Here is a 115,343-nt window from a genome sequence, read left to right as displayed (position 1 = left end):
ATACGAATTCGCAGGTAAGTTAGGTATACCTTACGGTCGTGTCGTGGAGCTATTGAAGTCGTTAGAAACGTTCGAAATAGCGACTTATTTGCCTTCTACAGATTCACCGCAATTGACATTCTTACAGAATCGGGTCGATTACAAACATTTGCATATTGACCATGTTTTTATTCGGGATCGCTATCAGGTGAAGGAAGAGGAAGTCAATGGCATGATTAATTATATTGAACAAAGCAATTGCCGCAGTCAGTCGCTGTTATTATATTTTGGTGAGAAAAATGCGGGGTTCTGTGAAGTATGTGATTTGTGCCTGATCCGTAATCACCGAGAAAAGCAACGGACAAATATAAAGGCCGAAATAAAAAGCAGTTTACTCGCTGGAGCGAAAAATATCCATGATTTGGTAGGTAGTTTAACAATAGGTACGGAGAAGAAAAGAATAGAGATCATTCGTGATCTGCTGGATGCCGAAAAAATCCGCCTAGAGGATAATCTCTATTCTTGGAATACTTTATTTTAACTTATTTTTCGATTGGAAGATTGAGTTCTTCGCGCCCCCATTCAGACCAAGATCCGTCGTATACCCGAATTTGTCCGTGGCCTACAAGATGGCAAGCAAATGCTAATATAGAGGCTGTGATACCTGATCCACAGGAGAAGATATACTCATTTCCGGTCTTATTAAAGTGATCAAATTGTCGTTTCAATTCATCAATTGGTTTATAAACGATACCATCAAGTAATTCTTCAAAAGGTAGATTTCTGGAATGGGGGATATGTCCACCATGTAGGCCTTTACGAGGTTCAGCTACCAAACCACTAAATCGCCCCTTACTTCTGGCGTCGAAAATATTGACTTTAGTATCGCGATAATGAGTCAATATATACTCTTTATCGGCATACAGGTTTTCTTGAAATTGGGCCTTAAAATTACCGGGTTTTACAGTGGTTTTATACTCTTCTACGAGGGGAAACTTGTTGTTTTTCCAAGCGGGAACACCGCCATTTAAAATAAAGACCTGTTTAAAACCCATAACCTTAAGCATCCACCAAGCTCTTGGGCTCGAATAAATACCCCATCTATCATACAACACAAGTATACTATCCTGATTAATCCCCAACCTTTGCATTTCGCGCTCGAATACTTCGGGCGAAACGAGGGTATGTGGTAATTTCGAATTAGGATCCGATAATTTTCCCTCGATGTCAAAAAATTGCGAATGGGGAAGTATCTCAAGTTTCGCCTCTTTAATCGATTGACCTACTTTATCGATTGTACAATCCAGAAGGATGATGTTTGCATTTTGTCCTAATGATTCCTGAAGTTGTATAGGGCTAATTAAGGATGATTGGAATGACATAAAATACTGTTTATTGAATACAAAAGTACAAAGCATCCGTATAAAAACAAAGCGGCTGTTCTTTTTGGAACAGCCGCTTTTTATGGATGTAGATTGCTAATTACTTAGCGTTCTTATCATTTTCCATTTGCTCTTTCAATTGAGCTAACACGTCTAAATCGCCTAAAGTAGATTTTTCAACAGAATCTTTTACTTTTTTAACAGCTGAAGACTCAGCTTTAGCGTCTTTTTTACGGTTGCTAGACTCTTCTTTGCGAGCTTCTTCTTTCTCTTCTTCCCAGATACGAGAGTGAGAGATTACTAAACGCTTGTTCTCTTTGTTGAACTCGATAATTTTGAATGAAGTAACTTCATCAACTTTCAATGAAGAACCGTCTTCTTTCACAGAGTGTTTAGAAGGACAGAAACCTTCAACACCATATTGTAAAGCTACGATATCACCTTTATCACCAACTTTGATCACAGTACCTTCGTGGATAGAACCTTCAGTAAAGATCGTTTCGAAAGTATCCCAAGGATTTTCTTCCAATTGTTTGTGACCTAAAGACAATTTACGGTTTTCTTCATCTAATTCTAAAACAACTACGTCTAGTGTTTCACCAACTTTAGTGAATTCGTTAGGGTGGTTGATTTTTTTAGACCAAGACAAATCAGAGATGTGGATCAAACCGTCGATACCTTCTTCCAATTCAACAAATACACCGAAGTTAGTCATGTTTTTAACGACAGCTGTTTGTTTAGAACCTACAGGGTAACGGTCAGTAATATTTTTCCAAGGATCAGGAGTCAGTTGTTTGATACCTAAGCTCATTTTACGCTCATCGCGGTCAAGCGTCAAGATTTGTGCTTCGATCTCATCACCAACTTTCAAGAACTCCTGTGGAGAACGTAAGTTTTGTGACCAAGACATTTCAGAAACGTGAATCAAACCTTCAACACCAGGGATAATTTCTAAGAAAGCTCCGTAATCAGCAACTGTTACGATTTTACCTTTAACTTTAGATCCAACTTCTAATGCAGTATTTAAAGATTCCCAAGGATGCTCAGATAATTGTTTCAAGCCTAAAGCGATACGTTTTTTCTCATCATCAAAATCCAATACAACAACGTTGATTGTTTGATCTAGTGATAAAACTTCTTTTGGATGCTCGATACGACCCCAAGAGATATCTGTGATATGCAACAAACCGTCAACACCACCTAAGTCGATGAACACACCGAAGTCAGTGATATTTTTAACAGTTCCTTCTAATACTTGACCTTTTTCTAATTTAGCTACGATCTCAGATTTTTGGTTTTCTAAGTCGTTTTCAATTAACACTTTGTGCGATACAACAACGTTTTTGAATTCGTGGTTGATTTTTACAACTTTGAATTCCATTGTTTTACCTACGTATACATCGTAGTCACGGATAGGTTTGATATCGATTTGAGATCCAGGTAAGAATGCTTCAACACCTTTGATGTCAACGATAAGACCACCTTTAGTACGGCTCTTAACGAAACCAGTAATGATTGCATCATTTTCTAATGCTTCATTGATAGCTTCCCAAGATTTTTGAGTTTTAGCACGTTTGCGAGAAAGTACTAATTGACCGTTAGCATCTTCTTGAGATTCAACGAATACGTCAACTTTATCACCAACTTTTAATTCTGGTAAGTCACGGAATTCTGATAAAGAAACTAAACCGTCAGATTTGAAACCAACATTTAAGACGACGTCTTTATTGTTGATAGAAACTACAGTACCTTCGATAATTTCACCTTGGTTAACTTGATTGAAAGTATCCGCGTATTGTGCTTCAAGTTTAGCGCGTTCAGCTTCGCTATAATTTCCGAAACCTTTATCATTTGCATCCCAGTCAAATTCACCTTCTGGTGTGATCCACGTGTTTGATTTGATTTCGTCGATTAAGTTTGAATCAGCTTCTGATTCAATTTGTTCAGTGTCTTTCACTACTTTAGTGTCAGCACCTTGTAGCTCTGCGTTTTTCGCTGCTAATTCTTTTTCTGCTTCTTGTTTTTTTGCCATTAATTAATTTTCTCCTTTTTCCTACTTTGTAGGAGTTGCAAAGGTACAAAAAAACTTTAAATGCAAAATTTTATTTTTCTTATTTTATTGAAAGACTTTCAGTTATAGGGATGTTTTTATAGGTCAAGCTGTCCAGGGTGTTAATTGAAGGTTGACTTTGTTATTTCTCGACTTTATTTGCTGAAATTCTTTTCTTGGAAAGCATAAATTAACGTGCTTAAAATGACTTAATCTTCTCTCTTAAACGAATTAAAAATACGTGGTTTGGCAATAACAATGGTTTGTTTGGACAGTGCAATGGCAGCATTGAGTTCATAACCCAATAATAAAATAAGCGTATTTAAATAAATCCAGAGCATAATGACAATTAACGTTCCGATGGAACCATACAATTTGTTGTATGCGCCGAAGTGATTGATATAAAAAGTAAATATTGAAAAAGTCAATATCGCTAGTATAGTGGCCATCGATGCTCCTGCACTAAAGAGTTTCCATTTATTGGAGGTTGAAGGGCCAAATTTGTAGATACAGCTCACCGTAAAAAAATAGATCGCGAATATAATCAACCATCGGGCTATCTTAAGCAATATCGCCCAGAAGCTTGATTTGATACCCGTCGTTTCTTTAAGATAGTCTATCGTAATGCCAGCAATCGTAAAAATCGTCATTCCAACAGTCAAGGCAAAGATAATTAAGAAAGCCAAAGCTAAGGCAAGCAATCGTTTTTTGATCCAAGGCCTTTTTTCCGTCATTAATGATGCTTTATTGAATGCATTCATCAGGGAGGCCATGCCGTTGGTTGCAAAATATGCTGCAAATACAAAACCGAAGGACAGCAATCCGCCATTTTGGTTTTTGATAATATCTTCCAAAGTTGTTTCAACAACGAGAAAAGCATTTTTAGGAATAACTACCGCCAGAAAATCCAACAATTGCTCTTGAAAATTATTTATTGGAATGTATGGGATTAATGTAAATAAAAATATGATGCCCGGAAAAATAGCTAATAGAAAGCTGTAGGAAAGGGAGGAAGCTTTGCTAATAATGGAGTCTCTGGAAATTTCCTGAAAGAAAAATACAGCGACGGTGTAAAGAGGGAGCGAGCCAAAGCCAGGTAGTACGACCCGTTTACTCCATTCGATCAATCTAAAATAAGGTTCAAAATTTAATAGCCATTGGTGGATGTTCCCCATTTCAATTAAAATATTTACTCATCTTATCCAAGAAAACCTGCGGAGGCATACAAGGTCTATTTTTCTCCATATTGACAAAGACCAATGTCGTTTCTCCTTGGTTGAGTAGCTCTCCATTCTCATTGAAAAGCTCATATTCGAAAACAATACGAACAGCAGGTTTCTTTCGGATGGTCACACGGATTGTAATCAGGTCATCATATTTGCCTGGTTTTAGATATTTGGTCTTCATCTCTGTGACAGGGAGCATGACCCCCATTTCTTCCAGTTCTCGGTACGAGATCCCTGTGCTCCGCAGCATTTCAGTTCGCGCTATTTCATAAAATGCAGCGTAATTCCCATAATAGACATAGCCCATTTGGTCTGTTTCTGCATAGCGAACGCGAATCTGATGGTCAAATACAAACATTATTTTTTAATATTTCTGGCGTCCAAAGCCTGTTGAAATTTGCGTGCGTTGATCAAATGCTCTGCTTCTGTTTTTGCGAAATTATGGTAACCTGAGAAATCATCTTTCGCACACATATAGATGTAATCGTGCTGCTTGAAGTTCAACACTGCATCAATAGCAGCGATGCTTGGAATAGAAATCGGGCCTGGAGGCAATCCTCTATAAATATACGTATTGTAGGGATTGTCTGTTCTGAGGTGCTTATTCAATACCCTTCTGATTGTAAAATCATTATTAGCAAAGATCACTGTTGGGTCTGCCTGTAACAACATCCCCTTTTTGAGGCGGTTTAAATAAAGTCCAGCAATCATGGGCATTTCATCTTGATGTAGCGCTTCCCCTTTGACAATGGAAGCTAACGTACTGACTTGCTGTGGTGTCAAATTAAGCGCTTTTGCTTTCGCCGTGCGATCCGTATTCCAGAATTTTTTCCATTCATCATCAAAACGAGCGATTACCTTTTCGGGACTGGTGTTCCAGTAAATTTCGTACGTGTTAGGAATAAACATCGTGATCAGATTTTCCTTTGTAAATCCATACTTCTGCGCCGTAGCTTCATCATTCAGCACAGCGATAAATTGTGCAGAATCAGCTTCGAAACTTTTTCCAAGAAGCGCCGCCATATTTTCTTTTAATCGGACATTGGCGAATCGGAATTTTACGGGTTCTTGGTAGCCACCCATTAAATTGCCAATTAAACGTCTATTGTTCATTCCAGGTGTCAGCAGGTAACGTCCTGGTTTTACACTCTGTTCATATTTTTTATATTGTGCTGCACGCTGAAATGAAGCGATATCGTCCAATAGATTTGAATCACTGATTGATTTCAGCACATCTTCATACTTTTCACCCTCGTGTATAAACAGGTACTTTTTATCTCCCGATACATTCGAAGCATAAAACGTGCTATAAAATTTCCAAGCAAAATAAGCTCCAACAACAAGAACGATCAGAGCAATGATTTTTAACCAACTTGGTATTCCTTTTTTATTTTCCATTCTAAAATTTTTTAATCATTTGTTGTTCGCTATTCATGGCATTCATGCAGCCTTTAGCGGTCAATGTTTGAAAAATCTCGCGTATGAAAGCGCAGTTTTTTCATATGTTTTATAGTTTTGAAACTTTAAAGCTTTAGCATCTTTTAACGATGATTCAATGCAGTTTCATTTTACGCTGATCGCTTTAGAAGCCCAGGCTATTTCCTTTATTTTCCTTATCTTTTTTCTGCCCCGCGGAGTTATTTGCCGGCTTAGTTGCTGGTGTATTTGCGGGCGTACTTTTCGATGGAGCAGCAGGCTTCGATTGGGCACTAGGCTTAGCGATCGACGGATTAGCTTGTGTTTGGTTTGCTTGTGGTTTAGGTGTTGTCGTACCACCTGTTGGAGCATCTGTAATAGGTGCTGGTGCTGTAACTGAAAGTGTTACGTCAATTTTAGCGCCTAAGCTGGTTAGGCCTTTTTCGATTCCTGGCGATTGCACACTGATGACTGCGGTAGCGGTATCCGTTACATTTGGATCATACGTCACAGTGCCCAGACCTAGTCCAGCTCCAGATAGGGCAAACTTCGCCTCGTTTAAAGGAAGTCCAATTAAGTTAGGTATCTCTACTTCATTTGCTCCCAGTCCATTTCCTAAAACGAGATCTATACGCGAACCTTTAGGTATCATACGTCCGTTACGGATGGATTGTCCTGCAAATTGAGCATCCAAAACGATATCTCTTGCGATGTCCGCTACATACGATGTGTCTCCTATTCTAAGGTTATGGTTTTTCAAGATGGCGGTGGCTTCGATCAATGTTTTATCTTTTATATTCGGAAAAGCAACTTCAGGTGCCACCTGTGTGATAATGGTCAAATAAATAGTCCGACCGGATTTTACATGGAATCCTTGTTCAGGATCTTGTTCGATGACCATACCAGGCTTAGCGTCCATCTGATAGACGGAATCAATTTGATATTCGAGCCCAGCATTTTCCAGGGCCTGAATAGCCGCACTGATATGAAGTCCTTTGACTTTAGGAACAGCAATAGATTCATCATGTTTGGTATATACTTTCAGACCAATATAAACGAAAAGGAATAGGCATACTATCGCAATGAAAGCGGCAATAAGATTTTTCCTAAACGTGGGGGTCTGAAGATATTGTACTACTTTGGACATTTCTTTGTTAATAAAAATTAATTCTGCATAGAACCGCAATATTAAAGCCAAGTTTGCAGAAAGATTAAATAAAATTATTCGTCACAAAATTATTCGTTTTTCCGTGTATAGCAAATTATATTTGCTATTCGAATCGCTAAAATTTATGAAAGCAAAAATAGCATTAATAACTGGAGGTTATACAGGAGAAGCTGAAGTTTCTTTTAAAAGTTCAGCCTTCGTCAATTCGCAACTTGATCACAACAAATACGATGTGTATCTGATTACGGTGACCAAAGAAGCATGGTACTATGAAGATGTAGATGGTCAGCGTCATCCCATTTCCAAAGCAGATTTCACGCTTCCATTGCATGGGGATGTTTTGGTTTTTGACTTGGCATTTATTATGGTACACGGTGCGCCTGGAGAAGATGGGAGACTCCAAAGTTATTTTGATTTATTAGATATTCCTTATACATCATGTGACGCGCTAACTTCTGCCCTGACGATGAATAAAGGGTATACAAAGGCGATTTTATCGGATATTCCAGAGCTGCATTTGGCAAAATCGGTCCTATTATTTGAATCGCAGCGACCTGAAGCGGTCCAACTGGTTGAAAGCAATCTCTCGCTGCCTTATTTTGTGAAACCTAATGCAGGCGGGAGCAGTATCGGTATGACCAAGGTGAAAGAATCTGCACAGCTGAAAGCAGCGATCGATACAGCTTTTGATGCAGAGAATACAGGTAAACAGGTCATTGTCGAAGAATTTGTAACCGGACGCGAGTTTTCGGAAGGAATTTTTCGCAATTCAAAAGGCGAGCTGGTTGTTTTACCTGCTACGGAGGTACGGACTACGCGCGAATTTTTTGATTATGAAGCGAAATATATACCTGGACTGACCGAAGAGATTACACCGGCAGAGCTGACTATCGAACAGCAGGAACGGGCTGCACGTATCTTGAAAGAGGTCTATGTCAGATTGAATTGCAAAGGTATGGTGCGTGTTGATTTCTTTTTGGAAAACGAGACCGATAAATTCTATTTTATCGAAATCAATACTATTCCGGGGCAGACTGCGCAAAGTTTTATACCGCAACAAGTACGCGCTTTTGGAATGAAAGAAGGCGATTTCTACGGCGAGTTGATCGAAACAGCTTTGCAATCGAAATAATATTGTCCTCTTATAGTGGATATGAAGTGAAGGTTCGTACGATTGCTGAATTTAACAATATGCGACGTGGTAACTAACGATAGCAAAAGCCGGCTTTCAATTTTCTGAAAGCCGGCTTTTGCTTTTTCATCATGACGACTTATGGGTTGCTATTGAAAGGACAAAGCGGTATACTACATGATCGCAGCATCTTGATGTCCCTTACGCAGTAAGCATTACGCTGGTTAAACAGAAAAGGGGATGAGCGAGCTTCTTTATAGCTGTTCGTCCTGATTTAGTTAGTACGTATCTATTTTCTTGTATAAACTTCAAAGGTATAAGCAAATGCATGTTTTTCATCTGCTTGATGCGAATCTGAGGAAACCAATTCCCATTCTTCGGATGGTAATGCAGGAAAGAAAGCATCTCCTTTGATGGTGGTATGCACCCGTGTCAAAAGTACTTTGTTGGCGAGTGGAAGGGCCTGCTGATAGATGTTTGCACCCCCAATAATAAATGCCTCGCGCTCGTCGCGACAATATAAAAGTGCTTCCTGAATACTGTTAGCGACATCAATATCTTCGCCTTGAAAATCTGCGTTGCGTGTGATGACAATATTCCTTCTTTCCGGTAATGCCTTACCTATGGACTCAAATGTCTTTCTTCCCATCAGTACAGAATGGTCAATGGTATTTTTCTTGAAATATTTAAAGTCGTTTGGCAAATGCCAAGGCATCTTGTTGTCGATTCCGATGGCATTGTTGTCCGATGCAGCGACAATTAATGTGATCGTTGGGTTGCTCATTTTTGATATAATGTGATTATTCGTCCTCTAAAAGAATATTGTTGCAAAATTAGCTGCCGTCATTATTAAACAGCAACCGGAGCTTTGATATGCGGATGTGATTCGTAGTTCAATAATTCAAAATCTTCAAACTTGAAATCAAAAATATCTTTTACTTCGGGGTTAATTCTCATCTGGGGTAGCGCTTTGGGCTCTCTGCTCAACTGAAGTTCCGTTTGTTCAAAGTGGTTACTATAAATATGCGCATCCCCTAGGGTATGAATAAATTCCGCCGCTTCCATATCACACACTTGGGCAACCATCATGGTGAGAAGTGCGTAAGATGCAATGTTAAAAGGTACGCCCAAAAATATATCCGCACTACGCTGATAGAGTTGACAAGACAATTGTGGCTTTAAAATTCCTTTTTCAGGTTGCGCTGGAGCGACATAAAATTGAAAAAAGGCATGGCAAGGTGGCAATGCCATATGTTCGATTTCAGCGACATTCCATGCCGATACAATAATACGACGGGAATCCGGCGAATTTTTAAGCTGATTAATTACTTGTGCGATTTGATCAATATGACGGCCATCAGGTGTTGGCCAAGAACGCCATTGCGATCCGTATACCGGGCCCAAATTTCCTTGTTCGTCAGCCCATTCGTCCCAAATGCTTACGCCATTTTCTTTGAGATACTGAATATTGGTCTCGCCTTTTAAGAACCAGATTAACTCATGGATAATGGATCGAAGGTGTAATTTTTTTGTCGTTACTAGAGGAAAACCTTCTTGAAGGTTGAAACGCATCTGATATCCAAAGACACTTTTGGTACCTGTGCCAGTACGATCTGTCTTTACAACACCATTCGTATATACATGTCTGAGTAAATCTAAATATTGTTTCATCTGTAAAAAAGTAATTGTTAAATATTAAATATCAATGCTATTATCGAACTGTGTGGGAACGATTAGCCCTATTTTATATGTCTGATTCTCAATCGGGAGATATTTGAATGCATGGTGTTCGAATTTGATTTCGTCAGCCTCTGATAAGCTGTTGATGCATTAAGCCTTTCAAGATAGTCAAAACTAATGAAAATCCTTATAACGAGAAAGTCAAAACTCAAAATGATAAGAGGGGTTAGTGAAAAAAAATGTAATTTTGCAAAATATTATGGAGAATAAAAAAGTAGCTTTTTATACACTTGGGTGTAAACTGAATTATTCGGAGACATCATCCATTGGTCGTTTATTTAAAGAAGCGGGCTATGATACCACAGCGTTCAATAGTCGTGCTGACGTTTATGTAATCAATACATGTTCGGTAACGGATAATGCTGACAAGAAGTGTAGAAAAGTGGTTAAGGAAGCTTTAAAGCACTCTCCCAATGCTTATATTACGATTGTTGGTTGTTATGCGCAGCTAAAACCAAAAGAGATCGCCGAGATCCCTGGTGTAGATATGGTTTTGGGTGCTGCTGAAAAGTTTAATATTATTGAGCATATCAATGATTTGACCAAACAGGAAAAGACAATCGTTTATAATGGTCCGATTGATGAGACCAATCAATTTGTATCTGCTTATTCGATTGGTGATCGTACGCGTACTTTCCTAAAAGTACAGGACGGATGTGATTACTCATGTACATTTTGTACGATCCCCCTAGCGCGCGGCGGAAGCCGCTCCGGTAAGATTGAAGAAATTGTACGACAGGCGGAAGAAATTGCAGCTTCCGGGGTTAAAGAAATTGTGTTAACAGGGGTAAACATTGGCGATTTTGGTATCCGCGATGGTAAGCGAGAAGACCGCTTCCTTGATCTGGTAAAAGCATTGGATGATGTCGAAGGTATTGATAGAATTCGTATCTCCTCAATAGAACCCAATCTGCTTTCCAATGATATTATTGAGTTTGTAGCGCAATCAAAACGTTTCGTTCCACATTTTCATATGCCTTTACAGTCTGGAAGCAATAAAATTCTGAGTTTGATGCGCAGAAGATACAAAAGGGAGCTCTATACAGAGCGCATCGCGTTTATCAAATCTCTGATGCCCAATTGCTGTATAGGCGTTGACGTCATTGTTGGATTTCCGGGAGAGACACGTGAGGATTTTATCGATACGTATAATTTCTTGAACGATATGGAGATTTCGTATTTGCATGTGTTTACATATTCTGAAAGAGAGAATACGATTGCCGCACAAATGGAGGGCGCTGTACCAGGAGCTCAACGTAGTGATCGGAGCAAAATGTTGCATATCCTTTCCGAGAAGAAGCGTCGTGCTTTCTATGAATCGCAATTAGGAGAAATTGGAGCCGTATTGTTTGAGGCTGATGAGAAAGACGGTTACATGCATGGTTTCTCTAAAAATTATGTTAAAGTGCGGACTTTATACGATCCATTATTGGTAAATGAGGTTGTGCCGGTTAAATTTATGGAAGTAACGGATTCCTGTGAAGTCGAGGTGGAAGAAATTCCAGAGACATTGGTACATTAGTTCAATAAAGATTTATAACATACAAAAAAAGGCAATCTTCTCTAAATAAGATTGCCTTTTTTGTATGCAAGTTTTCTGCTGTTATTGGCCAGAAAGGATTTTCATTTGTTTTTGTTTCTCTCTACGCTATCACGAAGTTTTGATTGCTGTATTCGGATAGATATCGTCAAATTGAGTGCAGCTATCTGACTAAAAGGTGATTGGTACCTCTAATGTGAACTGCTCTTTGCTGCATTTAACCAAATAACGGTACCCAAGATCAAAAGCACACCGATCCATTGAACAGTCGATACACTTTCATGAAGGATGAAAAATGACATACAGGTCGCTACAGGCAGTTCGGCCGAACTCAGTATTCCTCCTAATGAGAATCCAGTTTTGGGTAAACCATAAGCAAACAATAAAGGCGGAATGACCGTGCCAAATAAAGAAAGTATCAATCCAAAATAGAAAAAATTATCATCAAATTGACCATTAAATAAATAATTCGGTGGAAATAAAGTGAAAATCAGGATACAAGAACCTGTTACCATAATAGCACTTTTTTGAATGGGGTGGTAGTCATTGCCTACACGCCCATTTACAATCATGAACACCGAATAGGCAGTCGCCGCCAAAAGACCGAATAACACACCCGTTAAATTGAGTTGTTGTAATCCTTTTTCGATGAGTCCAGTCGCTAATAACGTTGCAATAAGTACAATTCCAATGCCGATCAGATTGTTTCTTGACGGTTTTGTCTTGAAAAAGATAAACTCAATGAGCACACCGATCCAGATATACTGCATTAGCAAGACTATAGCTAGTGAAGCGGGAACGAGCTGAACACATTTATAATAAAAAACACTCACCAAACCGGTAGAAGTACCGCTGATTAATATCTTGACCCAGGAAGATTTCTTTTTTGAAGATTGAAAGGACTTTGCCGAAAAGAGTTTGATGGTAATATAAATAAGCCACAGTATAAGCATGCCAAACAAAACCTGGATTCCCGTTACTTCGCCTAAAGTCAGTCCCTTACCGTAAGCTTTTTTTACAAACGTTGATAGTATTCCGAAACTACTTGCACCTAAAAAGACAGCTAATGCACCTTTTAATTTTTCCATTCTCAAATAAATTAGGCGCCAAAGTTACGATTTCTGAACAATTCTTTTCCTGATCTGACGTTCTTATCGAGAAAAGGAATCTTTCCACTATGGTATCGCAATGGAATAGCTTTAGCTAAGACTTCATTGGTGAAAATTATGTTATCAATAATCAACGGTTTTCGATGGGTGGATAAAAGGGGTTATTACCGTAAAATGTTTTAGCAAAACGGTAAATGTATTGCATATAAATAGCAATTTACTTAAGTTTGTTAGGCAACAACGTAGATTGAACAGCATGATTGTTAGGTTTTATTTTGTCTTCTTTTTGGGTGTAGTTCTATTTTTGAGCAGTTGTTCAACAAAGAAAAAAGTACTTATCGCTAATTCTCATCCTGCTAAGGGTGGCGTTTTGACAGATGCTAGTTCAGCGCGAGGAAGGTCCTTTTCGGGATCTCGGCTTGACAGTTATGCCGATTTGCTTAACGTGAGTGCCCAAAGGCTAAATCCAAACCTTTACTCTTTTATTGATGACTGGATGGGCATACCGCATCGTATGGGCGGACAGAGCAAATCCGGTGTGGATTGTTCGGGCTTTGTAAATCTGCTCTACATGGAAGTGTATAAAGGCAATCTGCCACGCACCTCCCGTGACATGGAAGGAGTTGTAAAGCGAAAAAGGGTGGATAAACTTCAAGAAGGGGATCTTGTGTTTTTTTCATTTGGGCGTAACGGGATAGATCATGTTGGTGTATATCTTCATAATAATAAGTTTGTGCATGTGTCAACGCGTAAGGGTGTTATTATATCTGATCTTTCTGATAGCTGGTATGCCAAGACCTTTGTTGATGCAGGCTCCCCTAGTATTTAGATAGCATTCGCTCATGTAGGTTTTATGTCATATCTTGATATAAACTTTTATACCCTATATAAATCCTTATTTTTGTCAAAATTTATAGCAATGACAATAAAGAGTAAGAAGATTTTTTTGGGCCTTTGTATTATTGTGCCGTTTTTGATGTATTGTGTTTATTATTATAGTAATATGATCAAAAATGCCCCTTTTCGTTTTGCTGATTTTGAATCCATAGAATTCAAATACGGCGAGCCGAACCACATGGTCAACGAATACAATTCAAAAACGCGTATCTATAAATATTTAGACAAAAAAGATTCTTTAATTACCGATACTGTAAAATTTACAAAAGACGATTTATTATATTTACATCGCAAAGCGATGGAGCTGGGTTTTTGGAATTTGGATACCGATATGACAGGTCCCGAATGGCAGCAGGATTCGACAAATTCTAAGGTTCCACGTTTTTATCTGGAATTCAATTACAAAGATAAATCCAAACATGTAACTTTAGATGCGGATTTCGCAGGCAATCCGCGCATGCATGACGCGGCAAAGTCTATGATTGATGAAGTCAACCGCATGTTGGCGACCGCGCAGGCAAGGTAGTTAAGATATAGACCCTAAGGGTAAAAGGAGAAACTAAGCAATTGGTTTCTCTTTTTTTGTATCTACCCTTTTTTTTCGGAACATTTATCTAAGACTGCAAAGCAAGAACATAGGTCAATCTACTAACACAGCCTAATATAACAGGTACTTTATGGGAGCTAATAGGGACTTCATTCCGATGAAAACATATAAAGTACGAATATACCCATTACTTTAGTATTAAATATGTGTTAATTAGTAAGTAGATTGGATGATATACCCTTCGATTCTTGATGAATTCTTGATATTCTCTTTATACTCTTTTAACCTGAATGGAATACTTTAGCGCCAAAACAAAATAACATATGAAAACATTTTTGGCATTAGCAATTTCCTGGGCATTCGTCCATGCTACGCATGCACAAGATTTTGCAAAAGGAAAGGTTTATTTGGACGTAAACAAAAACGGAAAATTAGATAAAAATGAAAAAGGTATTGCGTCTGTTTCCGTTAGTAACGGACGTGAAGTAACTACCACAGATAAAGATGGTAATTATCAATTACCCATTGGGAATGACAATATCATTTTCGTCGTCAAACCGGCAGGTTATGCCTTGCCTTTGGATGAAAATAATCATCCAAAATTCTATTATATCCATAAATTGAACGGCAGTCCGGTTTCTAAATACCCTGCCGTAACTGCTACAGGGAAGATCCCGGCTGCTGTAAATTTTGCTTTGTATCAGCAAGAAGAGGATTCAAACTTTTCAGCCTTTGTTTTCGGTGATCCACAGGCTTACACGGAGGAAGAACTGGCTTATTTCAAAAACGGGGTGATCAATGAAATTTCGGATAAGACAATAGCAAAATTTGGCATCAGCTTAGGCGACTTGGTGGGTGACGATCTTTCCCTACAACCAAAATATAAATCGGTAATTTCCGGCATGGGGCTGCCATGGTATAATGTCATGGGAAACCATGATATGAACTATGATGCCAAAGTAGATAGCCTATCCGATGAATCATTTGAGAAAACTTTTGGTCCCAACAACTATGCATTTAACTATGGGAATGCGCACTTTATTATCCTAGACAATATTATTTATCCGAACCCACGCACAGAAAAAGGTTATTTAGGTGGCTTTCGGAAAGATCAGTTAGACTTTGTGGAAAATGACTTAAAAAACGTTGCCAAAGACAAATTAATTGTGCTGGCGTTTCATATTCCTTTATACCATCAGAACTCAGATGTTTTTCGTAACGAAGATAGACAACGTCTTTTCGATATTCTCGCTCCATTTAAGCATACCTTTTCTTTATCGGCACATACACACTTTCAGCGGCAGTATTTTTATGGGCAAAAAGACGGATGGAAACAGGAAAAGGCACATCACGAATATAACGTAGGCACTACATCGGGTGATTGGTACTCTGGCGAGTTGAATGAGAAAGGGATTCCTGTTTCTACGATGCGGGATGGTACACCAAAAGGATATGCTATTTTGAAAATTGATGGTAATCAATATACTTTCGATTATAAGGTTGTCGGTAAGCCGGCATCGTATCAGATCGACCTATACGGCGCTTCGGTTATTCCGGAAAAGTACACCAAAAGATATCCGATATACGCTAATTTTTTTATTGGAAAGGAGGGCGATAAGGTCAGGTATAGAATCAATCAGGGGGAATGGAAAGAAATGGACTTTGTAAATGAAAATGATCCAGCATTTTTAAATTCGTTGGCTAAATATGATACAGCAATTGAATTGAAGCACACCCGTAGACCTTCCAATCCTGAAAAATCCAGTCATTTATGGGGCACTAATCTGCCAAAACTTAAAGCAGGCAAATATCAGATTGAAGTTCAGGCGATCGATCTTTTCAATAGAGCGCATGTGGCAACCAAAACGATAGAGGTGAGATAAATCTTTAGCGTTGTTTTAAGTTTAAAGATAGCTTAAGATACACTTAATATATGTCTCCTATATTTGTATAGAGTAATTTTTGATTCATAAAGAGTTAGGGTTAATGTGTAGATCTGTTGTGAAACACGTCTGAAAATTTAGTTTGTTTTTAAAGTGAAGGTAATCTCCCCAGATTACCTTTCACTGTTTTTAACCCCGTCGTGGTAAAATGTGCTTAAACTTTGTTATAAACGACTGCCTATGTTATTAAAAAAACATCTATAGCAATAAAATACGATCCATTCATGCGATCTGTCTTTTTGCAAAAAAAAGCCGCTAATTGCGGCTTTTGTTAGTTTAAGCTTAGCGGTTAACGCTCGTGTTTATGTCTAAAGAATAAGGCAAAAAGAATTGCGATAACAAAGGTGTACAGCGCAAATGCAAGCCAGATATCATGCCAGTCTTTTAGCATAAGATTGCCACTTAAAACACCGTCAGGTAAGATCGAGATATTTCTTTCCTTTAAGAAGTGCAGAAAGTGAGTGTTATCCACTGTTGTGTCCAGGTATTGGGCTAAATCTTTGCTATGCTGAAAACTTTTGGTAAAGTATTGATCAATGATCCACCCAGAAGCAAAACTGCCTACAACGGCGCCAAAACCATTTGTCATCATCATAAACAAACCTTGGGCAGAACTGCGTATACTGGAGGTTGTGGAGGTTTCGACAAACAGTGAGCCTGAAATATTAAAAAAATCAAAGGCCATGCCATATACAATGCAGGATAATACAATCATCCAAAGCCCGCCAGCAGGGTCACCAAAGGAGAACAATCCAAAACGTAATACCCAGGCTAACATCGAAATCAGCATCACCTTTTTTATACCAAATCTTTTAAGGAAAAATGGAATAGCAAGAATAAAGAGCGTTTCGGATATCTGCGAGATCGACATAATGATCGTCGAATATTTCACGACGAAAGATTCTGCAAATTTGGGGTAGAATTTAAATTCATCCAAGAATACGTCACCGTAGGCGTTGGTCAACTGGAGTGCTGCGCCTAAGAACATGGAAAAAATAAAAAATAAAGCCATTTTATAATTTCCAAAGAGTTTAAACGCTTCTAAGCCCAATAGTTGTGTCCAAGAAGCATTTTCCTGTTGTAATTTTTTCGGTGGACATTTTGGTAACGTAAACGCGTAGAGACTCAATGCCAACGCTGCAGTTCCGGCGATATAAAATTGAAAGGCCGTTGCTTTGCTACCCGTTAAATTGGTGATCCACATCGCGACGATGAAACCGATCGTGCCAAATACCCGGATAGGGGGAAAAGCTTTGACCAGATCATAGTTGTTTTCATTTAGTGCAGTATAAGCGATGGAATTCGATAGCGCCAAAGTCGGCATATAAAAACACATCGCCGCAAGCATCGCATAAAAAAAGGTGTTTGGATCATTTACCTGAGGTAAATAGAATAAAACACCTGCATAACATAAGTGAAGAATAAAATATAATTTTTCTGCATTTATCCACCGATCTGCAATGATTCCCATCAGTGTAGGCATAAATAGAGATGCGATTCCCATTGTTGCAAAAATGGCTCCAAATTGCGTACCATCCCATTGCTTTGTGCCAAACCAATAGTTCGCTATTGTAATCAACCATGCTCCCCAGACGAAGAACTGAAAGAAGCTCATGATGGTCAATCTTAATTTAATAGACATAAATGATGTTATTTAAAATTTTGTTTTGCTCTAATGAAAGGCACTATTTCCTTTTGGAAATCTCATCCCTAATCAACGCCGCCCGTTCGTAGTTTTCTTCGGTCAATGCCTGATTAAGTGCTTGTTCCAATTGCTCATTTGTCAATGAGGAGAAAGGATTGTGTGGGGATTTGGAAGGTGTTTTTTCTTCGACCTCAACAACACTTGGATCCTGGACTTTGTTGGATTTGTCCATATTTTCCAAAAATGCGAAATCATGTCCTTCAATAATAATTCCTGCAGAGGACATAATAAATTCGTAGGCATACAAGGGCGCTTCAAAGCGTATTGCAAGTGCAACAGCATCAGAAGTGCGTGCGTCAATCTCTACAATTTTGTTGCCGTCGGAACAGATCATTTTAGCATAAAATATCCCTTCAATTAGATTGTAGATAATAACTTCAATAAGCCGAATTCCAAATGATTCTCCAAAGGATTGAAATAGGTCGTGTGTCAGCGGGCGACTAGGAATCATTTTTTCTATCCGAATAGCAATAGCTTGAGCCTCGTGACTGCCGATGATGATGGGTAATCTTCTGTTGCCTTCCACTTCACCTAATACCAGGGCATAAGCCCCTGATTGGGTTTGACTATAGGATAAACCAACGATATCTAATCTGATTTTCTTCATTTTAATTTCAAACCGGTTTACAAACTTAGATAAATTTGCTTTTATATGCAATTATAACCAATAAAAAACTCCCCATTCATTTTCAATAAATGGGGAGAATATATGGGATAAAACGTTTAGATACCTTTATAAGCCTTCAGTGCTTGCGTCAATTTTGGAACGATGTCGAATACATCCCCTACAATTCCATAATCGGCAACTTTAAAAAATGGGGCTTCGGGATCTTTATTGATGACAACAATGGTTTTCGAGGAGCTCACCCCGGCCAAATGTTGAATTGCCCCAGAGATACCAATTGCAATATAGAGATTAGGGCTTACTACAATACCTGTTTGTCCTACGTGTTCCGAATGGGGGCGCCAGCCGGCGTCGGACACAGGTTTCGAACATGCGGTAGCTGCACCTAGCACATCCGCAAGTTCTTCAATCATTCCCCAGTTTTCGGGGCCTTTGAGACCGCGGCCTGCAGAGACCACAATTTCAGCTTCGGGTAGAGAAACTTTGTCTGTTGCGCGCACAATCTCCTTAACCACGGTGGAAAAATCAAGTTGGTCAATATTGGGCGTAAAGGTTTCGACAGTGGCATTACCACCGGTCTCTTTTATTTCATATGCATTTGGATTTAGTGCGATGACCTTTATATCCGAGGTTAGTTCGAGCGTAGCGAACGCTTTATTGGAGAACGCCGTTTTTTTGACCGTCAGTTTATCGTCCGTAATGTGCGGTAATTCGAGCGCGCCATCGGCCAGACCAGCTTCCAATTTGGCTGCAATGCGAGGAGCAAGACCTTTTCCGGAAAATGAATTGGACAGGACAAGCAATTTCGAACCCGTACTTTTTACAGCTTCTGCGATGATACTAGCATAAGCTTGGTTTACAAAAGAAGCAAGTTGTTCCTGATTGACATTTAATACTTTCGAAGCACCGTATTTGCCCAAAGCAGCAAGTTCGTCTTCGGCGACATTTCCGATTGAAATTGCAACAACATCAGTCTGTATGTTATCAGCGATGGATTTGGCGTAAGAAACAACTTCAAAAGCAGATTTTTTGAATTTTCCATCGGTATTTTCTACATATACAAGTATCGACATAGTGTTTTAGCGTTTAAAGATTAAATAACTTTAGCTTCATCATGAAGAAGAGAAACTAATTTTTCTACCTCAGTAGCGTCAACAAGTTTGACCGTACCTCGTGGAGCTGGTGTCTCATAGTTGACAATGTGAGCAAGAAGTTCTACGGAGAACGGTTCCACCACGTCCAGCGGTTTGCTTCGTGCACTCATAATACCACGCATATTGGGTATTTTAGGCTCAGCAACACCTTCGGCTGTACCGATGACGAGTGGTAACTTGGCCGTTAACACTTCTTTCCCACCCTCAATTTCACGCTCCACGGTCACCATATCACTTGCAACCTCGACTTTTTTGGCTATCGAAACGGATGGGATGTGTAGCAATTCTCCTATAATTGCCGCCACTTGAGCACCATTGTAATCGATAGATTCACGACCAGTTAAAATTAAGTCAAATGCCTTGTCTTTGGCATATGCTGCTATTTGATTCGCAACAAACCAAGCATCTCGGGGAACGGCATTTATCCGCACAGCGCTATCTGCGCCAATTGCCAATGCTTTTCGAATGGTTGCATCTGTCGATGCATCACCCACATTGATGACAGTTACGGTTCCTTTTCCACCTTCAGCCAATTCTACTGCTTTAGATAAAGCAATTTCATCATAAGGGTTTATAATGAATTGTACACCAGCTGTATTAAATGCAGTGTTGTCATTTGTAAAAGTGATTTTGGATGTAGTGTCAGGGACATTGCTTATACAAACTAATATTTTCATATACGATTGGTTTTACCCAAACTTACCATATTTTCATTTAATTAAAAAGTTTCCGATCAACCAAAATTCCTTGAGATAACAGGTTGTCTATATTGAATATTTTTGAAATTTTTAAGTATTTTTCCTTTATTTTTTTTGATATTATACGATATGCAGTTCTTTTATTGCTGTTTTTGTAATTTTATATTTTGAACAAGTGATTTTTGGCAATTCATTTATTTCGTCAGTAAATTGTCATTTTGTATGCTAGCATAGTAATTTTTGGATAAAGGCAGATGTGACGAGGGTTAAATGATTGAATGGTTTTATTCTATCATACACCAATGTAGATCGTTATCACAGCTATACATATTATATTGGATATAAAGTTCAATTTGTCTAAGTTTGAAATAAAAAAATATGTCAACACGATTGGACCAACTGAATGAATTTCTGAAAGAGAGCCCGGAGGATCCTTTTTTGAAATATGCGATTGCAGCTGAATATCTCAAGCAGGGGAATGAGCAGGAGGCTTTGTCGAGATTCGAGGATTTAGTACAGTCGAATCCAGATTATGTAGGAACCTACTATCATTTGGGTAAATTGTACGAAAAATTAAGTAGAGAAGAGTCGGCGATTGCTACATACCGATCTGGAATCGAGATCGCCCGTAAGAGTCGTAATTTCCATGCTTTGGGCGAGTTGCAGGGTGCATTGGCAGTTTTGGGAGACGATGACGATGATGATTTTTAATCTTTTCTAAATTTTTGGTATTTAATTTGTTATGAATTTATTGGTGTAACTGTTAGATGCTGATTTTTTTGAATTTAGAATGTGATGAAAAGGTATATTTGGATTGTGGGTTTGTGGGTGATCATTGGAATGGTGGGGTGTGATAATCCCAAGCAAAGTGTAGCCGTCTATAAAGATAATTTACAGGATCTTAAAGGAAGAGATAAGGCGGAAGTAGTGATTGGTGAGTATAAGGGCGTGCTCCCTTGTGCGGATTGCGACGGGATTGAAACACTAATATCATTACATGCTGACAATACTTATCAATATTCATCTAAATATCTAAATAAAAGTGAAGATGTGTTTGTTCGTGAAGGAAAGTGGAAGTTGGATGGCAATATTATTACCTTAGATGGTGTAGATTATAAATTCAAACTTGGAAATGGAATGCTCAGTCAGCTGGATCTTTCAGGAAATGACATTACCGGAGATATATCCAAATACTATGTGCTGACGAAAAATTGAGTTAACTTTTTATAAATGATGTAAAAACAAGAAAGCCAGAGGTACAACTTCCGGCTTTCTTATTTTTAAGCTTATTTTAGTCTTTAAAACATTCGCACATATGATTGATGCTCTAATTTCATTTGGGATAAACTTCTCAACATTTATCTGAAGACTTTATTGGTTTTTTGTACAAAGTTCCTTTAACGTTTTTACAACAAAGTCGATTTCCTCTCTGGTATTGTTTTTACAAAAAGAAAAACGCACCGAGGGGCGTTCAGCGCTCGATTTGATCGCATTCAATACATGAGAGCCTATGTCGGTCCCTGAGCTGCAGGCGCTTCCGCCAGAGCATGATATGCCGGCAATATCCAAATTGAATAGGAGCATATCAGCGAGGTTACTGCAAGGGAAAGAAACATTCAATACGGTGTACAATGATTTGTCTGGTTCGATGACGCCATTAAAGCCAATGTCGGGTATTGCTTTCAACAACTCATCAATCATATAAGATTTGAGCCCCTGTATATAAGTATGATGTTCTTCCATGTTTTCATAGGCAAGTTCCAGCGCTTTTGCAAGTCCTGCTATGCCATATACATTTTCTGTCCCGCCACGCATATTGCGTTCCTGGGCTCCGCCATAGATTAAAGGTTTGATTTTATTGTTGGCATTAATATAAAGAAAGCCTACACCTTTCGGGCCATGAAATTTATGTGCAGCTCCAGTTATAAAATCTATTTTAAGGTTACCAAGATCATGCGGATAATGCCCCATCGTCTGCACAGTGTCCGAATGAAAAATGGCATTGTACTTTTGGCATAGCTCGGCGATATGGTGAATATCGTTGAGATTTCCAATTTCATTATTGGCATGCATAATAGAGACAAAAGTACGTGGGTTACCCTTTAAAAGCTCTTCCAGCTGGTTGATATTTAAATTGCCTTTTTCGTCAACTTCAAGCAGATCCAGGTGCACTTTACCTGCTTTTTGCAGCTCTTCTAATGTATGTAATACGGCATGGTGCTCAATGGGTGTGGTAACGGCATGGGTTATCCCAAAGTCGGTTATTGACCTCACGATGGCCATATTGTCTGCTTCCGTCCCACCCGATGTAAAAAATATCTCTGCAGGAGATACATGAAGTAGATTGGCAATCGTTTTACGTGCTTTTTCTACAATTGTTTTTACTTGTCGTCCGTGACTATGGATAGAGGATGGATTTCCAAAGTTATTGTCCATCACATCGACCATTACTTTTATTACTTCAGGATCTAAGGCTGTAGTCGCTGCATTATCAAAATATACTTGCATGTCGCAAAATTACAAATCTCTCAAGTAAATTAAAGCTATCAAATCACTAATTTTTATCATTTTAATTTCCTAATTATGGCCGGTAGGTGTCTGAGTTATTCGGTTTCTAAGAATGAGATCCTTTTTTGCCCTGGAGCGTATGGGATGGAAATTTTTCTGTTCTGAGTTCCTTTTTTCGTCTGACCACGATCAGGAGCAAAATTCCTCCTAATGCGAGCGTCAAACCTAAATAAGCGGCGATATCACCTGCTTGCGTATAGATCGTGATTTCTTCATTTAAATTAATTTCCTGATTGAGGGCTGCAGGCTGCCACCATTTGGTCTGTTGCACAATATCTCCGCGTTGATTAATGAAGCCAGAGATCCCTGTGTTGGCCGAGCGAGCCACCCATCGTCTATTCTCAATCGCACGTAGTTTAGCGTACTGTAAATGTTGGTCTTTGCCCGAAGTATTTCCCCACCAGCCATCATTGGTGATGATCGCAATAAACTGTGCTCCTTTTTTGACGTACTTAGCAACATAATTGCCCCAAATGGATTCGTAACAGATGACCGGTGCTGCACCAATGCCACTTTGCGCATAAAATACCGATGGTTCGGCCTGTTTTCCATAGCCTCCCGTAGTACCGCCGAATGCTTTAAACAGAGGTTTTAAGAAGTTCATGGCTGCACCAAAAGGCATTTGTTCAACGCCCGGAACGAGCTTGGACTTATGATAAAATTGTAGTTTGGAAGAATAATCGATCAATGTCGCGGCATTGAAATTATCTTGATAAACATAAGGAGCTATTTCGCGTGCAGTCGGTGTTTTGGCATCGTTGTACAGCTGATAACTTTCAATACCTGAAAGTACATTGCCATTTTTATACTGATCTAAAAACTTTAAGATGCGCTGGTAAGAGTATGTTTCCCTAAAATTATCCTCGTCGAAATCTCCGTTCTGTGAAAGTGCCGTTTCAGGCCAGATAAAAAACTCGGTATTTGGTTTAGCGACTGAATTTGATAAGGAGAATAAGGTGTTTAATTGTTCTTCGGGACTAATATGGAATTTAAGATAAGGGTCAATATTAGGCTGAACAACGACGATTTGTGCGGGATTCTGATGTTCGTCATAGTTAACGTAACGTATCAACGAGTAGGTGCTTGGGATTAGTAACACTGCGGTCAATACAGCAATTGGAATTATTTTACGTTTGATCGGATAAAGTCCCTTCCGATTCAGGTAAAGTGTAAAGACCAAGATATTGACCAGCCAGATCCATATGGTTCCACCGTAGACTCCCGTGATTTCATACCATTGCACCAATTGGTGGAAACTGGCAAAACCATTGCCTAATGTCATCCAGGGGAAAGCTAAATCCCAGGATTCATGTAAAAATTCGTAGCTTATCCAGAATCCCATTAATCCGAAGAGGGATAACAGGATGTTTGTTTTGCGTCGTAGTTGCGCATAAAGTCTGAAAGCCAGCGCCATTAAAGCCGCTCCCAGACAAAAAGGGATCAAGCTGATTAAGACAGCTGCAAATGGCGGCATAACTGCTGAAATGGAGTTGTATACCCAATAAATAGAGGCGGTGTTCCAGACAACTGCGGAGAGTCCTGCAGTAAGAAACACTTTACGGCCTTTTCGTTTGCATGTTTCACTTCGGATAATGTTTTCCACAGCAATTAGCAGAGGTACAAATCCAATAAATAATAATGGACTGGAATAGGGGATTGGAGGCCAGCCCAACCACAATAAAAAGGCACTTAAAAGTGCCAGTAAATAGTTGTTTTTCACTATATATTTTCTACCATTTATAATTATAAACTGGATAAGACTTCTCTCTTTTTACTCTCGTATTCCTCTTGGGTAATCAATTGTTTATCGAAGAGCGTTTTTAATTTTTTGAGCTTTAACGTAATTTCATCCTCTTCCTCTTCCTTTGCCGCAGCAGGTGAGATAGCAGCTGCCGAAACTGTCGGAATAGTTGGGGTGGATGCGATCGGTTGCTGTGTCTGAACCGGCGCCTGCGGTGTTGGCTGACCAGCCCCATAATATTGTGGTGCTGATTGAGCAGGTGCTGTAACTGCTGGCTGCCCTGCGGCATTACTTTCCGGTCTTTCGATAATCCCTTCTTTTGCCACAGTTGAAGCGATCACTATTTTCTCTTTTTCGGCGGCCAATTCCGCTTTTTTATAATTTTCAAGTGCAGCTTTAATATATTGATATAATTTTCTGGCCTGAACTTTAGGGATATAATCGATGCTCAAATTCTCCCCAGTAAAAGGAATAACAGTCACTTTCGATCCGAAGATTTCCTCTTTGAAAGCAATATCTTTGATATCTTGCCAGCCGAAAATTTCGAAATCAGTAGCTAAGCCCAATTTAGTAAACTCGCACATAAATATGCGCTTATTACTGATGGTAATACTATCCGGTAAAATAGTCACTGCAGGTTTCTTTTGAACTGCAATATAATCTATTCTTTCTCCTGGAGTAAGCATATCCTGGACTTTAGAAACCAATTTTTCGATGATTTTTATGTCCTGCCCATCCTGTGCAAATTGTTCCATGTTCATGTCAAATACATTTTAATACATAAAGATTGTTAAAATTTATTCCAATCCTGCTACACAAAATACAAATTCTCCTTTAATCGGATTGTTTTCGAAGTGTAATTTTAAATCAGTTAATGTTCCGCGCACATTTTCCTCATAGAGTTTGCTCAACTCACGAGATATCGACCCTTGTCTTTCTGGTCCAAAAACGGTGATAAATTCTTCAATTGTTTTGAGAATACGATGTGGTGATTCGTAGAAGATCATTGTTCTTTTTTCTTCTGCTAAAGCTTTTAAGCGTGTTTGTCTTCCTTTTTTTACGGGTAGAAAACCTTCAAAGCAAAAACGGTCGTTGGGAAGTCCCGAATTGATAAGCGCTGGTACGAAAGCTGTTGCTCCCGGTAAGCACTGTACCTCCAGTCCTTCTTTGATGGCCTCACGTACGAGTAAGAATCCCGGATCCGAGATTGCCGGTGTTCCAGCGTCTGAAATCAAAGCAATGTTTTGTCCCTCTTTTAAAAATTTAATGATTTCCGAGACCGCTTTATGTTCATTGTGCTGATGATGCGCAAATACTTTTTTGTCGATTCCAAAATGTTTTAAAAGCGGAGCACTAGTCCTTGTATCCTCTGCTAAGATGAGGTCCACTTCTTTTAGGACATTGACCGCACGGAACGTCATGTCCTCCAGATTGCCAATAGGTGTTGGAACTAAATATAACATGGTCAAAGTTAAGTTTTTTTTACTACATAATATGCGCTAAAACATTCTGTGGTTTTTAGAGTTTTATTTTAAAGATAATGGTAAACTCCATCACGTTAAAATAAATATATTATGCAATACATCGAAAAAATACAGGCGCATCTAGGTGCAGAAGCGAGTTATTTGTTAGAATTTGATCAACCTGCAGTTTCCAAAACAATGCTACATCTCCCACAAGCAGAATTTATTGACCAAGTATACAGTTTAAGTGATCGTAGCCCGAAGGTTTTGCGCAGTTTGGGACAACTTTTTGGAACGGGTCGATTGGCTAATACCGGGTATCTTTCGATATTGCCTGTGGACCAAGGTATTGAACACAGTGCCGGAGCTTCTTTTGCTCCAAATCCACAGTATTTTGATCCGGAAAATATTGTCAAGCTAGCTTTGGAAGGGAATTGTAATGCCGTGGCTTCTACCTTCGGTGTATTAGGAGCTGTTGCCCGAAAGTATGCACACAAGATTCCGTTTTTGGTTAAAATCAATCATAATGAACTGTTGACCTATCCCAATCGCGCCGACCAAATCTTGTACGGAACCATTCGCGAAGCCTGGAATATGGGTGCTGTTGCGGTAGGGGCAACCATATATTTTGGATCTGAAGAATCAGACCGGCAGATTATTGAAGTAGCAAAAGCATTTGAGGAAGCACATTCCTTGGGAATGGCGACGGTACTATGGTGTTATTTGCGTAATTCGGCTTTCAAGGTCGGCGATAAAGATTACCACTTAGCTGCAGACCTGACTGGGCAGGCCAATCATTTGGGCGTAACCATCAAAGCGGATATTATTAAGCAAAAACTACCTGAATTGAACGGTGGCTTTAAAGCATTGAATATGGGGAAAAGTAGTTATGGAAAGCTGGATGAACGCATGTATACGCAGCTTTCTTCCGATCATCCTATTGACCTCTGCCGCTACCAGATACTCAATTGCTTTTCCGGTAGGGCAGGCTTGATCAATTCTGGCGGGGCTTCAGGACAGAATGACATCCAAGAAGCTGTAAAAACGGCGGTTATCAACAAGCGAGCTGGCGGAACTGGTTTGATATCCGGTCGTAAAGCCTTTCAAAAACCGATGCAAGAGGGTGTAGCGCTGCTTCACGCTATTCAAGATGTATATTTGTGTGATGAGGTGAGTATTGCTTAGTAAAGCGCATGAAATAGGTTCAAAAAGCCTTTCTAAAGGTGTTATGGGAATAAAATAGCTTGTAAATAAAGGCAAATTTATCTAAGTTTGTTCACTATTTTAAATAACACATTTATATTATGTTGCAATTAAATTATATCCGTGAGAACAGGGATACGGTAATCGAAAGATTGGCTGTCAAGCATTTCAAGGAAATTGGATTGATCGACGAAATCATTAGTTTAGATGAAGAGCGCCGTAAGATCCAATCGGAATCTGATGCACTTTCGGCAGAGGCTAATGCGGCAGCAAAACAGATTGGAGATCTGATGCGTCAAGGTAAAAAAGAAGAAGCTGAAACCGTTAAATCCAAATCTTCGGGATATAAAGAGCAAGTAAAGCAACTTTTAGATCAATTAGGTACAATTGAAGCATCATTGAATGAGAAGATCGTACAAGTGCCTAATTTACCGCATCAGTCCGTTCCGGCAGGAGTAAGTGCAGACGATAACGAAATTGTTTTGAGCCATGGCGAAATCCCTTCGTTGTCGGAGGAGGCATTGCCCCATTGGGAATTATTGAACAAATACGGTATTGTTGATTTAGAGCTTGGCGTAAAAGTTGCCGGAGCAGGTTTTCCCATCTATAAAGGTAAGGGCGCTAAATTGCAGCGTGCATTAATTAATTTCTTTTTGGATCAGGCTGCCGAGGAAGGATACGAAGAAGTTCAGGTGCCCATTTTGGTGAATGAGGATTCTGCATTTGCCACGGGGCAATTGCCGGATAAAGAAGGACAGATGTACTATATCGGAAACGACAATCTCTATTTGATCCCTACAGCCGAAGTTCCGGTCACCAACATTTATAGAGATGAGATTGTGAAAGAGGGGCAATTTCCAATCAAACATTGCGCTTATACACCCTGTTTCCGTCGGGAAGCGGGTTCTTATGGAGCACATGTACGTGGATTAAACCGTTTGCATCAATTTGACAAAGTAGAGACGGTGCAGATCGTACATCCCGAAAGGTCGTATGAAGTGCTGGAAGAGATGAGTTTATACGTACAGGGGCTGTTGCAGAAATTGGAGCTGCCTTATCGTGTATTGCGCCTTTGCGGTGGTGATATGAGTTTTACTTCTGCATTGACTTATGATATGGAAGTGTATAGTTCTGCACAGAAGCGTTGGTTGGAGGTTTCATCTGTCTCCAATTTTGAAACTTATCAAGCGAATCGTTTGAAAGTCCGTTTTAAAAATGCCGATGGCAAGATGCAACTGGCACATACCTTAAATGGTTCAGCATTGGCTTTGCCACGTATTGTAGCTGCGATATTAGAAAATAATCAAACTGAAAAGGGAATTAAGATTCCGGCAGTTTTGGTGCCTTACACTAAATTTGAATATATTGATTAATATCTATAAATAAGTCGTCTTTGGACCTATTTGATAGAAAAATGAAAGACGCTCAGCCTGAGAAGGTAGAGTGTCTTTTTTTTGATTTTAAAGTGCTATCGACCAGATGAGATTTTTTGTTTCCCTTCATTGTTACGGATCGACATAAGGTCATGAAAGTCTGGTTTTCATTCTACTGATGTATGTTTAGAATTGTTATAAATTAAGTCTCTTTTATATTTGATAGTTTAAAGAATGATGTCTCAAAGATTTCTTGTAGCATTGTTAATGTTTTGTTAAATATATCGGATTCCGTATAAAATTCTGTTTGAGGTTGTTTTGATTAGTTTTTATTCTAAAATGATTCTTTAGTAACAATTTGCAAATTTGACTTTCAATTATTGCGGTATTTACTGATTTTGAGGGATTATGTTAAAAAACTTGTAAAAACAACTTGGGGTTTCTATATTTGACACCGCTAATAAAAATCGCACTAACTATTATTTACTGTAAATGCTGAAAAGAGCAAATTTACAGCTGGATATTTATCTAAGAATTGCCCTGCATCTACCTAGGGCTGCTTTTCAATAATATTTTCAACTGTTAAAAAATGAACTGCCATGGTCTATTTGATAGGTTGCGGTTTTATTGTCTAGACAATTTATGTTTGGACAGTTGTGTGAACGGATATAATTTATATCAATATATAGGATTAGAAAAAATAATAAAATTAACTAACTAAAACATGAAACAAACATTACTAAGTTTTCTTGTTGGCGGAATGATTCTGACTTCGGTCGCATTCGCTCAGGAAAAAAAGATTAGTGGTCGTGTTACATCTGCTGACGGTAAAGCTATACCAGGGGTAACAGTAGTTGTACAAGGTACTAATCAGGCTACACAGACCGATACTAATGGTAATTATTCATTGAATGTACCGGCAGGCAAAGTTGTTGTATTCCGTTCCGTTGGTTTTGACGATAAAACCATTATTGTGAATAACAACAACACGGTGTTCAATGTTTCTTTGGAAAATCATGACAATGCGCTTGAAGAGGTGGTGGTAACTGCCAATGCTATCAAAAGAGAAAAGAGAACATTAGGTTATTCAGCACCGACCTTGAACAACGAGGAATTGCGGTCAGGTCAAAATTCAAGTGCTATCAATGCATTAGCTGGTAAGGTTGCAGGTGTGAATATTACATCAACGTCAAATTCTCCAGGTAGTTCATCTCGTGTCGTTTTGCGTGGCGGTTCGTCTATCTCAGGGAATAACCAAGCCTTAATTGTTGTCGACGGTGTTCCTATTGACAACTCCAGTGTAATCGGTGGTGGTTCATCATTATCAAGTGTAGATTTTGGTAACCGCGGTAATGATATCAACCCTGATGATATTGCATCAATGACCATCTTGAAAGGTCCGGCTGCAGCAGCGTTATATGGATCGCGTGCATCCAATGGAGCTTTGATCATTACTACTAAAACAGGTAAAAGAGGCGGCGGAAAAACAGATATTACTTTCAATACAACAAATACCTTTTCTTCTATTTTAAAATTACCTGAGTTTCAGAACGAATATGGTCAAGGTTACTCTGGCTATACTAAAAATGGAGACCTGGTTTTTGTCAATGATCCAAAGGAAAACTGGTCTTGGGGAGCTCCTTTTACTGGGAAAACACAGGAATGGGGACAAGCTGTAAATGGCATAAGACAAACAAAGCCATATTCTGCTGTTAAAGATAACGTTAGGGATTTTTTTAATACTGGATTTGCAACAGATAATAATTTAGGTTTCTCGGGTGGTAGTGAAAAGTCTTCCTTCTATTTGGGCCTAAATTCTTTGAACTCAAATGGTGTTTATCCTGGAAGCAAAGATAACTACAATAAATATGGTGTTCGTTTCAATGGTCAGACTGAATTCTCCAATAAATTTTACGCGGGAATTTCAGCGAACTATAGTCAGATTAACTCGAACAACGTAGGCGGGGGACAAGGAAATTCGTCTGTATATAATAACTTGTTACAAACTCCGCGTGATATTCCTGTTGCTGACATGAAAGATTTAAGCAATCCATATAATGGCTATGGTTATGTCGATGCAAATGGTCTAAACCATAGTAATGAGTATGGCTATTATGGAGCTTATTCTATGAATCCATATTGGACATTAGCAAATTACAACAATTATAATAATGTAAATCGCATTCTGGGTAATTTTAACGTCGGTTATAAGCCATTTGAATGGTTGGATTTCAAAGAGCGTGTAGGGGTAGATCATTATACTGATCGCAGACGCTCCGAATCTCCAAAATATAATTTTACACCGATCGATAAAACCTCAGGTAATTATTCGACAGCTAACGATTTAATTGACAATGGGGAGTACCGTATCGATCAATACAATGTAACAGAGATCATTCATGATTTTATGGTTACTGCTAGCCATGACTTTAATCAAGATTTTAAAGGATCATTAATGTTGGGTAACAACATTCGTCAGCGTAATGTTACAAATTTAAGTACAGCGACCAACGAAAGTGGAGGTTTGGTACAGCCCGGTTTTTATAATTTAGCGAACTCTAATGGGCCATTGAACTTGATCGAAGATTCATGGTCAAAACGCCGGTTGGTTGGGCTTTATGCGGATTTGAACTTGTCGTACAAAAATTTCTTATACTTACAAGCGACAGCACGTAACGACTGGTCGTCTACCTTGCCGAAGAAAAACAATTCATTCTTTTACCCAAGTGTGAGTGGTTCATTTGTATTCTCTGAGTTGTTAAGCCAAGACGCGAAGAGAATCCTTTCTTACGGTAAATTGCGTGCTAACTATGCTAAAGTTGGGTCGGATACAGATCCATATCAATTGTTGACAACATTCTCTAGAGGCGAGATCAATGGTGGATTCGGAACGACAACTTTCCCATTTGGTAATGTGTCTGCATTCATGTCTGGATCGACTTTAGGAAATGCAGAGTTGAAACCGGAAATCACTACATCAGCTGAAGTAGGTGCAGAATTGGGTTTCTTTAGAAATCGTTTAACTGTTGATTTTAGTTACTACAATAACAACTCGAAAAACCAAATCTTAGCAATTCCTATTGCAAATTCGACAGGTTACGGATTCAATGTTGTTAATGCCGGCAAGATTAAAAACTCAGGTGTTGAACTTGCGTTGCGTGGGACACCAGTGAAAACAGAAAACTTCAGCTGGGAATTGATGGGTACTTTCACTAAAAACAACAATAAAGTTGTTGAATTGATGGATGGTATTGATCAAGTTTCTTTAGGTGGTTTCTCAGGTATGTCTATCGTTGCCGCTAAAGGACGCCCTTACGGTGAATTTTATGCTGTGACAAATGCCACTGATGCACAAGGTAGAACTATCGTTGACCAAGAAACAGGTTTACCAGTACCTACTTCTGAAGCAAAGTATTTAGGAAGTTATAATCCTAAATTCCAAGCCTCATTAGGAACGACTTTAAATTACAAAGGCTGGTCATTAACCACGTTATTTGACATGAAGCATGGAGGTGTATTCTATTCACGTACTAAAGATATCATGGCATTCACAGGTACGTCTGCAGAAACAGGAGGTGAGCGTTTTGGTCAAATCTTCCCTAACTCTGTTTACTTAGATGCAAATGGTAATTCTGTTGTAAATACGACGGCAACTTATGACAAAGTGGATTACTATCCATATTTGGAGGCGGGTATGAATGTGGTAGATGCTTCTTATGTGAAGTTGCGCAACTTGGCTATCTCTTATAAATTCAAAAAAGATATGCTAAAAAATACGCCTTTTGGTGATGTAACTGTCGGTGTATTTGGTAATAACCTGTTTATCTGGACGCCAAGCGAAAATAAATATGCAGATCCAGAAGTAAATTCTGCTGGTGCTGGAAATGCACAAGGTTTTGACTATACCGCTCAGCCGTCTTTGCGTAACTATGGTATCAATGTGAAGGTATCCTTCTAAACTATAAAGAATAATAAAATGAACAAGAATATTAAAAAGTTTGTTTTTGCTGCATTGGTTGGATCCGTAGCATTTACAAGTTGTAATAAATATTTGGATGTTAATGAAAATCCAAATAACCCAGAAAAAGTAGAACCAAACCTCTTGCTGCCGACAGTTGAAGCTTCGTTAAGCCAGATCGTAGGTAATCAGCTTCAAGTATATGGTGGTTTGTGGGCGCAATATTGGACACAGGCTCCATCATCGTCGCAGTATCAAACTATTGATCAGTATAACCTCAAAAATACAGCAACGGATCGTATTTGGTCAACTATCTATAGAAGTGCACTCAACAATGCTGAAATCATCATTAATTCGGAGCGTGGTGCAAACAACTATACAATTGGTATGGCGTATTTGTTGAAAGCATATACATTGCAAGTAGCGACTGATGCTTTTGGAGATATTCCGTTAGATGAAGCGCTGCAAGGAGCAACGAACTTAAGTCCAAAATATCAAACACAAAAAGAGGTATACAACAGTATTTTCGAAAGTATTGATAAAGGTGTTGAGTTATTGAAAGGTAATCTTGGTACTACACCGGGAGAACAAGATATGTTGTTTGGCGGAGATAAAACATCTTGGATCGCGTTTGCAAATACCTTGAAATTGAAAGCTTATTTACGTATTTCAAACGTAGATGCTGCGACCGCTCAAGCAGGTATTAAAGCATTGTATGCGACAAATCCCACATTTTTAAATGAGGATGTTTCCATCACGTTTACGACGACAGGTGGTAACCAAAATCCTTTCTATACAGAAATGGTTGGTTTAAAATATGTTCAAAATGTAGTTGCGAGTGGAACTGCTGTAAAAGCATTTGCAGCAAATAAGGATAAAAGATCATTTGCATTGTATAATAGACTGTTAAAAGCTGATAATGTAACATTGCAAGATACAGTAGCTTACTTAGAACAGGGGGACTTCCGAGGACAAAACACAAAATTAGTCTCCGCTCCTTCACCAGTAACTGGGGCAAATGCGAAAAATACAGCTTCTGCAATCGCTCCTGTAAAATTATTCTCTATTGCTGAAAGCAAATTTTTACAAGCCGAGGCTGCTTTGAAAGGATGGGGGACAGGAAGTGTTGCTACACTGTATAATGAAGGTGTTACTGCGTCATTTAACTACTTAGGCGCGGAAGGATTAACTGAATATTTAGCTGCTGCTGGTAAATTTCCAACAGATGCCTCAAAACAATTAGAAGCAATCATTACGCAGAAATATTATGCAATGAATGGTTTCCAAAATTTTGAAGCATGGACTGAATACAGAAGAACAGGATATCCTACATTCTTGATTCAATCAAAAGCATCCATTTTGGCTAATGGTGAAATGCCTCAGCGTTTGTTGTATCCGAATACGGAGTTAACAACTAACTTAAACTATCCAGGTACGAAAGCGATTACAGTACCAGTATGGTGGGACGTTAAGTAGTCTTTTAGATATATGGTTATAAAAGCGGCAATTTCGAAAGAAATTGCCGCTTTTTTGATTTGGTGTTATTATATAAAGCCGTATTTTCGTCCTTTAACGTTGTCATATTTATGAAAAGATCGACTTTATTTTTAATTGTGCTTATTTTTATAGGAGCGATTACAGAAGCATTTTCTTCGAAAGCAAGGGGGAAAGTTTTTATTAGCGATACGATAGTGAATTACTTTGATAAATCGGGGAATCCTGTTAAGACAAAACTAGAGTCCCATACTTACCAATGTATTGTTCCTGTTGGAGATCAATCAAGTCGATTTTTTAATATTGTTAGCTACTATACAGATACGGATTCCATCAAATCCTTCGCTTATAGCCGAGATAGCACAGTTGGGTTTTTCGGGTGGAATTATGTCGGGGAGTCGACAGTCTACTATCCAAATGGACAGTTGAAAAGCTTAGAGAAATTTGATGCAGACGGTGTGCCTACGGATTCTTCATACTATTATTATCCGACAGGAAAATTGAAAATGCTCGTGACGCATATTGACACTGCACAAAATCCCTTTACGGGTTCGAGAATGACAAAACCATATTACTTGTTGTATATGGATTCTTTGGGAAATTATCTCTTGAAGCGCGGGACCGGATTCCTTCGACTGGATTATTCGGATGGAGCTTATTTTGAAGGTGAGCTTAAAGATAACGAAAAAGATGGTAGATGGGAAGGTTTTAATATGGGAAGCCGTTATGAAGAACAGTATTTAGGTGGTGTTCTTCAGAGCGGAAAAAGATTTCGTTCCAATGGAGAGGTTATTTTATACGATGCTGAGACGAAGGAATCGGCACCGATTCTTCCGCTTAAATTGAAGCAGTTTATGGAAGCCGTTTATCGGCAGATCGATATATCGGACAATTTAATTACTCAATTGAAGTCTAGGCTTGTTAACGTGACATTTATTGTCAACAAAGATGGTAGGCTCAGTAAATTTAAATATGATCAGGATATTCCTATTAAGGTCAGTAGCGCGATTACAACAGCGATTCAGGCTGTTGGTCCTTGGAAGCCAGGTAGACTGCAAGGAGAGCCTGTGGCTGTGAGTTATACTATTCCAATATCTTTGTAGTATTTTTGACACGTTCTTCAATCAGTGTTTGAAAGAAATTTCGCTGCCGATGCTTGTGGCTAATTTCTGTTCAAGGCAATCACCCAAATAGAAGTATGCTCAAATTCCTGCGAAAGCCCAGTCGAGGGAAGGCAAGCATGCCTTGAACATGTGCCAAAGAAATTTTAAGCGCTGTCAAAGACCACCTGACTTAGGGATAGAGGTACCACCTTCCGGCGACTTTTTCCCGACCAATTCCCTATTAACTCCTGCCTTTTATAGAACTGGACTCGCATTTTCCTCGGCTGTTCTTCGAATTTGATTCGAGGGAGATTCGAAGCCTGCCCGAAGAAAATTCGAGCAACGCTTGAAAAAAGGTAGGAGTTGGTCACCTATTGGTGACGTGTTGGTGGCTATAGCGTAACACAACAAACACACAATATTGACTAGTTTATCACAACGATCACACAAGATTGACTATAGCGCGAGCCTAAGTTTACTTTCCATAAGTTTTTTTAAGCAGAATGATAGTTAAGTAATAGAACAGCGCACAGGAAGAAAGAGAAATTCTCACTAAGGATTTTGAGTTGACCTATTATACTATTCGTCATTCTATGGAGTGCGATATTTTTGTATTTGCATTGAGATAAAAGTTTATGGTTGGTGCTGAAGTTTAAGGGAAAAGGTTTAGAAGCAGTAGGATTCGCCTAAGTGTCGAGTTATAGGAAAGAGGATGAGAAGTTTTTATCCTAAAGATAATAGGGGGCGCCATTTCACAGTGAAATTGGAAAGTTGCTATATTATTTTACATAAACAGATAAGGTTTGATGTAAATAGTTTTCCTTAATAATGTAACAATGTTACTTAAGTATGTTAAATTTTTAAAATTAAAATACTACTATTCAGCACTTTAGTTTTGTTTGTGAATTAATTGTTATCAATAAATTATGCTTGCATTGCAAATGTTAAAAAAAGTTATAATTTTGTATTTAACGTTTTTTAACATGTGGAAGCAATCCGAGGAAAAACGTTACTAACTATAACACATATATAAATTATTGGAAAGTATATTTCTAACCAAAGTATATTATCAAGAATAAACATTTTTAATAAACATAAACATATGAAACACAAATTACTCAGTTTTTTCGTGGGCAGTATGATTCTTACTTCTGTTGCGTTTGCGCAAGAGAAAAAAGTAAGCGGCCGAGTAACTGGAGCAGATGGTAAGCCATTGGCTGGAGTGACGATTGCTGTTCAAGGATCTAATGTAGCCACGCAAACAGATGCGAATGGTAATTATTCGCTATCTGTACCAACAGGAAAAGTTATCGTATTTCGTTCGGTAGGATTTGCTGATAAAACATTGATCGTTAAGGAAGGACAATCTGCTTTTAATGTTACATTAGATAATTCTGAAAATGCACTGGAAGAGGTTGTTGTAACAGCTTTAGGTATTTCTAAAAATTCAAGAGGAATTGGTTATTCAACTTCCAAAGTTAGCGGAGATGATTTAGTCAAATCCGGGGAAGCTAACATTATTCAGGGTCTGGCTGCTAAGGCTTCTGGTGTACAGATTACTTCCTCTGCAGGTACTCCTGGGGCTTCTTCTAAAATAGTTCTACGTGGGGCAGCCACATTTTCTGGAGATAATCAACCTCTTATAGTTGTAGATGGTGTCCCAATTGATAACGATATGAACTTTGTCAAAGCAGGAGACGATCCATATAATCAAAACTTGGCGGGTGTGCAGTTAGGTAATAGGGCCTTAGATATCAATCCAGATGATATTGAGACAGTTACTATTTTGAAGGGACCTGCAGCAGCGGCTTTGTATGGTCAAGCAGCGGGTAACGGAGCTATTATTTATACCACAAAGAAAGGTAAGTTAGGGAGTGGATTAGGAGTTACCTTTTCTTCTGGATTTGAGTTACAGAAAGTAAATAAGTTACCTGATCTTCAAAATAAATATGGACAGGGAACTGGTGGAGTATTTAGTTCAAGTACAGCGGATAGTTGGGGAGAGAATTTGGCAAATGTAGGTAAGCCAAGTTATAATAATGTTGAGGATTTCTTTCAAAATGGAAGTGTATTTACAAATAATTTAGCTATAACTTCTGGAGGAGATAAGACAACTATGCGCTTCTCTGTTGGATCAACTAATAATAAAGGTATTGTTCCGAATTCAAATTTCAATAGGTACACTTCCCGATTGAGCTCGGAAACAAAACTAAATGATAATATAACTGTTGGCGGTAATTTTAGTTTTACAAATTCTAACACCCGTGCAGCACAAAATGGTAGTAATCTGGCGGGTGTTATGCTTAGTTTGCTCCGCTCTCCAGTTGATTTCAATTTGGCAGATTACAAAAATGAAGATGGTTCTCAAAAGCAGTATTTTGCTTCATACGACAATCCTTATTGGTCCACTGAGAATAATCCTTATAAAGAGGAAAATACGCGTTTTTTGGGTAATGTTTATACTGATATTAAATTGAATAAAACATTTTCATTATCTTGGAAGACTGGTTTAGACACCTATTCAACTAATGGCACACAGATATATGCAATTGGATCAATTGGCGACGACAATAACTCAGGCCTAGGTGAAATAAAAAGATCTAATGTTAATTATAAAAATGTTTATAGTGATTTATTGTTGAAGTTTAAGCATAATATATCTGAAGACTTCTCTGTAAGCGGTTTGTTAGGAGGGAATTTTAATTATACACAAGCTTTAACAAATTTTGCTAGGGGGCGTGAATTAAGTATGCCTGGATATTATAATTTTGCATCAGCTAAAGATCTTTATGCAAGTAACTCGGAATCTTATAAAAATAGTAGAGCGATCTTTCTAGACGCCACATTTGATTATAGAAGTATTTTGTTCTTAACTTTGACTGGTAGGAACGAATGGTCTACAACATTTGGTAGAGATTCCAAGGGATTCTTTTATCCCAAAGCAGATGTTTCTTACATTTTCTCCGATCTATTCAAAGAGTCCCCTGTTGTATCCTTCGGAAAGATTCGTCTGGCATATTCAAACGTAGGTATATCACCAAGTGTCTATTCAGATAGAGCATATTATACTGTGCCAACTATTGCGGATGGTATGACTAATGGATTTTCATTTCCTTACTTGGGGCAAACAGGATTTGCTATAAGTTCCGTAGCCGTGGCTAAATCATTCAAACCCGAGCGAAATGTTGGATACGAAGCTGGACTTGAGATGAAATTTTTACAGAATAGGCTTGGATTCGATTTTACTTACTATCAACAAAAATCTTCTGACTTATTGCTTTCTCAGCCGATAGATCCAACTACCGGATATGCTAATTATTACAATAATATTGGAAAAATTAAAAATACAGGTGTCGAATTATCAGTGAACGGGCATATAGTAAAATCTGAAAATTTTAATTGGAATGCTACAGTAAACTGGTCGAAAAATAATAATGAGGTTTATGAACTTGCAGAAGGAGTAGAAAAATTGTCTATCGGCTCCGCATTTTCCTCTCCGCAATCTTACGCAATAGTAGGTCAGCCATTTGGTGTTATTTATGCACAAAAATTTCAAAGAAATGATCAAGGTCAAGTTCTAATTGATCCGAATAGTGGGTTACCACTTTATGAAGCTGAATTGGGAAGCGTTGGAAGTACAATTCCAAAATGGTTGATGAATTTTAACAACGAGTTTTCTTATAAAAACCTATCTTTCTCTTTCCTTTGGGATTTTAGAAAAGGTGGTAAGATTTGGGGCGGGACAAATGCCAATTTGATCAACCGTGGTAAAGCCGAAATTACAGCTGATCGTGAAAGAAATTACGTTATTGATGGTGTATATGCTAGCGGTACAAATGCGGGACAACAAAATACGACTGAAATCCCTGCTACAACCTATTTTAGGAATTATCTAGGTAATAGCTCTTCTGAAATTGCCATTCAGGACGGATCTTGGGCGCGATTAAGATCAGTTGATTTGAGTTACAGATTTAATAAAGTTTCAAAAGCGATTCAATACATACAAGTAGGAATTAATTTAAGAAATCCGATTTTGATAACAAAATATAAAGGAATTGATCCGGAAACTAGTTTGACTGGTTCTAATCAAAACTTTGCAGGATATGATTTCTTTAATAATCCAGGAACGAAATCCTATTCATTTAATTTACGCGTTGGTTTTTAATCTATAAAAAATGAAGAAGAAAATAAATTTAATATATACTTTATGTTTAACCATTTTGGTTGGGTGTAAAACAGGGGATGATCTTTATTTAAGCCCTAATGATCCTGCAGATGCTTCTCTATCTACAATGCTCACGGCATTAGAGGTAAACACATTTCAAAATGTAGAGGGGGAATTAGCACGTATGAGTAGTATATTAGTTCAGCATTCGGCAGGTTTAGGTGCCCAATATGCTGATGTACAAAATTACAGAATTACGCAGGGTGATTTTGATAATATGTGGGAAGGATTGTACACAGGAACAATGAATAATGCTAAACTTATAATTGGTAAAGCAGGGACTGAAAGCCCATATTATTCAGGAATTTCGAAAGTATTGTTAGCTATTAATTTAGGAGTCGCAACTGATCTTTGGGGGGATGTGCCCTATTCTGAAGCATTTCGTTTAGACGAGGGGATACGCACCCCGAAGTTAGATAGTCAAGAGGATATTTATAAATCAATAGATGGTTTGCTTGCTGACGCTATAAAAGATTTTTCCAATGCAGAATCTGACAATTTGTTTATTCCGGCTTCTGATGATCTAATTTTCGAAGGGGATGTTTCAAAATGGATAAAGGCCTCTTATACGTTAAGAGCAAGGTATTTAAACCGTATTGCTGGGAAAACCACAGGTTTAGATGCTACAATTTTAGATTATCTATCTAAGGGAATTACAACAAATGCCGGAAATCTTGAGGCTATACATTCTGCAAGTGGAGGTGCGCAAAATCAATGGGGTGCTTTTCAGAATGCTAGAGCTGGGTATTTGGGTGCAAATAAAGTGTTTGTTGATCGTTTGAATGCTAAAAATGATCCGAGATTGAAATTTCTCTTATCCCCTAATAAAGCTGGCCAATATGTAGGCGCCGATATAAATGCTACATCTATTTCTCCTGATGTAGCAACAGTTGGTCCATTTTTTGGTGTTGGTAGGAATTATCCTATAATAACTTATTACGAAGCAAAATTTATAGAAGCGGAAGTGAAAAATAGGCAGGGTACTAATGCATCCTCAGTATTAAATGATGCTATTAAAGCAAATGTAGCTTATGTAACTGGAACAGATAACGCTTCGAGTGTTGCAACTTATACGACGGCTTCTAAAACTGATATTTTAACTGAAAAGTGGGTGGCTATGTACAATCAGTCAATCGAATCATATAACGATTATAGAAGGACTGGTATACCAACCCTGACTCCAAGACCTCAAAGTGCTGGAGCAGAGTTATCCTATACACCGAAAAGGTTCCCTTTTCCTCAAACTACAACCCTATATAATCCGAACGCTAAAAATATTCCTATGGATGTTGCTGTTTGGTGGGGTATGTAAGAGCTACTATGGATTTAAAATAGAATGAGCTCGATTGAATATCGAGCTCATTCTATTTTAAATCCATTATTTGATTCAATTTTGAAATAAAAACAGGCTCGATATTCCATGCGCTTTTTCTATTCAAATGTGCGACAGTTCACGTCAAAGTTTTAAAAAATTATGTTTTGCTAAATAAAAATACTGTATTTCGCACCTCTAAAAATGCTATACTAAGTCTGAAGTGATAAGATTTATAAATAAAAATGCGGAGTTCAAATGGACTTCGCATTTTTTATTTACAAATTTTATAGGCTATTTTGTTTATTTTTTCTCTTAAATGGTTCAAGGATGATTAGATGTTCTTTAAAAAGTAAAAAGTAATTTTTCGTGTACCACCTTCGTTTAATCGAATTCCATAATTACTAGTATGCGACCTAGGATTATAGGGAAGTTAGATAGTTGAGTTGAAAATTAACAGCTTAATTGTGCTTTATTTATTTCGTTGATATATTGGTTATTATCTGTTTTCGTGACTATTTTGTTACTAAATAGTAAATAGGATATTGCAACTTTAAAAGTTTGTATTATCTTTGCTTTTAACAAAACCTTAACATTTCGTTGATCGTTTTACATACTAACAGATTCAGTCTAATAGACATGAAATTTTGAAAACCATTAATTGACCAGTCAAAAGGACTTTAGAACTTCTAAAATGTAAGTAAGCTACTTAATTTAAATAAACATAACATATGAAACACAAATTACTCAGTTTTTTCGTGGGTAGTATGATTCTAACTTCTGTTGCTTTTGCACAGGAAAAAAAAGTTAGCGGTCGCGTAACCAATGCAGATGGCAAGCCATTAGCTGGTGTTACTATCGCAATACAAGGATCAAATAATGCTACTCAAACAGATTCCAATGGTGATTACTCAATTACTGTGCCAAATGGAAAGATAATCGTCTTTAGATCTGTAGGTTTTTCAGATAAAACCCTAATTGTGAAAGACAATTCTAGTATTTATAATATTGCGCTGACTGAAGATAGCCGAAGCTTAGATGAGGTAGTTGTAACTGCAATGGGACAAACTAAATCTAAAAGAGCTTTAGGTTATTCTACTCAAAATGTCAGCGGGAAGCAATTAGTTGATAATGGCGATAATAATTTCTTAAATGCATTACAAGGTAAAGTTGCAGGGGTTGAGATTACGGGCTCAAGTGGTGGAGCGGGATCATCAACGAATATTGTTTTAAGAGGGATTTCATCTTTAACAGGTAATAATCAACCATTGTTCGTTGTGGATGGTATTCCCATTAGTAATGATTTGGATCAAACTACTAACACATTATATGGTAACCAACCTGCAAATAGAGCACTAGATTTAGATCCTAATAATATTGAGTCCATGAATATATTGCAGGGGCCGGCAGCTGCTGCCTTATATGGAACAAGAGCTTCTGCAGGTGCTATTATTATAACTACAAAGAAAGGGAGTGGGGTAAAGGGAAAAACAGATGTTACGTTTAATACAGCTTATGGTGTGCAAAATGCATATGGTTTTCCAAAACTTCAAAACTTATATGGACAGGGAGCTAGCGGTGTTTTTAATCCAATAAGTACTTTTTCATTTGGGTTACCTTTCGGTACAGTCCCATCTGTTGCTAATGGTTTAATTGTAGCACCTGGAACGGAGGCTAATGTGAATGGAATCGTTTATAAGGAGGGTGAAACAATTCCCTATAAAAATTTTCCTAACAATTTTAATGAATTTTTTGAGCAGGGACATACGACCGATAATAATTTGAGTATTCTTAGTGGTGACTCGAAAAATAATTACTCATTTTCAATTGGAACAAACGATATTAAAGGAATTCTACCATCATCGAATTTTAATAAATTTAATACAAGATTTGCGGCGAGTTCACAGGTGACAGATAAATTAAAAATTAGTGGTAGTATTAACTATTTTAACAATAGACAAATAGGAGCGACCACAATGGGTAATGGGGCTAATAGTAGTATGTTTGGTCTGTATGGCGTTACACGTTCTACAGATCTAGCGTATTACAAAGAACATTATACGAATCCTGATGGAACTAATAATTGGTTTGTTTCAGGTAGAGATAATCCGTTCTTTGCATCTTACGCTAATGGTTACAAGAGTAAACTTAGCCGCTTTTTAGGTAGTGCTGAAATTGGGTATGATATTACTAATTGGTTGAATGCGACATATAGGTTGGGCATAGATACCTATACAGACCGCCGTAAGAAAACTATAGCTATAGGATCAACTCAAGCAGCAAGTAGTGCCGGTAGTATATTGGAAGATAATTATTTTCGTTCTGAAATTAATGGAGATTTGATCTTAACAGCTAAAAAGCAAAATATTTTTACGGATGGATTAAACTTGACAGCATTAGTTGGTCAAAGCATTAACCAAAGAGATTTTCAAAATTTATATGTTTCTGCTGTTGGATTAACGATTCCTGGTTATGAAAATGTTTCTAATGGACAGAATTTTACGGGCTCGGGTGAACGTACAACCCAGCGTCGAGTCTTGGGTGTTTATGGTCAACTTTCTTTCGCTTATAACAACTACTTATATTTAGATTTAACTGGCCGAGCAGATAAAAGCTCAACGTTGCCTAAGGATCAAAACACCTACTTTTACCCTTCTGTTAGCTCAAGTTTTGTTTTTTCTGAACTTATGCACTTAGGACCTGACCATTGGTTTTCATTTGGTAAGATTCGAGCAGCATATGCCAAAGTTGGAAGAGATGCAAGTGAATATGTTTTGGATCCTAGTGTTTTTACAAGTTCGAGTTATGGTAACAATACTGCTTCTTTCACCTTTCCATATGGATCTCTCAGTGGTTTCGGTCTAAAATCAACTCTTGGTAATGCTGAGCTAAAGCCCGAATTCACAAATTCTTATGAAGGCGGTTTGAATGTCGCATTTTTTAAAAATCGATTGAATTTAGACTTGACTGTCTATAAGCAAGGTAGTAAAAACCAGATTATTAGCGTAGGTATGCCGACGTCAACAGGTTATGCTAGCCGTTTAGCAAACATAGCTGAAGTATCAAATAAAGGGATTGAAGTATTATTAAGTGGTACACCTGTAATCGCTGGCGATTTTAAATGGGATATTTCAGCTAATTTCTCAAGAAATAGAAATAAAGTTGTATCGTTGGCTGAAGGTATTGAATCCTTTGCTATAGGAGGAAATGCATTTAGCGGTCAAACTCCATCAGTTGCTAAAGGTTACCCTTTTGGTGTAATAATGGGGTCAAAATATCAAAGATCACCTGAAGGAGATTTATTGGTAGACCCTACAACAGGGCTATATTTGACTACAACTATTCCTAATCAGGTTATAGCAGATCCTAATAGAGCATGGAGCGCAGGTTTAACAAATACCTTTAAATATAAAAACTTAACATTGTCTGGCGTACTAGATCTGAAAAAAGGTGGTGATGTTATTTCTTGGAGTGCAGGTGCTCTTCGATCGAATGGATCTTTGGATATAACAGGGGAAGATCGTGATAAACCGCATATTTTGCCAGGTGTAATACAGCAAGCGGATGGCAGTTACATTAAAAATAATATTCAAATACCTGCTCAAAGTTATTGGAATTCAGGATTCGGAGGTATTGGTGGGTCTGAATTTAACGTTTTCGATGCAACTACCTTTAGAGTTCGTGAAATATCAGTAGGTTATGATCTTAGCGGTAAGATGTTAGGAACAAATGTTATTAAGAACATCAGATTGACTCTTTACGGTAGAAATTTATATTTCTATGCTCCAAATAGTCCTATAGATCCGGAATTAAGTACCCAAGGAGCTGGTAATATTCGCGGTTTGGAATTACAAAGTGCACCAAATACAAGAAATTTTGGTGGAAGTTTAAGGGTTACATTTTAATTAGTAAACTAATATGAAAAAGATATTTCTATATACTATTGCAAGCTCTTTTATATTGACAGCTTGTAATAAATTTGTCGATGTTAATCAAAATCCTAATGATGCAATTACAGTTCCTTCAAAGGTTCTCCTGCCAACAACTAGTATTGGCATTGGATGGACTAATGCAAATGAGCTTGGGCGGTGTGCATCCATATTAATACAATATAATGCAGGGTTAGCAAATTCAGCATCTACTTACGATTCGTATAATATCAATGACCAATTCAATAATCAATGGAACTATGAATTAAACGTTGGTATTATTAACAATTTAAGAACAATTATAAAACAATCTTCAGATACTGATCCCTCATATTCAGGTATCGCAAAAATACAATTAGCTTATGCGTTTTCCATTATGACAGATCTTTGGGGAGATATTCCATATTCTCAAAATGGTTTTGGTATGACTTATCCACAGCCCCGTTTTGATAAACAAGAGGATATATATCAAGGAAACGCCGGTTTAGGAATTCAATCTTTGTTTGACCTTATCAAAGATGGAATTGCGGATTTGAATAAAAATTCTGTATTGAAACCGGGTACGGATGATATAATTTATAAAGGGGATTTATCTAAATGGAAAAAGGCAGGAAACAGTTTGATACTGAAATTAGCAAATACAATTTCTAAAGCTAATCCTACTTTAGCAAAGGAACAGATTAATTATGTTTTAAGTGATGCAAATGGATATATCACATCCAATGACCTAGATCTAATGGTCCCTTTCTCGACTACTGTAGGTAATCAAAATCCAATGTATGTGCAAGATATATCAGGTAGTTTCAAAAATAACGAAATGCTGAGTAGCAGATTGATAACCTTTTCTAAGAGCGTGAACGATACAGTCCGGTTAAATAAATTTTTCACTAAACCAAATGGTAAATATTTTGTTGGCTATAACAATGGCGCAGGGGTGACGGCGCCGACTTTAGCAACACGTTCGATGTATAATACTTATGTTGTGGGTTCTACTGGTGAAGCACCTGTTAGATTATTAACTAATTTTCAGATGAAGTTTATTCTTGCAGAGTCTGTTTTAACATTAGGAACTACCGGAGATGCTCAAAAATTATATGAGGATGGTATTAAATCTTCAATGACAAAAGCCGGAATGACAGAAGCAGAAATTGCAAAGTATTTTCAAGATAATCCCACTGTTGTAACTCTTTCAGGTTCCAATGAGAACAAAATTAAACAAATTATTAGCCAGAAATATCTTGCTTGGGTTGGGAATGGAATTGAAGCATACAATGACTATAGGAGAACCGGTTACCCTGTATTAGAACCAGCATTAAATGCTGCGGGAGATAATAATGGACAGATTCCTAGAAGGTTTGTTTATCCAAGTACGGAATTAAATGCAAACCCAAATGTTCCAGGTGTAATAAAGACGAGTGTAAACGTTTGGTGGAACAAGTAAGTAATAGTATTGAGCGAGTTTAACTATAAGAAACGATGAAAAAATTAAATCTAAAAGTATATGTCTTTTTGGTAGTTTTATTATTTATTTCAATGACATCTTGTAAAAAAGATAATATCTCATTGGAAAATAATCTACCTGAAATACCTGTAACAGTGTCAAATCAGTTTGGTCTGTTTACAGCTCCAACAGTCTCTACATCTTTGAGCGGTGGTGGAAAAATTATTATCGAATTAGAAATACCTGCTTCTAGTGGAAGAACTATAAAGGAAATTAGTAAGGTTGCGATTGGAACAGCTTATGGAGCTCTAACAACTCCGGCAAATGTTTTTGTTTCAACACCAATTGCTGGCAATGGTACAAAAGTTGTTTTTAATTCTACTTTAGCTGAATACACTGCTTTTACGAAGTTAACATTACCAACATCCTCGCAAGCAGGAACAACTTCTGCTGCTGCTATGTTAGGTCGGAATTACTATTTTTCAATTACACTGGATAATGGTCAAATCATTGTACCTCAGTATGTAAGGGTTTATGTAGATAAATAGCATATTGATATGCTAATTCCCTAATGCCTCCAAAATCGTCAAAATTTGGAGGCATTTTTTTTAAAACAAAATATCGTCACCGATTACCGTATTACCAAATCATTAATTTTATGTATATAAATTAATAGACTAACAATTTATTAATATTAACTTAATATTGGGAATCTATTTTTACGCCATTAAAAAGATGATGTGATAGAAGAAGGAAAAATGATTCTATTGGTATCGTGTCATCACAAGCGAAAAAGACAATTTATTCAAAATTCTCATGAAAAAAGCACTTTTACTCTCAGCTCTGATAAGTCCTGTTGCAGCGCTTGCGCAAAATAATAATGCGCCTTCTAGCTACGACCCACATGATATCAAAATCACGGGATACCTTCAGACACAGTTTCAAAAGGCGCAGTCCCCCGGAATAACTTCTTTTTCGGGAGGTGATTTTTCAAAGAATTCGGACAATAGATTTATGATCCGCAGGGGGCGTCTTAAAATCGACCGTGTAGACACTTACTCCAGTATTGTATTCCAGTTGGATGCAACCCAGGATGGGGTACAGCTAATGGATGCATTTATCCAGTTACGACATCCTAGCCAGAAAGGCCTGAGTTTGACTGCTGGTCTTTTTAATAGACCATTTGGATACTCCATCGTATATTCTTCAGGATATCGGGATTTCCCTGAAAGAGCACGGGTATTTCAAACGTTGATGCCTCGAGAACGTGACCTAGGGGGGATGGTTAGCTACCATCCGGGAGGTAAAGCTAAATTTCTGAACCTCGATTTAGCATTGGTTAACGGCAGTGGGCATTCCGCTAAAGATTATGATTCAAAAAAAGATCTGATCGGTAATCTAGCTTTTAAATTCGATAGTCTTGCGGATAAAAAAATCCATTTTGGATTCGGTGGTTCGTTTTATAAGGGTTCTGTCCGTAACGATACCAAAACTTACTATACGGCCAACAATAACGGATACAGTGCGCATACCAGCGATGAAAATGAGGGCAAAGCCATCGGTAGAAATTATTATGGGGCAAACTTACAGCTCGAGCTTGATAACAGCTTCGGTAAGTCTAGCTTTAAAACAGAATATGTTGCTGGTGATCAGCCTGGTGTTGCAGGTGGTGTAGATATCAAAGGTCCTTATGCGAGTAGAAGTTTTACAGCACAACCGACAACAGACCTTTATCAACGCAAATTCAACGGTTACTACCTTTGGTTAACACAGGAAATCGGGCGTACAGGATTTACTGCAATGGTTGCATACGATGTATATGACCCAAATACCAAAGCAAGTGGTTCAACGATTGGCATGGCCGGTAATTTTACGGCTGATGGTGATGTCAAGTTTAGTACACTTGGCTATGGACTCGCTTATCAGTTTAGCAATAGACTCAAGTTTACGGTCTATAATGAACATGTCACCAATGAAGCGACAAGTTTGCCAAACTTTTCAGCAGATCTTAAAGATGATGTATTTACAGCTAGAATGCAGTACCGCTGGTAAGCTGAAATGGATCCGAACTTGCGGTTGGATAAAAATTAATCACCACCCTCTCTTTTAAAGATTCGGCAAATTCATCGGATTGAGCTTATGCCTGTCTGTAACCGAGCTGCTGCACTTTGTGTAGCCATTTGTCCCGCTGAATTGAATCCGAAATTTTGATAATGCCTATGTAGGTGACTTTTACGGGTGATATTCCACAAAATTGCAATGTTGATTTTTTTAGTTGATTAACGCTGGGACTACCGTATATCAGCGTGTAATACCAACTCGGCTGATCAAGTGTCGTAATGATTCGAGCGGACTTACCTTTTAATAATTTGTCCCAAAAAAGCGAGTTTTCACGGTATTGAAATGCCATCCCAGGTAAAAAGAGTCGATCAATAAAGCCTTTCATCAAGGCGGGGAGCCCACCCCACCAAACGGGATGTACCCACACCAGGTGATCGGCCCATAGGATGTCTTCCCAGGCAAGCTGTAGGTCTTGTTCAAGTTCAGTCCGTTTGCGATAACCAAATTGAAGATTTGGATTGAAGTCTAGGTCGATGATATGGATCGTTCGTACAACAGCTCCGGACGCTTCTGCACTTTTTTGATAAGTATTTGCAATGGCAAAATTGAAAGACTCCCGATTTGGGTGTCCATTGATAATAAGTATTTTTTTGTTCATGACCTTGTATTATAGCACAAAAATAGTCTTACGAATACTGTTGTTATAGGACAAATGTCTAAAAAGAGATCTGATTGCGAATGCGACTTAAATGACGTTGTGTTATACCTAAGTAAGAAGCAAGATAGTGTAAAGGAAGCTGTTGAATAAACTCTGGATGATCTTTGATTAAATTAGCATAACGTTGTGACGCGGTATCTTTTTGTAATTGAAAGACACGTTTTTCGAGCTCGAGATATTGCTCTTCAGCAATCATTTTAAGGTACGTCATCCATTTCAGATTATTGGAGGCAAGCTTGTTAATGATATTTTTTCTGATCACCCATAGTTCAACAGGTGTAATCGCCTGCATGTTCTCTACACTTGGTCCGCCCGTAATGAAAGAGGAGTAGGCCGCTATCCAAGTATTCGGAAAGCGGAAACAATACGTAATATCCTCTTTATTGACGCTACTATAAAAGGAGCGGAAAATCCCTGACTGTATTAATGCAACCTCATGACAGCGCTGATTTTCTTTGATGAAAAAGTCATTTTTATTCAACTTTTTGTATTCGAAAAGATCGACAATTTGATTGATCTCTTCTTCCTCAAAGAGACCAATAGAGCGGAAATATGTTGCTATCATGGATTTCAAACTTAGCGAAATTACTGTCTTTATGCAAAATAGATTCAGTTTTGTTGCGAAACCTAGCTATTGAATATTCATTCCACTATATGAAATATTCATTCCACCGGATACATCAATGCGTGTCCATCGCTATATTGTATTCTGGATAGAAAGGAAAGATGCAACTGGTTCCTTGTACGATGTAAATTATACCGTTTATTACCTGAAATTGTTTTCTAACTTCAGGCGGTAGTTCCATTGACAATAATTCTCATTTCAATGTAAATTACCATATTATATTTTGCACAATATAATTTCTTGATGTACATTTGTATGGTCAAATTAAAACAAATTAAAATATGAAAACGTTATATAACATCGGTGCGACAGCGAAAGGCGGACGAAACGGTCAGGTAAAAAGTGAAAATGGCGTATTGGACTTAGCTGTTCGTATGCCTAGAGGTCTTGGCGGGGCCAATGACGATTATGCTAATCCGGAAATGCTTTTCGCAGCGGGGTATGCGGCATGCTTTGATAGTGCTTTGAATTTGGTGATTAGATTAGAAAAGGTTAAAACAGGTGAGACATCTGTAACTGCTCATGTCAGTATAGGACAATTGGAAAATGGTGGTTTCGGTCTCGCCGCTGAACTACATGCAAATATTCCTGGTGTAAGCGTTGAAGTTGCACGAGAATTGATTGAAAAGGCACATCAAGTTTGTCCTTATTCAAATGCCACAAGAGGTAATATAGAAGTTAAATTGACAGTATCAACTAACGAATAGTAGATGAATAATTTGGCCAATGTGCTTACAGCACTTGTACTTTTAGAACATGTATACATTGTATGGATGGAAATGTTTGCTTGGGAAACAGCTGGAAAACGCAGCTTCGGAAAAGCTCTTCCTGCTGAGCTCTTCAAACCTACTAAGGGGCTTGCTGCAAATCAAGGCTTGTATAATGGTTTTTTAGTTGCAGGCTTGGCCTGGTCGTTCTTTATCACTGATCCAGTATGGAGTGAAAATGTACGACTGTTTTTTCTAGGATGTGTTCTTGTGGCAGGAATTTTTGGTGGAATTACATCGAGCAAAAAGATATTCATTGTACAGGGAGTGCCAGCATTGTTGGCTTTATTAGCTGTTATTCTTTCCAAATAAATATATAATTATATGTCATTAATAGAAGATTTAAAATGGCGTCATGCTGTAAAAGCGTATGACCCGGAACAAAAGGTTAGTCAGGAAGATATAGACAAGATTGTGGAAGCTGCTCGTTTGGCCCCTACGTCTTCAGGTCTACAGCCATTTAAAGTGCTTGTCGTTGAGAACCAAACATTAAAAGAGGAGTTGGCTAAGGGAGCACTAAATCCAGAGTGTATGCGTGAATGTTCGCATGTGCTTATTTTCGCTGCATGGGATCGTTATACCGCTGAGCGTATCGATCAGGTGTATGATTATACAACAGACGAACGCGATCTACCTCGAGGACGCTTTGGTTCGTACACCGATAAGCTAAAGTCGATTTATCTAAATGAAGCTGCCGAAAGAAATTTTGCGCATACAGCAAGACAGACTTATATCGCTTTAGGCTTAGCGCTAGCCCAAGCGGCCGAACTTCGCGTCGATTCTACGCCAGCGGAAGGTTTTGATAATCGCATCGTGGATGAAGTATTGGGACTGGAAAAGCTCGGTTTAAAGAGTGTATCATTAATGTATATTGGGGTAGCAGACTCTTCCCGCGATTGGATCTCAACGATGAAAAAAGTTAGAGTATCCAAAGAGGATTTTGTCGTTGAATATAAATAGATGGGCGCTGCTTGCTCAATCACTTGAAAACTCGATATCTTTGTAGGATGGACGACTTATTAAAATTAGATAAACAGCTTTGCTTTTCAGTTTACGTGCTGCATAGGGAAATTATGCAGCAGTATCGAGCTATTCTTGAAGAGATCGACTTGACCTACCCACAATATATCACCCTGATGGCATTATGGGAAAATGATGAGCAAACGGTAAATCAATTAGGAAGTAAGCTATTTTTAGATAATGGAACACTTACACCACTGTTGAAACGTCTCGAGGCCAAAGCCTTGCTCACCCGGACACGAAGCAAATCTGATGAGCGGGTGGTAAAAATCAAACTAACGAAGCAAGGATTGCTGCTGAAAGAAAAAGCGAGTTGTATTCCTATGCAGATTTTTCAAACGTTAAATCTTGAGTATGATGATATGGTCCAGCTCAAGTCATTAGCTGATAAAATCGTAAATAATTCGGGTAAACGCTAGAAGTTTTCCATATTGAAATAGCAAGGGACTGGACATGGTTTGACTGTGCCCAGTCCCTTTGCTATTTTTAGTATGACCACATATTTCTCTTTATCTTTTTACAAGAACTGAATTTTATTAAAAATTGAACAGGAGAAGGTGATTTTTCTATTGTTTTTATTTGAATTTGTCAGTCACTTTTCTGTCGGCTGTGAGGAGCGAAGACAAGAGAAAGAAGTTGTACTACATAGTCTTTAGCCAGCGTGATAGCGCCGTTTGGAACTTAATCTTTTCGACAACCGCCTTCATGTAAAATTATGGTTTTATAGATCCGGAGGTAAGGTCGATTCTGGATATGTACGCCTAATTATCCAAAAGGATGCGGTGGTTGGTGATTATTAGGACTCAAAGTTTATTTTGGCTGGGTATTTAGCTTAAATGGCTATAAACCTGCTGTATGCCTACAAGATATTTTTCAGTTTAATATATTGCAGCAACATAATAGTTTTTCCATCTTTGATTTCTCCTGTATCAATCATATGTAAAGCATCCTGAATTTTAATTTCAAGGATCTCTATATGCTCTTCTTCTTCCTCCAGTCCCCCTCCATCGCTAACTTTCATGTTGGTTGTATACTCTGCTATAAAAAAATGCAATATCTCCGTTACTGACCCGGGGGACATGTAGGCCTCAAATATTTTTTGTGCTTCCTTGATTTGGTAGCCCGTTTCCTCTTCTGTCTCTCTACGGATGCAATCTTGGGGCGAATCTTGATCAAGCAAACCTGCGCATGCTTCTATCAGCATACCCGATTCGTTGCCGTTTATGTAAGTTGGGATTCGAAATTGTCTAGTCAATATAACGGTATGGGAACTGATGTTATAGAGCAGAATAACCGCGCCATTACCACGGTCATAAGCTTCCCTGCTTTGTTGCTGTACTGTACCGTCTAGTTTGCTGTATTGATAGGTTACTTTTTTCAGCGTGTACCAATTATCTGATAATATCTCGGTTTTTATAATTTCAATATCTTTTATTGCCATTTTTACTGTGTTAAGGTCAAACAGTAAAAATAAGGATTGCAATCCAAATGAAGCAGGGAAAACTAAAAGATGCTTCGATATCTTTCGCTAGTTTCCATGGCGCTATCCGATGGACTTTATTTGATGCCATTTTCCAGTACCTGTCTGCTGGAAAGCTCGTATCTCTTTCTTACTGCTGCTAATACTTTTTTATAATATTTAGTCTTATCGGCTTCGTCAATTACAATAATCTCGACATCATTTGCCTGAAGTAACTGCATCTTATCCTTGGAAAGCGAATACCATTTTTTTGTTGTATAATAAAATAATTGATTTTTAATAAAGCTACTCCGTTTATAATACTTATTACGTGCACGATACGTTAATAGCCACCAAAGATCGATTTCCACAAGATCTAGAGAGAGACCAAAGATGTGGATATCTTGCGTAAAAAATAGATCAATCCACGATTGTAGCTTGGTTCCTTTTTTCTGATTCAACCTTTTCATCAAGGAATCTTTGTAGACAATTTCTGAGCTGTAATTTGTTCCATTAACGACATAATCCCTCATTTTTTGCAATTGACCACAATAATGCTCATAACCGAGATTAATGGAAGGGGAATTTAGACAGTCACCATGAATATGCCAATAGGTTTTATGTTCACTTTCATGCCTGCGAAAGATGCTGTATGTTGTTTCGCGGATTAAACCAGTATTACGTGTGCTGGTTTGACCTTCTAAACTAAAATCATAATTTGTGGTTATGATGTTTTCGATTGGTATCTCCCGAATTAATTGGTGTATTTCGTTTTGCTTGATCTGCGAAACACAATCGGAGATATAACTTTTAAGTTCCCTCTCGTTAATGTGCTGCTTTTTGATTGCGCCAAGGAATATTTCCTCATATAACATGGGGAAGGGTTTGAGTCCATTTTCTAATGAACTGACCTTATATTTCTCTTTAATATTAGTTAATAAATCGCTCCAGCTGATTCCGGGTGAGATATTATTGATGTCATTCCCAACGAGTAAAGTAAACTTATTCATCATTATATAAATCAAGCGCCATCCAAGTTTAACCTTGAAGACGATGCCTAATAATCGCATAATTTGTTGTTTGATCACCTGTAGCATACAGGTCAATCCAATACTAAAATAATAAATTAAATCCTGAAGGAATATAGTGTACGTTTTTTTTAGTGCGAATCTTGTTGGCTCTTAATCTGGAGATCTTGACATGTTTATATTCATTAAATGCAAGAATATTGTCTGCTAGTGTTTTTAGGTGAGCTTTCTTGCATAATGCTTTCACCGAGAATCATGCTTTAATTAGCACGATATGGGTTATGGAATATTAACTGAATATAATTAGCGGGCACTGGCGTTATTCTGCTTATAATTATCAAAAAAGGCTAGGCGAACCAACTTCCTAGCCTTAACAGTATAACTCATCCTATGCTATAACAAACAAATAACAAAGGAGAGAAGGAAATGTTTGATAGCCAGGTTACATTCCGGTATGAGACTTTAACGATGAGATCGTTTTTAGCACACACCATTTATTGTTGCGGTGTTTTTCCAAAATAGTCGGTAAGTGCAACATACCGACTACATTAATCTGTTATTCCGTGTTTTAATAGCTGACTGCCTTTAAATTTGTAGTGTAGAGAAAGCTAAAAATGCTTTCATTGATCACATTTGATTCGATGCTTATGAAAGCTCGGAGTAATCTAAATACAAACATAAAAGAACTAATTAATAAGGATAAAAGCTATGGAAATTAAAGAAAACAAGCTGTTAGGTGTTTCATATAGAGATACGCCCAATAAAGGTGGTATTATCAAACCTTTTTATATCATCATGCATTATGATGGTGCGCCCAACTCGACTAGTGCTATAGACTGGTTGACAGATTCGCGAAGTAAAGTGTCTGCGCATCTGCATATAAGTCGTACTGGTGTTGTAACCCAAATGGCCCCGTTTAATGTCAGATGCTGGCATGCAGGTTCTAGTACATGGGCGGGGCTAAAGGGGTTGAATACCTATAGTATAGGTATAGAGTTACAGAATAAAGGTAATGAAATCTATACCGAAAAGCAAATCAGTATTGCGCTTGAAGTGTGTCAGGCACTTATCGGTCACTATCCGATTCGGGATATTTTGGGGCATTCAGATATCGCTCCCGGAAGAAAAGAGGATCCAGGGCGACAGTTTCCCTGGGAGAAATTTAAATCATTAATAAAAGGGGGTTGGAATGGACTTACTTGAAATTTTGGAAAAGTTGATTATACCCGTGGCTACTGCTGTTGGAGGATATTTCGTCGGAAAGCCCAAAGAGCAAGCTCAAGTGGAAGCTACAAATGTTGAAAATGCTGGAAAGGTGATCGAGAAATGGGAAGGATATTCGAATAGATTAGCGAAGGATATTGAGCAACTTCGCGCGATTATTGAAGATCTTAATGAAGCGCTACGTCTAGCAAATGATGAACGTATGGCGTGCATAAGGACATTAGCCGATTTGCAAAAAAAATATGATGACCTCATGATACTTTACAATAAGTTACAAATGGAATTAAAGCAGATCAAAAAAGCAAAACTTAGTACAGGCAATGAATAAGTTGTTTGAATCTACATCCCAAGAATAGTCCTTGAGTATTTTTTATCAAGGACTATCTATATGGTTCAATAAGAAGAAGACGAATTTTATCAATAAGTTTAAGATGGACGTGAAATAAATCAATAGTCTTTATTGAAACGCGCATCAATAAGGTAATAATTGGCAATCTGCTTGATCTCCATTTTGAAGTCCCGGTAAAGATCAAATTGGTTGCATGCGCAGATGATGGATTTCTGTAAAATGTCATTATTTATTTTCAAACACGGTCCTAATTCTTTATAAATGGTGCTTTTAACCTTTGTTTTTAGATTAGTTAATTTTTCAGGTTGAAAAATGCGTAAAACAACCGCTATAGCTTTGTAACGATGCTGAATATCGCTATAATTGATATATTCTCCCATGATTTGTTGAATTGGGATGCCTGCGAATTTGCAATAGCAGTCTATCACTTTACTGATTTTAGAAAGATCAGGTTCATAAATCTTATCAATGGATTTTAGTATTTCGGGATGGTTTTCCTTTAAGAAACTCATCATAAATGAATAATATAATGTGTTCATGTGTTGTGAGCTATTTTTTACGTGTTAAATATAGTGTTGCCTCTGTTCTTAAAATCTTATTTTATTTGCGCGGCTTATTAACATCTGTATATTCGCCGCTAATCAATTTATTTGTTAAACAAAGTTAAACTAAATTGTTAATCATTAGGTGTTTTTTTTTGATAAATTTTCATGTTATTGAAAAATAATAAACTTATTTGTTTAGTTCTAATAGTCTTATAATCAATTGTTTTTATTTTTTTTAATTGTTCTGTTTGTTTAGGTTTGATAAGTTGTGTAACTTTGTGTCAGAATGTTATGTTTTTGTGTAACATTTCTTAAGTACAGTATCAACTATGGAGACTTATTCAAATAATAATTTTGAAGTTTTGCGCCTGGAAATGCGTGTCACAAACCGTGAATTTGCGTCGTTATTAGGTGTCCGCGAACAGGTCTATTCGCGTATTAAAAAAGGTGAGTATCCTATTGGGCTTACGATGAAAACACGAATTCAGAAGGCTTTTCCGCATGTTCAATATGACTGGCTGTTGTATGGAAAAGGGGATAGGCTAGCGACTGTCGCTCCAGTTCAGTCTGACACTATAGCGATGGTCAGTGTGGGAAATGGAAAATCAATAGGGTACTTTTCGGACGATATTAAGTTTATCGATGAAAACAAGAACAATATATTTTTTGAAGTTTCCCCTGGAAGATATTTGATGCAGACAAAACTTGTTACTGAGAAAGCGAAAGCCGGTTATTTATCGGGCTTTTCCGATCCCGAATATATGGACGACTTACCTGCCCATTTTATTACAGTCAATGAGTTTCATAAGGGAGCTTATCGTTCTTTTCAAGTTAGTGGTGACAGTATGACCGATGGTACGGATGCAAGTGTATTGGATGGCGATATTGTTACGGGGCGTTTGATAAAGCCAGAGTTATGGCAATCCAAATTTCATACACATAAATATCGTTATTGGGTAATAGTGCATAAGTTTGAGGGTGTTATTATAAAAGAAATCGCTCATCACAATGTAAACAACGGAATTCTTACGCTTAGATCACTTAACTCGGATAAAAAAAGATATCCTGATTTTGATGTAAGTTTGGATGACGTTGACCAAATTTTCAACGTTGTAGATATTAGTCGCTCTTTATAAGTGCATTAGTTTTAAGGTATTTTTTGGATTTTAAGGTGGATGGACGTTTTATATTTCATTGCTAAAAAATATAGAAATTAAAGCTAATTATGTTAGTTTTAATTTCTATATTTGATCTTAAATTGAACGTCTACGGTCATGTTGCTGTGTGCTATTTTGGCGCTTCTAGTATATATACATGCATCCGGATAGACCGTTAGCATAGCAAGGATATAGGTTGCTCATTATTCAAGCCTGCCCGTAGCGTTCAATTCAAATAGAAGACCGCTATTAAGTTTAGGTTGCATATGTTTTCGATTGATAAAGTGAGCTTATCTTTTGCATTATAGCGGCTATCATTTTTAATTTTTGACAAAACTTACGTCGGTTATTTTATAATTAAAGTTGTCCTTTTCTCGCTCATTTTCTGGCTTCTCTAATTCGCTGTAACGTACTGTACCTTTCATTTTAAATGTTGTATGCGAATCTAGATTGATTTTCTCTCCATTGTCGTCAAATACATAGAAGTTCTTGAGCGTATAATTTTTTTGGTCCGCAGGGATATCAAATAATACACTATTCTTTTCTGTGCCAACAGGTAAAATCACATTGATTACTGTAAATTTTTCTGAACTGAAAGCATGAGATTTAACAACAAAATTCATTTCCATCGTTTTCGATTTGCCAGATGAAAAGGTGAAAGACGGTGCATCAAATTCTCCAACTAACGCAATGGTCTTGTCTTGGTTGTCGTAGTTAGATTCAATAGCTTTTACCGTATCGACAGAGTCGCCATTACAAGATGTAAATAGTGTTAAGCTACAAGATGTTAACAATAATGCTGAAAATAAATGTTTTGTTTTCATGATAAAAATCTATTAATTGAATACATTGTTATTAATCCGCTTAGCCATACTGAATAGCACTATATATATGATGTAGGAAGGTTTGATGATTCAATATTGTCCACTCCATTCTTCCTAGCTTTAGCTTTCATTCAGTAGGGTTCTCTTTATTATTTTGTATAAAAGTAATGCATGGATAAATATATCTTAAGGTATGATTTAAATTCGTAAGGAATGAATTTAAATTCGCATCCACAGAGCTTTTTTTCGTTTGGAAATGAAGGTACATGTACAAATCGATTGATGGTTAGTCCTTACAGAAAGTCTATAGGGTTTTTGGTTTAGTTAGCTGTTGACAATTAATATTTTGAGGATTTGTTACCGTGGTGAATAACTTTGATTAAATGCAAGATTGCTATTCCATTGCTGCGCTCTGACTTGATTTGCCAGTTTAGTTTGTTTCGCTCTACATGGTGAGACTGTGGCCGACGTCTGAAAGCGTATTTAGCAATTCTTTGGCTGCGGCACTTCCGGCTCGGTTTGCTCCAATAGTGGATGCTGATGGGCCATAGCCCACGAGGTGAATTCTGGGCTCTTTGGCTACCATGGTAGCGAGTCTGCCTGTCATTTGGATTCCGCCTTGGACTTCTTTTGGCAGAACGGCATCGAGATGGCTCAATGAGCTTTTGAAGCCCGTATTCCAAAGAATTACATCTGCTTTTTGCTCTATTCCGTTGTCCCATTTGATTCCCTTTTCTGTTATTTCCTTAAACATCGGAAAACGTTTAAGAACTCCACGCTGTTCTATCTTTTGGATTTCACTAGTATAGGGAAGGCCTGTCACCGCCACTACAGACAAAGGCGGTAGTCCTTGCCTTACACGCTCTTCCACCATCACAACAGCATGATGACCTGCCATATCATCGAAAGGTCCTTCTCTGAACAAAGGTGGTTGACGTGTAACCCAGGTCGTTGTCGTTATTTGGGAGATTTGGTCCAGTAATTGAATGGCAGAAATTCCGCCTCCAACAACAATCACATGTTTTCCCCTAAAATAGTCTGCAGTTTTAAAATCCTTTGTATGAAGTTGTTCTCCCTGAAATAAAGCTGCGCCGGGATAGTCCGGAATGTATGGGTTTTCCCATGTACCTGTAGCGTTTATAATGCCTAGAGCTGAGAAAAGCTCGTTATTTGTGTCGATGTGAAAACGATTATGGTGTGCATAGACTTTGTCTACTTTAACTTGCCGATATACCTGAAGCTCAAATTTCTTCTCATAAAGCTCAAAATAATGGGGGACGGCAGTGTTTGCTTGGACCTCCGTGTCGCTTGTGGATAGCGTTTCTTCGAACGACATACCAGGCAAATCGTGTATTTTATTAACAGTGCTTAAGGTGAGCGAATCCCAACGGAATTGCCAGGCCCCACCTGGGCTAGGGGCTTCATCTAAGATAATAAAGTCTTTCCCGATTGTCAGTCCCATTCTTTTTAAATGATATGCAGCGGAAAGCCCAGCTTGTCCCGCACCTATTACAGCAATTTTTGTTTTGTACCGAATATTCTTTATCATGAGTTCAGAAAAGTTAACGCCAGCCGAGTTCAGGCGCGACATATTTCAAAATAGCCGAAAGGATATGAATGTTATAGTCTACTCCTAACGTATTTGGAATGGTTAAGAGTAATGTGTCGGCTTCTTGGATGGCTTCATCTTGCGCTAGTTCCTTTATAAGTTGATCTGGCTCGGCCGCATAGCTTCTTCCAAAAATCGCCCGCCGGTCTGTTTCGATCATTCCTATCTTATCTTTTTTATCCGCCGCCTGCCCGAAATAGTAGCGATCCAAATCGTTGACCAACGCAAAGATGGATCTGCTAACGGATACCCGGGGCTCGCCGGCATGTCCAGCTTCCTTCCACGCCTCTTTGTATAAGCGGATTTGTTCGGCCTGCTGAATATGAAAAGGCTTACCATTTTCATCATATTTCAAGGTAGAGCTTTGAAGGTGCATTTTATTATGCGCAGCCCATACGGCTGTTGAATTGGACGCTGCTCCCCACCACACACGATCCCTTAAGCCATCTGAATAGGGTTCAAGCCTGAGTAGGCCCGGTGGGTTTGGAAACATCGGATAGGGATTTGGCTCGGCAAAACCGATACCGTTAAGTTTTTCCAAAAACGCCAAAGCTTTCTTCCTTCCCATATCAGCGTCGGTTTCATCTTCGCCTAGGTTGTAACCAAAATAGCGCCAGCCATCAATTACTTGCTCTGGGGAACCTCTGCTTATTCCCAGCTGCAATCTGCCTCCAGCAATTAAATCTGCAGCGCCGGCATCTTCCACCATATAAAGCGGATTTTCATAGCGCATGTCGATTACACCAGTGCCGATTTCAATGTTAGAGGTTTTGGCTCCAATGGCCGCGAGTAAAGGAAACGGGGATGCCAGCTGATTTGCAAAATGGTGTACGCGAAAATAAGCTCCATCTATGCCTATTTCCTCTGCAGCTACAGCTAAATCTATCGATTGCAGCAAGGTGTCACTTGCTGTCTGCGTACGATATGCGGGATGTTTGGACCAATGTCCAAACGATAAAAAGCCTATTTTTTTCATAATCCACAATGGAATTGCATGTCTATCAAATTTAATAAATGTTGCGGTTATTTTTGGTATGCTTACTGTCGGGGCGGTGTCAATAATCTATCATTTTGATCGAAATGATAGCGGATAAATAGGCTATATACTAAAAATAGTAAATTTGTATATTGTTCAATTATATTGTTTTCATCGTATGGAAATTTCGGATAGATTATTAAAACAAATCGAGTTTATTAAAGAGATTGATAAGATTAAATATATACAGCGAAAAACAAAGCTTTTTCATAGCGACCGGCATGAAAATGATGCTGAGCACAGTTGGCACCTTGCAGTGATGGCGCTAACACTTTTAGAGTACGCAGATGAATCAATAGACCTATTAAAAGTGGTCAAAATGGTGTTGATTCATGATATTGTAGAGATTGATGCTGGCGATACTTTTATCTATGATTTGGAAAGAAATCATACCAACACTGATTTAGAACGCTTGGCAGCAGGGCGGATTTTCGGGATTTTACCAAAAGATCAGGCAGATGAACTGATTACACTCTGGGAGGAGTTTGAGTCGGGAAAGACCGATGAGGCTAAGTTTGCTCGTGCAATGGATCGATTGGAACCCCTTTTGCAAAACAGTTCCAATAATGGTGGAACTTGGAACGAGCCCGGCGTAAGTTATGAAAAGGTCTTTGCCAAGAAATCTGTCATCAAAGATGGCTCTACTGCGCTTTGGGCATATGCAGAGAAGCTGATTGATGCAGGAGTTGCTCAGGGAATCCTAAAAAAGCAGTAATTCCTTTATTAAATTGACATCGGTAATCCTATCTGGGAGGCTTTCTGTTGTTTTTACTGCTATCTAGATTTAGCGATAAATTTCGACGCGCTTTTCGAAGTTGCAATGAGCTTGCACTAATTAGGCTTATTTTCTATTTGTTTTCTTTTTTCAAACCATTCATCCTTTAAAATTGACATCAGCAGCTTGTCGTGGAATTGGTTATCCCTAAAGCAGGCTTCACGCATTCTACCTTCAAGTTTAAATCCAGCGTTTTCATACGCTTTAATCGCTGCATAATTTGGCTCGGATACGGTAAGCATAATTCTATTAAGTCCTAATGTTTCAAATCCAATAGCGAGAAGTAATTTGGTAACTTGAGATCCTATCCCTTTACCCCAATGTTGACGATCTCCGATGAAAATAAAATATTCTCCGGATCTGTTTGGCTTTGAAATATTACAAATGCCAGCATATCCAATCAATTTATTTGTATCCCCGTTTAAGAAAATTCCACGATTAAAATTTTTTAGATCATTGACAACAGTTAAAAACCAAGCATCGATCTGATCCTTTGAGTGCATGGATTGGAATACAGAAAGTGAATATTTTATCGAAATGTCATCATTGATCCATTCATAAAATGGTGATACGTCTTGCTGAATAAGGGGTTTTAAATTAATCATTATATTGAGTCTTACAGTGTATTGATGGATTATGTTTATTTAATAATGTCGTTATTTCGGTGCAAACATAATATAATCATTGTGTAAAGAACTAAGTCTATCGTTTTGAAAATTTATCTAAAAAACTGCTGTACTACCTATGCTTTAAATCGGTAACGAGAGGGGCTGTCCAATTGGGCAGCCCCATTGATATATTTGTATTATTTTTTGTCCCACCAAACTTTAGACAAGAAAGAATCTCCATTCGTCATTCTGGATGCCGCTTCTTTTAAATTTGTTGCGTTCATCTCAGCTTCTTCACTGGAGTATATTGCCCTACGTGGTATCTGTCCGTTGGTTGAACCTGCATTAGGGCCAGGAGTTAATCTGGGGTATCCGGTACGTCGCCATTCGGCAAAGGCTTCCATGTCCCGGCCAAATAGGTGAATCCATTTTTGGGTCGCTATTTTCTCCATTTTCTGTTCGTCTGTCAAGCTGCTTAGATTGAGCACAGGTTCATATGCAGCGGGGATTGACGTCATATTGTATGGTGGAAGTGCCAGCGCAGCTTTGACACCTTCTGTAAAGAACGTTTGGGCATTTGCAGGTGTAGCACCCCAGCCAAGCAGTGCAGCTTCGGCTTTGTAAAAACAGATATCCGAATACGTAAAGGCATAGCTTGGGATCGGTGCAAAGGTGAGACTAAACCACGTTGATTTATTGGCCGTGGAATAGTTGGCACGAATCAATTGTGACAACTGATTATCCGTTAACGCAACGCCAATACCCTGGTATGTTGCTGTACCATTGAAATTGACAGGCTCGGCAAGTAAAGGAAGCCTTGGATCATTGTATTCTTTGAGTTTGTCAACCAGAGTATTCGCCAAATAACGTAGATCGGCACTTCCGGTAGTCATTTGACGTAAAATCGGGTTCTGGTTTTCAGCCTGAGCATCGTTGTAGGTCGGTACTGCGGCATTATCACTGTTGCTGGAGAATAGACCGATAGCAGAAGTCATGGCTTCGGTAACCGTTTTCTGCGCCAAAGAAGGATTGGCGTACCGCATGCGCATGCCGAGCTTTAGTTTGAGTGAATTGCCAAATTTTTTCCATTTGTCAATGCTGCCTTTGTAAAAGAAATCTGAGGAGCCGTAAGACAGGTCGCCGCTGGTCAGCCTTGCCATAGCTGCATCGACCTTTTGAACCAGTGCCGGATAGATCTCTTCTTGCTTGTCGAATTTTGGGGTACGGTTAATTTCCTTATTGGATTTTGTGATCTCGGAGTAGGGAATATCCCCAAACAAGTCTGTAAGGCGCTGATAGAGATAGGCTTCATAAAGTTCGGCAATAGCCAGTTTACTTCTCCCTGCTGCATTGTCTTCCTTGCCGCTCAATTCCTGTTTGATCTGAACGATATTGCGGAGCAAGGTGTAGTGCTGCGACCAAATAAGATTTTCGGGTCCTTCAAAATATCGAGAAACAGGTACTACCGGTCCCCCAGCCCAATGTTGGATCCAAGAGCCAAACTTGTTGTTGGGTAGTTCCCCAGATTCCTGAAAAGTACCATCACGTAGAATGCGGGCTATGAGTAAGGAAGGGTCTACAGTGGTGACCGATGTCGGCGGTGTATTGATCCGTTCGAAATCTTTGGTACATGAACCTAATCCTGCCACAGAAATAAGTCCGACGATGAATGTATTTTTAAATAGTTTCTTTTTCATGATAAAGGGTTTACAGACCAACAGTGAGATTAATACCGAATGTGCGCATCATTGGAAGTGAAGTTGATTCAATACCAATCGAGCTATTGTTTACATTGAAAGCAGAAGCTTCTGGTGAAAATCCATCAGTTTTCCGTTGAAAATAAAATAGGTTACGTCCATAGACGCCTAATTTTAGGGAGCTAACAAGTTTATGTGGCATCAGCTTTTTAGGGAAAGAATAGGAGAGACTGATTTCGCGCATGGCAATATAACTCATATCATTGATCATTTCTTCGGATACCATGACTTCTTTGTCACTTGCAACCATGTTCCAGTAATCTTGCGCGGCAACCTGCTTGCTGTTTTTTGTTCCGGTACTTGTCCAGTTTCCTGATCCATCTTTTTGTCCGACCATCCCCTCGGCAATGTAGGTGCCATCTCGTCCTTCTAGGGTCTTCGTTGAAGTACCATAAATAATCTGTTCGCGGTTCGACTGGGAGAAGATCACGCCGCCCTGACGGATATCGACAAGTGCATAGAGATTGAAACCTTTATATTTAACCGTATTGGCAAAACCTCCCAACCAGTCGGGTTGCGCATTTCCAAGATCGGTTTCTACACGTCCGGCTGTGCGCAAAGGGAGTCCAGTGGTAGGGTCGATCAACCTATTTCCTTGCTCATCTTTGATCCAGGCAAACTGTGTCCCAATGAGCTGGCCAAATGGTTTTCCAACTTCTGCAACCACATTTATCCCACGGTCTGTAGCAAGTAAAAAGCTTTCTACGCCAGGATAGAGTGATTCTACTTTATTCCGGTTGCGGTTGTAATTGAAGGTGGTATTCCATTCAAAGCCCGATTCGCTTTTGATCGGTGTTGCTCCCAATACAAATTCAATACCTCTGTTGCTAATTTCTCCAGCGTTGATCCTGTTTTTTACATAGAGACTGGAAGGGGCGATTGGTACGTCCAAAATCTGATTCTTTGTCTTGGCCTGATAGTAGGTGAAGGAGAAAGAAAGTCTGTTTTTTAGAAATCTCAGATCTACCCCAGCTTCGATCGACGTGGTCAGTTCGTTTTTCAAATTCGGATCAGGAATAATTTCTGTATAGGAAGCCATCGGTACGCCACCATGGGTATACTGGTTGAGACTATATGCTCCTGTCAGCTGATATGGGTTTCCTGAACTACCGGCCTGTGCCCATGAAGCTCTGATTTTGGCGAAAGACAGTGCGTCAGATTGCCATTTGAAAGCATCCGATAAGACCAAACTGGAACTTACACTCGGGTAGAAAAACGAATTGTTTTCCTTTGACAGGGTCGAAGACCAGTCGTTACGGGCAGAGAAATCAACAAACCAATAGTCTTTGTAACTGAACTGGCCCGATAGATAAGCCGAATTAATCTTGGACTCGATCAGGTCAAATATGTAACTATTTGTCGTGGTGTTATTGATTACAAAGAGATTCGGAACAATAAATTGATTACCTGAATTTCCTGTCATACGCAAATACCGGCTTTGATGGCTGGCCCCTAAGTTGGCACTGAGTTTAATGTCATCGGTCAATTTGAAGTTGGAGCTAGCGAGGACGTCAAAATTGTCTTCGCGGGCTCTGATGACCTCTTCGCGAATATCACCCTTTCGGTTCAAGCTTTGGTAGGTATTTATTGGGCGGTAACGAAACCGTTGATCGGTATAGAAGTCCGTACCCCCGGTCGCTGTGACCTTAAGCCAAGGAGCAAAGTCGTAACTCAGACGGAGTAACCCTATGATGCGGTCCCGACGATCTTCATTGTGGTTTTCATGAATGGTCCAAAAGGGGTTGGCTGTGGAACTATTGGTGGCATATGTTTTCTCCAATCCTTCCGTCAATCCCGAAAATCCGAGCTGTCTGCTGATCTCCTGTGCGGTCCATTTATACTGTGCCATGATGTCGTTGCCCAGGCTTCGCGGCTGGCTGATAAACAGGTAGGCCGGATTGTCTGCAGCATCTGCCAACGTAGGTCGGTTTTGTCCCTTTTGGGCGATATAGTTCGCCTTGATGTCGATGTGAAATTTGTCGGTTATTTTGGCTTGGGTACGTAAACCGAAATTGTTTCTATTCAGCGTATTGGTGGGAATATAACCCTTTACATCTGTATTGGCAAATGAAAAACGGTAGTTTACTTTGTCGGTTCCGCCATCGATACTGAGGTTGTTGACAAACTGTTTCTCCGTTTGAAAAAACGACGAGTAGGTATCTGGCTTTGGTGTTAACTGTAAGATGTTGCCATAAGCATCTTCATAAGTCTGGCCTTCCATCTTCGCACCCCAGCTTGCCCGTGTCGTACGGTCACGTCCGGCACTCATTTTAGGCATACCACTGTAACCATTTTTCAGCGCTTCACTCATGGAAACAATGGTGCCATCATCTTTTCTGAAATGTGTAAATGTTCCGTTCAATCCTTGTCCATAGACATTTTGAAAATCCGGTAAGACCAGTCCATTGCCCAATGAAAAATCTGTACCATAGCTAAAGCGGGTCTTACCAGCTTTCCCCGATTTCGTCGTGATCAAGATTACGCCGTTACTTCCTCTTTGTCCATAAAGTGCGGCCGCATTGGGGCCTTTTAATACCGACATCGTTTCGATGTCTTCGGGATTGATGTTTCCGATTCCGTCGCCATAATCGGTTCCCCCAGATTGGTTTGGAGACGAAATGTTTTGATTATCAATCGGTACGCCATCAACAACATAGAGCGGCTGGCTATTACCGATAAGTGAGTTGTTACCACGGATGACGACCTTGGATGAACCTCCGGCTCCAGATGCGGCGCGGCTCACCTGTACGCCGGCAACTTTACCCGATAAGGCATTTGCTACATTGGTTTCCTTACCCTGCGTCAGCTCGTCGCCTTTGAGTTCAGCGACTGTATAACCAAGTGCTTTTTTTTCGCGTTTGATACCAAGCGCGGTGACGACAACTTCCTGTAGGTTTTGCGCACTCGATTCCAAACTGATATTGATCGCTAGTTTGTCTCTTTCGGTAATGGTGTAATCCAATAGTTCTCTGCTCTTAAAACCAACGGACGACACGCTGATCTGGTAGCCCTGTCCAGCAGGAATCTGGTCGAGTGAAAAAGTTCCGTCAGGTCTGCTGGTTGTTGTTTTTTTCAATCCGCTAGTCGCATTACGTATGGTAACCGTCGCTGAGGGGATGGGCTTTCCTGCTTCATCTTTGATTACTCCGTTAATGGACGCATTTTGTTGGGCATCAGCAAGAAGATAGCTTGTCGACAAAAGCCCCATGAGGCCAAGACGCAGTGCCCAGTTTACGTCGGCTCGAATGTTGGATCTCAACAATAGCATAGTCAGGATACTATGCTTGGAAGGTAAATAATTGTGCATAATTTGTGGGTTATGTGAGTGAATTTTATTCGGTTTGTACGTGAATGGTTATTTTATGGAGTGCTTGGATATCAGCTAGCATGTTGACGTATGCAGATGCTGTATTTTTATACGTTCCACTATAGTATTTATTTTGTATATCTTTAGGTTCAACGCTTAGTTTAAGGCCATAATTATGACTGATGATGTGAAGTACATCTTGCAATGGGAGGTTTTTAAAGATCAGCTGTCCGCTAGTTTTTAAGTAAGACCCCCTTTTGCTGGATGGAGAAGTATTGACCCGGGTTTCGGAAATGATCTGTTTTAGCTTGCGATCAATGCTGATTTCTTCGTTGGGTTGAAACTGTAGATGTAAGGTCTGTTTATCTTCATCATGCTGATTGCTTTTGACTTCAATACGGCCTTCATAGAGTTTTATTTTTGTAATCGCGGTACCACCTTCTTCCACACTGAAAACGGTGCCAAGTGCGGTTGTTGTCAAATCTGCCGTATGAACGCGAAAAGGCTTTGTCTTATCCTTTGCTACCGTAAATTTGGCTTTACCTTTTAATTGGATGTCGCGCGAAGTGATGTCCGCAAAATCGGAACTAAATTTCACTTCAGAATTCGGGTATAGGTCGATCGTAGAACCGTCTGGAACTGCAATTTGTTGAATGGTATTACCTGAATTGATATAATATAAGTTACTTGGTCGCTCCTGCAGTGTTGGCTGGACCTTTTTTGCGATACGATATGCGGTGGTATGTTTACGAGAATCGATTTGGGTCAATCGCAGCCAAGCTCCTATTCCAATGAAGAGGATAATAGCCGCATATTTTAACCAGCTGAAACGATCGCTATTTTTTTGCCCTATTTGTTTGAAAATACGCGCTTTTATTTCCTTTTGGTTTTTAAAATCAGAATCCATCTCATGTGCTTGCCATTCCGTTTCCGGCATAAAATCCTCCCAATAAAACTCGTTATTGGCCAGCGCATTTTCTACTGCGGCAATTTCTTCCGCACTGGCTTTACCGCTTAGGTATTTATCGATAAGTGTTTTTGTAATCTTCATGTATAAAGATTACGATCGAAAACGAGGTAGCCCCCAAAGAAATTAAAAAATAATTTGCGCCAGCATACTCAACAGTAAAGCCTTTCGAATAGTTTTTAGTGCTAGTGTCAGTTGGTTCTCCACAGTTTTGGTCGATATGGCCAGCTTGTCCGCAATTTCTCGATGCGAAAGATTGGAAAACCGGCTTAGCATAAAAATCTCCTTGCGTTTCTCCGGTAGCTTATCGACAATTTCATGAAGTGTGGATGTAAGTTGTTTGGCATAAAAATCATCCTGAGGGCTATGGCGCAAGACAACTGTCTGATCGTGATTCAGAAGTTTTTTTCGATTATACTCTGACTTGACTAAATCGATAACTACCGTCCGAGTGATACAGAAAATCTGAGATGCTATGGCGGCATCAATATTTTTGTCACACATATTTTTCCAGAGTTTGATAAATACACGCTGTACGGTTTCTTCGGCTAGATAAGAAGATTTGGTTTTGTTGAGCGCATATTGATATACTTTGGAGCTCCATAGGTCAAAGTATTCCTCAAATCTTCGAACAATAAACGCATAATTGATTTCCATAGTGTAGGCTTGGGATAAATGAATTTAGCGATAATGCGCTTTCGATCCAAGTTTTTTCAATAATATTTTGCCAACGTTCTTACGCCTTAAAACTGAAAACTACTGATAACCTAAAGGTTATAAATTCTTTCGCATAGCATCTGTTAGTAAGATATTATGCCCGCTAAAATTGTTACAGTGGTTGGTATAAATACTATGATACGGTATTTATACCTCTTATTAGGGATTTGATACGGATGTTTATGATGTGAAATTGGGATGGCATAAAGTTTGAATTTTACCCCGCTGTAATAAAGAGAATATTTACATTAACACATTTTACGTATGAAAAAATTAATTCAAACACTGGGACTGGGTATGCTTATTTTTACGGTATTTGTAGGTTTTACGGCCTGTAGCAAAGATGATGATCCGGCAGACAATGATCTTTTTATTGGAAAATACGAAGGTACGATCTCTTTTGATAATTTAAACAGCAATGATAATGATGTTGCAGCGGCAGAAGGGACAGTTACGGTAACAAAAGCTGGCGATACCTATAATTTTGCTTTCGGGAATGGTATTCCTAATCTGAATGGAGTAGATTTCGAGAAAAAGGATAATGTCTTAATCAATATTGGTTCAGCTGGTACAGGTGTTATTCGTATTGATGCTGGAAAATTAACTATTGGCTACACGAAAGACGGAAAAGCTTGGACCGCTAATTGTAACCGAAAATAACAAGAAGAGTATAAAAAGTGCAGGTATAGCGATTGAGAATTTAAAAAAAATTTTAAAACGATTATTTGATTAATGCTGTTCTATTAATAACTAATGAAAGGAGAATAATTATGAGTGATTTAACATGGAAAGGCCGTTGGAATGAGATCAAAGGCAAGGTAAAACAACAATATGCAGACCTTACAGATGATGATCTTATGTACGCAGAAGGCAAAGAAGACGAGTTATTAGGTAAACTTCAAAAGAAGACCGGAAAAACACAAGACGAGGTCAATACCTGGTTAAATGACTTGTAGAGTTAATATTGTGTAATAGTGAAATTCCCCACAGGTGTAAAATCTGTTGGGGAATTTTTTTATGCTCATTAGAACAGGTGGATGCTCATCTGTTTTTTATCATTTGAGAAAAAGTATGATATTATTATTGTGAGAATTAGTTTGTTCTTTGATGGGAATATTAAAAGCTACATCGTATTTGTGTCATCGTATTATTACAAAAATACGAATATATCCCTCTTTTTGACTTAATATCCCCCTTGTCTGGATAGAAAATGGGTGATATTTTTGTTTGCGAATAATCAGGAACTATTCGCTCAAAGAGACTTAAAATACATCATGAAAACACTTATATCTGTCTGTCTTATTCTACTGTCAAGCTATTTTGCCGCGTACAGCCAAAAACCCATCCCAAAGGAATATGGCTTAGTCTGGTCGGATGAGTTCGATTATCAAGGCACGCTAGATACAACCAAGTGGAGCTATGAAGAAGGCTTTAAACGTAACCGCGAAGAACAATGGTATCAAAAGGAAAATGCTTTCTGTCATAATGGCCTATTGATTATTGAAGCAAAAAATGAACATCGCGAGCATCTGGGTTTTATTCAAGGCAGTAAAGATTGGATTAACAGCAGAAAGCAGATAAGGTATACTTCGGCTTCAATAAATACGTTAGGAAAGCAAAGCTGGAAATACGGAATCTTTGAAATCCGGGCACGTATACCTGTTGGGGACGGTCTTTGGCCTGCTTTCTGGACTTTAGGGACGACCAAAGAATGGCCATCGAATGGAGAAATCGACATCATGGAATATTACCGCGGCAATATATTGGCCAATATCGCAACGGGTACTGAGCAACGCTGGAAAGCCCATTGGTTCGGTCAGACTAGGGCAGTTAAAGATCTTGGTGGAAAAGCTTGGGCTGATCAGTTTCATATTTGGCGAATGATTTGGGATGAAGATGCTATTGCCCTGTATGTGGACGATATTGAGATGCTTCGCGTTGCGATGGACCAATTGGTTAATCGGGATGGTACAGGCTTCAATCCATTTACCCAACCGCATTATCTGCTGTTAAATTTAGCGCTTGGCGGTACAAATGGCGGTGCGATAGATCATAAATTACTTCCCGCAAAGTATGAAATTGATTATGTACGGGTTTATCAAAAAGTGAAACCTGCTCAAGTGAGTAGTTTTAAACCAGGGGAAAGATGGACAGACCACAGTGGTGATGTGATCAATGCACATGGCGGTGGCGTGCTTTATCAGAATGGAAAATACTATTGGTATGGAGAGAAACGTGGTGGCACAACATCCCAGGGGGTCAATGTGTATTCATCCGCTGACTTGCATAACTGGAAGTTTGAAGGATTGGCACTTACACCGAGCGCAGATTCCACCAGCGATATTGCCTGGGGCTGTATTATGGAACGACCAAAAGTGATCTATCAGGAGCAGCTGAAAAAATATGTCATGTGGTTCCATCTAGAATTGAAAGGTCAGGGCTATGCAGCCGCCAGGGCCGCCGTTGCGGTAAGTGACTCACCATTTGGACCGTTTCAGTTTGTCCATAGTTTCAGGCCAAATAACAATATGTCACGCGATATGAGTTTATTTGTGGATACCGATGGGAAGGCGTACCAAGTGTATTCATCCGACGAAAATTATGCTTTACGCCTGGTTCAGTTAACGGATGATTACCTCCGTGTAACAGCAAAGGATTCTTTACTATTTCGGAATCATAGGGAAGCTCCAGCATTATTCAGATATAATGACAAGTATTACCTGATCACCAGCGGATGCACGGGTTGGGCGCCGAATCGTGCGGAGCTCCATGTCGCCGCGAATCTTTTTGGCCCTTGGAAATCACTCGGTGATCCGATGCGGGGACCAAATTCATCCTTGACTTTTAACGGTCAGTCGACATTTGTACTTCCCGTAGCAGGAAAAAAGGATTCCTTTATTTTTATGGCCGACCGATGGAACCCCAAAGAGCTTATGGATAGCAGATATATTTGGCTACCTATTGATCTTCGGAATGAAAAAGTACAGATAAATTGGAGAGATCAGTGGGACTTAAATGTTTTTCATTAATTTGACCGCATCAATCTATTCAAGTTCGATTAGGCTAAACAATCTGCCGTTTCGAATTAATTTGTTATCCCTAAAAATTTAAGAAATGCAACTAGTGACCAAATTCACGCTTATTTTTCTATCTAGTATTGTCATCGTGTTGGGCCATGCGCAGTCCAGTGTGACTTTGACGCATGAGCAAAACAAAAAAGAACAACAAGATACTGTTATCCGGAAAGGGATCCCTTGGTTAGATGAAACGATAACTGAAGAAAATCGAATGCCCATGCATACCGATTTTGTAACCTTTCCGAATGCAGATCAAATTAGTGACTACGATTGGCGTGAATCCTCCTCTTATTTAAGTTTGAATGGGGCGTGGAAATTCAAATGGGTTAATAGCCCGTCTCAGTTGCCAGCCCAATTTGAATCATTAACTTATGACGATCGTCATTGGGACAATTTTCAGGTGCCCGCTAATTGGGAACTCAATGGATATGGTTTTCCGATGTATACTACTTCAGGTTTTGAGTTTACCTATTTGATCGGAAAGCCAAATCCCCCCATTGTACCGATGGATTTCAACCCTACCGCGGTTTACCGTCGCGAGGTAGTCATTCCTGCGGATTGGCAGGGGAAGCCTGTTATTCTACATATTGGAGCTGCTAAATCTAATTTATCTGTTTGGGTAAACGGCGAATATGTCGGATATGGTGAGGATAGCAAATTACCATCTGAGTTTGACATAACGAAGTATTTAAGAAAGGGAAAAAATCTGATTACCATGCGTGTTATGCGGTGGGGAGTAGCCAATTATTTGGAGGATCAGGATATGTGGCGTTTAAGCGGAATCACGCGTGACTGTTATTTGCTGATGCGACAGCCACTACACGTGCGTGATATTCAACTATCCCCAACACTCAATGCCTCTTTTGATAAGGGAGTCTTAAAAACCAAACTCATTTTTAACCGGATTAATCAGGCGAATTTACAGGCAGAGATCACACTGCTGCAGGATGGCCGGGTGATATCAAGTAAAGCTGTCAAAGTTTCGGGGCAGGAAATAACTGTTGAGCAGACAGTAGATAGTCCTGCACTGTGGTCTGCTGAGGTGCCGAATTTATACCAGGTAGTTGTTAAGCTCCTAGACCATCAGGACAAAACAATCGAGGTCATTCCACTGCGAGTCGGTTTTCGTACTATCGAGATTCGAGGTGGGCAGTTGCTGGTTAATGGACAACCTATTCTTATTAAAGGAATAAATAGACATGAGACAGATCCCGTCTCAGGGCATGTGATCTCAAAAGAGAGTATGCTGCGGGATGTACAACTTATGAAGAAATTCAATATCAATGCCGTTCGTACGAGCCACTACCCCAATGCCGAGTATTGGTTGCAGCTCTGTGATCAATATGGTCTGTATGTGATCGACGAAGCCAATATCGAATCACATGGCATGGGCTATGATCTGTCCTATACCATGGCCAATAGACCGAGCTGGGAAAAAGCGCATGTGGCACGTGTTGAACGTCTTATTCAGCGAGATCGGAATCATCCAAGTGTCATTATCTGGAGCATGGGCAATGAAGCCGGAAATGGGTATAACTTCTATCGGGCTTACCTCCGAATGAAAGAGCTCGATACCAGCCGTCCGGTACAATACGAAAGGGCCGTGAATAATTATGGCGAATTAAGATTTGACTGGAATACTGATATAGTGGCGCCTATGTATGCCAGTCCATCTGCGATGAAAAATTATGCAGCCCGTAACTCTAAGCCGGAAAGGCCTTTCATTCAATGTGAATATGCACATGCCATGGGAAATTCGTTGGGTAATTTCAAGGATTATTGGGATATCATTCGGGCAAACAAAGGGATATTTCAAGGTGGATATATCTGGGATTTTGTGGATCAATGTTTTATTAAAGTCAACGCTAAAGGAGATACGGTATATACCTATGGCGGAGATTACGAACCTAAAGAAGCTATTACGGACTGGAATTATGCTTCCAAAGGGATTTTTTACGCGAACAGAACTCCCTATCCTCATGCATGGGAAATGAAAAAAGTATATCAGGATATTCATACTAGTCTATTGGGTGAAAAAAAGATAGCAATTTATAACGAGCGCTTTTTTAGAGCGCTTGAAAATGTTGAACTACAATGGGAAATAATAGTTGATGGAAAAAAAACTCAATCTGGGTTAATCAAAAATTTGAATGTGTCGCCACAACAATCTGTGGTGCTAACTATTCCTTATCAAAGCGTAGAATCTGGCGAAAAGTTTCTGAATCTGACCTATCGATTGAAAAAAGACGAGCCCTTACTTCCAACTGGACATATTATTGCAACTGAACAGTTATTTTTGGGAGGTGTTTTTCGGCCTAATACCGCCGTTTTAGCACAAGGGAAAATCAATACTGAGCGAAAAGAAGGAAATCTCATCGTGTCGGCCAAGGATCTACTGATTGAGTTTGATCTTAAATCAGGATGGTTAACGAGATATCAATTTAAAGGGCAGTCTTTTGTTGATGAACATACCACATTTAAGAGTAATTTCTGGCGTGCACCGAATGATAATGATTTTGGTGCAAATACACCGGAAAAATTGAAGTCATGGAAGCAGGTTTCAGATTCCATTGAATTGATTGAAATTAAATCAACAACTGTCAATAATCTAGCGTATGTGGATGCTACCTATAAAATGCCGCAAGTGTATGGACTGTTGGAAATGAAATATTGTATTAATCAATCGGGTGAAATGCGTATTTCTCAGTCATTCCTTGCTGATACCACAAAAAAGGTAGCTGTTCTTCCACGTTTCGGTATGCAATGGATCATGCCTTCAGGTTTTGAAACCATCAATTACTACGGAAGGGGACCGCAGGAAAACTACATTGACCGTAAGTTTTCATCACCTGTGGGAATTTATAAACAGACGGTGGATCAGCAGTATTTTCCCTATGTTATGCCACAGGAGACAGGCAATAAGACGGAGGTTCGATGGATGGAAATAAAAAATAAACGTGGCCGTGGATTGTTGTTTACGGGAGATTCGACGTTTAGCATGAGTGCTTTGCATTATTTTGACAAAGATTTGGATGATGGTCTCAAGCGTCAGCAGCGTCATGCTGCCGACCTGGTTAAAAGGAAACAAACGCAGCTTAATATTGACCTTAAACAGATGGGAGTGGGAGGAGTCAATAGCTGGGGAGCATGGCCGCTTCAGGAATATACGTTGCCTTACAAAAATTATTCCTTCTCCTTTGTTGTAAAGCCAGTAGAATAATTGTAATGTCCTGTATTGCAAAAGATCATTTTAATTAACTCGTTACTGAGTCGCATCTTCTGATGCGACTTTTTTTATTGTGAACAGTTGGCTTTTGCCGTTGAGCTTATGAATTGCTTTCTAAGTTTCGGGAGGGTAATAGGTGTGTATGCTAATTTGTATTGCTAAGTTTGGAGCTTATACTCGCTTTAGGTAGGTACAAAGTTAACTTGTTCGTGGACGTTCTCTTGCTGTTTCTTTGCTTATCTACCAAGGAAGCAGCAAAGAATAAACAGAGAAACGGCAAACAAACAGCAAGCAAACATTATTTTTATTATTTCTGGCAGTCACAGGGAAAACATACGCTTAAAAGGCATTGCTTTTTATGCGGTGTGCGCATGCGGACAATCTATTTTGAAACTGTTCATATGCGCACATTTTCTTTTTCGTAGAAAGTCTTGAAAATGCCTTTAAATGTGCTTAGAGGCATAAATGTATTTATTGTGGCCAATGGTATAGTAATTGGCATGCAGCAGGTAAGATGGTTGTTATATTCACCTTTACATTTCCGCCATTCACCGAGATTCAAAGACCCTTGGTCTAAAGTCTGTAGGCTAGCGGCATATTGATCTGTAGTTTCGGATCAAAAAGGAAAAGGATATAAACTAACACAATTGAACGAAAAGATAGTATGAAAGGATTCGTAAAAACATTCACAGTAGCAGCTTTAATTGCCTTATCATCAGTTGCCATGTCGGCTGAAAAACCAGTATCAAAATCAGAAATAGTCCCTGTTAATCTCTCCACAGCAGAATTCGCCTTACAGCATTATATTGCGGTAACTACTGCTGGAGCATCTTTTGGGCTAGAGCAATTGTTTGCCCAAGATTTCAGTCAAAAAATTCATACGTCCACTATACATACCTATGGACGCCGTGCGGTGATTGAATGTTTGAATAAACAACAGGGTGAAATTTTGAATTGCAAAACGCAGATCAAGATCGTCGAAAAATCTGGAGATTATCTGATTGCAAAAATTGTATTGAAATTTGACAGCTTTAGCATGACTGACCTAGTGACTTTGGTGTATGAGAGTGGCAGTTGGCAAGTGTTAAAATCATTTCATTCGTATTAATAAGCCTATACCTAACGTCATTATAGGTTGTAGCGCGACATTACTGATGTGGTTCTTATTTTTTCTTCTTGGCTCCATTATTGTGTAAGGACGATTGCCGATTGGGCAATGGGCATCGGGTCGGGTTGTAAATCCTTATAATAAAGTATATAAGATTTGAAATTACCAAATGTGGTTTGAATTCTTTAGTTTTGAATATACTGATTAGGGATACCCTATTGTCTCCTCGGCAAAGGAACGTTTGGAAAAATTCAGAAATACGGATGAATAATGATATTGAAAGAAAGAATCGGTCATAATTACCTTAAATACTTGTTTACTGGGATGCTTTCAGCTCTGCTGGCTACAGGGTATGCACAGGAAGTAGAGAAACAGCAGAAAGATAAAAAAGAGAAGCAGCAACCTATTGAGCAAAGAAGTAGCGGAGAAGTTCAAACGATGGATTCCATTGAGGTTGTACGCGATTACCGGCCTATGCTGGCCGATGCCGTCAAGGTACGTCGGAGCCCGGATATGAAGCTTATCAATCGTGACGCTATAGAGACGGAATTACGTCAGATTGCTACCACCAATTATTTAGCGCAGCAAAAATATAAGCAAGCGTATTATCATGAATTGATGAAACGTCATCCAGACGCTTCGCAAAGTAATATTGATAATTATCGCATCAGCTACCTGGCCTATGGGGCTGGCGAATACAAAAGAGCCAGTGGTATGCTGGAGGCAATGAAATCTTCGGACGCCTTTTATCAGGGTGCAATTATGACTTTAGGACATATTGCTTTGGAAACCGGTAACAAACAAGCTGCCCGAGATGCCTTTGTGAAAGTGACAAAATTGGACCTCGACAGACAAGTAAAAGCCGATGCGCTGTTTAACTATGCCAAAGTTCTGCTCGAAATGGATTCTACCCAGGCTGCGCAAAGAGTCCTCGAAAAATATATTGCCCAAGAAGTGAAACCTGTCGATCCGGGTTTAAAAAGAAAGGAAAGTGCCGAAACACTATCCGCTGAAATTCTACGTGGGACCACCAACTTCCATGCTGGCGTTAGCATGCTTGAATCGCTAAAGGAACGCGGACGGGAAGTCAATGCGATCTATCAAAAGGTAACTTACTACCGCGGACTGGAGTTTTATAACGAGCGCGCTTTCGAAAACAGCATATCGATGTTTATGCGATCGGAAAAGTTTCCAGCCAATGCTGAAATGGCTGCTCTTGCCACCTATTGGAAGGCCGAGGCGATGTATGAAGTGCGTAAATTCGGGGAAGCCGTGGAAAACTTTTCCCGTTTCCTAGGTTTGCCCGCTGCTCGAAATAATGAGGTATACAATTATGCCAATTATGGACTTGCTTATGCAGCCTATCGAAATAATCGTTTTGCACTGGCGGCAGATTATTTTGAACGCTTTCTAACTGCCGGTGGAAGTACAGTTGATCAGGATATACGGTATGACGTCATCGCCCGACTGGGTGATTCGTATCTTTGTCTGCGCAACTACAGCCGGGCAAACAAATATTATGACCAGCTGATCAACAGCAAAGCACCTAATCAGGACTATGCCTTTTTCCAGCGTGGTATCATCTTTGGTCTGCAAGGCGATAATGAAAAGAAGATGAGTACTCTACGTTCCGTGCTGAAGCAATTCCCCGCTTCTAATTATGCGGATGATGCAGCCTTTGAAATCCCTTACACCTATTTTACGATGGGAGATTATGATAATGCACTCGAAGGGCTGCAAGGAATGATTGGAAAGTACCCCCGCAGTAGTTATATACCTCGCGCCCTCATGACCATTGGGCTTGTACAGTACAACAATGATGAACCCGAAGCGGCTAAAGTTACTTTCCAAAAAGTAGTGGAGAAATATGCCAGAACCGCTGAGGCAGAGCAGGCTATGCGTTTTATTGAAAATATTTATCTCGATCAGGGAGACGCTTCGAGTTATATTCGTTACGCTGTAGGTACTAATGTGGGAAATCTGAGTCCTGCAGAGCAGGATAATATGGCTTTCCAGGCAGCCCATTCGCTCTTTACCCGGGGCGAATACGGTGCAGCCGTGGAAGCTATCAACGCTTATTTCGACAAATTTCCAAAACCTAAACAGGAGAAATTTGCGCGTTATATCCGCGGTGTAAGTTCTTACCGTATAGGCCAACCGCAGGAAGCGCTGCACGATCTGAATATGATACTGAACGACTGGACGAGTAAGTATACGGAGAATACCCTGTTAACAGTGGCTGCTTTATATCTAGGCCTCAAGGAATACAATGAGGCTATTGTGCACCTGAAAAAATTAGAACTCAATGAGGAGTATAAAAAGAACTATGGGTATGCGGTAACCAACCTGATGGTGTGTTATTTCGAACTTGGTGATATGGAACAGGTGGCCAAATACGTGAATTTAATCAAGAATTATGCGGGGGCAACTCAGGAGGAAATTGCCAAAGCCCATTTATACAACGGAAGGTCCTTACTGAAAGAAAAGAACGTAGCTTCTGCCTTGAAAGAATTCAACCTGGCTGCGCTGAAAAGCCAGTCAGCTGCTGGCGCAGAGGCGCGTTACCGCGTGGCGCTATTGCAATATGATAGTAAGGAATACGATAAAGCATTGGAAACTGCTTTTGACGTTATCAACAATAGGGGAGCACAAGAATATTGGGTAGCCAAGAGTTTTATATTGCTTGCAGATGCTTATGCGCGCAAAGGCAATACTTTCCAGGCAAAGAGTACATTGAAAAGTGTTATTGAAAACTATGAGAAGGATGATGATATTGTTCCGTCAGCGAAAGAACGCTTACAGAGATTGAAGTAATACCTCTTAGAAGTTGTCGCAGCGGATTTAATGGTAGGTATAAACCTATCCCGAATGTAGTTTATAGGTAGGATTATGAATGGACGAGTCCGATAAAATCGGACTTTGTTATCAACAGGTCGATAAAAAGCGAGGTCTTATCCTCGCTTTTTTCATTTGTATTGGCAAAAAAATAAGATAAAATAGCGGTATTTAGACCATTACCAGCGCCCAATTACCACATCGACCTAAGAGCGCGCACATCGGATCATAAATAGTGTAACTCGAATTTGTCGATCCACCAGTTTTTTCGTAAATTAAGTGTCGCTAAAACAATTATAATCTTCTTATGAAAACTGTCTACTTGATCCTTCTCGGGTTATTCTTGCCGATTCATGTTGTCTGGTGTCAATCATCCATTGCTTATTTAGGCATTGATAAAGGACTTTCAAACGATTTTGTAACGGTTATCTTTCAGGATAGGGATGGGTTTATGTGGTTTGGAACATCCAACGGCCTGAATCGTTACGATGGGTATGAATTTAAAGTTTTTAAAAATGATCCATTATCGAATAATACAATTCCTGACAATCGTGTAACGGCTATCGCCGAAAGTGCTTCCGCTCAGTTATATGTAGCGACCAAAAGTGGATTGGCAGTGATAGATGCCAATCGTACAGTTTGTAAGCAAGTGTTGGTGCGTTCGCAAAGAGAAAATAAACTTCTAAATTTTCCGATCCATCAGATAGAGAGGGATATGCTAGGTCAGTTATTTGTGCAAGGCGGATCTAAAGGACTTTTTAAAATTGAGGAAACGAAGGATGGAAGTATTGCGAATAGGATACCTTTACAATATGCTGGCCAAAAGGATTTCGACTATCGTGTTTCGGCTATCTGCAAAGCAGCTGATGCTGGAATTTGGGCAATAATAGATCATCTTGGTTTGGCTTATTATGATAGCAAAAAGAACAGTTTTTCAATTGTAAAAGAAGGTGATTTCCAGTCGACTACAATGGCTGTGTCAACGATTGGAGATGTTTGGTTTGCCAATTATCAGAAAATTAGTTGTTATCATATAAAAACGGGCGTGCTTGAACGATATAGTTACGATACTTATCGAAAAGCTATCGTTAACCTTTATTTTGGAAAAGACAAAAAGCTGTGGATATGTACAGATGGGGCGGGCATTCAAAAATTTAACCCCACGACAGAAACTTTCGAAGAGTACATCGGATTTGATCAACAACAATTAACCAGTCGATCTGTATTTGCTGTATGGGAGGATAAAGATGATCGGATTTGGATTGGCACTCTAAGGGGTGGAGTCAATATTGTGGATCCGGTAAAAAGAAGATTTCAGTCATTTAAACTTATTCCCAATAGCCAACGGGTAAATACGGCCGATTTTATTTTATCATTCGAGCAGGCCGATCGAGATCATATTTGGATAGGAACTGATGGGGATGGATTATATAAATGGAGTATATCGAAAGGCACTTTGGTGAATTATACCTATTCAGCTCCTCTGCAGAGCAGACCTTCTTTTATAACATCCTTAATTCAGCATCAAAATGACCAGTTGTGGATTGGAACTTACGATACGGGAATTGTTAAATTAAACACAAAAACAGGCGAAATAAAACATTATAGCTGTTACTATCCGAATACTCCATACGCCAATAATGCTGTATGGCGCTTATTCAAGGACAGCAGGGGGACATTTTGGGCTTCAACCCTTGCTAGTGGAAATGTCTATCGCTTAGATACCACCACAGATCAGTTTAAATATCTTGATTTGCCAATAAATGACGTGTTAACGTTTTACGAAGATAAAGATGCTACATTGTGGATGGGATCCTGGAATTCTTTATTTCGACTGGACCTGCGTACGATGAAATACAAGAGTTATCAGATAGGTACGCCCATCCGTTTTATCCAACAAACAGAAAATAGCTTTCTTTGGCTTGGCACCGAAGGGGGAGGACTTTTACATCTGAACTTAAATACAATGAACTATAGGCGCTATACTGAAAAGGATGGACTTGTTAGTAATACTTTGTTAAATGGATTACAGGATGCACAAGGTAACATGTGGATATCTTCACTCGACGGACTGTCCAAAATGGATTTACGAAAAAAAACATTTCAAAATTTCTACCAGTCAGACGGTCTCCAAAGTAACCAATTTAATTACAACGCTGCCATCAAATTACGCGATGATCAGCTGATTTTTGGAGGCATCCGTGGTTTCAATATCATCAGACCGAAGGATGTATTATTTGAGACCAGTTTTCCTTTATTAAAATTGACCCGATTAAGTATCGATAATATACCATATGACCAAAGTGGGCAGGAGAATCAAATTCCTTTAAATGATGTGAAGCATCTAAAAATACCATTTGATAAGGCTGTATTATCGTTTTCCTATGCAGCATTAGACTTTAGTTTTTCGGATAGGATCGACTACGCCTATTATTTGGAAGGCTGGGACAAAGATTGGAATTACGTCAATAAACAGCGTACAGCCTATTATTCTAATCTCAGAGAAGGAACATACAAATTACATATTAGATCAACCAATGCAAATGGCGAATGGAATCCGACGGAACGAATTATAGGTATAGAAGTTTTGCCTCCTTGGTACCGAAGTTTTTGGGCATATCTAGGATACTTTTTGCTACTCGCTGCGGTACTCTTTTTTTATAATAGGTATAGGGAGAATAAAGCATTGTTGCTCTTTAAAGTAAAGACTGCTGAGTTTGAACGTGATAAAGAACACGAATTACTCGAAGATAAACTGGCATTTTTTACCCATATTGTCCACGAGATCAGGACTCCATTGACCCTTATTGTAAATCCGATCAAGGATATTGTCGTCAAGTCAAAAAAGAATATGACAGAATCAGACGAGCTACTGTCTATTTACAGTCATTCCAAGCGATTGTTAAACCTTGCGGATAAACTTCTTTTGTTTAGAAAATCCGATGGCAATTTAGACGAACTCGACAGTAAGGTTTTTGACATTATACAGGTTTGGCGAGACGCCTTTGAGTCCTTTAGGCAATTGGCCAGTTCTCGAAATATCACGTACTCATTTGAAACAGCTATTGAAAAACTAACTGTAGATGCAGATTATGAAAAACTGGAGATCTGTTTCATCAATTTACTTCAAAATGCGCTTAAATATACAGACAAAGGAGGATCTGTCGCTGTTAAAGTGAGCCGTCTAAAATCCGAATTGATCTGTGATATCATCGATTCTGGACAGGGTTATCCAACCCATTTAACAGAAGAAATTTTTAAACCTTTTAAACGTAATTTTAACCTATTCAACCAAAGCGCAGATGGTTTTGGAATCGGACTGTTTTTTGTGAAAAAATTTATTACGCTGCACGAAGGTAAATTGGAATATACTGCAAATCCAAAAGCTGGAGCTACTTTTACAATACGATTGCCGATTCATCAGGTCAGCTCAGCGACGGTGGAGCCAACTGTCGAATTACAACAGGCTGCTTATGGATATCTTTCTTCTGCGGAAGAAGATAAGCTTGAGCATACACCTTCAATCTATCCAAAAAAACGACAACCACTTGACGAGTGGTATGAAGATGATATGCAGGAGAAAATACTAATTGTAGATGATAATGAAGATATGTTAAACTATATTGCTGGAGTCTTTTCTGACAAATATCAGGTTATTAAAGCAGACAGTGCAGAAATGGCAATAACTGTGTTAGAAAAAATAGAACCAAGTATCGTCATCAGTGATATCATGATGGGTGGAGACTCTGGAATCGATCTCTGCAAACATATGAAGAGCAATACAAAGCGCAGCCATGTCCCTATTATTTTGTTAACTGCAAGTGCGTCTTTTGATGTTAAATTAAAAGGGATCGAAGTTGGAGCAGATGACTATATTGTTAAACCTTTTGATAAAGAGTTACTCGTGGCACGTGTGGAAAGTTTGATAGAAAACAAAAATAGATTGCATACCTATTTTTACAGTGAAATCACGTTGCAGTCGAAAGATCATCAGGTTCCGACGGCCTTTAAAGATTTTCTTCAACGGGCTATAGCGGTGGTTGAAAAGCACTTGTTGAATGAAAATTTTACGGTAAAAATGCTTGCCGAGGAGCTAGGCATGAGCCATTCCAATATGTATAGACGAATAAAGTCTATTTCAGGTAAATCTGCTAATGAATTTATCCGTTATATCCGGATGCGCCGCGCAGCGCAATTGCTGATTAGCAATAAAACGAATATTAATGAAACCGCTTATCAAGTAGGCTTTAAGGATATAAAACATTTTAGACAGCATTTTTCCAAAATCTTTGGTTGTTCGCCCTCTGAATACCGAAAGCGGTATAGCCACCTCGGAAATTTGTCCGATAATAAGAGTTAAATGTGACGGATTATCTAAAAAATAATAGAGCAGAAAAACAGTAACTCTCATGAGAAATCCTGTATTTCTGCTCTTTTTATACAGCTAGCTTGCTATTGATAAGCTCCACTGTGACTGGTCATACCGTCTTTCCGCATAGCTTCTATGATCAGGCAATTGTAGACGTAGTCCCAACTAGAACTGACTTCTGAATTTTGATTTAAGCCATAAGGCCACCAATGCATGCTATCGCCACTAAACACGGCTGATTCATCTAAAGTGATCATCTTTAGCATTTTGTTGGCATTTCCCAAACTATATTTGCCATTTACAATGGCCTGCGACCACCAGCTGGTCGTTCCAGTACCCAAGGTATGATTCATCTCATGCAACATGGTACGGATATTTTGGTATCCTTCACCAGAACCAAATCGCATCCAACCCTCATTGTTAGCGTCGGCTGTCGGTACGCCTGGATCGTAGTTGAGATAAATGTGTTTGGTAGCAGAAGTATAATTATTGACATACCACACTGCACTGTCGAGGGCTACTTGCAAACGTTGATAAGCAGCAAGTTGTTGCGCCGTAGGGTTATCGGCTTTATTAAACGTATAAGTTACTTTACCCTTAGCAATCGTATGGAACGCAATATCTGGACCGTAGCTTACACCGGTTTCGTTGATTGCATAAGCGCGTAAATGATAGTTCGTGCTTGGATTAAGATTGACTATACCTAGTCTAAATTTTCCAGTACCTTTCGAACCGTTCGTCACTTTGTGATCATTTAAAGTCGGTTTTTCTTGTAGGCTCCAACATATCCCTCTTTCCGTAATGGCGCCACCGCCGCTACTAATAATATTGACGTCATAATAAGCCATTGATGATCCCACAATAAAGATCGGATTAGTGCCAAAGGTAACCGATTGTATATCGGCAGTGGTCAATACCTGTTGTTCGCCGTAAGCAATTCCGCCCTTACTTTTGGCGTAAGGTCTAATGTAGTATGTTTGCGAGGGGGCAAGGGATGTTAGTGCCACACTAAATTCACCAGAACCTTTACTGGAAGTTGCTTCCATCGGATTATTGTCGATTGTCGGATTCGGATCTTTACTCCAGCAGATGCCACGACTGGTAACAAGTGCACCACCTTTGTTGAGCACTTTTCCTGTAATCATAGCACCTGTAGTGGTGATATTGGAAAAGGCTAATTTACCAAGCTCAGCAAGCGCGCTATCATCTGTTTTTTCCGTAGGCTTTACCATACTGCTTTCGGGAGTAGCTTTTTTACAACCTGCTAAAGTGCAGGCTGTAAAAAAGACATAATAAACTAATCTATTCATCTATTTTGGTTATAATTTTTCAAAGATCATATTGCCAGAGACTTTAAAATAAGAGCCGTCTGAAGCGGTTCCATTCATGTTTCCTAGAAAACCTAAGGTTACAGGTCCCGCTTCTGTTACGGTAAATTCGAATATTGCACTGCTTCCAGATAGGGTTTGAAAGCCTAAGGCTGTATTCAAGGCGGATTGATCGGGTAAGGCATTGCCTTTTGCGGCGATGAGGTGAACGACACCTGCGCTGCCTTTGTCAATCTTTGAGACTGTAAAACGATATTTTCCGGGCTGTAGGTTGGTTGTTTGATAGATCTTACCATTAACTATCGGCGCTAAGTTGGGTGAGGGTGAGGCCCATTGCCACCAACCGGCTTCCAAAGATAAACAGGCTTTTTTATCCCGAATTTCAATTCCGCCATAATATTTGCCGTCAGCTGTCTTGAAGTTCTTTGCCGCATCATTCACAAGCCACACAGCCGGTGTACCCCAGCGATCGCCGCCCATGGCCGAAGTCTCGAAAGGAAAGTTCATGTTTTTTAGATAGACCTCTTTTGGCGATATATTTGCGGAATAATTGGTGTAGAATGTGTCGATACTTAAGGAATCCGGAACAAATAATGTACGGTAGCGGAGTGGTTTGCCAGGCATAAAGTCTGCTAAAATGCTTTTGCCAAGTTTAATGGAGTCTCTTTGTATAATCAATTTACCTGAAGTATTGGTATACTCCACTTCCGTAAACTGAGCACCGCTGGTCAGATCGATCCCCCCCCAATTGACGGTGGTTTTTTGATCTCCTGCGAAATAATCAACAGCATACATTGGTCTGTTGATAAGACCTGAACTAAATCGTTCACCATAAGACACGCCGGTCTTAAATACACTTAGCGACTTGTTGCCTTGGGCGTCGTAGGTGATAAGTTCAAAATTGTGTACCCCTTCGCTTATCTTGAGTGAAATTTTTAAGGTATCTACGCCTGCTGTACGATTGACTTTTACCTCAGTCGAATCTTGCCGATTATCCCAGTATATTTTGAGACGCTCCACCTTGGGGTCTGCCATAAATAATCCAGTAATATAGACGCGCTCTTTACCCGAGAAGACCTTTACGGAATCAATTTTGCCGGTGTAGGAAATTTCACCGCCTTCCAGGTACTTTTTATAATCATCACTCTTTGAACAGCAAAGGAAAGAAAGCATGGCCATGCTAAGCAAGGGCATGATAAAGAATGTTTTAATATGTGGTACTTTCATCATAGTCTAATTGATAATAAAAAAGTGATCTTAACGTGGATCGCCATAAACCTGTAGCTCGGCGATGGACATAAAAGAAGATCCTTGCCAATTTTTAATAGTCTTGATGCGCAGATAACGCACCTTTGGCGCACTGACATCAAAGTCAAAGCTTAAACCCGCATTGGCGAGTTGGTAATCTTCATCTGTTTGTTGTCCCATAGGTAATCCAGAGGGCTTTTTGCTTTCAAATGTACCCAAACGCGTCCAGTTGTTCCAGCTTCCGTCCGAAGGAGGATTGTCGGAGCCCCATACTTCAAAAAACCGTACATTACCCCCATAATAGTACATGCGGCCGTTATTGGTATATTCAGGATAGTCCCAGATGACAATCCTACTCATTTTGGCCAGCTTACCGGTATCAAATGTAACCCATTGTGGACCGTTCACAGTGACATCAGTCAACGATATGTTGGGCCAGTTAATAATGTCCCCATCCCACATTTTAGAAAGTCCCGTAGAAGAATATTGTTGTTTAGAATCCGTCGGTAATGTAACTGCAGTATACCTCGATTTTGGAAGTGGCTGTTCAAACAGCGGTGTCAAGGTGGTGACCAGTGTATCAGTAAAATTCATGTACTTGTCTCTCACGGTAATCGCAAATTGTTTGGGATTAGGAGCAAAACCGCGGATCGTACGTGAAATCTGTTTTGCGGAGGTGTAGATATTATCGACAGAAGGCACCCATTCACCCAAGGAGTCAACCATCACCATCACCGTTAGATTTTTTTCCGACTCGTTTTCAGCCGTGATCCGAATGCCACCAAAAGCTGGAATGGCCTCCAAACTTCGGAAAGTATTCCAGATCGGGTTTTCTAAAGGAGTTACGGAGACTTCGATCGGCGCCGAACTGACTTCACTTCTATTTACGGCATAGAGCTTAATTGGATGCGGATTTGTATCTGCAAAACCTTCCACCAACAGTGAGTTGTTATAGTAGGAGGATTTTACCTCCATTTCTTTGCCCGATTTTAATTGGTAGACAGCTTTGACATATAATAGATCCTGATCCTTTGGTAAGGTATAGGTAATCCGTGCGGCCCCAGCCAAGTTTTCGACTTTCACATTACTCACTTGACCTGGTGCTGCGCTGTTTACGACAGGGGCAACCTGAATTTCTTCTTTACAGTTTTGGAATAAGATGCAGAAGAAAAATATAGCCTGCATCATTTTTCTGTTTATATTCATATCGTTATGACTTTAAGGATAAAATTAAAAAGCGCTACCATCCAAGACTTTGTGTCAATGAAGGATTTACGGTTAATTCGCCTTGAGCAATTGGCCAGAAATAATCTCTAGGCGCTACAAATGTCTGCTGAAATAAGGTTCTTATCTGGTAGTAATCTGCGCTGACCTCTTGGTTTACACTCCATCCGGTAATGTTTTGGTTGAAGTATTTGACGGCCAATTTCCAACGTCTTAAGTCCCAATAACGTTTCCCTTCAAACGCCAATTCGATCATGCGTTCGCGTCGGATAATTTCGCGAAGACCTTCTTTGGTTGTCGGCTTGTCAGGGTTTGAAGAAAATTGACTCCAAGAAGATAGTACACCTGGAATTCCTGCACGTTCACGAATGCGGTCTACATATGTGTATACTTCATTGGAAGGACCATTTGCCTCATTTAATGCCTCTGCGTACATCAGATAAATATCACTTAACCGCATGTTCGGCCAAGGGTAGGACTTATAACTGACTCCGTTGCTGCTAAATGCTTGCTCCCAATTGACTAATTTTTTAAGAAAATATCCAGTTTCATTGATCCATCCATGGTTATTCGCGCCGGCAGGCTGATTTAACTTTGCCTGCACATAATAAGTGTCTTCATCTGAGAGGCTTTTAGTATCAAACTTAAACCAGATACCACCGTCAAAACCCAAGTCAGCATAAAAGCGTGGCTCGCGGTCAAAGTTTAGACGTGCCGTGGTATATCCTTCTTTGATATAGTAGCGATCTGCAGCGGTGGCCACACGTAAGGTTGACTTATCGTTAAAGTCTAAAGTTTTATCCTCGTTGATGGGTACACCATTTTTTGTATAAAACATTTCCGCAATTTTTAGCGGTGCGCTGAGGTGCTGCCTTGCTGTACCGACCACTGCCTCTGGAGTTAACAGCGGCATCGCATCTCGCTGTATATTCCATGCCTGATAATTGGGGTTTGCCCAAATGTGTTCAGCAGACCAGCGCTCATTGAAAGCTAAATTAATGCCTAGCACCTTTGCTGTTGCATCGCTCATCTTAAACTGCCCATATTCAGCCTTATTGAAAGGGAAGAAACGGATACCCGCTGCATCGGCAGATTCAATTGCAGCTTTAGCGGCCTCCGCAGCTTTGGTCCATTTTGAGGCATCGTATGAAGGATTGAAAAGCTGTTCACCTTTGCTATTTCGCATCGACTGATAATCTGTATTTCCGTTGAATAAAGGGCTTGCCGCAGTGAGCAATACTTCAGCTTTTACAGCCTGAATGATGGGTTTAGTCACCCGGCCTAATTCTGCTGCTTTGTTCGGAATAATTAAGGGGACAGCTTTTTGCGCTGCGGAATCTAACAAAGTAACGATGTAATTGACAACCTCATCCACAGGACGTTGTTCTACGCGTACAGCTGACTGGTTTGCATCAAGTGATATATTATTTTCAACCACAGGAATTGGACCATATTGACGGAATAACAAATAATGATAATATGCTTTTAGAAACAGTACTTCTCCAATCCATCGCGAACGATCGTCAACGGAGAGATCGGGTACTTTGGATAGATCAGAAACATTTTCCAAAAAGATATTGCAATCTCGGATAGCGGTCCATAAGCCACCTCTCCAAGAGTCTACTAGCGGTTGGTTCACATTTTGCCCGCCGCGCGCGATTCGCCAGTTGTTAGCCGGATAGATTTCACGTTGGGCGACAGGTAGCCAAACTTCGTCGCCAGCGAGAAATCCAATGTTGCTTTGAGCATCCGAATTATTGGGTAACCATGCATAACAAGTGAAGAGAAATTTCTCAGCTTCATTTCGTAAGGAAAAGGCATTGTCAATTGTCGCCACGTTGTCCGGAACGACGTCGATATAATCTTTGCAGGCAGAAACACCAAAAGCACTAAACAAGAGGCATGCTAAATAGGTGGCTGTCTTTTTCATATTTTTATTTTTCATTATTTCTCGGTTGTAGTTAACATTAAAAGCCCAGTTGTAAACCAATGTTGTAAACGGACTGAATCGGATAACCTATTCCTTTTCCTCCCATTTCGACATCCCACATCTTAAAGGAGCTTAAGGCAAATAAATTCATTCCGTTGGCATAAACCCGTAGGTTTTTTGCTCTGATACGTTTCATCAGACTTTCTTTAAAAGTATAGCCGACTTCGACTGTTTTCAATCTCAAGAAAGCTCCACTGCGCATCCACCAGGTACTTCTCTGATTATTATTTGCAATTATGTTTTCACTTAGGCGAGGCCAGAAGGCATAAAGGTTGCGGTTTTCCTCACTCCAATAGCTGTCAGCAATGACCTGTAAAAGCCCATTTTGTGAACCACCATTTAAATAGAAAGGAGAGATATTCTCAGAATTTATGAAAAAAGAAGAGCGTGCAGAACCTTGAAAGTAAAAGCTAAAGTCTAAGCCCTTTCCACCCACAGTACCACCAAATCCATAGATCATTTCAGGTGTCGTTGGGTAACCTATTGCGACACGGTCTAGGTCTGTAATCTGTCCATCGCCATTGACGTCACGGTATTTGATATCTCCTCCAAGATAATCCAACCCTGGTTTTCCGAACTGTACAGGAGAATTCAGTACTTCTTGATCATCCACAAATAGACGCTCAGCGATGTAACCAAACTCTTGGGATGCTGAAGTTCCTACCGTATAGCGGCTAGCCTCTTTGTAAGCAGGTTCATCCACAATCAATTTTTTGCTCACTGCATAGGTCATCGTGCCCCGACCCTGAATATACCAGCTGTCGCCGAAATTCTTATTATAATTTAGCGTAAGATCGACCCCTTTACTTTCTGCTTTATTGGTATTGGCAACAATAGGAGCCCGCAGCCCCATGGTACTCGGTATATAAGATCGACCAGTGAGAATATTGCTCCGTACCTGTTTGTAGACATCTACATTTAATTCGAGGTCTTTAAAGAGGCCTAGTTCAAGTCCTAAGTTTGTCTGCCGCGATCGTTCCCAAGTGATATCCTGATTGGCATAACGACGAATGGCAATGGTCGGTCTGTTATAGCCCGAAAGCTCACCAAATGCGATCGGAAAATCGTTCATATTTACATCAGATAAATAGAAAAAGCGATCTTGCGAACGGCCTATCTGATCGTTACCGGCAAAACCATGCGTGGCGCGAATTTTTAGTTTTGAAATGACCTCTTTGACAGGTTCAAAAAATGCTTCGTTGGATATATTGTAACTAAGCCCAAAGGAAGGAAAAAAACCTAAACGACGATTTTTGGCAAAGCGTTCTGAACCGTTGTAACCAAAGTTGAATTCGGCAATATAACGATCATCGAAATTGTAAGAAAAGCGACCAGATAGACCGATATTGCGTGAAGGTAGCGAGAGTTGCAAGTTTCCGGCATTTCCACTCAATGAATTCTGAACTAATCCGATGACTGTGGCACCTACATTGTGCTTGCCAAAAGCATGATTATAGCTCGCAATTGCATGTGCGTAAAACATCGAGTTGACTTCTTTTGCAGATTCCGAATAATCGAGGTATTCGGTACCGACCGTACCGATCGATCCCAGTGAGCCATCGTTCATGACGCGCAGGCTTAAATCGCCATAGGCATCAGCAGATGCGGTGTAATAGAAAGGGTTATATTTTCGGTTTACTTCAAAATAGGCATAGCGTTTTAGGTAAGTCATGGCTGTAAGGCTCAAACCTGGAATCAATGCATTCAGATTTTGATTAATTTGGATTTGCGGCATTATTGTAGAGGTATTAAACTCTTGATAACCACGGACCATTTCGGCATACGGATTTACAAATAAACCACCATTTCTATTGAGTGCATTACCAAATAAAGGATGATTCATGTAAGGCATATACGAAGATGGATAGATCGCAGGGAACATGACAGGATTCGACCATATTGCCCGTCTGAACGTAGCTGCTCCGCCGTTGATACGGCTCCCGTTTTCATCTGTACTACCTATAGGTCCATTGTAATCGTCAAATTGCGCGTATACCCGTACAATACCAACCGTAGTAGGCGTAAAGTTGATATCAATATTCGAACGGACTGAATAATTTTTTAACTTGATATTGTTATTGAAATTGTTGATTCCATTCATCTTTAAAATACCATTATCGATATTATAGGTTCCCGACAGATAGTACTTTGCTTTTGCTCCACCGCCACTGATATTTAAGTTGTTGCGCTGGTTTAATGTGTAGTCTTTTATGAGTTGGTCAATCCAATTGTTATTTGGATACAGTAGCGGATTGTCTCCGGCTCGTGTGTGATCAATTTTGTTCTGCCAATAGGGAAGTCCTTGTCCGCTGGCGGCATCTGCTGGTCTAGTTAAATAAGCCTCGTTGGCCATTTCCATATAGCGGATGTTGTCTGCAAATTTAAAATTGCGCGTATTCGTAGAAATGTTACTTTCGGTGCGGAATTCGAATTTTGTAACACCTTCTTTCCCCAGTTTCGTTGTGATCAGTACAACACCATTTGCCCCGCGGGCACCATACATTGCTGCTGCATTGGCATCCCTGAGCACAGAAAAGCTCGCGATATCGTCTGGTTGCAAACGGGCCATGTCGGTAGGTGAGGACTCGATGTTATCGATAAGAATCAGCGGGTCCTGTTTTCCAGTTCCGAAACTTCCAAGTCCCCGAATAAAGAAATTGGCATTGTCAGATCCAGGCTCACCGCTCCGTTGAAAGGCAATCATACCAGCAACCCTTCCCGCAAGCATCGTTGTCAGGTTACTTGTTGGTCCTTTTAATTCCTTGGGATTAATTGTGGTTACCGAGCCGACGACAGACGCTCTTTTTTCACGTTGTCCAAAACCCGTAACAACAACATCATCAATAACATTTTCGTTTAGTTTGATTTGAGCATCTAAGGTGATGGTGTTGTTGGCATCTATTTTTTTTCCGATCAAGGAAATTTCCTGGCGGGCATAGCCGACACTACTAAATACTAATGTTGCCGTTTTGCTGGCATTTAGTACATATCGACCATTTCCGTCCGTGGATACGCGAAGAGTGCCTCCCAAAACACTTACCGTGACGCCTGATAAGGTTGTACCGTCATTTTCTGAGGAGACCTTTCCTTGTACCCGAACTTGTTGAGCAAGGGCTGCAAAACAAGTTGCCGTCATTAGAAACATAAAAATTCCTAGACGAGATTTAATCTTCTTCCATCTTTTCATTAATAAGAATTTTGGTTATAAATTGAGTTATGTTAATACAATTATCGTCACAACAAACTGTATAATTCGAGGGGATTTACAGCAAAAGAAGGGGGTGAAATCGTCTTTTTTAGCATGTTTTGTGCCGAATCTTAGCGCTATGAGGTTCAGCAAGTTTTCTAACGTATTCAGCATACAAGAATATGGGAGACTAAGGACCTTTACATTAATTTCATCGACCGCTGTTTCAAATGCGATGATTAGAGCCATTTTGTACAAAAATGAACCATTTCTGAACGATTCAGTACCCCCGTAGCAATCGACTATAGCTATTTTTGCACCGTACCTCAATAAATCATTTTATTATTAAACCAGCCCAATAAATGATAAAGTGTAGTAATGGGCTGCGGAAAAGGGGAACAGCAACCAATAACCAATACACATCATAATATATTCTGATACGAAATGATAAACAGGAAAATAATCTCTCATGGTATAGTAAGTATTTTGTCACTCTTATTTTGTACATCCGCTTTTTCTGGCTTTTCTCAGAAAAATAAAAGCGATTCAAACAACTCTGCGTATATCCTATTGAAGCCAAAGTACGATGGTCAATCAGTCTTGCGCAATCCTTTAAATGGCTGGGTAATGTATGCGCCGCGGAATGCAGATGATACGTATTGGGATATCGAATATTTTGTGCCAGCCTTGGGTAAAAAAGTAAAAGTCATTGATTACGCTTCGGCATGTTATGTACGTACAAGTTGGTCATCGCTGAATCCCAGTGACGGTGTTTATGCCTGGAATAATCCGAGTTCTAAAATAGGTAAGCTTCTGAAAGGGGCGCAGAAGAGAGGGCTACCCATCGCGCTCCGCATTGTGGTTGATGGTCGCGACCAAGGTCAAAATACACCCAAATTTGTTTTTGATCAAGGCGCTAAATATTATCTGGAAAATGAAAACCATCCAGATAGGCAAACTCCCTATCCGCAGGATGCGGTATTCAGAAAGTACTATAGCAAATTTATAACCGCCTTAGCTCAAGAATTTAATGACCCTGAAAAAACTTCATTTATTGATGCGTATGGCTTGGGAAAATGGGGCGAGGCACATTATGTAGTTTATGAAGATCCGAAAACAGCAACTCCCGAAAGTACTGAAAAAATAAAGGAAGAGACCTTGGAATGGGTAACCAACTTATATGCTAAGGCCTTTACCGAAGTACCTTTAGTTATTAACTATCACCGCTTGGTAGGGCATCCCGAAAGTTGGGGAGCTGTAAATCCAAACAGCGAACGCTTATTGGATAAAGCCATTGATAAAGGCTATAGTCTGCGCCAAGATGCTTTTGGTATGACAGGTTATTATCAGAGCTGGGAAAAGAATTTTGCCAAGAAATGGAATTTCAAACGTCCCATTATTATGGAGGGCGGCTGGATTATTGCTCCGGGCAAGCATCGTTATTGGACAGATCCCAGTGGAAAATATAGAGAAGGGCACGACGAGGATGTTAGGAAGGGCGAGTTTGATTTGTCGGCTGAAGCGCATGTGAATATGATGGATTTCAGAGCGGGAGGGGAAACCGAGTCTTGGTTTAAGTCCTTTGATCTGGTTCAACGGTTTACTGCAGAGGGGGGATATCGTGTCTATCCGGACCAGATCAAATTACCTCAAGATATCCGTTCCGGTGCTGCAGCCTTAATTTCCCATCGTTGGCAAAATATGGGCTGGGGTTACCTACCAAATAATATTCCGCAGTGGAACTATAAATATAAAGTAGCTTTTGCGTTGTTAGATGCTAGCGGGAATGTGAAGAAGATTTTTATTGATCATCAGAGCGAACCCTCTGTATGGTTGAAAGGTGCTGGTGTGAATTACAACCTAAAAGTAAAAATAGATCTACCTGCCGGAATTTACAGCTGGGCTGTTGCCATTGTGGATACGACAAAAGATAGTAAACCAGCAATTCAACTCGCACTCAATGAAGAGTTAACTCCACGGGGATGGACCAAACTGTCGGTTATACGGGTGAAATAGAAAATGAAGATTGTATAAAAAAATAACATCTATTATGGTAAAGCTGATCAATCTATCTTTAGTATGGTCTCTATTTTTTAATCTGTTAGCATTTCATCTTGTTGCTCAGCAAAATATGACTAATGCGTATGGTAGGCGTGTACAATCATTAAATGGTAAGTGGGATGCCATTGTCGATTTATATGACCAGGGTAGGAAAAGCAAAATTTATCTCAATAAAAAACCGGAAAACAAGACCGACTTCTACGAATATGCTTTCGAAAATGGTATTCGTTTAAACGTGCCTTCGGATTGGAACAGCCAGATGCCCGAACTTAAATACTATGAAGGTACCATTTGGTATGGCCGTAAGTTCGATGCAGTGGAAGAAAGCGGAGATAGGCTGTTTTTATATTTTGGTGCTGTAAGTTACCGTTGTCGTATTTATCTCAATGGCAAAGAGATTGGACAACATGAAGGAGGCTTCACTCCGTTTCAGGTTGAAATAACAGATGCTGTGAAAGAAAATGATAATTTTTTGGTCGTTGAGGTCAATAATACCCGTCGGATAGATGCCATTCCAGCAATGGCGTTTGATTGGTGGAACTACGGCGGCATTACCCGTGATGTTTTTCTAGTCAGCACACCGAAAGTTTTTATTGACGATTATTTTATCCAATTGGACAAAAACAAAAGCGATAAAATCAATGCTCAGGTAAAACTTTCAGAAAAGTTGGCCAATTCTTCCGTGACCATCGAAATACCAGAATTACAACTAAAACGAACACTTGAGACGAACGCTTTTGGAAAAGTAGAAACGTCTTTTACATCAACAGAAATCAAACGTTGGTCGCCGGCTGTACCAAAATTGTATCATGTCAAGATATCTACCCAAACAGACAAAATAGAAGAGGAGATCGGCTTTCGCAATATTGGGGTGAAGGGGGAAGATATCTTGCTGAATGGCCAACCTATTTTTCTGAAGTCGATTTCATTTCATGAGGAAATACCTCAACGTGAAGGCCGTGCTTTTTCGCAGTCAGATGCATTGATGTTGCTTTGTGAAGCTAAGGCTTTGGGCTGTAACATGATTCGCTTGGCACATTATCCACAGAATGAATATATCGTGCGAATGGCAGAAAAAATGGGTTTCATGTTATGGGAGGAAATTCCCATCTGGCAGGGAATCGATTTTGAAAATGAATCGACCAAGAAAAAAGCGGTTAAAATGATGCGTGAAATGATTGCGCGTGATAAAAACCGTTGCGCACTTACCTTTTGGGGGGTAGCTAACGAAACCCAACCTTCCGAACAAAGAAATGCTTTCATCAGGCACTTGATTGCAACATGCCGATCCATGGACACAACACGACTTATTACGGCTGCTTTTGACCTGGTTCGTTTTAATAAAGAAAAAGAAATCTTTGTCATGGACGACCCTTTCATTAAAGAGCTGGATGTGGTAGCGGTGAATAAATATTTAGGCTGGTACCACCATTGGCCAGTTTCCCCTGATAAAGCTGTATGGGACGTGGCAAAAGGGCAGCCTTTGATTATCTCCGAATTCGGCGGGGAGGCCCTTTATGGAAAGACGGGCGAAAAGGATGTTGCTAGTTCATGGAGTGAAGATTACCAAGCAACTTTATACAAAGACAACTTGAAAATGTTTAAGCACATTCCAAACCTACGCGGAATTTCACCTTGGGTGTTATTTGATTTCCGTTCGCCTTTCCGTTTTCATCCGACTAACCAAGGGGGATGGAATAGAAAAGGGTTAGTATCGGATCAAGGTTATCGAAAGAAAGCATGGTATCTTATAAAGGAATATTATGAGAATAATTTATAGAAATGAATGAAAGTAGAGAAAAGAGTAAATCACAAAATGAACATATACAAAACAGGTAGATTCAAATACTGTAAACTAATATGTTTACTGTGGCTTTTAGTGCATACAACGTTATTGGAAGCGCAAGATGTCGTGGATTTATCCGGTACTTGGGGTTTCCAGACTGATGTGATGGATTTTCGTAGGGGTTCGCTGTCGCCTCGGTATAATCACGTATTACAAGGGACGATTAAACTTCCGGGTATTACAGATGATTATCATATAGGGTATCAAACTCCCTATAAATATATTGACCGTCTGACCCGAAAATATGAATACATGGGTCCGGCATGGTACCAACGTGATATCGAAATCCCTGCTGACTGGAAAGGGAAAAAAATATTTCTCTATTTTGAACGTACCCATTGGTTGAGTTCGATTTTTGTAGACACCAAAGAAGTTAGCAGCATCGATTATGTCAGCGTGCCGCACAACCACGATCTGAGTGCATTTTTAAAACCGGGAAAGACGCATCGCATTACCATTTGTATCGATAATCGATTTCAGTACAATACGCACAAATGGAATCATGCACATACAGAATTTACGCAAATTAACTGGAATGGCATCTTGGGTGATATGAAATTGATGGCCGTAGATCCGGTCTACGTCGACGATTTTCAGGTATATCCAAACATAGCCGATCAGTCTATAAAAGTAAAGTTAAAGGTAAATAATACGACTAAAAAGCAGATAAATGGTCAGGTATCCTTTGCTATCGCCGGAACAAACTATAGTCTCAAGCATCAAGTTGCCATCGTAAGTACTGATTCATTAAATTTTGTAGAGGCCAATATTCCCTTAGGAAAACGCATTAAATTGTGGGATGAGTTTAACCCAAATCTCTATCGGATTAGCTGCCAGTTGAATACTTCCGATGGTAACAATAGCTATAAGCATGAGAAATCGACCACCTTTGGTATGCGCGAAGTGAGGCAGGGAAAAAATCATATACTGCTCAATAATCATGCGATACATTTACGGGGTAATGTCGAAAATGCGGTTTTTCCAAAAACCGGACATGCTCCGCTTGATGATGGCTCTTGGGAAAGAATTATGATGCTGATGAAGAACTACGGCATGAACCATTTACGTTTCCATTCTTGGTGCCCTCCGGCTGCTGCCTTTCGCATGGCAGACAAACACGGAATATATTTTGAGGTGGAAATGCCTATGTGGGGCAAAGATGCCGAACCGGACGAAGGAAGATATAACTTTTTCCGCCGGGAAATTAAAGCTATTTTAAAAGAATATGGCAATCACCCGTCTTTTGTTCTTTACTGCAATGGCAATGAAATTACAGGCAATTTCGACTTTATTGAGGAATTGACTGCGGAAGGTAGAAAAGCTGATCCGCGCCATCTGTATAGTGGTTCTACGGCGCGAACACGGGTTAAGTCAGATCAATATTACGTATCGCAACAAACCAACAAAGGTGCGGTGAAGGTTTATGAGGGGCTACCCGGCACCGACTGGGATAAGAACATGGAATCTGATGTAGATGTGCCTGTTATCTCGCACGAGTCGGGACAACGTTGTATCTACCCAAATTTTGATGAGATAAAGAAATATGCAAACAGTCCGGTGGAGGCCCGAAATTTTGAGGTTTTTCGAGACCTATTACAAAAGAATGGCATGTTGGATCAGGCAAAAGATTTCTTTAGGGCATCTGGTGCTCTGACGGTACTGGAATACAAAGCCGTTATCGAAGCCTTATTGCGCTCGGGTAAATCCGCTGGTTTCCAGCTCTTGTCGATGAACGATTTTCCAGGGCAAGGCTACGCTCCAGTCGGTATTTTTGATCCCTTCTGGGACTCAAAGGGACTGGTTACTGCCGATAAATTCCGCGAGTTTTGCGCGCCCACTGTCGCATTACTGCGGTACGAAAAAAGCAGTTTCTTCAATACAGAAACATTTAAAGGTAAAGCGGAAGTGTATAACTTTAGCAATTCCGTACTCGAAAATGCCACAATTAAATGGTGGTTGACGGATACCGCAGGCAGTGTATTGCAAAAGGGTACGCTTAAAAAGCAAACCATTGCCAACGAAAATGTATCGCCGGTGGGTGAATTTGAGGTTCCCCTAAAAAATATCCGCAGCCAAAAGGTTACTGTTCATCTTGCAGTTAATGATTCTATTAAAAATAGCTGGGACATTTGGGTATATCCCAAACATCAAAATCTGATGCAGTCTACAGATAAGGTTTTGTACACCGATGTCTATGATGATGTTGCAAAAAGCCAGCTGGCTCAGGGAAAAACGGTGGTTCTCTATGCTTCGCCAGACAAAATAAAAGGTCGAAAATCACTATTTCATAATCATTTTTGGAACCCTATTATGTTTGCTTGGGCACCAATGACGATCGGCAACCTGGTCCATCATCAACAGGGCATGTTTAAAGATTTCCTTACTTCATACCATACTGATTGGCAATGGTGGGATATCCTTAATCATGCAAAAGTAATTGAAATGCAAGATGCCCCACAACAACTTCGTCCGTTTATACAGGTCATTGACAGCTATGATAACAACCAAAAATTAGGTATAGGTTTCGAAGCCCAACTGAACGGCGGAAAACTTCTGGTAATGGCATTAGATACAAAGACCGATATGGATAATCGCCCGGCCACCCAACAATTGTTGTACAGTATGGATAACTATGTTAAAAGTGCGAAATTCTCGCCACAAGTTGCCGTGGATGAGACTTTTATTCAATCATTTTTAATAAAATAAAGAAGAGTTAAACGATGATAAGAGCATTTATCTGGACGCTAACAGCGTTTTTGTTAGGGCAATCCCTAAAGGCACAGGAAGTGATGGTAGAATGGAAAGCCGGAGTATCACAGATCTATAAAAAAACCGTCGAGGCTGAAAGTCCGTTATCTTTTAACGATTTGAACGTCGAATTTGGCTATGTGCTTTATCAGACCGAGATTACTACGGATGCCGAAAGTGAAGAACTAGCATTAGAAAATGTACGCGATTATGCGGTGGTCTATGTGGACGGCATGTTACAGGGAACTCTGACGGATCAAGATAGAAAACTGGTGATTAAAACGGGTTCGGGCACACATATACTTCAATTTTATGTGGAGAATATCGGGCGAATCACCTATGGGCCAGAAATTACAGACAATTCAAAGGGGGTGTTTGGTGCGGTTACTTTAGCTGGAAACGAACTGCATAACTGGAAAATGATCCCCTTGGAAGCACGTAATTATCCACTTAAAAATCTGATTTTTGAACGAAGTGCACCCCCTAGTGGCCCCGGTTTTTACCAAGGTCAGTTCGAAATTAATCCGTCACAAAGCAAGTATCTTAATATGACAGGGTGGGGGATGGGAGAAGTTTGGATAAATCAAAAATATTTAGGGTCTTATTGGGAAGAAGAAAAACAACAGTCATTGTTAATCCCGTCAGATTATTTATTACCCGACCACAATGAACTGGTGATATTCGAACTAAAAAACAAGCAACAAACGAAGATAAATTTGTCTCCTACTCCTGTTTTTAAGTAGATTGGCGTTTTTTGATTGATTTGGATTTCACTTGCTGAAAAAGAACTTAAGCCATAATTTGGACGTGACTCTTTGTATAATAAAATGAGAATCGTAGTTTAACGGAATACTGTTCGTAAATAATATCGCTGAGCATTTTGATTGCAACTCGTATCGGTAAATCTCTGATTAAACTGTAAGCAGCTTTAGAAACATCTGTAAATGAATAAATACAGTCTAATAATTTGTTTTTTTATTTTCTGGGGACAATGTGTTCTCGGTATTGATCTTTCGAGATACCGGTTTCACCTCATGCCCGAAACTTCGTATTATGGCGGTATACAAAGCATTGCCAAAGACAGTTTAGGGCGTATGTGGTATACCGGACCCGATGCACTTTTCATGTATGATGGCAATAGCTTTTATCAGTTAAACGATATCGTTTCGGCGATGAAGCCAAAGCAGAAATGGGGCTATGGTTCTTTAATTTGCGATAGAAAAGGAAATCTATTTTTAGCGTCGGGGCAGGGTTTGTTAAAATTTAATTACGAACGGTTTTCATTTCATATCGTTGTCCCCGGAGTAATTCGTTCAGTTTGTGTACATCATGATGGTCAAGTTTACATGCTCTCGGAAAATAGTTTACTCCGCTATAATCCACAAAATGAACGCATAGAAAGTTTTTTGTTGCCCAAAAACAAGTCTTTTCAAAATATATTGAGTGTCAAAGACCAGGTATTTTTAACGCAAGATGCAATCTTACATACCGTAGAAATGTCTAAAAAGCGCCTTGTTCAGTTTGCGGATTTTAGCAATACAGCAAATCAGGTAAACGATGTAGTTGAATACCGTGGGCTATATTACTTTTTAACACCGCGGGGAGGAATACATGTCACAGATTTGACAGGTAATTTAAAGCAGAAAATTCCGGTAGCCGTTGCTGGAAATTCATTCGTTTTAACGAAAAAAATGTACTTGGACCAAACTGGGGTGATCTGGGTGGCTACCCAGGGTGGATTATTCCTTTATGATCCCGCCAATGAAGGTAGCAGCACCTTGCGGATGAACCTGAACGATATTTATTCATTGCCCAATAACTCCATTTGGACAATCTATCCAGATCCGGATCAGGGTGTTTGGATAGGTACCTACGGCGGTAAAATCGCCTATTGCTCACTTTACGATTCGAGAGTACGTTACTTTAAACCGAGCCCTGGCGGTCTGAATCATCCCATTGTCAGTAGTTTTCAGGAAGATCATCTGGGAAATATATGGATCGGTACAGAGGGGGGGAGCCTAAATTACTGGAATAGGAAAAAAGATCAGTTTATCAATCCCGAAAAGTCGCAGGATAGGGGGCCAAGTCCCAATATGATTAAGCGGCTTAAGTTTGACGAAGCAAGCAAGAGCCTGTTAATTTCTGCCTATAATGGTGGAATTGGCAGTTATGATGTAAACAATCAGCGTTTCAATAGTTTCGATTTCCGCTCTCCGGAAAGCCAGCAACTGCTGACGGTGTATGATTTTGCAAACGATCAGGAAGGTAACTGGTGGATGACAGATCCCGACAAATCATTTTTATATTGTAAGAACCGGCAAGGTCCGATAGAAATGGTTAGAATCAAGGATTCCAAAGGCAATAAGTTGAATCTGGAAGTAGAAGCATTATATGTGAATAATCAAAATCAGCTCTGTTTAATTAGCCATCAGGGATTTTTTGTCGTAAATACTCATACGCTAACCGTTTTAAAGCACTATATGGTCAAGGATGCTTCCTATTCTGCAAATAATCTGTGCAGTTATGCCGTGGCTTCGAATGGCGATGTATGGCTAGGGACCTTAGGGAAAGGTGTAAACGTGCTCAAAAGAGACGGAACGTATATCAATTATAGTGCAAGTAATGGTTTTCCGGCAAAAATGGTATTCGGTATTTTAGAAGATGCTTTTACGAAAAATGTGTGGTTAAGTACCAGTGATGGTCTTTTTTTCTTCGATTTGAAATCCAGGAAATTTGAAAAAGCGAGATTCTACCAGGAAGATAATATCGGCTCATTTTACATACATGCTGCTTACAAAACTTCCAAAGGCGAAATGCTGTTTGGCGGCACTAATGGCTTTTTACTTTTTGATCCTACGTACCTCAATAAAAATCCGCAAAAACCAAAAGTTTTCTTTACAGGATTTCTGGTGAACAATACCTTGGTGAAACCTGATGACGGATCGTCGATTTTGTCCAAAGACATTGGAAGCCTGTCCAACCAAAAGGGAGATAAGATAAGGCTTTCTAGTAATCAGTCTAATGTCGAAATTAAGTTTTCGGCGAATAGCTATCTATTTGCCGAAAAGAATCAGTTTGCTTATCGGATGTTAGGGCTTGGCGAAGATTGGCAAATTAGTCATCCCAACCAGAAATCTGTACAGTTTCTCAACCTCCCGGGCGGAGATTATACCTTCGAAATCAAGTCTTCCAACAATGATGGGCTATGGGGGGATCAAATATCACGATTATACATCCACGTCGATCCCCCATTTTTCTTGTCCTGGTGGGCCTATTGTTTCTATGCAGCTTTTGCATTTGCATTGCTGTTTTTTATTATGCGATATTATAGTGATAAAAGAGTTTTTAAGGAGCGGTTGGCACTTGAGCGTTTAAGAGAACACAATATGCAAGAGCTGAATCAGGCACGTATCGACTTTTTTACCAATATTTCGCACGATCTAAAAACACCACTAACCTTGGTATTACAGCCGCTTAAGCAACTCAAAGAGACTATTGTGGCCAATGATACTGCTTTGGTTTACATGGATTTAATAGAGCGGAATGTCACCAGAATACAACGCATGATTAGCCAATTGCTGCGTTTTCGGGAAATTGAGAGCCAAAAAATTACGCTCAATCCGCAGGTTGGTGATTTTATCAATTTTGTAAGGGATATATTTAGCCTATTTGAGCTCTACGCCAATAAAAAAGGCGTGGAAACCCATATTTCCGCGTACAAGGACAATTTATATGTTGCCTTTGATTATGATGTTATCGAAAAAATATTGACTAATCTGTTCTCAAATGCCCTAAAATATACACCCGATAATGGTTATGTGGGCGTACGTATCTATAACGCCACGCCCGAAGAAAAAGAACGGTTTTCTTCCTTAGATCCGACAGAAATCGAATACATTTCCATTGAAGTTATAAATACCGGCGATTGTTTTTCGGAAGAACAGATAGCGACGCTTTACACTTCTTTCAATCGCCTATCTTCTCATCGGCCAACTTTTGAAGAAAGTTCAGGACTTGGACTTGCCATAGTGAAAGAACTGGTAGAGGTGCTTGAGGGTAAAATATGGATGGTCAATAAGACCGATAAAATTTCATTTACCATTTCCCTACCTTTAAGAAAACAGGCCAGGGCAGGCGACATGCAACCTAACGTATACGATTACACCGTTTCTGAAATTGACGATATTATCACACAGGATATTGCAACGCCCGAAACCGGGGCTATCTCCATAAAAAAAACAGATAATATCCTGCTCATTGAAGATGACCAACAACTCCGGGGTTATTTGGAACAACGTCTGGCTGAAAAATATAATGTATATGCGGCAAGTGACGGAGAAGAGGGGTTAATAAAAGCTGAAAAAATCTATCCGCAGCTCATTATTACCGATCTAATCATGCCTAATCGGAGCGGTCTGGATGTGTGTCGTAGCCTGAGGCAAAACTTCAAGACTAGCCATATTCCCATTATTATGATTTCGGGTACCGGAGATGACAATCAGAATAAAATAAAAGCATTGGAATTTGGTGCAAATGTATTTATTGATAAACCTTTTCATATTGACTATCTGTTGCAACAAACAGAAACCATTTTAAGAAACCAGCAGGAATTAAAAGAAAAATACAGCAAACATTTTCAAGTGGATCCGTCCAATGTTACCGTCACGTCGATGGACGAGGAGCTATTAGTTAAGGCCATTCAGGTCATTGAAGAAAACATTGCTAACGCCAGTTATTCCGTAGAGGACTTTGTGGCTGACATGAACGTGGGCAGAACCATTCTATATCAAAAGATAAACGATATTGTGGGAATGTCGATCAAAGAGTTTATTCTGAATATGCGCTTGAAAAGAAGCGCTTATCTGTTGGAGAAATCAGATTTGACCATTGCGGAAGTTGCTTATCAGACCGGGTTTAACAATGCCAAATACTTTAGTGTCTGTTTTAAAAAACAGTTTGAACTGAGCCCTTCAGACTTTAAGAAGAAAGTTTCCAGCGGGAATAAATAAAAAACAACCAATTCTAACGATGATGAAAATAATAATTTTTAGAAGAGTTCTTCTCTTGAGCTATTTTATTTGCTTATGTAATGTGTTGCAGTTGACAGCAGCTCTCAACCAAGCGGTAGATGAAATCTATATCAGCCCTAATAATTATAAAACTGGAACGCAGTCTGAGCGAATACAGAGGGCTATAAATGCGGCAAAAAATAGTACCGGAAAAGTAGTCATACCGAAGTATGACGCCATAGCTAAAAAAAGTATTTGGCTCATTGATCAGGCCATTTTACTTCCTGGTGATTTTGAACTTGAATTGAATAACTGTACCATTAAGCTTTCTGATAAATGTCGGGATAATTTTATTCGTTCTGCGAATGCAGGACTGGGAATCAATACTATATCTCCATTAAAAAACATCAAGATCATTGGAAAAGGTAATGTCCTTCTAGAAGGAGCTGATCATCCAAGAGCTACCGGCGATCATAATAAAACACTATCGCTAAATCCCAGCAGATTTGACCAATCTTACGGCACTGATGCTGGCAAACCCGGAATGAATCAAAAGGGTGGTTGGCGTAATCACGCCATTATATTGGCTTATACCGATGTTTTTGAGGTTAGTGGCATTACATTGAAAGATTATCATGGGCATGGATTGGTACTAGAGCGCTGTACAAATGGTAAGGTAAGCGATATTACTTTTAACGTAAGGCAAGCCGTGAATGTGGATGGAACTGACCAACAGATCTTAAACCAAGATGGGATGGGCATACGTTTTGGCTGTAAAAATATTCTTATTGCAAATTGTAGAGGAAGAAGTGGAGACGATTTTATTAACATCGGTTTGACAGATACTGGAGTGGGAGCTGGAGAAGAAAATGTCAATGTGGTCAGTGGTTCGATATACAGGGGTGAAATCGACAATATTTCGACTATTTATCTCCAGAATTGGCAGGACTTTTATTCAATTTCACACCGTTCTATTCGGATTATGCCTGTAGGTAAACTCCGGATAAGCAATGTTTTTATTGACAATATGGTCATCAGTCCCTTGGCAAAGCAAGGCCTAGTCGTTGAGTATGCCGAGCATGTGAAAGGTTTGTTTGTGCGGAATGTCATCAGTCATCAACCTATAAAAGCCAGCGGTATTTCCCAGGCCAGTTTCAGAGACATCCTGTATAAAGGGCAGGGTGAAGCTATTGATGTGCAACGAAGTGATACGGTAGTTCTAGATCATGTAATGGCAATAAAAAATTAGTAATGCAATTGCTCGCAATCTTATTTGTTTAAGGCAAAAACACCTGTTTTTGCCTTTTGTACAAAATCAAACCATTTTCGTACAAAAACGAACCCTATGAATTGGTGATCAGTATAGTTTTGTCTTAACCAATTTTAAAAAGGAAAATATGTGTATGAAAATTATTCCCGACCACGTGATCAGGCTCGCGCAGGGTAATCCCAACTTTACAAAAACCAATGACATTACTTTTTGGAATATTGTATTTCGTCAATAGGTCGGAAATCGAAGCGTTGCGGAAGTTAAATTAGTCCAAGCCTATTGAAGCATAATTATTTCAAATATATGTTCTCTACGAGAAAGGGACAGTAAAGAACACAAGTAATTTTAAACTAACCATTATAAATCAATGATACAAAAGATACATATCTGGCTCAGGAGCTGGATAATGAGTGCTACCCTATTGGCGGTGGCATCCAATTACGCTTATTCGCAAGCAGCAGATCAAATGCAAGTCAAGGGTCAGGTGACTAACGATGCGGGAGAAGCACTTAAAGGTGTTTCGGTCATGATTAAGGGAGCGAGAAATGGTGTACAGACCGATTCAAATGGAAATTTTACTATCCAAGCGGCTCCCACGGCTACGCTACTATTTACCTATATTGGTTTCAATAGCCAGGAAATAAAAGTCAATCCATCAGGAGTCATCCATGTGAAAATGTCTGGAACGAATGTTTTGGATCAGGTCGTTGTGGTCGGTTATGGTACAGCCAAGAAAAAAGATCTAACAGGAGGCTTGGCTGTCGTCGGAAAAGAGCAGCTAGGTATGGTATCGACCTCCAATCTGATGGATCGCTTGGTGGGACAGGTGGCCGGTTTCTCCATTACCACCGGTGAAGCTGCGCCAGGGGCATCGCAAAGCTTGTTGATAAGGGGCGAAAATTCAATATCGGCCAATAATAGTCCACTCATTATCTTGGATGGTATTCCCTACAGCGGATCCTTGGCAGATATTGATCCCAATAACGTTGAAAACCTTTCTATCCTAAAAGATGCTTCCGCATCGGCTATTTACGGTTCTCGAGCAGCAAATGGTGTTATTTTAATACAAACCAAAAGGGGAGCGCTAGGTAGAGCGCAAGTAAACTATAAAGGTTTGATCGGCATGGCCGAGCCTATGCAGCGTATCAATGTCATGGGACCAAATGAATATATCCACTTCCAACAAGATATTGCCCGAATTAGGCAAGGCTATACTGGAGCGCTATTAGATCCTATCGCCGGGGATATTATTAGCGTAACAGAGCGCGGCAATTATGCGAAAGGCATTACCAATAATTGGCAAGATTACGTCTTTCGGAAAGCTTTGACCATGGATCATCAATTGAGCATTTCCGGGGGTACTGAAAACACAAAATATATGGCTGCCCTTGCAGCTTTAGATCAAGAAGGTGTAGTGTATAATTCCAAGTTGTCACGTTTAAATATAACCACAAATGTGGATCAGACTTTTAATAAATGGCTAACAACTGGTATAGGGTTGCAATATACCCGAAAAAGTGACGGTGGCATTACACCAAATTTGGAGCATGCCATTAAGCAAAGTCCTTATGGTAGTTATAAGGACGAATCTGGTAAGTATGTTCCTGAACCTATGGAGTACTCATTGATCGTCAATCCGATGCGTAACGTCAATGCGATTCAGGATAGATATAATAACAATTTCTTTCTTTCGGGATATGCCAATATTTTGTTGCCTATAGAAGGTCTTTCCTTACGATCAAATTTTGGCTATAATTATCGGAATGGATTTACAGGAACTTATTACGGGCGCAACACCTTTGAAGGCAGGGATCAGGGTACACAAGCCGGAGGAAGCGCTTCCATTAACAATTCTAATTATAACGATTATACCTGGGAGAACTTGCTTAAATATGAGCGGCAGATCGGCGATCATCGTTTTGATGTAACCGGTTTATTCAGTATGCAAAAAACAAAAAGCTGGTCGACGGGACAAAGCGGAGCTGGTTTTGTAACCGATGACACCGAATACTTTATGATCGGTTCGGCCAGCCGTCTTGTTTCCAACAGTGCTTCGTTGTCAGAATCAGCTATGCTGTCGTATATGGGCAGGATAAATTATGCCTACAAAGGTAAATATCTATTAACCTTGACCGGACGTACAGACGGAGCCTCGGTATTTGGTATCAACAATAAATACGCATTCTTCCCTGTGGCGGCGGCAGCATGGCAAATTGGAGAAGAGCGTTTTCTGAAAGATAACGTCAGATGGCTGGACATGCTGAAGATCCGTCTTTCTTACGGGGCCAACGGTAACCAGGCGATTACACCCTATCGCACCTTAGACCGCCTATATTCCAATGTAAAATATATCTGGGGCGATGATGGCACTGCGGTGACTACAGCATATTTGGCTGGTGATGGTGTGGGGAACCCTAATCTGAAATGGGAAACGACCTATTCGACAAATCTTGGGCTGGACTTTCAACTGTTTAACAACAGGTTTGGCGGAACTATTGATGCCTATCTTTCTAAAACGAAAGATCTGTTGATGACCCGTACCGTACCTATTATGAATGGGTACAATCGAATTTGGGACAATATTGGTGCAACTCAAAATAAAGGGATTGAGGTCACTTTAAATTCGGCGAATGTTAAAGGCGAAAATTTCCAATGGAATACGACTGCTGTATTTTCTCTAAATCGTGACAAAATCGTCGAGTTAAGGGGGGATGGCATAGATGATATTGCTAATAATTGGTTTATTGGTCAACCCTTGCGAGTATTCTACGATTATAAAATGATCGGTGTATGGCAAAATGGAGAAACCATTACTGTTGACGGGGCAGCTCCTGGGGCCGCCAAGCTGTATGATCGCGATGGTAACGGCAAGATAGAGACCAGTGACAGAGTGGTTATCGGATCTAAAAATCCACGTTACACAGCTTCTTTGGCCAACCGATTCTCGTACAAAAATTTTTATGCATCTGCTTTAATTACTGGTGTTTTTGGTGTTTGGCGCGACGATCACATGGCCAATCTTGGGGCCTGGACTTTCGGAATTACTAACTATGTACACGATGCAAATTATTGGACACCGGAGAATTCTAATGCAACGATTGTTTCACCGGGCTATCTCAATCCATTGGGGCACGGGTACTATAAAAAGGTGAGCTATGTGCAGGTGAAAAATATCACCTTCGGCTATAAATTACCGCAAAAAATTGCTAAAAAGGTGGGTGTAAATGGTATTGATATAAACGCCAGCATCAACAATCTGAATACGATTTCTAATATCAGAGAGGTGCTCAATTATGACAATAGCTGGATGGCCTCTTATCCAACGGCACGCTCTTATATGTTTGGCTTAAATATAAATTTCTAATCGAATAGGACATGAAAATAAAAAATATTATCACAACAAGTTTAGGGCTTATCATAGTGTTCACCTTAGGAGGCTGTACGAAGTTTCTGGAAGAAGAGCTCAAAACTGAACTGGCACCATCCAATACGTATACCAGTACCTACGGTTTCGAAGTGGGAAGTGCTGGTTTATACGCACTCACGCGTTCAGAATACAATACCTATGGTGAAGGTGGGGCGTTTATTCACAATGGCGCCTGTCCATACGAAGCCTTACAAGTATCAACAGATATCGCCGACGCAATTAATAGTGATGGTTCTTTGATGGCTTTTGCTAACCTCACACTTACCGCGTCAGAGCGGTTTGTGGGCACTTACTGGAATTGGGCATATAATCTTATTTCTTCTGCAAACTTGATGCTGGTTTATTCCGAAAAAAATACCAATTGGGATACGCCGGAAGATAAAGCACGTTTCCAAGCCGAAGCTCGCTTCTTTCGGGCTTATGCTTATCGTACCTTGGTTTACCTTTATGGTGATGTACCCTATGTAGAAACCATTCTGTATGACTTTCAGCTTAATTTTACCCGTACACCCAAAGCCGAAGTGATCGGGCACATGGTAGACGACCTAAAGTTTGCGGTGGATAATCTGCCCACGAATCCGGACGGTGTTAAAGAAGGTAAGCTGACCAAATGGGCCGCAAGCCATTTGTTAAGCGAAATATATCTGTTACAGGGCAATCATGCCGAAGCGGAAAAGGCAGCGTTGGCCGTTATCAATAGTGGTTATTATAACCTTATGAAAAGTAGATATGGGGTGAATAGCGGTAAACCGGGTGATGTATTCAGCGATTTATTTTTGGAAAATAATCAAAATAGAAAAAGTGGTAATAAAGAAAGTATCTGGGTATTGCAATTTCAATTTAATACAATCGGTGGCGGAACCAACTCAGATGACTGGACCCGTAGGGCTTGGATACCAAATTACTCGACCATTACAGGATTTGTTTTAGCAGATACCTTGGGCGGTCGTGGTATCGCACAACTGGTTCCGATGAAATGGTGGGTTGGTACCACGGGTACTAATGCGACAGGCAACGTGGCCGGTATTTTTGAAGCAAATGATATCCGCAATTCAGGCCATAATATAAAACGCAACTGGTATTATAACAACGCAAACGAGACCTCACTTTATGGCAAAAAGGCCAATATTACTGAGCAAACTTGGTTTACGACAAAAAGCTTATTTCCGGCAATTACAAAATTCTTTTATGGACGGCCAGAAAATCTAAGTCTATCGGGTAGTTATAAAGACCGTATGAAATTTCGTTTGGCTGAAACCTATCTGTTGCTTGCCGAATCCTATTTGGGGCAAAATATGCCTGATAAAGCTGCCCAAGCTGTTAATGAGGTCCGGAAAAGGGCGGGAGCATCTGAAATTACGGGCGCTGAGATGAATATGGATTTCCTACTCGATGAGCGTATTCGTGAATTAGTCGGGGAAGAAAGCAGACGGTTTACTTTGGTGCGTACCAATAGCCTAGTGGAGCGTGTTAAAAAATATAATAATGCGATAAAGGATAAAATAACGGATAACAATATCCTGTGGCCAATTCCGCAGGTGATTAGGGATGCTAATACAGGAGCGCCATTCCCTCAGAACCCGGGTTATAATTAATGTTTATGGGAGGCTGTCCGAATCCTAATCGTATTTTCGGTAGCTTTCCATCTGATGAAAAAAGTATTTGCGCGAGTCAAGCGCATGATTCTATCCGAATGTTAGCAAAAATATAAATCAATGAAAATTATCAATTATTTATACAAAACCTTATTTCTCTTATGCATGGTGCTTTGCCAATTATCCTGCAAACAGGAAATACAGGATATACCCAGAGTCAATGAGACAATGGAACTTCAGCCTTCTGCTGAGATTATTATGCTGGACGAGGTCAATATGAACAAAGATATTGTCACATTCAATTGGAAACCCGCCAGAGTACAGTCAGATGATCATTTGGTCAGCTACAGCACTATGTTGGATGTGGTGGGGAACAATTTCGGTACGGGTACGGCCATATTTAACTATGAAGACGACAATGTATTTAGCAGAAGCTTTACTTCCGAACAATTGCAAAATTGGGCCAATGAAAAGTGGGGTATACCAGCAAACAAGAGCTTTACGCTGGAGTTTAGGGTAGTTGCTCAATGGGAGGGCGGCGGTACTTTTGAAGCACCTGAGGTGAGGACGGCAAGAATTACAGTAAATCCAATCAAGACGGTTGTTTTTGATGCCGATAAAGTGTTCTTGAGCGGCAGCGCCGTTGGCGGAACTAAGGTGGAGCTGCCAAAAACATTGGAAAACCTAGATCAATATGCTTATGTATTGAATTTGCAGCCGGGCGAACTTGAAATTCCTGTCGAATTTAATGGAGAGACTAATTATGTGGTTACTGCCGATGGGAGCGCAGCAATAAACGATGGTAATGCGGTCGGGATAAAGATGAGAGAAACAGTATTCTCCTGGAAAATAGAAACTGCTGGTGAGTACCGTGTCGTGGTCAATATGCAGAAAGCTACCGCTACGATCTATTCGCCGGCGAAAGCACTTTCCGCAAAAACGGTGATATGGACAGGAGATCAACCTTATACGACCACCGTGACGGATTTATGGATGCATGGGAGTATTAATGGTTGGGGAACGCCTGTTAAAATGAATTGTCAGGTAAGTTTGGCCGATCCGCAAATTTTGGTCTATACTGGTGGTAAAGTTGGTACTACTAAGTTTATTGTGACCGGAGATAACAACAACAACAAAAATCTGGCCTACGCATTTAGTGCTCCGCCTACGTCCGACGGCGTCGCGCAAACTTTGTCTCTCACTTTGGGAAAAGTAACCGAAATGGGAGGGGGGACGGTAAAGGGTAATCGCGATTCATATTTCACCATTCCCGCCACCACAAATGTGTTGATCCTAGATTTAAGAAATATGACTATTGTGGCACTAAGACGATAAGAGATCGGGTAAAAAATACAAGTTAACCTCAACATTTCTAAAAGTGAAAAATATAACCTATAAAAAAGCCTATCTCAAAGCATGTATTGCTATGCTTTGCTTTCTAGCATTTTCATGCAAGAAAAATGATCCTGATATCGAAAAGGATATATCCGGAACCTTGGTGAAACCCAGTTACAACAGGAGCTCTATGTTTCGTAATCCCTTAAACGGTTGGGTGATGTACGCTTCGGCTTCGGGAAACCCTTCTTATTGGGATACTCAATTTTATGTGCCTGATTTGGGTAAAACGGTCAAAGCGATTGATTATGCATCTGCCTGTTATATCCGTACCAGCTGGCGAACCTTTAATCCTGCAGATGGCGTGTATGCCTGGAGAGATCCTAGCACAGCAATCTACAAAATGATCAAAGGAGCACAAGATAAAGGATTACCCATCGCGTTTCGTATCGTTGTAGACGGTCGCGACCAAGGTGCAAATACGCCGCAGTTTGTTTTCGATGCAGGCGCTAAGTATTATTTGGCTAATCCTTCTTTTCCCGATAGAAAAACACCAGTACTGCAAGATCCTATTTTTAGGAAATATTATAGCAAGGTGATTGAAGAACTAGCGAAGGATTTTAACGATTTAAATAAAACCTCTTTTGTCGATGCCTATGGACTCGGTGTGTGGGGGGAAGGGCATAGTGTAGTTTATGAAGATCCTAATAAGCCATCTGGTCAAAATATTGAAGTCATTAAAGAAGAAGTTGTTGACTGGATTTCTGATGTGTATTCCAAGAATTTTACAAAGGTACCCTTACTGATTAATTATCATCGTCTGGTTGGTGACCCGTCGGGTAGTGGAGCTGCAAACCCCAATTCGGAGAAGTTATTGAATAAAATGATCAATAAAGGCTACAGTCTGCGTCAAGATGCCTTTGGAATGACCGACTATTACCAAAGCTGGGAGAAGAATTTTGCTAAGGTGTGGAATTTTAAACGTCCCGTTATTATGGAGGGCGGTTGGATAACCACAGGTACCCACCGTTATTGGACTGATCCCAGCGGTAAATTTAGGCAAGACCATCCCGAAGATGTTCGGCAGGGCGAATTTGACAGCTCCTTGGAAGCTGCGGTAAACATGATGGATTTCCGGATCGGTGAAATTGAAAGCTGGTTTACCAAATCTTTTACCTTATGCCAGCGTTTTATTTCTGAAGGTGGCTATCGTTTATATCCTGATCGTGTTTACTTACCGGAGAAAGTCAATTCGGGGGCAGAAATGACAATTAACCACCGCTGGCGGAATATGGGCTGGGGATATTTCCCTAATAATATTCCCCAGTGGAATTATAAATATAAAGTAGCTTTTGCACTTCTGGATGAAGAAAACAGGGTGAAAAAAGTTTTTGTAGATGATCAAGGAGAACCTTCGACCTGGCTTAAAAATAACCCGATGACCTACGAATTGAAAGCTATTGTTGATCTTCCAACGGGCAACTATACCTGGGCTGTCGCTATCGTAGATACCACAAATGATAATCAGCCTGGGATACGGCTTGCGGTGAACGGTGATATGACCAGTACTGGATGGTTAAAGCTATTGGGAGTACAGATACTGTAATAGTTTGCATGAAGGTTAGTATGCAAAATTATTGTATGCTTTTAATTTAAAAGGGGCTGTCCTGATGGGATGCCCCTTTCTGATGTGGTTTTTTATTTACATTGCCGGGGCACACCCCAGTTGACATCCCATTACGGATTCTAAGGTTAGATAAAATCTTATAATCCGAACGAAATAATTCTCAGACTATAGTTCGCCATTGGCTAGCATATGCCTATACATCGTTTTGCAATTTCCGAAGAATCCTGAACATGAGTTTTCTACATACGTTTCTGAAGTATGCGTAGCTACCACTTCGCCACTACTATTGTATACGTTTAATACGTAGACACATCTAATCAACCTTGAATTGTCTTCTTTTGTTTTGGCGGTGGTTTTAGCATCTGCATTGGTTTTGGCTGCCCTGTAAGCAGTTGTTTTTACGTTGACATTTTCTTTGGGTGCTTTTGCATCTGTGCTGGCGAAAGCTGCAGTTGATAGCGTAGCAACGGCTATCACACTCATCAATAATTTTTTCATTGTTTTTAAGTTTTTTTTGTTAAATAATGTATGCCCTTTGAGCATATTTTAATTCTCTCCTAATAAAAGTAAGAACAAGAAAATTGCGTGAGGTGAACGATCAGTATTCGCGAGAGACGATCTATTATTCGCAGCGACTCAGTCGATATTTATTTTGCTCAGGAAGTTAATGCGATTATCAGCAAAAATCAGGCTTACCATACCTACAGTCAAAGCCGTAGCGAAGTTGTTAAGTCCTTAAAAAAAATGGGATAAACTAACCTTTGCATTGCGTACAGGCATCCTCTAATCATCAGAAAATTATACGGTTATTAAATTGATGTTGAAATTGAAGAACTTCATGAATACTAAACTCGTTAATTTGGAGCATTTACCGGCCCATGAAGTTTATGCCATTTGCATTATTTGCGCAATTGGGTTCGCATTATCCTGTAGAGGCTTACAACAATAACAACAGCTGCGAATGCTAGCACATGATGTGTTCCAGCGATAGGATAATGCAGAAATCCACCTATCCCCTGTAACATTAATACAAATTCATTCAAAAATATTCCAATAAGTAGACCGTAAATACCGTAGTGAACGCCTTGTTCGATTTTTAGCAGACAAATCTGAAAAGCATAACCAATTAAAAAGAGGGTAATGATCACCAAAAGAACGAGGTGCAGATAAGCAATTACAATTGGCCGAAAGCCATAAGCTTGTTGACTCAGCGCAGGTATGACGGACAGACCCTGTAATAACAGCTTGAGGAAAATAGCCGCTAGGACACATAACCAAATCTTTGCTGTGTCTTGGTTTAAGCGAAGTGAAGCATTGTTTCGGATCAGTCTGACGACTCTTTTTGCTAAGGTTACCCAAAGAACAAATTGCAATCCGACTGTCATAACGATAATGATATACAACCAAAGAGGTAGATTCTTCCACCATAGCACGGATAGGAAATAGGTAGGTATAACAGTCATGGCATAGGTGAGCGAGAAACGCGGGCTCATGGGTATTTTACCACCATGTTTATACAGCCAGCCAGCAAGTAGGGCGACACAAGCGAAGAAAAACCAGCCATTGTACTGAAAATGAAGATAGAAATAGACCGATGCAAGTTGTTTTAATGGATCCATTTGGTGGGTCGCTTTGAGATAGGCGAGAAAATAGGTTCCAAATGAACTAAATATATTGAAAAATAGAGCCGCCTTTATTAAAATCGAAAGAGCTGGAGGAAGCATAGATGATTTAAGATCCCTGAATAATTGAGCGCAAAACCAATAAGAGACAAGGATTGATAAGAATGACCATATAATTGAATATATACTATAACCAGTACATAAAAAGGAAATAAGCATACCTGCAGAAACTGTGCAATTGGCCAATAGGATATGCTGATATTTTCTACATAAAATTTGATTGACTTTTATTTCCAGAACGGCCATCACGAGAAAGATCATCAGCGCTTGGGATACCCAGCCTGAAAATGCAAAATGCGAATGTGCGTGCATGATGTTTTTCTGGTCGATCCAGGGAATGGGAAATAAAAATTTTAAACGCATAATCAATCCCAAAATACCGACGATAAGCAAATTGAATAGGGTAATGACGATCCATTTCTTAATACTTAAATAGTTCATTATTTTATTCATATGTTGATTTTTTCAGAACGCGGT

81 protein-coding genes (1 of these 81 only partly in view) are annotated in these 115,343 nt (G+C 39.6%); 44 read left to right on the top strand and 37 right to left on the bottom strand.

Annotation, left to right across the window (positions count from 1 at the left end):
* Nucleotides 1–520, top strand: partial view of an ATP-dependent DNA helicase RecQ gene (locus J2X77_RS09360; protein ID WP_209576619.1) — the 3' end only. It extends 1,382 nt beyond the left edge of the window; the window shows 520 of its 1,902 coding nt (coding positions 1,383–1,902); its start codon lies off the left edge, out of view; its stop codon occupies nucleotides 518–520.
* A gap of 1 nt (nucleotide 521) precedes the next feature.
* Here J2X77_RS09360 and J2X77_RS09355 read toward each other — a convergent pair whose 3' ends face one another.
* The 6 genes from J2X77_RS09355 to J2X77_RS09330 all read right to left on the bottom strand — a co-directional run bounded on the left by J2X77_RS09355 (nucleotide 522) and on the right by J2X77_RS09330 (nucleotide 7,200).
* On the bottom strand, nucleotides 522–1,361 hold the full coding sequence (locus tag J2X77_RS09355) for a sulfurtransferase (protein ID WP_310080463.1): 840 nt from the start codon (nucleotides 1,359–1,361) through the stop codon (nucleotides 522–524).
* Nucleotides 1,362–1,461: 100 nt separating this feature from the next.
* Complete coding sequence (rpsA, locus tag J2X77_RS09350; RefSeq protein WP_209576615.1) at nucleotides 1,462–3,393, bottom strand: 30S ribosomal protein S1; 1,932 nt, start codon at nucleotides 3,391–3,393, stop codon at nucleotides 1,462–1,464.
* Between the two features lie 227 nt (nucleotides 3,394–3,620).
* Nucleotides 3,621–4,586 (bottom strand): YihY/virulence factor BrkB family protein, encoded by a 966-nt coding sequence (locus tag J2X77_RS09345; RefSeq protein ID WP_209576613.1) that lies wholly within the window; start codon nucleotides 4,584–4,586, stop codon nucleotides 3,621–3,623.
* Nucleotide 4,587: 1 nt separating this feature from the next.
* Entirely contained in the window at nucleotides 4,588–4,995 is a 408-nt protein-coding gene (locus J2X77_RS09340; protein ID WP_209576611.1) for a thioesterase family protein, read from the bottom strand.
* Entirely contained in the window at nucleotides 4,995–6,035 is a 1,041-nt protein-coding gene (gene mltG / locus J2X77_RS09335) for an endolytic transglycosylase MltG (protein WP_209576609.1), read from the bottom strand. Before mltG ends, J2X77_RS09340 begins: the two co-directional genes overlap by 1 nt.
* A 184-nt stretch (nucleotides 6,036–6,219) precedes the next feature.
* The gene (locus J2X77_RS09330) at nucleotides 6,220–7,200 is read right to left on the bottom strand and encodes a PASTA domain-containing protein (protein ID WP_209576607.1); all 981 of its coding nucleotides are present in this window, start codon (nucleotides 7,198–7,200) and stop codon (nucleotides 6,220–6,222) included.
* A gap of 145 nt (nucleotides 7,201–7,345) precedes the next feature.
* Between J2X77_RS09330 and J2X77_RS09325 the strand changes: the two genes are divergently transcribed.
* Nucleotides 7,346–8,353, top strand: a complete 1,008-nt coding sequence (locus J2X77_RS09325; RefSeq protein WP_209576605.1) for a D-alanine--D-alanine ligase family protein — start codon at nucleotides 7,346–7,348, stop codon at nucleotides 8,351–8,353.
* A 289-nt stretch (nucleotides 8,354–8,642) separates the two neighbouring features.
* On the opposite strand, the gene J2X77_RS09320 is transcribed toward J2X77_RS09325, so the two are convergent.
* Together J2X77_RS09320 and J2X77_RS09315 are read right to left on the bottom strand one after the other, a co-directional pair.
* Nucleotides 8,643–9,137, bottom strand: coding sequence for a dihydrofolate reductase (locus tag J2X77_RS09320; protein ID WP_209576603.1), 495 nt, complete (start codon nucleotides 9,135–9,137; stop codon nucleotides 8,643–8,645).
* Nucleotides 9,138–9,202: 65 nt separating this feature from the next.
* A complete protein-coding gene (locus tag J2X77_RS09315) occupies nucleotides 9,203–10,024 on the bottom strand; it encodes a thymidylate synthase (RefSeq protein ID WP_209576601.1) in 822 nt (273 codons plus the stop codon).
* A gap of 268 nt (nucleotides 10,025–10,292) precedes the next feature.
* Between J2X77_RS09315 and mtaB the strand changes: the two genes are divergently transcribed.
* Nucleotides 10,293–11,615, top strand: a complete 1,323-nt coding sequence (gene mtaB / locus J2X77_RS09310) for a tRNA (N(6)-L-threonylcarbamoyladenosine(37)-C(2))-methylthiotransferase MtaB (RefSeq protein WP_310080459.1) — start codon at nucleotides 10,293–10,295, stop codon at nucleotides 11,613–11,615.
* A gap of 209 nt (nucleotides 11,616–11,824) precedes the next feature.
* On the opposite strand, the gene J2X77_RS09305 is transcribed toward mtaB, so the two are convergent.
* On the bottom strand, nucleotides 11,825–12,721 hold the full coding sequence (locus J2X77_RS09305; protein ID WP_307187414.1) for a DMT family transporter: 897 nt from the start codon (nucleotides 12,719–12,721) through the stop codon (nucleotides 11,825–11,827).
* Nucleotides 12,722–12,998: 277 nt separating this feature from the next.
* Here J2X77_RS09305 and J2X77_RS09300 point away from each other — a divergent pair, with 277 nt between their 5' ends.
* From J2X77_RS09300 to J2X77_RS09290, 3 genes are all read left to right on the top strand, one after another.
* On the top strand, nucleotides 12,999–13,571 hold the full coding sequence (locus J2X77_RS09300; protein ID WP_310080456.1) for an NlpC/P60 family protein: 573 nt from the start codon (nucleotides 12,999–13,001) through the stop codon (nucleotides 13,569–13,571).
* A gap of 174 nt (nucleotides 13,572–13,745) precedes the next feature.
* Complete coding sequence (locus J2X77_RS09295) at nucleotides 13,746–14,165, top strand: hypothetical protein (protein WP_209576593.1); 420 nt, start codon at nucleotides 13,746–13,748, stop codon at nucleotides 14,163–14,165.
* Between the two features lie 344 nt (nucleotides 14,166–14,509).
* On the top strand, nucleotides 14,510–16,069 hold the full coding sequence (locus tag J2X77_RS09290; protein ID WP_310080454.1) for a calcineurin-like phosphoesterase family protein: 1,560 nt from the start codon (nucleotides 14,510–14,512) through the stop codon (nucleotides 16,067–16,069).
* Nucleotides 16,070–16,418: 349 nt separating this feature from the next.
* Here the strand turns inward: J2X77_RS09290 and J2X77_RS09285 are convergent, their stop codons facing one another.
* From J2X77_RS09285 to J2X77_RS09270, 4 genes are all read right to left on the bottom strand, one after another.
* On the bottom strand, nucleotides 16,419–17,771 hold the full coding sequence (locus J2X77_RS09285) for a nucleoside permease (RefSeq protein WP_307187411.1): 1,353 nt from the start codon (nucleotides 17,769–17,771) through the stop codon (nucleotides 16,419–16,421).
* Nucleotides 17,772–17,814: 43 nt separating this feature from the next.
* A complete protein-coding gene (locus J2X77_RS09280) occupies nucleotides 17,815–18,441 on the bottom strand; it encodes a bifunctional nuclease family protein (protein ID WP_293955751.1) in 627 nt (208 codons plus the stop codon).
* A gap of 116 nt (nucleotides 18,442–18,557) precedes the next feature.
* Nucleotides 18,558–19,532: an electron transfer flavoprotein subunit alpha/FixB family protein gene (locus tag J2X77_RS09275; protein WP_310080451.1), complete on the bottom strand. Its 975-nt coding sequence runs from the start codon at nucleotides 19,530–19,532 to the stop codon at nucleotides 18,558–18,560.
* A 20-nt stretch (nucleotides 19,533–19,552) separates the two neighbouring features.
* Entirely contained in the window at nucleotides 19,553–20,290 is a 738-nt protein-coding gene (locus J2X77_RS09270; RefSeq protein WP_310080449.1) for an electron transfer flavoprotein subunit beta/FixA family protein, read from the bottom strand.
* A 399-nt stretch (nucleotides 20,291–20,689) separates the two neighbouring features.
* Here J2X77_RS09270 and J2X77_RS09265 point away from each other — a divergent pair, with 399 nt between their 5' ends.
* Nucleotides 20,690–21,022, top strand: coding sequence for a tetratricopeptide repeat protein (locus tag J2X77_RS09265; protein ID WP_310080447.1), 333 nt, complete (start codon nucleotides 20,690–20,692; stop codon nucleotides 21,020–21,022).
* 84 nt (nucleotides 21,023–21,106) lie between these two features.
* Nucleotides 21,107–21,526 (top strand): copper resistance protein NlpE, encoded by a 420-nt coding sequence (locus tag J2X77_RS09260; RefSeq protein ID WP_293955747.1) that lies wholly within the window; start codon nucleotides 21,107–21,109, stop codon nucleotides 21,524–21,526.
* A gap of 156 nt (nucleotides 21,527–21,682) precedes the next feature.
* On the opposite strand, the gene J2X77_RS09255 is transcribed toward J2X77_RS09260, so the two are convergent.
* From J2X77_RS09255 to rsmI, 4 genes are all read right to left on the bottom strand, one after another.
* Nucleotides 21,683–22,819 (bottom strand): cysteine desulfurase family protein, encoded by a 1,137-nt coding sequence (locus J2X77_RS09255; RefSeq protein WP_310080445.1) that lies wholly within the window; start codon nucleotides 22,817–22,819, stop codon nucleotides 21,683–21,685.
* Nucleotides 22,820–22,925: 106 nt separating this feature from the next.
* Nucleotides 22,926–24,599, bottom strand: a complete 1,674-nt coding sequence (gene lnt / locus J2X77_RS09250) for an apolipoprotein N-acyltransferase (RefSeq protein WP_310080443.1) — start codon at nucleotides 24,597–24,599, stop codon at nucleotides 22,926–22,928.
* Nucleotides 24,600–24,622: 23 nt separating this feature from the next.
* The gene (locus J2X77_RS09245) at nucleotides 24,623–25,381 is read right to left on the bottom strand and encodes a PH domain-containing protein (protein WP_307187405.1); all 759 of its coding nucleotides are present in this window, start codon (nucleotides 25,379–25,381) and stop codon (nucleotides 24,623–24,625) included.
* Between the two features lie 36 nt (nucleotides 25,382–25,417).
* Complete coding sequence (gene rsmI, locus J2X77_RS09240) at nucleotides 25,418–26,083, bottom strand: 16S rRNA (cytidine(1402)-2'-O)-methyltransferase (protein ID WP_310080439.1); 666 nt, start codon at nucleotides 26,081–26,083, stop codon at nucleotides 25,418–25,420.
* A 111-nt stretch (nucleotides 26,084–26,194) separates the two neighbouring features.
* Here rsmI and J2X77_RS09235 point away from each other — a divergent pair, with 111 nt between their 5' ends.
* From J2X77_RS09235 to J2X77_RS09185, 11 genes are all read left to right on the top strand, one after another.
* On the top strand, nucleotides 26,195–27,268 hold the full coding sequence (locus J2X77_RS09235; protein ID WP_310080437.1) for a class I fructose-bisphosphate aldolase: 1,074 nt from the start codon (nucleotides 26,195–26,197) through the stop codon (nucleotides 27,266–27,268).
* Between the two features lie 119 nt (nucleotides 27,269–27,387).
* Nucleotides 27,388–28,659, top strand: a complete 1,272-nt coding sequence (serS, locus tag J2X77_RS09230; protein WP_310080435.1) for a serine--tRNA ligase — start codon at nucleotides 27,388–27,390, stop codon at nucleotides 28,657–28,659.
* A gap of 724 nt (nucleotides 28,660–29,383) precedes the next feature.
* Nucleotides 29,384–32,617, top strand: coding sequence for a SusC/RagA family TonB-linked outer membrane protein (locus tag J2X77_RS09225; protein ID WP_310080433.1), 3,234 nt, complete (start codon nucleotides 29,384–29,386; stop codon nucleotides 32,615–32,617).
* 18 nt (nucleotides 32,618–32,635) lie between these two features.
* Nucleotides 32,636–34,093 (top strand): SusD/RagB family nutrient-binding outer membrane lipoprotein, encoded by a 1,458-nt coding sequence (locus J2X77_RS09220; protein WP_307187399.1) that lies wholly within the window; start codon nucleotides 32,636–32,638, stop codon nucleotides 34,091–34,093.
* 110 nt (nucleotides 34,094–34,203) lie between these two features.
* Nucleotides 34,204–35,214 carry a hypothetical protein gene (locus J2X77_RS09215; RefSeq protein ID WP_310080431.1) on the top strand — a complete coding sequence of 337 codons (1,011 nt, stop codon included), beginning with the start codon at nucleotides 34,204–34,206 and terminating at the stop codon, nucleotides 35,212–35,214.
* Nucleotides 35,215–36,316: 1,102 nt separating this feature from the next.
* Nucleotides 36,317–39,379, top strand: coding sequence for a SusC/RagA family TonB-linked outer membrane protein (locus J2X77_RS09210; RefSeq protein WP_310080430.1), 3,063 nt, complete (start codon nucleotides 36,317–36,319; stop codon nucleotides 39,377–39,379).
* Nucleotides 39,380–39,389: 10 nt separating this feature from the next.
* The gene (locus J2X77_RS09205; RefSeq protein ID WP_310080428.1) at nucleotides 39,390–40,751 is read left to right on the top strand and encodes a SusD/RagB family nutrient-binding outer membrane lipoprotein; all 1,362 of its coding nucleotides are present in this window, start codon (nucleotides 39,390–39,392) and stop codon (nucleotides 40,749–40,751) included.
* Between the two features lie 731 nt (nucleotides 40,752–41,482).
* Nucleotides 41,483–44,656 (top strand): SusC/RagA family TonB-linked outer membrane protein, encoded by a 3,174-nt coding sequence (locus J2X77_RS09200; protein ID WP_310080426.1) that lies wholly within the window; start codon nucleotides 41,483–41,485, stop codon nucleotides 44,654–44,656.
* Between the two features lie 13 nt (nucleotides 44,657–44,669).
* A complete protein-coding gene (locus J2X77_RS09195) occupies nucleotides 44,670–46,121 on the top strand; it encodes a SusD/RagB family nutrient-binding outer membrane lipoprotein (RefSeq protein ID WP_310080424.1) in 1,452 nt (483 codons plus the stop codon).
* Nucleotides 46,122–46,156: 35 nt separating this feature from the next.
* Nucleotides 46,157–46,669, top strand: a complete 513-nt coding sequence (locus tag J2X77_RS09190; protein ID WP_310080422.1) for a hypothetical protein — start codon at nucleotides 46,157–46,159, stop codon at nucleotides 46,667–46,669.
* 268 nt (nucleotides 46,670–46,937) lie between these two features.
* On the top strand, nucleotides 46,938–48,173 hold the full coding sequence (locus J2X77_RS09185) for a porin (RefSeq protein ID WP_310080420.1): 1,236 nt from the start codon (nucleotides 46,938–46,940) through the stop codon (nucleotides 48,171–48,173).
* Between the two features lie 85 nt (nucleotides 48,174–48,258).
* Here J2X77_RS09185 and J2X77_RS09180 read toward each other — a convergent pair whose 3' ends face one another.
* Together J2X77_RS09180 and J2X77_RS09175 are read right to left on the bottom strand one after the other, a co-directional pair.
* Complete coding sequence (locus J2X77_RS09180; RefSeq protein ID WP_310080418.1) at nucleotides 48,259–48,840, bottom strand: NAD(P)H-dependent oxidoreductase; 582 nt, start codon at nucleotides 48,838–48,840, stop codon at nucleotides 48,259–48,261.
* A 58-nt stretch (nucleotides 48,841–48,898) separates the two neighbouring features.
* Complete coding sequence (locus J2X77_RS09175) at nucleotides 48,899–49,465, bottom strand: Crp/Fnr family transcriptional regulator (protein ID WP_310080416.1); 567 nt, start codon at nucleotides 49,463–49,465, stop codon at nucleotides 48,899–48,901.
* Between the two features lie 341 nt (nucleotides 49,466–49,806).
* Between J2X77_RS09175 and J2X77_RS09170 the strand changes: the two genes are divergently transcribed.
* The 4 genes from J2X77_RS09170 to J2X77_RS09155 are packed head-to-tail and all read left to right on the top strand — an operon-like array spanning nucleotide 49,807 to nucleotide 51,731.
* On the top strand, nucleotides 49,807–50,232 hold the full coding sequence (locus tag J2X77_RS09170) for an organic hydroperoxide resistance protein (protein WP_310080414.1): 426 nt from the start codon (nucleotides 49,807–49,809) through the stop codon (nucleotides 50,230–50,232).
* A 3-nt stretch (nucleotides 50,233–50,235) separates the two neighbouring features.
* Nucleotides 50,236–50,604 (top strand): DUF1304 domain-containing protein, encoded by a 369-nt coding sequence (locus J2X77_RS09165; protein ID WP_307187388.1) that lies wholly within the window; start codon nucleotides 50,236–50,238, stop codon nucleotides 50,602–50,604.
* Nucleotides 50,605–50,616: 12 nt separating this feature from the next.
* Nucleotides 50,617–51,252, top strand: a complete 636-nt coding sequence (locus J2X77_RS09160; RefSeq protein ID WP_307187387.1) for a nitroreductase family protein — start codon at nucleotides 50,617–50,619, stop codon at nucleotides 51,250–51,252.
* Nucleotides 51,253–51,299: 47 nt separating this feature from the next.
* A complete protein-coding gene (locus J2X77_RS09155) occupies nucleotides 51,300–51,731 on the top strand; it encodes a MarR family transcriptional regulator (protein ID WP_310080412.1) in 432 nt (143 codons plus the stop codon).
* Between the two features lie 440 nt (nucleotides 51,732–52,171).
* Here J2X77_RS09155 and nudK read toward each other — a convergent pair whose 3' ends face one another.
* Together nudK and J2X77_RS09145 are read right to left on the bottom strand one after the other, a co-directional pair.
* Nucleotides 52,172–52,753, bottom strand: a complete 582-nt coding sequence (gene nudK, locus J2X77_RS09150) for a GDP-mannose pyrophosphatase NudK (protein WP_310080410.1) — start codon at nucleotides 52,751–52,753, stop codon at nucleotides 52,172–52,174.
* A gap of 116 nt (nucleotides 52,754–52,869) precedes the next feature.
* The gene (locus J2X77_RS09145; RefSeq protein WP_310080407.1) at nucleotides 52,870–53,841 is read right to left on the bottom strand and encodes an SIR2 family protein; all 972 of its coding nucleotides are present in this window, start codon (nucleotides 53,839–53,841) and stop codon (nucleotides 52,870–52,872) included.
* A gap of 666 nt (nucleotides 53,842–54,507) precedes the next feature.
* Between J2X77_RS09145 and J2X77_RS09140 the strand changes: the two genes are divergently transcribed.
* Both J2X77_RS09140 and J2X77_RS09135 read left to right on the top strand, forming a co-directional pair.
* The gene (locus J2X77_RS09140; RefSeq protein ID WP_310080406.1) at nucleotides 54,508–55,002 is read left to right on the top strand and encodes an N-acetylmuramoyl-L-alanine amidase; all 495 of its coding nucleotides are present in this window, start codon (nucleotides 54,508–54,510) and stop codon (nucleotides 55,000–55,002) included.
* On the top strand, nucleotides 54,989–55,351 hold the full coding sequence (locus tag J2X77_RS09135) for a hypothetical protein (RefSeq protein ID WP_293936993.1): 363 nt from the start codon (nucleotides 54,989–54,991) through the stop codon (nucleotides 55,349–55,351). The genes J2X77_RS09140 and J2X77_RS09135 overlap by 14 nt, the downstream gene beginning before the upstream one ends.
* Nucleotides 55,352–55,470: 119 nt before the next feature.
* On the opposite strand, the gene J2X77_RS09130 is transcribed toward J2X77_RS09135, so the two are convergent.
* A complete protein-coding gene (locus J2X77_RS09130) occupies nucleotides 55,471–55,911 on the bottom strand; it encodes a hypothetical protein (protein ID WP_209576528.1) in 441 nt (146 codons plus the stop codon).
* Nucleotides 55,912–56,246: 335 nt separating this feature from the next.
* Here J2X77_RS09130 and J2X77_RS09125 point away from each other — a divergent pair, with 335 nt between their 5' ends.
* On the top strand, nucleotides 56,247–57,053 hold the full coding sequence (locus J2X77_RS09125) for a hypothetical protein (RefSeq protein WP_310080401.1): 807 nt from the start codon (nucleotides 56,247–56,249) through the stop codon (nucleotides 57,051–57,053).
* Nucleotides 57,054–57,394: 341 nt separating this feature from the next.
* Here the strand turns inward: J2X77_RS09125 and J2X77_RS09120 are convergent, their stop codons facing one another.
* The 3 genes from J2X77_RS09120 to J2X77_RS09110 all read right to left on the bottom strand — a co-directional run bounded on the left by J2X77_RS09120 (nucleotide 57,395) and on the right by J2X77_RS09110 (nucleotide 60,483).
* Nucleotides 57,395–57,898 carry a hypothetical protein gene (locus tag J2X77_RS09120; protein ID WP_293885379.1) on the bottom strand — a complete coding sequence of 168 codons (504 nt, stop codon included), beginning with the start codon at nucleotides 57,896–57,898 and terminating at the stop codon, nucleotides 57,395–57,397.
* A 445-nt stretch (nucleotides 57,899–58,343) separates the two neighbouring features.
* A complete protein-coding gene (locus J2X77_RS09115; RefSeq protein WP_310080399.1) occupies nucleotides 58,344–59,447 on the bottom strand; it encodes an NAD(P)-binding domain-containing protein in 1,104 nt (367 codons plus the stop codon).
* Between the two features lie 13 nt (nucleotides 59,448–59,460).
* The gene (locus J2X77_RS09110) at nucleotides 59,461–60,483 is read right to left on the bottom strand and encodes an LLM class flavin-dependent oxidoreductase (RefSeq protein ID WP_293887659.1); all 1,023 of its coding nucleotides are present in this window, start codon (nucleotides 60,481–60,483) and stop codon (nucleotides 59,461–59,463) included.
* Nucleotides 60,484–60,661: 178 nt separating this feature from the next.
* Between J2X77_RS09110 and J2X77_RS09105 the strand changes: the two genes are divergently transcribed.
* Entirely contained in the window at nucleotides 60,662–61,258 is a 597-nt protein-coding gene (locus J2X77_RS09105; RefSeq protein ID WP_310080397.1) for an HD domain-containing protein, read from the top strand.
* Nucleotides 61,259–61,374: 116 nt separating this feature from the next.
* Here J2X77_RS09105 and J2X77_RS09100 read toward each other — a convergent pair whose 3' ends face one another.
* From J2X77_RS09100 to J2X77_RS09080, 5 genes are all read right to left on the bottom strand, one after another.
* Nucleotides 61,375–61,923, bottom strand: a complete 549-nt coding sequence (locus J2X77_RS09100; RefSeq protein WP_307187379.1) for a GNAT family N-acetyltransferase — start codon at nucleotides 61,921–61,923, stop codon at nucleotides 61,375–61,377.
* A gap of 200 nt (nucleotides 61,924–62,123) precedes the next feature.
* Nucleotides 62,124–63,623, bottom strand: coding sequence for a SusD/RagB family nutrient-binding outer membrane lipoprotein (locus J2X77_RS09095; RefSeq protein WP_310080394.1), 1,500 nt, complete (start codon nucleotides 63,621–63,623; stop codon nucleotides 62,124–62,126).
* 10 nt (nucleotides 63,624–63,633) lie between these two features.
* Nucleotides 63,634–66,990 (bottom strand): SusC/RagA family TonB-linked outer membrane protein, encoded by a 3,357-nt coding sequence (locus J2X77_RS09090; protein ID WP_310080393.1) that lies wholly within the window; start codon nucleotides 66,988–66,990, stop codon nucleotides 63,634–63,636.
* A gap of 25 nt (nucleotides 66,991–67,015) precedes the next feature.
* Nucleotides 67,016–68,041: a FecR family protein gene (locus tag J2X77_RS09085; protein WP_310080391.1), complete on the bottom strand. Its 1,026-nt coding sequence runs from the start codon at nucleotides 68,039–68,041 to the stop codon at nucleotides 67,016–67,018.
* Between the two features lie 42 nt (nucleotides 68,042–68,083).
* Nucleotides 68,084–68,614 (bottom strand): sigma-70 family RNA polymerase sigma factor, encoded by a 531-nt coding sequence (locus J2X77_RS09080; protein ID WP_310080389.1) that lies wholly within the window; start codon nucleotides 68,612–68,614, stop codon nucleotides 68,084–68,086.
* A 324-nt stretch (nucleotides 68,615–68,938) separates the two neighbouring features.
* On the opposite strand from J2X77_RS09080, the gene J2X77_RS09075 reads away from it, so the two are divergent.
* The 7 genes from J2X77_RS09075 to J2X77_RS09045 all read left to right on the top strand — a co-directional run bounded on the left by J2X77_RS09075 (nucleotide 68,939) and on the right by J2X77_RS09045 (nucleotide 83,280).
* Entirely contained in the window at nucleotides 68,939–69,334 is a 396-nt protein-coding gene (locus J2X77_RS09075) for a hypothetical protein (RefSeq protein WP_310080387.1), read from the top strand.
* Nucleotides 69,335–69,444: 110 nt separating this feature from the next.
* Complete coding sequence (locus J2X77_RS09070; protein WP_294185784.1) at nucleotides 69,445–69,630, top strand: CsbD family protein; 186 nt, start codon at nucleotides 69,445–69,447, stop codon at nucleotides 69,628–69,630.
* A gap of 318 nt (nucleotides 69,631–69,948) precedes the next feature.
* Entirely contained in the window at nucleotides 69,949–71,703 is a 1,755-nt protein-coding gene (locus tag J2X77_RS09065) for a family 43 glycosylhydrolase (protein WP_310080385.1), read from the top strand.
* 85 nt (nucleotides 71,704–71,788) lie between these two features.
* The gene (locus tag J2X77_RS09060; protein ID WP_310080383.1) at nucleotides 71,789–74,971 is read left to right on the top strand and encodes a glycoside hydrolase family 2 TIM barrel-domain containing protein; all 3,183 of its coding nucleotides are present in this window, start codon (nucleotides 71,789–71,791) and stop codon (nucleotides 74,969–74,971) included.
* A gap of 670 nt (nucleotides 74,972–75,641) precedes the next feature.
* Nucleotides 75,642–76,085, top strand: a complete 444-nt coding sequence (locus tag J2X77_RS09055; RefSeq protein ID WP_310080381.1) for a nuclear transport factor 2 family protein — start codon at nucleotides 75,642–75,644, stop codon at nucleotides 76,083–76,085.
* 270 nt (nucleotides 76,086–76,355) lie between these two features.
* Nucleotides 76,356–78,899, top strand: a complete 2,544-nt coding sequence (locus J2X77_RS09050; protein WP_310080379.1) for a tetratricopeptide repeat protein — start codon at nucleotides 76,356–76,358, stop codon at nucleotides 78,897–78,899.
* Between the two features lie 328 nt (nucleotides 78,900–79,227).
* Entirely contained in the window at nucleotides 79,228–83,280 is a 4,053-nt protein-coding gene (locus tag J2X77_RS09045) for a two-component regulator propeller domain-containing protein (protein WP_310080378.1), read from the top strand.
* Nucleotides 83,281–83,372: 92 nt separating this feature from the next.
* Here J2X77_RS09045 and J2X77_RS09040 read toward each other — a convergent pair whose 3' ends face one another.
* From J2X77_RS09040 to J2X77_RS09020, 5 genes are read right to left on the bottom strand one after another with little or no spacing between them, the layout of a single operon-like run.
* Nucleotides 83,373–84,599, bottom strand: a complete 1,227-nt coding sequence (locus J2X77_RS09040) for a hypothetical protein (protein ID WP_310080376.1) — start codon at nucleotides 84,597–84,599, stop codon at nucleotides 83,373–83,375.
* Between the two features lie 9 nt (nucleotides 84,600–84,608).
* On the bottom strand, nucleotides 84,609–85,847 hold the full coding sequence (locus J2X77_RS09035) for a DUF4998 domain-containing protein (RefSeq protein ID WP_307187366.1): 1,239 nt from the start codon (nucleotides 85,845–85,847) through the stop codon (nucleotides 84,609–84,611).
* A 27-nt stretch (nucleotides 85,848–85,874) separates the two neighbouring features.
* The gene (locus tag J2X77_RS09030; protein ID WP_310080374.1) at nucleotides 85,875–87,071 is read right to left on the bottom strand and encodes a DUF5000 domain-containing lipoprotein; all 1,197 of its coding nucleotides are present in this window, start codon (nucleotides 87,069–87,071) and stop codon (nucleotides 85,875–85,877) included.
* A 34-nt stretch (nucleotides 87,072–87,105) separates the two neighbouring features.
* Complete coding sequence (locus J2X77_RS09025) at nucleotides 87,106–89,019, bottom strand: RagB/SusD family nutrient uptake outer membrane protein (protein ID WP_310080372.1); 1,914 nt, start codon at nucleotides 89,017–89,019, stop codon at nucleotides 87,106–87,108.
* 37 nt (nucleotides 89,020–89,056) lie between these two features.
* Entirely contained in the window at nucleotides 89,057–92,266 is a 3,210-nt protein-coding gene (locus J2X77_RS09020; RefSeq protein ID WP_310080370.1) for a TonB-dependent receptor, read from the bottom strand.
* Between the two features lie 444 nt (nucleotides 92,267–92,710).
* On the opposite strand from J2X77_RS09020, the gene J2X77_RS09015 reads away from it, so the two are divergent.
* The 10 genes from J2X77_RS09015 to J2X77_RS08970 all read left to right on the top strand — a co-directional run bounded on the left by J2X77_RS09015 (nucleotide 92,711) and on the right by J2X77_RS08970 (nucleotide 113,163).
* Nucleotides 92,711–94,282 (top strand): DUF4832 domain-containing protein, encoded by a 1,572-nt coding sequence (locus J2X77_RS09015; protein WP_310080368.1) that lies wholly within the window; start codon nucleotides 92,711–92,713, stop codon nucleotides 94,280–94,282.
* A gap of 34 nt (nucleotides 94,283–94,316) precedes the next feature.
* Nucleotides 94,317–96,107, top strand: a complete 1,791-nt coding sequence (locus J2X77_RS09010; protein WP_310080366.1) for a glycoside hydrolase family 2 TIM barrel-domain containing protein — start codon at nucleotides 94,317–94,319, stop codon at nucleotides 96,105–96,107.
* A gap of 99 nt (nucleotides 96,108–96,206) precedes the next feature.
* Nucleotides 96,207–98,879, top strand: a complete 2,673-nt coding sequence (locus J2X77_RS09005) for a sugar-binding domain-containing protein (RefSeq protein WP_310080364.1) — start codon at nucleotides 96,207–96,209, stop codon at nucleotides 98,877–98,879.
* Between the two features lie 14 nt (nucleotides 98,880–98,893).
* Entirely contained in the window at nucleotides 98,894–99,664 is a 771-nt protein-coding gene (locus J2X77_RS09000) for a hypothetical protein (RefSeq protein ID WP_310080362.1), read from the top strand.
* Between the two features lie 201 nt (nucleotides 99,665–99,865).
* Nucleotides 99,866–103,930: a response regulator gene (locus J2X77_RS08995; protein ID WP_310080359.1), complete on the top strand. Its 4,065-nt coding sequence runs from the start codon at nucleotides 99,866–99,868 to the stop codon at nucleotides 103,928–103,930.
* 19 nt (nucleotides 103,931–103,949) lie between these two features.
* The gene (locus J2X77_RS08990) at nucleotides 103,950–105,179 is read left to right on the top strand and encodes a hypothetical protein (RefSeq protein WP_307187355.1); all 1,230 of its coding nucleotides are present in this window, start codon (nucleotides 103,950–103,952) and stop codon (nucleotides 105,177–105,179) included.
* Nucleotides 105,180–105,567: 388 nt separating this feature from the next.
* The gene (locus J2X77_RS08985) at nucleotides 105,568–108,564 is read left to right on the top strand and encodes a TonB-dependent receptor (protein WP_307187354.1); all 2,997 of its coding nucleotides are present in this window, start codon (nucleotides 105,568–105,570) and stop codon (nucleotides 108,562–108,564) included.
* Nucleotides 108,565–108,575: 11 nt separating this feature from the next.
* Nucleotides 108,576–110,222, top strand: a complete 1,647-nt coding sequence (locus J2X77_RS08980) for a RagB/SusD family nutrient uptake outer membrane protein (protein WP_307187353.1) — start codon at nucleotides 108,576–108,578, stop codon at nucleotides 110,220–110,222.
* Between the two features lie 120 nt (nucleotides 110,223–110,342).
* Nucleotides 110,343–111,557: a SusE domain-containing protein gene (locus J2X77_RS08975; RefSeq protein ID WP_310080357.1), complete on the top strand. Its 1,215-nt coding sequence runs from the start codon at nucleotides 110,343–110,345 to the stop codon at nucleotides 111,555–111,557.
* A gap of 43 nt (nucleotides 111,558–111,600) precedes the next feature.
* On the top strand, nucleotides 111,601–113,163 hold the full coding sequence (locus J2X77_RS08970) for a DUF4832 domain-containing protein (protein ID WP_310080355.1): 1,563 nt from the start codon (nucleotides 111,601–111,603) through the stop codon (nucleotides 113,161–113,163).
* 186 nt (nucleotides 113,164–113,349) lie between these two features.
* On the opposite strand, the gene J2X77_RS08965 is transcribed toward J2X77_RS08970, so the two are convergent.
* The gene (locus J2X77_RS08965) at nucleotides 113,350–113,682 is read right to left on the bottom strand and encodes a hypothetical protein (RefSeq protein ID WP_310080353.1); all 333 of its coding nucleotides are present in this window, start codon (nucleotides 113,680–113,682) and stop codon (nucleotides 113,350–113,352) included.
* A 401-nt stretch (nucleotides 113,683–114,083) separates the two neighbouring features.
* Complete coding sequence (locus J2X77_RS08960; protein WP_310080351.1) at nucleotides 114,084–115,319, bottom strand: hypothetical protein; 1,236 nt, start codon at nucleotides 115,317–115,319, stop codon at nucleotides 114,084–114,086.
* Between the last annotated feature and the right edge of the window lie 24 nt (nucleotides 115,320–115,343).

Origin of the sequence: Sphingobacterium sp. 2149 (genome assembly GCF_031455655.1) — a bacterium.
Lineage (GTDB): Bacteria > Bacteroidota > Bacteroidia > Sphingobacteriales > Sphingobacteriaceae > Sphingobacterium.
This window is presented reverse-complemented; position numbering and strand designations above follow the sequence as displayed.

Excerpts from the sequence above, each read along its gene's own strand:
- J2X77_RS08990 (WP_307187355.1), top strand. The coding sequence starts at position 103,950 with ATGATGAAAATAATAATTTTTAGAAGAGTTCTTCTCTTGAGCTATTTT.
- J2X77_RS09325 (WP_209576605.1), top strand. The coding sequence starts at position 7,346 with ATGAAAGCAAAAATAGCATTAATAACTGGAGGTTATACAGGAGAAGCT.
- nudK (WP_310080410.1), bottom strand. The coding sequence starts at position 52,753 with ATGGCAATAAAAGATATTGAAATTATAAAAACCGAGATATTATCAGAT.
- serS (WP_310080435.1), top strand. The coding sequence starts at position 27,388 with ATGTTGCAATTAAATTATATCCGTGAGAACAGGGATACGGTAATCGAA.
- J2X77_RS09320 (WP_209576603.1), bottom strand. The coding sequence starts at position 9,137 with ATGAGCAACCCAACGATCACATTAATTGTCGCTGCATCGGACAACAAT.
- rpsA (WP_209576615.1), bottom strand. The coding sequence starts at position 3,393 with ATGGCAAAAAAACAAGAAGCAGAAAAAGAATTAGCAGCGAAAAACGCA.
- J2X77_RS09305 (WP_307187414.1), bottom strand. The coding sequence starts at position 12,721 with ATGGAAAAATTAAAAGGTGCATTAGCTGTCTTTTTAGGTGCAAGTAGT.
- J2X77_RS09280 (WP_293955751.1), bottom strand. The coding sequence starts at position 18,441 with ATGAAGAAAATCAGATTAGATATCGTTGGTTTATCCTATAGTCAAACC.
- J2X77_RS09100 (WP_307187379.1), bottom strand. The coding sequence starts at position 61,923 with ATGATTAATTTAAAACCCCTTATTCAGCAAGACGTATCACCATTTTAT.
- J2X77_RS09175 (WP_310080416.1), bottom strand. The coding sequence starts at position 49,465 with ATGATAGCAACATATTTCCGCTCTATTGGTCTCTTTGAGGAAGAAGAG.
- J2X77_RS09345 (WP_209576613.1), bottom strand. The coding sequence starts at position 4,586 with ATGGGGAACATCCACCAATGGCTATTAAATTTTGAACCTTATTTTAGA.
- J2X77_RS09110 (WP_293887659.1), bottom strand. The coding sequence starts at position 60,483 with ATGAAAAAAATAGGCTTTTTATCGTTTGGACATTGGTCCAAACATCCC.
- J2X77_RS09035 (WP_307187366.1), bottom strand. The coding sequence starts at position 85,847 with ATGATGAAAGTACCACATATTAAAACATTCTTTATCATGCCCTTGCTT.
- J2X77_RS09195 (WP_310080424.1), top strand. The coding sequence starts at position 44,670 with ATGAAAAAGATATTTCTATATACTATTGCAAGCTCTTTTATATTGACA.
- J2X77_RS09275 (WP_310080451.1), bottom strand. The coding sequence starts at position 19,532 with ATGTCGATACTTGTATATGTAGAAAATACCGATGGAAAATTCAAAAAA.
- J2X77_RS09085 (WP_310080391.1), bottom strand. The coding sequence starts at position 68,041 with ATGAAGATTACAAAAACACTTATCGATAAATACCTAAGCGGTAAAGCC.
- J2X77_RS09215 (WP_310080431.1), top strand. The coding sequence starts at position 34,204 with ATGAAAAGATCGACTTTATTTTTAATTGTGCTTATTTTTATAGGAGCG.
- J2X77_RS08960 (WP_310080351.1), bottom strand. The coding sequence starts at position 115,319 with ATGAATAAAATAATGAACTATTTAAGTATTAAGAAATGGATCGTCATT.
- J2X77_RS09040 (WP_310080376.1), bottom strand. The coding sequence starts at position 84,599 with ATGAATAGATTAGTTTATTATGTCTTTTTTACAGCCTGCACTTTAGCA.
- J2X77_RS08965 (WP_310080353.1), bottom strand. The coding sequence starts at position 113,682 with ATGAAAAAATTATTGATGAGTGTGATAGCCGTTGCTACGCTATCAACT.
- J2X77_RS09010 (WP_310080366.1), top strand. The coding sequence starts at position 94,317 with ATGGTAAAGCTGATCAATCTATCTTTAGTATGGTCTCTATTTTTTAAT.
- J2X77_RS09185 (WP_310080420.1), top strand. The coding sequence starts at position 46,938 with ATGAAAAAAGCACTTTTACTCTCAGCTCTGATAAGTCCTGTTGCAGCG.
- J2X77_RS09090 (WP_310080393.1), bottom strand. The coding sequence starts at position 66,990 with ATGCACAATTATTTACCTTCCAAGCATAGTATCCTGACTATGCTATTG.
- rsmI (WP_310080439.1), bottom strand. The coding sequence starts at position 26,083 with ATGTTATATTTAGTTCCAACACCTATTGGCAATCTGGAGGACATGACG.
- J2X77_RS09115 (WP_310080399.1), bottom strand. The coding sequence starts at position 59,447 with ATGATAAAGAATATTCGGTACAAAACAAAAATTGCTGTAATAGGTGCG.
- J2X77_RS09340 (WP_209576611.1), bottom strand. The coding sequence starts at position 4,995 with ATGTTTGTATTTGACCATCAGATTCGCGTTCGCTATGCAGAAACAGAC.
- J2X77_RS09055 (WP_310080381.1), top strand. The coding sequence starts at position 75,642 with ATGAAAGGATTCGTAAAAACATTCACAGTAGCAGCTTTAATTGCCTTA.
- J2X77_RS09330 (WP_209576607.1), bottom strand. The coding sequence starts at position 7,200 with ATGTCCAAAGTAGTACAATATCTTCAGACCCCCACGTTTAGGAAAAAT.
- J2X77_RS09300 (WP_310080456.1), top strand. The coding sequence starts at position 12,999 with ATGATTGTTAGGTTTTATTTTGTCTTCTTTTTGGGTGTAGTTCTATTT.
- J2X77_RS09165 (WP_307187388.1), top strand. The coding sequence starts at position 50,236 with ATGAATAATTTGGCCAATGTGCTTACAGCACTTGTACTTTTAGAACAT.
- J2X77_RS09235 (WP_310080437.1), top strand. The coding sequence starts at position 26,195 with ATGCAATACATCGAAAAAATACAGGCGCATCTAGGTGCAGAAGCGAGT.
- J2X77_RS09070 (WP_294185784.1), top strand. The coding sequence starts at position 69,445 with ATGAGTGATTTAACATGGAAAGGCCGTTGGAATGAGATCAAAGGCAAG.
- J2X77_RS08980 (WP_307187353.1), top strand. The coding sequence starts at position 108,576 with ATGAAAATAAAAAATATTATCACAACAAGTTTAGGGCTTATCATAGTG.
- J2X77_RS08995 (WP_310080359.1), top strand. The coding sequence starts at position 99,866 with ATGAATAAATACAGTCTAATAATTTGTTTTTTTATTTTCTGGGGACAA.
- J2X77_RS09125 (WP_310080401.1), top strand. The coding sequence starts at position 56,247 with ATGGAGACTTATTCAAATAATAATTTTGAAGTTTTGCGCCTGGAAATG.
- J2X77_RS09095 (WP_310080394.1), bottom strand. The coding sequence starts at position 63,623 with ATGAAAAAGAAACTATTTAAAAATACATTCATCGTCGGACTTATTTCT.
- J2X77_RS09260 (WP_293955747.1), top strand. The coding sequence starts at position 21,107 with ATGAAAAGGTATATTTGGATTGTGGGTTTGTGGGTGATCATTGGAATG.
- J2X77_RS09205 (WP_310080428.1), top strand. The coding sequence starts at position 39,390 with ATGAAGAAGAAAATAAATTTAATATATACTTTATGTTTAACCATTTTG.
- J2X77_RS09265 (WP_310080447.1), top strand. The coding sequence starts at position 20,690 with ATGTCAACACGATTGGACCAACTGAATGAATTTCTGAAAGAGAGCCCG.
- J2X77_RS09000 (WP_310080362.1), top strand. The coding sequence starts at position 98,894 with ATGATAAGAGCATTTATCTGGACGCTAACAGCGTTTTTGTTAGGGCAA.
- J2X77_RS09160 (WP_307187387.1), top strand. The coding sequence starts at position 50,617 with ATGTCATTAATAGAAGATTTAAAATGGCGTCATGCTGTAAAAGCGTAT.
- J2X77_RS09135 (WP_293936993.1), top strand. The coding sequence starts at position 54,989 with ATGGACTTACTTGAAATTTTGGAAAAGTTGATTATACCCGTGGCTACT.
- J2X77_RS09295 (WP_209576593.1), top strand. The coding sequence starts at position 13,746 with ATGATCAAAAATGCCCCTTTTCGTTTTGCTGATTTTGAATCCATAGAA.
- J2X77_RS08985 (WP_307187354.1), top strand. The coding sequence starts at position 105,568 with ATGATACAAAAGATACATATCTGGCTCAGGAGCTGGATAATGAGTGCT.
- J2X77_RS09030 (WP_310080374.1), bottom strand. The coding sequence starts at position 87,071 with ATGAATATAAACAGAAAAATGATGCAGGCTATATTTTTCTTCTGCATC.
- J2X77_RS09120 (WP_293885379.1), bottom strand. The coding sequence starts at position 57,898 with ATGAAAACAAAACATTTATTTTCAGCATTATTGTTAACATCTTGTAGC.
- mltG (WP_209576609.1), bottom strand. The coding sequence starts at position 6,035 with ATGGAAAATAAAAAAGGAATACCAAGTTGGTTAAAAATCATTGCTCTG.
- mtaB (WP_310080459.1), top strand. The coding sequence starts at position 10,293 with ATGGAGAATAAAAAAGTAGCTTTTTATACACTTGGGTGTAAACTGAAT.
- J2X77_RS09080 (WP_310080389.1), bottom strand. The coding sequence starts at position 68,614 with ATGGAAATCAATTATGCGTTTATTGTTCGAAGATTTGAGGAATACTTT.
- J2X77_RS09200 (WP_310080426.1), top strand. The coding sequence starts at position 41,483 with ATGAAACACAAATTACTCAGTTTTTTCGTGGGTAGTATGATTCTAACT.
- J2X77_RS09075 (WP_310080387.1), top strand. The coding sequence starts at position 68,939 with ATGAAAAAATTAATTCAAACACTGGGACTGGGTATGCTTATTTTTACG.
- J2X77_RS09180 (WP_310080418.1), bottom strand. The coding sequence starts at position 48,840 with ATGAACAAAAAAATACTTATTATCAATGGACACCCAAATCGGGAGTCT.
- J2X77_RS09025 (WP_310080372.1), bottom strand. The coding sequence starts at position 89,019 with ATGAAAAAGACAGCCACCTATTTAGCATGCCTCTTGTTTAGTGCTTTT.
- J2X77_RS09105 (WP_310080397.1), top strand. The coding sequence starts at position 60,662 with ATGGAAATTTCGGATAGATTATTAAAACAAATCGAGTTTATTAAAGAG.
- J2X77_RS09315 (WP_209576601.1), bottom strand. The coding sequence starts at position 10,024 with ATGAAACAATATTTAGATTTACTCAGACATGTATATACGAATGGTGTT.
- J2X77_RS09355 (WP_310080463.1), bottom strand. The coding sequence starts at position 1,361 with ATGTCATTCCAATCATCCTTAATTAGCCCTATACAACTTCAGGAATCA.
- J2X77_RS09190 (WP_310080422.1), top strand. The coding sequence starts at position 46,157 with ATGAAAAAATTAAATCTAAAAGTATATGTCTTTTTGGTAGTTTTATTA.
- J2X77_RS09015 (WP_310080368.1), top strand. The coding sequence starts at position 92,711 with ATGATAAACAGGAAAATAATCTCTCATGGTATAGTAAGTATTTTGTCA.
- J2X77_RS09020 (WP_310080370.1), bottom strand. The coding sequence starts at position 92,266 with ATGAAAAGATGGAAGAAGATTAAATCTCGTCTAGGAATTTTTATGTTT.
- J2X77_RS09060 (WP_310080383.1), top strand. The coding sequence starts at position 71,789 with ATGCAACTAGTGACCAAATTCACGCTTATTTTTCTATCTAGTATTGTC.
- J2X77_RS09145 (WP_310080407.1), bottom strand. The coding sequence starts at position 53,841 with ATGCGATTATTAGGCATCGTCTTCAAGGTTAAACTTGGATGGCGCTTG.
- J2X77_RS09255 (WP_310080445.1), bottom strand. The coding sequence starts at position 22,819 with ATGCAAGTATATTTTGATAATGCAGCGACTACAGCCTTAGATCCTGAA.
- J2X77_RS09210 (WP_310080430.1), top strand. The coding sequence starts at position 36,317 with ATGAAACACAAATTACTCAGTTTTTTCGTGGGCAGTATGATTCTTACT.
- J2X77_RS09045 (WP_310080378.1), top strand. The coding sequence starts at position 79,228 with ATGAAAACTGTCTACTTGATCCTTCTCGGGTTATTCTTGCCGATTCAT.
- J2X77_RS09130 (WP_209576528.1), bottom strand. The coding sequence starts at position 55,911 with ATGAACACATTATATTATTCATTTATGATGAGTTTCTTAAAGGAAAAC.
- J2X77_RS09290 (WP_310080454.1), top strand. The coding sequence starts at position 14,510 with ATGAAAACATTTTTGGCATTAGCAATTTCCTGGGCATTCGTCCATGCT.
- J2X77_RS09050 (WP_310080379.1), top strand. The coding sequence starts at position 76,356 with ATGATATTGAAAGAAAGAATCGGTCATAATTACCTTAAATACTTGTTT.
- J2X77_RS09155 (WP_310080412.1), top strand. The coding sequence starts at position 51,300 with ATGGACGACTTATTAAAATTAGATAAACAGCTTTGCTTTTCAGTTTAC.
- J2X77_RS09140 (WP_310080406.1), top strand. The coding sequence starts at position 54,508 with ATGGAAATTAAAGAAAACAAGCTGTTAGGTGTTTCATATAGAGATACG.
- J2X77_RS09170 (WP_310080414.1), top strand. The coding sequence starts at position 49,807 with ATGAAAACGTTATATAACATCGGTGCGACAGCGAAAGGCGGACGAAAC.
- J2X77_RS09285 (WP_307187411.1), bottom strand. The coding sequence starts at position 17,771 with ATGTCTATTAAATTAAGATTGACCATCATGAGCTTCTTTCAGTTCTTC.
- J2X77_RS09270 (WP_310080449.1), bottom strand. The coding sequence starts at position 20,290 with ATGAAAATATTAGTTTGTATAAGCAATGTCCCTGACACTACATCCAAA.
- J2X77_RS09065 (WP_310080385.1), top strand. The coding sequence starts at position 69,949 with ATGAAAACACTTATATCTGTCTGTCTTATTCTACTGTCAAGCTATTTT.
- J2X77_RS08975 (WP_310080357.1), top strand. The coding sequence starts at position 110,343 with ATGAAAATTATCAATTATTTATACAAAACCTTATTTCTCTTATGCATG.
- J2X77_RS09220 (WP_307187399.1), top strand. The coding sequence starts at position 32,636 with ATGAACAAGAATATTAAAAAGTTTGTTTTTGCTGCATTGGTTGGATCC.
- J2X77_RS09225 (WP_310080433.1), top strand. The coding sequence starts at position 29,384 with ATGAAACAAACATTACTAAGTTTTCTTGTTGGCGGAATGATTCTGACT.
- J2X77_RS09245 (WP_307187405.1), bottom strand. The coding sequence starts at position 25,381 with ATGAACATGGAACAATTTGCACAGGATGGGCAGGACATAAAAATCATC.